Source organism: Geodermatophilus aquaeductus (genome assembly GCF_900182545.1).
In the GTDB taxonomy this organism is placed as follows: domain Bacteria; phylum Actinomycetota; class Actinomycetes; order Mycobacteriales; family Geodermatophilaceae; genus Geodermatophilus; species Geodermatophilus aquaeductus.
Genome location: NZ_FXTJ01000005.1, coordinates 113,317 through 228,659, shown reverse-complemented (window position 1 = coordinate 228,659; position 115,343 = coordinate 113,317). Strand labels below are relative to the sequence as shown.

Sequence of the window (115,343 nt, the reverse complement as noted above, 5' to 3'; positions counted from 1 at the left end):
CTACCGGTTGGTGGTCCTCTTCCTCGCCTACACCGGCGTCCGGTTCGGCGAGCTGGCAGCGCTGAAGGTGGGCCGGCTGGACCTCACCCGCCGTCGCGCGGTCATCGCGGAGTCCGTCACCACCGTCCACCGCGCCGGTCAGGTGTGGGGCTCCCCCAAGGGCCACACTCGACGGGAGGTGCCCATCCCGGGCTTCCTCGTCGAGGAACTGGGCACGCTCGTCGAGGGCAGGGGCGACGACGAGCTGGTCTTCAGCGGCGTGCGCGGCGGCGGAGCCCTCCGGGCGACGGTGTTCCGGCGGGCCGCCTTCGACGAGGCCGCAGCCTCCATCGGGCTCGCGGGGCTGCATCCCCACGAGCTGCGGCACACGGCGGCGTCGCTGGCGATCGCGGCGGGTGCGGACGTGAAGGTCGTCCAACAGATGCTCGGCCACGCGTCGGCCGCGATGACGCTCGACCAGTACGGGCACCTGTTCGGAGATCGCCTCGACCACGTGGCCGAGGCGATGGAGGCCGCGCGAGCAGCTGCCGTGTACCGGATGTGTACCGCGGCCGACCTGCGTAACGAGGATTAGGTTCTCATGGCGCAGAAAGACCCGGCTGACCAGGCCTGTTACAAAGTGCCCCCGGCAGGATTCGAACCTGCGCACCCGCCTCCGGAGGGCGGTGCTCTATCCCCTGAGCTACGGGGGCTCGGGGCAGAGGAGAAGTTACCAGTCCTCCCCGGGTGCCCCGGCGGGCGGGTCGCTCCGGATCAGGGAGCCGGCAGCGGCGTCCCGCCCCGCGCGGTGAGCATGCCGACCATCGTCGTCACCTCGGCGGTCTGCGTCTCGGCGATCGAGGTGGCCAGCCTCCGCACCGCCGTCTGGGTGCCGTTGGCCGCCTCGTACTGCGCCATCTCCAGGCCGCCCTGGTGGTGGCGGATCATCAGCCGCAGGAACTCGACGTCGAAGTCCGTCCCCGTCAGCGTCCGCAAGTTCGCCAGCTCGGCCTCGGTGGCCATCCCGGGCATGAGCGCGCCGGCGGTGTCGCCCGACATCGAGGACGTGTCGTGCCCGCCGTGTTCGCCGCCCATCCAGGCCATGTGGTCACCGCCGGAGCGGGGCACGCCCCACAGCGCCAGCCAGCCCTCCATCTGCCCGGCTTGGTTGGTCTGGGTGCTGGAGATGTCGAAGGCCAGCTGCCGGACCTCGGGGTCGGTGCTCCGCTCGAGCGCCAGGTTCGCCATCTCCACGCCCTGCCGGTGGTGGACCGCCATGTCGCGGGAGAAGCCGGCGTCGACCGAGTCGGCCGTCGGCGTCGCGTCCCGCCCGATGCCCAGCCCCACCGCCAGCGCGCCGCCGAGCACCACGAGCGCGACGGCGATGACGGCGAGCAGCGCGGCACGCAGGCCGCGCCCGCGGGGGGCCGGCGCCGGTGCCTCCTGCTCCGGGCGGGCGACGGTGGCGGTCATCGCGGGCTCACTCCGTGGTCGTCTCGGTGGAACCGTCGGCGCCCATGGTCGGCGTGGTCGGGGCGTCGGTGGTGGCGTCCGCGCCGCGGCTGCCGTCACCGGCGACCAGCGGGTCGGCCACGAACGTCGGGTTCTCGCAGCTGGCGCCGATCTCGGGGTAGGCGCCCTCGACCTCGCCGTTGAAGGTGAGGAAGTCGGCGAACTGCTCGATCCGCGGGTCGTCGACCGAGTCGACCTTCAGCTGGTGGTTCCAGGACTGCAGGCTCACCGCGGAGTCCAGGCCGGCGTAGGGGGACAGCAGCCGCCCGGAGACGCCGTCGACCAGCTCGGCGAGCTTCGCGACGTCGTCGCCGGTGACCTCGTCCGGGTTGTAGGCGATCCACACGGCGCCGTGCTCCATCGAGTGGACGGCGTTCTCGTGCCGGACGTCGACGTCGTAGACGGTGCCGGTGCAGTCGGCCCACTCGCCGTCGTGCGGCCCGCCGACTGGCGGCGTCTGGTCGTACTCGACCGGGGTGGTGACGTGCTCCTGTCCGGCGGCGTAGTCGAAGCTCTCGATGCCCGCGATCTCGTCGAGGGCGTCGACCCGCTCGGCGTCGGCCGCCCGCACCTGGACGACGGCGTAGGTGATGGCCGCGGCGGCGAACACCACGACGGCGACGGCAGCGGCGATCAGCCCCCACGGCCGCGAGTGGGTGACCACCTGCGTCGGCGGGCGGGTGCGGCCGCGGCCGCCGGTGCGCGGAGCCGGGCCCCGGCTCGACGACCCCTTGGTCGTCGACACCGGACGTGCGCCGGAACCGGACCGGCTCGACCCGCCCCCGGCGCGGCCGGCATCGGGCTTGGGGTCCTTGGCCACGTGCTTCTCCTCAGTGCTCGTCGAGTGGTGCGTCCGCCGGTCGTGGCGCAGCATGGGTGCGCGCCGGCGCGCGGCAGGACCTGCGCCCGCCCTCGCCCGCGAGTCTAGGTCGCCTCCCTGTGCACACCCTGGTGAGCGGGGACGGCGGGGAACCGGGTCGCACCCGCTGCGTACGATCACGCGGTGACACCCGAGCAGTTGCGCGACCTCGTCCGGACCGCGGTCGCGGCGGTCGTCGAGCGCGGAACGCTCGCCGTCGCCGTCCCTGACGACGTCCTCGTCGAGCGTCCGAAGAACCCCGAGCACGGCGACTACGCGACCAACGTCGCCCTGCGCCTGGCCAAGCCGGCCGGCATGCCGCCGCGCGCCGTCGCCGACCTGCTGGCCGAGGAGCTGCGGGCCCAGCCGGGGGTCGCGCGGGTCGACGTCGCCGGTCCCGGCTTCCTCAACGTGACCCTCGCCCAGGGCGCGCTGGGGCAGATCGCCGTCCGCGCGGTCACCGCAGGCGAGGGATACGGCCGCACCGACACCCTGGCCGGGCAGCGGCTGAACCTCGAGTTCGTCTCGGCCAACCCCACCGGCCCGGTCACCCTCGGCTCCACCCGGTGGGCCGCGGTCGGCGACGCGCTGGCCCGGCTGCTGGAGTCCAGCGGCGCCGAGGTCAGCCGCGAGTACTACGTCAACGACGCCGGCGCGCAGATCGAGCGGTTCGCCCGCAGCCTGCAGGCCGTGGCGCTGGGCCGGCCGGTGCCCGAGGACGGCTACCAGGGCGACTACGTCGGCGAGGTGGCCGCCCGCGTCGTCGCCGACGAGCCCGGGCTGCTCGAGCGGCCCGAGGACGAGCAGGTGGCGGTGTTCGCCGAGCGCGGCGTGGCCGCGATGGTGGCCGACATCCGGTCCACCCTCGAGGGCTTCGGCGTCCGCTACGACACCTTCTTCTCCGAGCGCACGCTGCACGAGTCCGGCGCGCTGGAGAAGGCGGTGGCCACGCTGCGGGAGCAGGGGCACGTCTTCGAGGCCGACGGCGCGGTGTGGCTGCGGACGACGGTCTTCGGCGACGACAAGGACCGCGTGCTGGTCAAGGCCGACGGCGAGCCGACCTACTTCGCCGCCGACTGCGCCTACTACCTCGACAAGCGGGCGCGGGGCTTCGACCGGGTCGTGATCATGCTCGGCGCCGACCACTCCGGCTACGTCGGCCGGTACAAGGCGCTGGTGGCCGCCTCCGGCGACGACCCCGACACCCACCTCGAGATCCTCATCGGCCAGCTGGTCAACCTGGTGCGCGACGGCGAGCCGGTCCGGATGAGCAAGCGCAAGGGCAACTTCGTGCTGCTCACCGACCTCGTCGACGCCGTCGGCACCGACGCCGCCCGCTACGCGCTGGCGCGGGCCTCGGTGGACCAGACGATCGACATCGACGCCGACCTGTGGAGCCGGCGCACCAACGACAACCCGGTCTTCTACGTCCAGTACGCGCACGCCCGGATCTCCTCGGTGCTGCGCAACGCCGCCGACCTCGGCCTGGCGCTGGGCGAGGCCGGCGACGTCGACGCCGGGCTGCTCGTCCACGAGCGGGAGAACGACCTGCTCCGGGCGATCGGCGAGTTCCCGCGCGTGGTCACCTCGGCCGCGGAGCTGCGCGCGCCGCACCGGGTGGCCCGCTACCTCGAGGAGCTGGCCGGCACCTACCACCGCTTCTACGACGCCTGCCGGGTGCTGCCCCGCGGCGACGAGGAGGCGACCCCGCTGACCACCGCCCGGCTGTGGCTGTGCGCGGCCACCGCGGTGGTGCTGCGCAACGGCCTGGGCGTGCTCGGCGTCTCCGCCCCGGAGCGGATGTGAGGGCGCACCCGGCGGGGCCGCTGCACGGCGCGTTCGCCCCGCCGCCCTCGGCCGGCATGCCGCCGGCCGACCTCGGCGCGCTCGACCCGCAGGTCTGGCCGCGCTCGGCCCGCCGGGTCGACGGCGAGCTGCACCTGGGCGGCAAGTCGGTCACCGAGCTGGCCCGCACGCACGGCACCCCGCTGTTCGTGCTCGACGAGGACGACTTCCGCAGCCGCGCCGCCGACTTCGCCACCGCGTTCGCCGGCGCCGACGTGCACTACGCGTCCAAGGCCTTCCTCTGCGGCCAGGTGGCCCGCTGGATCGCCGACGACGGCCTGCACCTGGACGCCTGCAGCGGCAACGAGCTCGCCGTCGCGCTGGCCGCGGGCTTCCCCGCCGAGCGGATCGCGCTGCACGGCAACAACAAGTCGCTGGTGGAGCTGCAGCTGGCCGTCGACGCCGGCATCGGTCACGTCGTCGTCGACTCCTTCGACGAGATCGACCGGCTGGTGCCGCTGGCCGAGGCCAAGGGCAGCCCGGTCTCGGTGCTGATCCGCACCACGGTCGGCATCGAGGCGCACACCCACGAGTTCATCGCCACCGCGCACGAGGACCAGAAGTTCGGCTTCTCGCTGGCCACCGGCGACGCGCTGACCGCCGCCGTCCGGGTCATCCGCGAGCCCGCCCTGCACCTGGCCGGGCTGCACAGCCACATCGGCTCCCAGATCTTCGACACCGCCGGCTTCGAGGCCGCCGCGCACCGGGTGGTCGGCCTGCTCGGCCAGGTGCACCAGGCCACCGGCGAGCTGCTCGAGGAGCTCAACCTCGGCGGCGGCTTCGGCATCGCCTACCTCCCCGACGACGACCCGGTCACCCCCGACGACGTCGCCCGCCGGCTGCGCACCGTCGTCGCCATGGAGTGCGCCGCGCTGGACCTGCCGGTGCCGCGGCTGGCCATCGAGCCCGGCCGCGCCATCGCCGGGCCGGGCACGGTCACCCTCTACGAGATCGGCACGATCAAGCCGGTCCGGCTGGGCAGCGGCGGGCAGGGCGCGCCGCAGGTGCGCAACTACGTCTCCGTCGACGGCGGGATGAGCGACAACATCCGCACCGCCCTCTACGACGCCGACTACACCTGCGTGCTGGCCAACCGCACCTCCGACGCCCCGCCGGCGCTGTGCCGCGTCGTCGGCAAGCACTGCGAGAGCGGCGACGTGCTGGTCCGCGACCTGTGGCTGCCCTCGGACGTGCAGCCCGGCGACCTGCTCGCCGTCGCCGCCACCGGCGCCTACTGCTGGTCGATGGCCAGCAACTACAACTACCTGCTCAAGCCGCCGGTGGTGGCCGTGCGGGACGGCGCCGCCACCGAGATCGTGCGGCGTCAGACACTGTCGGACGTGTTCGCCCTCGACGCGGTCCTCGCCGGCCGCCCGGCGCCGTCCCCGGCGATCGACCAGCCCGCGCCCGAGCACCCGGTCGGAGCGCGGTCGTGACCGCCCCGCTGCGCGTCGCGCTGCTGGGCTGCGGCACCGTCGGCGGCGCCGTGCTCCGCCTGCTCGACGAGCAGGCCGCCGACCTCACCGCCCGCATCGGCCGCCCGGTGCAGGTCGCCGGGGTCGCCGTCCGCCGGCCCGACCGGCACCCGGACGTCCCCGCGGACCTGCTCACGACCGACGCGCTGGGCCTGGTCGCCCGCGACGACGTCGACCTGGTCGTCGAGGTCATCGGCGGGATCGAGCCGGCCCGCTCGCTCATCCTGGCCGCCGTCGAGGCCGGGAAGTCCGTGGTCAGCGCCAACAAGGCGCTGCTGGCCGAGGACGGCGTCGCGCTGCACGCCGCGGCCGCGAAGGCCGGCGTCGACCTGTACTACGAGGCGTCGGTGGCCGGGGCGATCCCGCTGCTGCGCCCGCTGCGCGAGTCGCTGGCCGGCGACCAGATCCGCCGCGTCGTCGGCATCGTCAACGGCACCACCAACTACATCCTGTCGCGCATGGCCGAGACCGGCGCCGGGTTCAGCGAGGCGCTGGCCGAGGCCACCGAGCTCGGCTACGCCGAGGCCGACCCGACCGCCGACGTCGACGGGTTCGACGCCGCCGCCAAGGCCGCGATCCTCGCCTCGCTGTCCTTCCACACCGCGGTCACCGCCGCCGACGTGCACCGCGAGGGCATCTCCTCGGTCAGCGCCACCGACGTCGCGCGCGCCGCCGAGATCGGCTGCACGGTCAAGCTGCTGGCCATCTGCGAGCGGGTGGCGGGGGAGGAGGGCGACACCGTCGCCGTCCGCGTGCACCCGGCGATGATCCCGACGACGCACCCGCTGGCCGCCGTCGGCGGGGCGTTCAACGCCGTCTTCGTCGAGGCCGAGGCCGCCGGGCAGCTGATGTTCTACGGCCAGGGGGCCGGCGGTGAACCCACCGCCAGCGCCGTCCTCGGCGACCTCGTCGCCGTCGCGCGCAACCGGGTGGCCGGTGCCGCCGGTGCCGGGCCCACCGCCTACGCCGACCTGCCGGCCCGGCCGATCGCCGAGACGCCCACGCGGTACCACGTCAGCCTCGACGTGGCCGACGTCCCGGGCGTCCTCGCGACGGTGGCCACCGCCTTCGCCGAGCACGGGGTGAGCATCGCCACCGTCCGCCAGGACGGGCACGGCGACGCCGCCACGCTGGTCATCGTCACGCACAGCGCCCCGGACGCCGCGCTGTCGTCGACGATCGCCGCGCTGCGGGAGCTCTCCGCCGTCCGCGGGGTCACGAGCGTGCTGAGGGTGGAGGGTCTGTCATGACCGGAACGGTGCGCGGTGCCGTCTCGCCGTTCTGGCCGGGGCTGATCGAGGCCTACCGGTCGCGGCTGCCGGTCAGCGAGTCGACGCCGGTGGTGACCCTGCACGAGGGCGCCACGCCGCTGGTGCCCGCCGTCGAGCTGTCGCGGCGGACCGGCTGCGAGGTGTTCCTCAAGGTCGAGGGCGCCAACCCGACCGGGTCGTTCAAGGACCGCGGCATGACCATGGCCATCACGAAGGCCGCCGAGGAGGGCGCGCAGGCGGTCATCTGCGCCTCCACCGGCAACACCAGCGCCAGCGCCGCCGCCTACGCCGCGCGCGCCGGTCTCGTCTGCGCCGTCCTCGTGCCCACGGGCAAGATCGCGCTGGGCAAGCTCGCCCAGGCGCTGGTGCACGGCGCGAAGCTGCTGCAGGTCGAGGGGAACTTCGACGACTGCCTGGCGCTGGCCAGCAAGCTGTCCATCGACTACCCGGTCAGCCTGGTCAACAGCGTCAACCAGTACCGGATCGAGGGGCAGAAGACCGCCTCGTTCGAGATCGTCGACGTCCTCGGGGACGCCCCCGACGTGCACTGCCTGCCGGTCGGCAACGCCGGCAACATCACCGCCTACTGGCAGGGCTACCGCGAGTACTCCGAGGACGGCCCGGCCACCAAGCGGCCGCGGATGTGGGGCTTCCAGGCCGCCGGTGCCGCGCCGATCGTCACCGGCAAGGTGGTCGAGCAGCCGAGCACCATCGCCACGGCCATCCGCATCGGCAACCCCGCGTCGTGGACCAAGGCGCTCACCGCCCGCGACGACTCCGGCGGCCGCATCGACGCCGTCACCGACCGGGAGATCCTCTCGGCCTACCGGCTGCTGGCGCGCACCGAGGCCGTCTTCGTCGAGCCGGCGTCGGCCGCCTCGGTCGCCGGGCTGCTCAAGGTGGCCGCGGCCGGCGAGCTCGAGCCGGGGCAGCGCGTGGTGTGCACCGTGACCGGCAACGGGCTCAAGGACCCCGACTGGGCCATCTCCGGTGCGCCCGCGCCGGTGACGATCCCGGTCGACGCCGCCGCGGCCGCCGCGCAGCTGGGTCTCTGAGTGGGGGAGTCCGCCGTCCGGGTCCGCGTGCCCGCGACCAGCGCCAACCTCGGTCCCGCCTTCGACTGCGCCGGCCTCGCGCTGACGCTGCACGACGTCGTCGAGTTCGCCGTCCGCGACGGCGGGCTCACCGTCGAGGTGTCCGGCGTCGGGGCGCGAGAGTTGCCCACCGACGAGTCGCACCTGGTCGTGCGTGCCTTCCGCGCCGCGTGCGAACAGCTCGGGTGGGCCCCGCCCGGGCTGTGCGTGCGCGCCGAGAACGCGATCCCGCAGGGGCGGGGGATGGGGTCGTCAGCGGCCGCCGTCGTCGCCGGCGTGATGGGCGCCTGGGCGCTGTGTCCCGACGTCGAGGCGGTCGACGCCGACGCCGTCCTGCGGCTGGTCAGCGACATCGAGGGCCACCCCGACAACGTGGCCGCCTGCCTGCTCGGCGGCGCGACGCTGTCGTGGACGACGCCGGAGGGCGCTCGGGCCGACCGGCTGCCGGTCAGCGACGAGGTGCTGCCGGTGGTGCTCGTGCCCGAGGCCACGCTGTCGACCCACCTGGCGCGCACGCTGCTGCCGGCCGCGGTGCCGCACGCCGACGCCGCCTTCAACGCCGCCCGCGCGGCGCTGCTCGTGCACGCCCTCGTGGCCGAGCCCGCGCAGCTGCTCGAGGCCACCGAGGACCGGCTGCACCAGCGGCAGCGCGCGGACGCGATGCCGGGCACGATCGCGCTGGTCGACCGGCTGCGCGCCGCCGGCCACGCCGCCGTGGTGTCGGGCGCGGGCCCCAGCGTCCTGGTCCTGGCGCGGCGGACCCCGGACGGCCCCGATCCCGTGCGGGAGGTGACCGGCCTCACCCCGGACGGGTGGCGGGTGTACCCCCTGGAGGTGGACTCCCACGGCGCCCGGGTGACCCGTGTGGCGCCTGGGGTATCGTCTTCGTAACGAGGAACACTCCGCTGGACAGCGGTGTTGTCCCGTCCGTGGCGCGAGTCTAGTCTTCGGACACAGCCGCTCTCTCGGGCGAGCCTCGCGCGGGGCGTTGCAGACGTTCTCTCCGTCGGCGCTGATCCGTCTCGCACCCACTCGATCCGCCGCGTCCTCCCGTCCCGCTCCGGCCGGACGGGCGAGGCGCCGGGTCACCTCCTGCGCTGGTAGGCGCAGGCCACCGCAGGGAAGGACCTGTACGTGAGCGAAACCACCGACCTCGCGACCGCCGGCGCCCCCGAGGGCACCGCGGGCGAGGCTCCTGCTGCCTCCGGCGCCGCGGGCCGGTCCCGCCGCCGTGGCAGCGGGCTGGCCGGCATGCTGCTCCCCGAGCTGCAGCGGCTGGCGGCCGAGCTGGGCATCCCCGGCACCGGCCGCATGCGCAAGGGCGACCTCGTCGCCGCCATCTCCGCCCGTCAGGTCGGCAGCGGCGCCCCGGGCAACGGTGTCCCGGCGCCCAGCGCCCCGGCCGACCCGGCGCCCGCCACCGAGGCGCCGGCCGCCGTCGAGACGCCCGCCGCGGCTCCCGAGGCGCGCGGCGTCGCCGCGACCGCCGCGCCGCTCGAGGCCCCCGTCAGCGGGGGTGCCAACGGCGGTCCGCTGACCGCCACCCCCGACGCCGGCACCGAGGCCAAGGCGCCCGCCGAGAGCGCTCCGCGCCGCCGCCGGGCCGCCAGCCGCCCGGCCGGCGCCCCGGTCGGCACGCAGGCCGAGGCCCCGGCCGCCGCCGAGGAGTCCGCCGCCGCCCAGGCACCGGTCGCCGAGGCGCCCGCCACCGAGGCGCCGACCGCCCCGCCCGCGGAGCGGACCGAGGACGACCGCCCCAGCGGTGAGCGCACCGACGGCGACCGCGCCGAGGGTGACCGCCCGGCCCGCAACCGGGACCGCAACCGCAACCGGGACGGCCGCGACAACGGCCGCGACGGCAACCGGGACGGCGCCGAGCGCACCCCCCGCGACGGCGACCGCGCACCCCGCGACGGCGACCGCAACCAGCGGGACGGCCAGCGCGACGGCCGTGGCCCCGACCGCGGGGACCGCGGCGAGCGCAGCGGCCGGCCGGACCGCAACGAGCGGCCCGACACCCGCCAGGACAGCCGGACCGACACCCGTCCGGACTCGCGTCCCGACACCCGCGGCGACGCCCGCAACGACGAGGACGACGACGACTTCGAGGGCGGCCGCGGCCGCCGCGGGCGCCGGTACCGCGACCGCAACCGCCGCAACGGGCGCGAGCGCTTCGACCAGCCCACCGAGCCCACGGTCAGCGAGGACGACGTCCTGCTGCCGGTCGCCGGCATCCTCGACGTCCTGGACAACTACGCGTTCGTCCGGACCTCGGGCTACCTGACCGGCCCCAACGACGTCTACGTCTCGCTGTCGCAGGTGCGCCGGCACGGCCTGCGCCGCGGTGACGCCATCACCGGCGCGGTCCGCCAGCCGCGCGAGGGCGAGCGCAAGGACAAGTACAACGCCCTGGTCCGGCTCGACTCGGTCAACGGCCTGGACCCCGAGCAGGCGCGCAACCGCCCGGAGTTCACCAAGCTGACGCCGCTCTACCCGCAGGAGCGCCTGCGGCTGGAGACTGATGCCCACCAGCTGACCACCCGGGTCATCGACCTGGTCATGCCGATCGGCAAGGGGCAGCGCGCCCTCATCGTGTCGCCGCCCAAGGCCGGCAAGACGATGGTGCTGCAGGCGATCGCCAACGCGATCACCACGAACAACCCCGAGTGCCACCTCATGGTCGTCCTCGTCGACGAGCGGCCCGAGGAGGTCACCGACATGCAGCGCTCGGTGAAGGGCGAGGTCATCGCCTCGACCTTCGACCGGCCGCCGTCGGACCACACCACGGTCGCGGAGCTGTCGATCGAGCGCGCCAAGCGCCTGGTCGAGATGGGCCACGACGTCGTCGTCCTCCTGGACTCGATCACCCGCCTGGGCCGCGCCTACAACCTGGCCGCCCCGGCCAGCGGGCGCATCCTGTCCGGTGGCGTGGACTCCACGGCGCTCTACCCGCCCAAGCGCTTCCTCGGCGCCGCCCGCAACATCGAGAACGGCGGCTCGCTGACCATCCTGGCCTCGGCGCTGGTCGAGACCGGCTCGACGATGGACACGGTCATCTTCGAGGAGTTCAAGGGCACGGGGAACGCGGAGATCAAGCTCGACCGCCGGCTGGCGGACAAGCGGGTCTTCCCGGCCGTCGACGTCAACGCGTCGGGCACCCGCAAGGAGGAGATCCTCCTCGCGCCCGACGAGCTGGCCATCGTCATCAAGCTGCGCCGGGTGCTCTCCGCGCTCGAGCCGCAGCAGGCCCTGGAACTGCTGCTCGACAAGCTGCGCAAGACGCGCAACAACATCGAGTTCCTCATGCAGATCCAGAAGACGACGCTCGGCCCCGAGAGGGACTGAGCACCCCCGAGCCACCCGTCCGGCGGCGGGGCCCGGCCACCAGGGATACTGGTCGGCCGAGCCCCGCGCTGGCGGCCGGAATGACCGGCCGGCCGCCGGCGTTCAGCCAGACAGCACCGAGACGTCCCCGGAAGAGGCCCCGCATCATGAAGCCCGGTATCCACCCCGAGTACCACACCACCACGGTCACCTGTGGGTGTGGGAACACCTTCACCACCCGCAGCACCGCCCCCGGCGGCACGCTGACCGTGGAGACCTGCTCCGCCTGCCACCCGTTCTACACGGGCAAGCAGCGGATCCTCGACACCGGTGGCCGCGTGGCCCGCTTCGAGAAGCGGTTCGGCAAGCGCGGCGCGACCGCCGGCAAGTAGCACCCCCGACGGCGCCCGTCCCACCTCGCGTGGGACGGGCGCCGTCGTCGTGTCCGGACCCACCCCGGCGGAAATGGCCATTTCTGCCGCGCACGCCAGGAGGCAGCGATGACGAGCAGCGACGCCGCTCCCGACCGGCTGAGCGGGCTGCTCGAGGAGCACGCCGCGCTCGAGACCGAGCTGGCCGACCCCGCGGTGCACACCGACACCGCCCGCGCCCGCCGGCTCGGCCGCCGCTACGCCCAACTCGCGCCGGTGGTCGAGACCGCCCGCGCCCTCGACGCCGCCCGGGACGACCTCGCCGCCGCCCGCGAGCTCGCCGCCGAGGACGCGTCCTTCGCCGAGGAGGCGCGCGGGCTCGAGACGCGGATCGACGAGCTCAGCGACCGCCTGCACGAGCAGCTGCTGCCCAAGGACCCCGACGACGACAAGGACGTCATCCTCGAGATCAAGGCGGGGGAGGGCGGCGCGGAGTCGGCGCTGTTCGCCGGCGACCTGCTGCGCATGTACCTGCGCTACGCCGAGCGCCGCGGCTGGGCCACCGAGGTGCTCGACGCCGTCCCCGCGGAGCTCGGCGGCTACAAGGACGTGTCGATCGCGGTGAAGTCGCGCACCGACGAGGGCATCTGGTCGCGGCTGAAGTTCGAGGGCGGCGTGCACCGCGTCCAGCGCGTGCCGGTCACCGAGTCGCAGGGCCGCATCCACACCTCCGCCGTCGGCGTCCTGGTGCTGCCCGAGGCCGAGGACGTCGACGTCACCGTCGACCCGAACGACCTGCGCATCGACGTCTTCCGCTCCAGCGGCCCCGGCGGGCAGAGCGTGAACACCACCGACTCCGCCGTCCGCATCACCCACCTGCCCACCGGCATCGTGGTCAGCTCGCAGAACGAGAAGAGCCAGCTGCAGAACCGCGAGTCGGCGCTGCGCGTGCTGCGCTCCCGGCTGCTGGCCGCCGCCCGCGAGGAGGCCGCGGCCACCGCCAGCGACCAGCGGCGCAGCCAGGTCCGCACCGTCGACCGCAGCGAGCGGGTGCGCACCTACAACTTCCCGGAGAGCCGCATCTCCGACCACCGGGTCGGCTTCAAGGCGCACAACCTCGACGCCGTCCTCGACGGCGAGCTCGACCCGGTCCTCGACGCGCTCACCCGCGCGCACACCGCCGAGCTGCTGGCGGCCGGCTCCTGAACACCCGCACGCTGCTCGCCGGCGCGGCCCGCCGGCTCGCCGAGGCCGGCGTCGAGTCACCGCGGGTCGACGCCGAGCTGCTGCTCGCCCACGTGCTCGGCGTCGCGCGCACGGCCCTGCTCACCCGCGACGACGTCGACGACGCGGCCGCGGACCGCTTCGCCGCGCTGCTCGACCAGCGCGCCGAGCGGGTCCCGCTGCAGCACCTCACCGGCCGGGCGCCGTTCCGCCACCTCGAGCTGGCGGTCGGCCCGGGCGTGTTCGTGCCCCGGCCGGAGACCGAGCAGCTCGTCGAGTGGGCGCTGGCGCAGCTGACCGGCGTCGACGAGCCGGTCGTCGTCGACCTGGGTGCCGGGTCGGGCGCGATCGCGTTGTCCCTGGCGCACGAGCACCCCGGCGCCCGGGTCACCGCCGTCGAGCGCGACCCGCAGGCCGTCGAGTGGACGCGGCACAACGCCGCCCTCCGCGCGGCCGCCGGCGACCGCGCGGTGACGGTGCTGACCGGCGACATGACCGACCCCGCGCTGCTGCGCGACCTCGACGGCACCGTCGACCTCGTCGTCTCCAACCCGCCCTACGTCCCCGACGGCGCCCGGGTGCCGCGCGAGGTCGCCGACCACGACCCGCCGCTCGCGCTCTGGGGCGGTCCCGACGGCCTCGACGTCGTCCGCGGGCTGCTGACGACGGCGGCCCGGCTGCTGCGCCCCGGCGGTGCGCTCGGCATCGAGCACGCCGACCAGCAGGGCAGCGCGCTGCCCGCACTGGTGCGCGGCACCGGGGACTTCACCGACGTCGCCGACCACCCGGACCTCGTCGGGCGCCCCCGCTTCACGACCGCCCGCCGGAGCGCGCGAGACTGACCGGCCGTGGCCGACCTCTACGACTGCACCGACCCCGAGCAGCTGGCGGCGGGTCTCGCCGCCGCCGCCGCGGCGATCTCCCGCGGCGAGCTCGTGCTCCTCCCCACCGACACCGTCTACGGCGTGGCCGCCGACGCCTTCTCGCCCGCGGCCGTCGCCGGGCTGCTGGCGGCGAAGAACCGCGGCCGCGCGATGCCGGTGCCCGTGCTCGTCGGCGAGGCCTCCACGCTGGCCGGCCTGACGATGAGCGTGCCGCGGGTGGCGCAGCGGCTGGCCGAGGCCTTCTGGCCCGGCGGCCTCACCCTCGTCATCGAGCACGCGCCGTCGCTGGCCTGGGACCTCGGCGACGCCGAGGGGACCGTCGCCGTCCGCCTCCCCGACGACGACGTCGCCCGGGCCCTGCTGCGCCGCACCGGCCCGCTGGCGGTCAGCAGCGCAAACCGCTCCGGGCGGCCCGCCGCCACCAGCGCGGAGGAGGCGAGCGCGCAGCTCGGCGAGCACGCCGCGGTGGTCCTCGACGGCGGCGCGCGGGCCGGATCGGCGGCCAGCACGATCGTCGACTGCACCGGCCCGGTGCCCCGGGTGCTGCGCGTGGGCGCCGTCCCCGTGGAGCGGCTGCGCGAGGTCGTCCCCGAGACGACCGACTAGGGGAGCCGTCCAGGTCCCGCTGCCCCGGGGGACTGCGGGATACCGTGGGGGGTACCGCCAGCCCCGTCCGCCCTGTCGTCTCGCCTCCCGGGAGCACCGCGATGAGCACGCCTGCCGCGCGCCCGGCCGGCACCCGGCGCGGTCCCCACCAGGGCTGAGCCGTGCGCGAGTACGCCGTCGTCCTGCTCACCGCGGCCCTGGTCACCTTCCTGGCCACCCCGGTCGTGCGGATCGCGGCGGTGCGGCTGCGCATGATGGCCGCGCCCCGCGAGCGCGACGTGCACGTCATCCCCACACCTCGCGGTGGGGGCGTGGCGATGTACCTCGGGGTGGCGGCGGCCGTGATGGTGGCCACCCGCCTGCCGGCGCTGCAGCGCACCTTCGACGACTCGCAGACCGCCGCGGTGCTGGTCGCCGGCGGCCTGATCTGCCTGCTCGGCGTCCTCGACGACAAGTTCGGCCTCGACGCGCTCACCAAGCTCACCGGCCAGATCGCCGCGGCCGGCGTCATGGTGCTGCTCGGCGTCCAGTTGGCGTTCCTCTTCCTGCCCTTCGCCGACATCGGGACCATCTCCTTCGGCCCGGACGTCGGCGTGCCGCTGACCATCCTGCTGACCGTGCTGGTGGTCAACGCGCTCAACTTCATCGACGGCCTCGACGGCCTGGCCGCGGGCGTCTCGGCCATCGCCGCACTGGCCTTCTTCGCCTACAGCTACAACCTCAGTCGCGTCGGCTACGACGAGGTGGCCAGCGCCCCGGCCCTGATCACCGCCGTGCTCGCCGGGGCCTGCCTCGGCTTCCTGCCGCACAACTTCAGCCCGGCGCGGATCTTCATGGGTGACTCGGGGTCGATGCTCGTGGGCCTCATGCTGTCGGCCGCCGCGGTGAGCGCCACCGGCCGTGTCGACGCCCAGTCCTTCGACTCCGCCGCCAGCCTGCTGCCCCTCGCACTGCCGCTGCTGGTGCCGATCGCGGTGCTCTTCATCCCGTTCGTCGACCTGCTCCTGGCGGTGATCCGGCGGACCCGCCGTGGGCAGTCGCCGTTCTCACCGGACAAGATGCACCTGCACCACCGGCTGCTGTCCATCGGGCACTCGCACCGCCGGGCGGTGCTGACCATGTACTTCTGGGCGGCTCTCCTGTCCTTCGGTGCGGTGGCCCTCTCGGTCACCGGCGGGACGGTCGAGCTGCTCGTCGTGATCGGGGTGCTGCTCGTCGTGGGTGTCGTCGTCGTCCTGGGGCCGCACGCCCGTCGTGCCGCCCGTGAGGCCCGCGCGGCCGAGATCGCCGCGCAGCGCCGGCGCAGCCGCGCCGCCCACCCGACCGCCCGGGCCCACCGCTCGACCGGCCGCCCCGCGGGGGCGACGGCGGCCACCGTGCCGGCGAGCGCCCCCGTGCCGTCGGCGCCGGCGTCCGGAACGGCCACCCCGCGCGCGGCCGGCGTCGGCCGGGGGCTGCAGTGAGCGCCCCGCAGCCGGGGACGCAGGTCCCCTGGGACCTGTCCTTCCTCAGGGTCGGCGCGCTGGTCACCGGCACCGTGGCCGTCGTCGCCGCTCTCGTCGCCGGGCTGGTGGCCGGCTGGGCCGACGCCGTGGGCGTCCTGGTCGGCGCTCTGGTGGTGACGGCGTTCTTCGTCGTCTCCGGCGTGGTCATCGCCTGGGCGGGGCGGATCAACGACACCTTCACCCTGCCTGCGGCTCTGGGCACCTTCTTCGTCAAGGCCGTCGTGCTCTTCGGCATCCTCAACGCCCTGCCGGAGGACGCCTGGCTCGACCGGCTGACCCTCGCCTGGTCGGTGATCGTCGGCGCCCTGCTGTGGAGCGGCGTCCAGCTGCGGTGGGTGTGGACCCGCCCGATCTACTACGTGACCCCGCCCTCACCACCCGGTCAGGCGACGGTCCCCCCGGCACCGGGCGGGACCGCGACACGCGGCTGATAGTGTCGCCGCGATGGCCGAGGACGACCCCATCCGTGGGGAGCCCCGGCCCCGACCTGCGCGGGCAGCCCCTCAGGGCAGTGGTGCCGAGACCGGCTACGCGGTCATCGGCACGATGATCTCCGGGATGGCCGTGTGGGGCGGAGCCGGGTGGTTGCTGGACCGGTGGCTGGACACGCGGGTGTTCCTGCCGGTCGGGATCCTCCTGGGCATCTCGGTGGCGATCTACCTGGTCGTCAAGCGGTACGGCGGTCTGCCCCCAGCACCGGGGGCACAGGACAACGGCAAGACCCCGGGCGGACGACGGAGCCGGCCCAGGACGCAGAAGGGACAACGGTGACCTCCAGCGCCCTCGCGCTCGTGGACGTGCTCGCCGCCGAGGGTGGTGGCGCCGGAGACGGCTTCCAGGCCCCCGGCCTGAGCGAGTTCTACCCCGAGCCGATCGCCGAGTTCTCCCTGCTGGGCGTCGACTTCGCCATCACCCGCATCACGCTGGGCCTGTGGTTCGCCACGCTCGCGATGCTGGTCTTCATGGTCATGACGGTCCGCAAGCCGCAGATCGTCCCGGGCAAGCTGCAGTTCGTCGGCGAGAGCGGCTACTCCCTCGTCCGCGACGGCATCGCCCGCGACGTCGTCGGCCCGAGGGGCCTGCCCTTCGCGCCGTTCCTCGCGTCGCTGTTCTTCTTCATCCTCGCGAACAACTTCATGTCGATCCTGCCGCTGGCGCAGATCTCGCCCATGTCGAAGTTCGCGTTCCCGCTGGTCCTCGCAGCGATCTGCTGGGTGCTCTACATCTACATCGGCATCCGCGAGCAGGGCGCCGGCCGCTACTTCAAGGACATCCTGTTCCTGCCCGGCGTGCCCAAGCCGATGTACATCCTCGTCACGCCCATCGAGATCCTGCAGAACTTCATCGTCCGGCCGTTCACCCTGGCCGTCCGACTCTTCGCCAACATGTTCGCCGGCCACATGCTGCTGGTGGTCTTCTCCCTCGGCGCGGTCTACCTCTTCAGCCGGGACAACTTCTCGATCGTCTTCGGGCCCATCTCGGCGCTCATGGCCATCGTCATGACCTTCTTCGAGCTGCTGGTCATCTTCCTGCAGGCCTACGTCTTCACCGTACTGATGGGGACCTACCTCAACGGCTCGATCGAGGCCGAGCACTGACGGCCTGACCGCGCAGCACCCGGATCGCACCACCCCAAGACCCCCGCAAGCCGCCCGGAGGACACCGGGCGACGACACAGGAGGAACACCCCGTCATGGATCTTCTCGCTGAGCTCACCGGCAGCATCGGCTCCGTGGGCTACGGCCTGGCCGCCATCGGCCCGGGCATCGGCGTCGGCATCGTGTGGGCGGCCTACATCCAGGCCACCGCGCGCCAGCCCGAGTCGGCCGGCCTGACCCGGACCTACGCCTTCCTCGGGTTCGCCCTCTCCGAGGCGCTGGCGCTGATCGGCTTCGTCGTCCCCTTCGTCTTCGGCACCTGATCCGGGCCTCCGGCCGCGGGTTCCCGACTGAGACAGGGACACTGAGAGCATGAGCATCCTCGCAGCGGAGAGCGCCAACCCGCTCCTCCCGCCGCTCGGTGAGATCATCATCGGCTTCATCGCGTTCGCGATCGTCATGGTGGTCTTCTTCCGGTTCATCGCGCCGCGCTTCGAGCAGGTCTTCCGGGCCCGCCGCGAGGCCATCGAGGGCGGGATCGAGCGGGCGGAGGCCATGCAGGCCGAGGCCAAGGCGGCGCTGGAGCAGTACCGCGCCCAGCTGGCCGAGGCCCGCACCGAGGCGGCGCAGATCCGGGACCAGGCCCGTGCCGAGGGGCAGCAGATCCTCGAGGAGCTGCGGACCCAGGCGCAGGAGGAGTCGGCTCGCATCGTCGCCCGCGGCGAGGAGCAGCTGGCGGCCAACCGGCAGTCGGTCATCAACGAGCTGCGCGGCCAGATCGGCGCACTCGCCGTCGACCTCGCCGGCCGGGTGGTGGGGGAGTCCCTCGAGGACGAGTCCCGCCGTCGCGGCACCGTCGACCGGTTCCTCGACCAGCTCGACGGCATGTCCGGGGGCGGTGCCTCCGACGGCCGCACCGGCAGCACGGTGTTCGTCCCCGGCGGCGACCGCTGATGGACGCCTCCAGCCGGGCGGCGCTCGTGGCCAGCCGCGAGCGCCTGGCGGAGACCACCAGCGGCGCCGCGGGTCCGGGGCTGCTGGCGCTGGCCGACGAGCTGTTCGCCGTCGCGCGGCTGCTCGACGGGCAGATCTCGCTGCGCCGGGCGCTGTCGGACCCGGCGGGTAAGCCCGCCGACCGGGCCGGCCTCGCCCGCCGCATCCTCGGCAGCCGCGTCTCCGCCGCCGCCGTCGACCTCGTCGAGACCGTCGCCCGGCAGCGCTGGTCGCGGCCGCTCGACCTGGTCGAGGCGGTCGAGACGCTCGCCACCGACACGTCCCTGGACGCCGCGGAGGCACGCGGCGAGCTCGAGGGCGTCGAGGACGAGCTGTTCCGCTTCGGCCGGATCGTCGGCGGCGACCCGCAGCTGTCCCGGATCCTGTCCGACGACGCGGCCCCGGCCGAGGGCCGGGCGGCGCTGCTCGACCGGCTGCTGTCGGGGCGGGTCAGCCCGGTCACCGAGCAGCTGGTGCGGAACTCGCTGACCGCCCGGCACGTCGGTAACGCGGAGGTCCGTGTCGAGCGGCTGTCCGAGGCGGCCTCCGCCCGGCGTGGCCGGTCGGTCGCCCACGTGACGACGGCGGTCGCGCTGACCGCGGCGCAGGAGCAGCGGCTGCGCGACGTGCTCGGCCGGATCTACGGACGGACGATCGGTCTGCAGGTGACCGTCGACCCCGGGGTCCTCGGCGGGCTCGTCGTGCGCGTCGGCGACGAGGTCATCGACGGCAGCATCGCCAACCGGCTCGAGGTCGCGAGCCGCCGGCTCGCCGGCTGACGCGACCACCCCAGAACCACAGACTCACGACCCAGCAGGGAAGAGGACGCGCGCCATGGCCGAGCTGACGATCTCCGCAGACGAGATCCGCAGTGCCATCCAGAACTACGTCACCGAGTACTCCCCGGACGTCTCCCGGGAAGAGGTCGGGATCGTCACCGAGGCCGGCGACGGCATCGCCCGGGTCGAGGGCCTGCCCTCGGTCATGACCAACGAGCTGCTCGAGTTCGAGAGCGGCGTCCGCGGCCTGGCCCTGAACCTCGACGTCCGCGAGGTCGGTGTCGTCATCCTCGGTGACTTCGCCGGCATCGAGGAGGGCCAGCAGGTCCGCCGCACCGGCGAGGTCCTGTCGGTGCCGGTCGGTGACGGCTACCTCGGCCGCGTCGTCGACCCGCTGGGCAACCCGATCGACGGTGCCGGCGAGATCGCCACCACCGGCCGTCGCGCCCTCGAGCTGCAGGCGCCCACCGTGGTGCAGCGCCAGTCGGTGCACGAGCCGCTGCAGACCGGCATCAAGGCCATCGACGCCATGACGCCGATCGGCCGCGGCCAGCGCCAGCTGGTCATCGGTGACCGGCAGACCGGCAAGACCGCGATCGTCACCGACACGATCATCAACCAGAAGCAGGCCTGGGAGACCGGTGACCCGGCCCAGCAGGTGCGCTGCATCTACGTCGCCGTCGGCCAGAAGGGCTCGACGATCGCGGCGATCCGCGCCTCCCTCGAGGAGGCCGGCGCGATGGAGTACACGACGATCGTCGCCGCCCCGGCGTCGGAGTCGGCCGGCTTCAAGTACATCGCCCCCTACACCGGCTCGGCCATCGGCCAGCACTGGATGTACGAGGGCAAGCACGTCCTCATCGTGTTCGACGACCTGTCCAAGCAGGCCGAGGCCTACCGCGCCGTCTCGCTGCTGCTGCGCCGCCCGCCGGGCCGCGAGGCCTACCCCGGCGACGTGTTCTACCTCCACTCCCGCCTGCTGGAGCGCTGCGCCAAGCTCTCCGACGACCTGGGCGCCGGCTCGATGACGGGTCTCCCGCTCATCGAGACCAAGGGCAACGACGTGTCGGCCTACATCCCGACGAACGTCATCTCGATCACCGACGGGCAGATCTTCCTCGAGACCGGTCTGTTCAACTCCGGTGTCCGCCCCGCCATCAACGTCGGCATCTCGGTGTCCCGCGTCGGCGGCTCCGCACAGATCAAGGCCATGAAGTCGGTGGCCGGCCGGCTGCGGCTGGACCTGGCGCAGTACCGCGAGCTCGAGGCCTTCGCCTCCTTCTCGTCGGACCTCGACGCCTCCAGCCGCGCGACCCTCGACCGCGGCCAGCGGCTGGTGGAGCTGCTCAAGCAGGGCCAGTACCAGCCCTACCCGGTCGAGCGCGAGGTCGTCTCGCTGTGGCTGGGCACCACCGGCAAGCTCGACCGCGTCCCGGTCGGCGACGTGCGGCGCTTCGAGTCGGAGTTCCTCGACCACATCGCGCGGGCCGAGCCCGGCGTCTACGACGAGATCCGCACCTCGCGGACCCTCGGCGACGACGCCGTCAGCAGCCTCGGGCGCGCCGTCGAGGGCTTCTACCGCCAGTTCACGACGTCGGACGGCAGCTCGCTGACCGACGACGACGACGAGGCGGGCGCCACCGCCCAGGGCGTCTCGACGGCGAAGAGCGCCTGACGTGGCCGGTTCCCTCCGCGCGCTGCGGCGCCGCATCCGCTCCACGCAGTCGACGAAGAAGATCTTCTCGGCCCAGGAGCTGATCGCCGGCGCCCGCATCGTGCGTGCCCAGGCGCGGGTGGAGGCCTCCAAGCCCTACGCCCGCGAGATCACCCGCGTGCTCTCCGCGCTCGCGGCGTCGGCGTCCCTGGAGCACCCGCTGCTCAACGAGCGGACCGAGACGGGCCGGGCGGCGGTGCTCGTGGTCACCTCCGACCGCGGCTTCGCCGGCTCGTACAACGTCAACGTCCTGCGGCGGACCGAGGAGCTGCTCGGCACGCTGCGGCAGCAGGGCAAGGAGCCGGTGCTCTACGTCGTCGGGCGCAAGGGGGAGACGTACTACTCCTTCCGCGACCGCGCCGTGGAGCAGACCTTCACCGGGTTCTCCGAGCAGCCGGCCTACTCCGACGCGCAGGAGGTCGGCCGGGCGCTGATCGACGTCTTCACCCCGGGTGAGGACGCCGACCGCAGTGGCGCCGTGGACGAGGTGCACATCGTCTACACCGAGTTCAAGTCGCTGCTGGCCCAGGTGCCCACCGCCCGCCGGCTGGCGCCGATGGACACCAGCGAGCTCGAGGACCGCGCCGAGGAGGGCGAGGAGACGGGCACCGGTGACTCCGGCGTCCCCACCTCCTACGAGTTCGAGCCCTCGCCCGAGGCCCTGCTCGACGCACTGCTGCCGAAGTACGTCACCACCCGCATCTACGCGGCGCTGCTCGAGGCCGCGGCCTCCGAGTCGGCCTCGCGCCGGCGGGCGATGAAGTCGGCGTCGGACAACGCCGAGGAACTGGCGAAGAACCTGTCCCGCCAGGCCAACCAGGCCCGGCAGGCGGAGATCACCCAGGAGATCAGCGAGATCGTCGGCGGCGCCGACGCGCTGGTGTCCGCCGGCGCCGACGACTGACCCCTCCACCCCGCCTGCCCGGCGGGGACACTGGACCTGAGATCCACCTGAGCCCAGGAGCACCCATGACCGTCACCGAGGACCGTCCGACCACCCAGACGACCGGCCGCGTCGTCCGGGTCACCGGGCCGGTCGTCGACGTCGAGTTCCCGCGCGACGCGATGCCCGACCTGTTCAACGCCCTGCACGTCGACGTGACCCTCGCCGACCTGGGCAAGACGCTGACCCTCGAGGTCGCCCAGCACCTGGGCGACAACGTGGTCCGCACCATCTCCATGGCACCGACCGACGGCCTGGTCCGCGGCGCCGAGGTCACCGACCTGGGTACGCCGATCAACGTCCCGGTGGGCCCGGGCGTCACCGGCCACGTGTTCAACGCGCTCGGCGAGTGCCTCGACACCCCTGGCTACGGCCGCGACCTGCCGCGCTGGTCGATCCACCGGCACGCGCCGCGCTTCGACCAGCTCGAGGGCCGCACCGAGCTGCTCGAGACCGGCATCAAGGTCATCGACCTGCTGACCCCCTACGTGGCCGGCGGGAAGATCGGCCTGTTCGGCGGGGCCGGCGTGGGCAAGACGGTGCTCATCCAGGAGATGATCCGCCGCGTCGCCCAGGAGTTCGGTGGCGTGTCGGTGTTCGCCGGCGTCGGCGAGCGCACCCGTGAGGGCAACGACCTCATCACCGAGATGACCGAGTCCGGCGTCATCGACTCGACCGCGCTGGTCTTCGGTCAGATGGACGAGCCGCCGGGCACCCGGCTGCGGGTCGCGCTCTCGGCGCTGACGATGGCGGAGTACTTCCGCGACGAGCAGAACCAGGACGTGCTGCTCTTCATCGACAACATCTTCCGGTTCACCCAGGCTGGGTCCGAGGTCTCCACGCTGCTGGGCCGCATGCCCTCCGCCGTGGGTTACCAGCCGACCCTCGCCGACGAGATGGGCGAGCTGCAGGAGCGGATCACCTCGACGCGCGGTCACTCGATCACCTCGCTGCAGGCGATCTACGTGCCCGCCGACGACATCACCGACCCGGCGCCGCACACCACCTTCGCCCACCTCGACGCGACGACCGTGCTCTCGCGGCCGATCTCGGAGAAGGGCATCTACCCGGCCGTCGACCCGCTGGACTCCACCAGCCGGATCCTCGACCCGCAGTACGTCGGGCAGGAGCACTACCAGGTCGCGCAGACGGTCAAGCAGATCCTCCAGCGCTACCAGGAGCTGCAGGACATCATCGCGATCCTCGGCATCGACGAGCTCTCCGAGGAGGACAAGGTCACCGTGCAGCGCGCGCGGCGGATCGAGCGCTTCCTCTCGCAGAACATGTTCGTGGCCGAGGCCTTCACCGGTCAGCCCGGCTCCTACGTGCCGCTGTCGGAGACCCTCGAGGCGTTCAAGGCGCTCACCGAGGGTCGCTACGACCACGTGCCGGAGCAGGCCTTCTTCATGTGCGGTGGCCTCGAGGACCTCGAGCGCAACGCGGAGAAGCTCAAGCGCGGCTGAGCCCCACCGGACCGCCACGACGGCCGGGTGCCCCTCCGGGGGTGCCCGGCCGTCGTGCGTCCCGGGGATCGTCGTCCGCGGCTGGCACGATGCCCCGGCCGGTCGCAGGAGCCGGGAGCGGGGGAGCGTGTCAGTGCACGAGCAGGAGGTCGTCCGCGAGGACGACGCGACGCCGGCGGTCGGCGGGCCGGAGTCCGACGGTGGAGCCGGGGCCACGGGGAGCACGACGGTGCTCGAGCGCCTGCCCGGGGTGGGACCGGCGGTGCCCGGGCTGCTGTCGACGGAGGAGGTGCCACCGTCGTCGCGGCGGCCGCGCCGATGGGTGGCGCCGGTCGCCGCCGGTGCCGCGGCACTGCTCGTCGGTGCGGCCGTGGGCGGGTGGATCGGAGCCGACGCGGCCGACGACCAGGTCCGCGTCGACGCCCTGAGCGGCCAGATCGACGATCTGCAGGGACAGGTGGACGCGCTCGAGACCGAGGTCGCCGACACCCGCGAGCAGGCGGAGGCCGACGTCGCCGGCGCCCGCGCGGAGGCCGAGTCGGCTGCGGCCGCGGAGTACGCGGCGCGGCAGGCCGAACTCGACGCGCGCTCGGCCGGCCTGGACGGGCGGGAGGCCGACCTGGCCACCCGCGAGGCCGCCGTCACCGTCCTGGAGCAGCAGGCCGCCGACGGTCGGATCGCCGGCAGTGGCGTGCACCTCGTCGGCACGGAGGTGGCTCCGGGCACCTACCGCGCCACCGACCCGGAGGACTGCTACTGGGAGCGCCGGTCGGGGCTGTCCGGTGACTTCGACGAGATCATCGCCAACGGCATCGGTGCCGGGGACGCCACGGTCACCATCCGCGCCGGGGACGTCGCCTTCTCCTCCGAGCGGTGCGGCTCCTGGGAGCGCATCGGCTGAGGTCAGCGCCGCGAGGACGGCCGGGTGCCCCTCCGGGGGGTGCCCGACCGTCGTGCATTGCGGGCTGCGCCTGCGTGCGCGGACGGTGACGCAGGGTCGGGACGGGGCCGGGGATGACACCCGGAGGGGTTGACCTGGCCCTCTGCGTGGGCAGTTCCCTTCCCGACGCGCCCTCAAGAGCGGGAGCCTCACTGCCGATCGTGCAGATGGCGCCCGGAGGGACCGGACGTGCAGCGCAGGAGACGACGATGGACTGGCTGGATGCGACCAGCACCGACGGCACGGTGACCCGCCTGCCGCCGGGTACCGCCGACCCCGGCTGGACCTGGCCGCCGTCGGCCGTGGTGTCCTCCGTCCAGGACATCTCCTACGACACCGAGGACTGGGCGCCGGCGTCCACCGTCCGCCACCCGTGGGTGCGCGTCGGGCGCTGGACGCTGCTCTACCGCCGCGCCGCCTGAGGACCGCCGCCCGGCCGGGTGAGCGCCGGGCCACCCGCGCCGGACACGCCCGGACGCGCGGCTAGAGTGGGGACGACCGTCGCCGTGCCCGCCCGGCCGGCGTCCCAGCACCGCTCGTCGGTGGATCCGGAGGAGTGTCGTGGCGACCCTGCAGGTCGAGTTGGTGGCCGTTGAGCGGACCATCTGGTCCGGTGAGGCCAGCATGGTCATCGCCCGCACGACCGAGGGCGAGATCGGCGTCCTGCCCAGCCACGCGCCGCTGCTCGGCGAGCTCGCGCCCGGCGGTGTCGTCACCATCCGCACGACCGAGGGCGAGGACGTCGTCGCCGCCGCCCACGGGGGCTTCCTGTCGGTGACGCCGCAGGGGGTGTCCATCCTCGCCGAGACGGCCGAGATCGCCTCCGAGATCGACGTCGAGCGCGCCCGCGAGGCGCTGCGCCGCGCCGAGCAGGCCGGGGACGACCCCGACGCCCTCGCCGCCGCCCGCCGCGCGCAGTCCCGGCTGCGCGCCGCCGGACAGGCCGACTGACCCGACCGGACCGCGACCGCCCGACGACCCGGTGACCACCGCCCTCCTCGTCCTCGCCGGGGTGCTGGTCGTCGTCCTGGTGGTCGCCTTCCTGATCCGCCGCCGGTTCCTCCTGTCCGGGCTCGGCGCGGTGACCATGTGGCTGCGTCCGGCCGGGAGCTCCCGGTGGTCGGTGGGCGTCGCCTGGTACGGCGGGGACGCGCTGCTGTGGTACCGCGCGGTGTCCCTGTCGGTGCGCCCGCAGCAGCGGCTGTGCCGTACCGAGGTGCACGTCGCGAGCCGGCGGGGACCGGGCCGCGAGGACGTCGCGCTGCCCGACGACGCCGTCGTCCTGCGCTGCGACACCAACCGCGGGCCCACCGAGCTGGCCATGGACCGCTCGACGGTGACCGGCTTCCTGTCTTGGGTGGAGTCCGCCCCACCCGTCCACTGAGGGTCAGGTGCGCGCGGCCCGCTGGGCGTGCACGCCGCTGTGCGCCCCGGGCTCCCAGAGCACGTCGCCGTCCGGGTTGGCCTCGCGGGCGAGGATGAACAGCAGGTCCGACAGCCGGTTGAGGTAGCGCGCGGTCTCGGGGTTGGTGCGCTCGCCGTCGGCCTCGAGCAGCGCCCACACGCTGCGCTCGGCCCGTCGGACGACCACCCGCGCCTGGTGCAGCAGCGCGGCCAGCGCCGTCCCGCCGGGCAGCACGAAGCTGGTCAGCTTCGGCAGGGCCTCGTTGTGCTCGTCGCAGGCCGCCTCGAGCCGCTCGGTGTAGGCCGCGGTCACCCGCAGCGGCGGGTGCGCGGGGTCGGGCAGCACGGGGGTGGACAGGTCGGCGCCGACGTCGAAGAGGTCGTTCTGCACGCTGCGGACGAGCTCGACCATCCCGGGCGACGGCGACCCGAGCGCCAGCGCCAGGCCGAGCACGCTGTTGGCCTCGTCGACGTCGGCGTAGGCGATCAGCCGCGGGGCGGTCTTGGACACCCGGCTCATGTCGCCGAGGTGCGTCTGCCCGGCGTCACCGGTCTTCGTGTAGATGCGGGTGAGCCGGACCGTCATGACCGCAGCCTAGGACGCTGCCGGGAGCCGTCCGCGTGGCCGCCGTAGGGTGGCCCGGTGCAGTGCTTCGAGGTGACCGGCGGCACGGCCCTGACCGGACGGGTGCGGGTCACGGGGGCGAAGAACAGCGCGCTCAAGCTCATGGCCGCCGCGCTGCTGGCCGCCGGGCGGACGACGATCGACGAGGTCCCCGACATCCTCGACGTCGCGATCATGAGCGAGGTGCTGCGCCGCCTGGGCTGCGGCGTCACCTACGAGCGCTCGGGCAGGCCCGGCGGCGGGGGACGGGTCGTCGTCGACGTGCCGGAGGACCCCGACACCGAGACCGACTACGACCTCGTGCGCAAGATGCGCGCCTCCATCAGCGTGCTCGGCCCCCTGGTCGCCCGGCGCGGCAGCGCCCGGGTCGCCCTGCCCGGCGGCGACGCCATCGGCTCGCGCGGGCTGGACATGCACATCTCCGGCCTCGAGCGGCTCGGCGCCTCGATCCACAGCGAGCACGGCTTCCTCGTCGCGAGTGCCCCGAAGCTCAAGGGGACGTCGATCTGGCTGGACTTCCCGTCGGTCGGCGCCACCGAGAACCTGCTCATGGCCGCCGTCCTCGCCGAGGGCTCGACGGTCATCGACAACGCCGCCCGCGAGCCGGAGATCGTCGACATCTGCTCGATGCTCACCGCGATGGGCGCCCGCATCGACGGCGCCGGCACCTCCACGCTCAGCATCGAGGGCGTCGACTCCCTCGCCCCGGTCGCCTGCGCGACGGTGCCCGACCGGATCGTGGCCGGGACCTGGGCGATCGGGGCGGTCATGACCCGCGGCGACGTCGTCGTCGAGCGGGCCGTGCCCGAGCACCTCGCCGTCCCGCTGGACAAGCTGGTGAGCGCCGGCGCCACCGTCGAGGTGGTCGAGGACGGCATCCGGGTCGCGATGGACGAGCGCCCGCGCGGGGTCGACGTCGTCACGCTGCCCTTCCCGGGGTTCCCCACCGACCTGCAGCCGATGGCGGTCGCGCTGGCCGCGGTGTCGACCGGCACGGCGCTGATCACCGAGAACGTCTTCGAGGGCCGGTTCATGTTCGTCAACGAGCTGGTCCGGCTCGGTGCCGACGTGCGCATCGACGGCCACCACGCCGTCGTCCGCGGCCGCGAGCGGCTGTCGTCGGCCCCGGTGCTGGCCACCGACATCCGCGCCGGCGCCGGGCTGGTGCTCGCCGGGCTGCTCACCGACGGCGTGACCGAGGTGCAGGACGTGCACCACGTCGACCGCGGCTACCCCGACTTCGTCGACCTGCTGCGCGGCCTCGGCGCCGACATCAAGCGGATCGAGCGCCCCGACTAGGCAGCGGGGAACGAGGCGGCCAGCTCCCGGGCTCGGGCGGCGTCCTCCGGAAAGACCAGGACGTCGGCGCGGTGGGCCTCGGGGAAGCGGATCGTCGAGCGGATCCCGGCGTCGGAGAGGACTGCGCGCAGCGCCAGGGCCGACTCCCGCCGCGACAGCGTGGCCACGCGGGTGAGCAGGCCGTCGTCGGACGGCATCGGGCGGCCACGGCGCATGCCGCCGGTCGAATTGCCCCCGAAGGCCCACCGCATGAACAGCACGAGCAGGACCATGACGACGATCGCGACGACCGGCCCGACGATGTAGCTCAGACTGCCCGGCTGCAGCATCCCGGCCTCCCTCGACGAGCGGCGGACGGGCCGTCCGACCCGGTCGCACACGATCGAGTGTGCCACCGCCGGGGCTCCCGGACCGGTGCTCCTACTCGCCAGTAGCGCCCCTACACTCCGCTGGCATGCCGTTCCCTTCATCGCCGAAGGACCGCGACCGCCCCTGGGTGATGCGCACCTACGCGGGGCACTCCTCGCCGGCCGAGTCCAACGCGCTCTACCGCCGGAACCTGGCGAAGGGGCAGACCGGCCTGTCGGTGGCCTTCGACCTGCCGACGCAGACCGGCTACGACCCCGACGACGAGCTCGCCGTCGGTGAGGTGGGCAAGGTCGGCGTCCCCGTCACGCACATCGGCGACATGCGGGCGCTCTTCGACGGCATCCCGCTCGACGAGATGAACACGTCGATGACGATCAACGCCACCGCGATGTGGCTGCTCGCGCTCTACCAGGCGGTCGCCGAGGAGCACGGGCACGACGTCTCCACGCTCGCCGGCACGACGCAGAACGACATCATCAAGGAGTACCTGTCGCGGGGGACCTACGTCTTCCCGCCGGGGCCCTCGATGCGGCTGATCACCGACATGGTCGCCTACACCGTCACGGCGATGCCGAAGTGGAACCCGATCAACATCTGCAGCTACCACCTGCAGGAGGCCGGGGCGACGCCGGTGCAGGAGATCGCCTACGCGATGAGCACCGCGATCGCCGTCCTGGACTCGGTGCGCGACTCCGGCCAGGTGCCGCAGGAGCGCTTCGGCGAGGTCGTCGCCCGCATCTCCTTCTTCGTCAACGCGGGCGTCCGCTTCGTCGAGGAGATGTGCAAGATGCGCGCCTTCACCCAGCTCTGGGACGAGCTGACGCAGGAGCGCTACGGCGTGCAGGACCCCAAGCACCGGAGGTTCCGCTACGGCGTCCAGGTCAACTCCCTCGGCCTGACCGAGGCGCAGCCGGAGAACAACGTCCAGCGCATCGTGCTGGAGATGCTCGCGGTCACGCTGTCCAAGGACGCCCGCGCCCGCGCGGTGCAGCTGCCGGCCTGGAACGAGGCGCTGGGCCTGCCCCGGCCGTGGGACCAGCAGTGGTCGCTGCGGCTGCAGCAGGTGCTGGCCTACGAGACCGACCTGCTCGAGTACGACGACCTGTTCACCGGGTCGGTCGTGGTGGAGAAGAAGGTCGCCGAGCTCGTCGAGGGCGCCCGCGCCGAGATCGCCCGCGTGCAGGAGATGGGCGGGGCCGTGGCCGCCGTCGAGTCCGGGTACATGAAGGGCCAGCTCGTCGGCTCGCTCGCCGAGCGGCGCCGCCGGATGGAGAGCGGTGACGACGTCGTCGTCGGCGTGAACCGGTTCGACACCACCGAGCCCAACCCGCTCACCGCCGACCTCGACACCGCGATCATGGTGGTCGACCCCGCCGTCGAGGCCGCCGCCCAGCGGGCCGTGCAGGAGTGGCGGGCCGCCCGCGACCCGGAGCCGGTCGAGCGGGCGCTGGCCGCGCTGCGCGAGGCCGCCGGCAGCGACGTCAACCTGATGGAGGCCACCCTGCAGTGCGCCCGCGCGGGCGTCACGACGGGGGAGTGGGCCGGCGTGCTGCGCGAGGTGTTCGGCGAGTACCGGGCCCCCACGGGCGTCGCCGCGGCCGCCGGCAGCGGCGAGGCCGACGAGACGCTGGTGCGGGTGCGCGAGCGGGTGCGCGCCACGGGCGAGGAGCTCGGCGGCCGGCTGCGGTTCCTGGTCGGCAAGCCCGGCCTCGACGGGCACTCCAACGGCGCCGAGCAGATCGCCGTCCGGGCCCGCGACGCCGGCTTCGAGGTCGTCTACCAGGGCATCCGGCTCACGCCCGCGCAGATCGTGTCGGCCGCCGTCGAGGAGGACGTGCACGTGGTCGGGCTGTCGGTGCTGTCCGGGTCGCACCTGCAGGTGGTCCCGGCGGTGCTGCAGGGCCTGCGCGAGGCCGGCCTGGACGACGTCCCCGTGGTCGTCGGCGGGATCATCCCCGACAGTGACGCCCGCCGGCTGCGCGAGCAGGGCGTGGCCCGGGTGTTCACGCCCAAGGACTTCGGGCTCAACGACATCATGGGCCAGGTCGTCGACGTCGTCCGCGAGGCCAACGGGCTGGACGAGCGGGTCCCGGCCCCGGCCTAGTCGAAGGACCCCCTGCTCCCCACCCCTCGCAGGCTCGGGGCGGTGCCCGGCAGGGGGCCACAGGGAACCGGAATGATCACCCCACTGGCGCCGGGCGGCCGAACAGGTGGCCCTGGCCGTAGCGGACGCCCCGGGCGACGAGGGCGTCGCGCTCGGCCGGGGTCTCGATGCCCTCGGCCACCAGCCGGGCGCCGGTCTCGGCGGCGAAGGCCACCATCGCGGCGGTCATCGCCTGCCGTGCCGGGTCGGTGTCGACGCCGCTGACCAGCGCGATGTCGAGCTTGATGGTGTCCGGGCACAACCGCAGGATGTGCCGGAGGCTGGCGTAGCCGGCGCCGGCGTCGTCGATGCTCAGGCGGATGCCGGCCGCGCGCAGCGGCTCGAGCGCGGTGAGGACCGGGCCGTAGTCCTCGATGGGCGAGTGCTCGGTGATCTCCACGGTGAGCGCCGTCGAGCGGGCGCCGTCGAGGAGCGCGGCGGCCACCGCGGAGGACAGCAGCGCGGAGGGGGACAGGTTGACCGCCAGGCGCAGCCCCTGGGGCAGCCGGGCGGCGGCCGCGAGCGCCGACCGCACGGCCAGCAGCTCCAGCTCCACCCCCAGGCCCACGGCGGCGGCGTCGGCGAACAGCCCGGCTGGTCCCCCGTCGTGCCCCGGGAAGCGGGACAGCGCCTCGTGGGCGACCACCGTGCCGGTGTGCATGTCCACGACCGGCTGCACGTGCACGGTGACGGCGCCCCGGTCGAGGACCTGGCGGACGCGGGTCCGGCGGGCGGCCAGCTCGGCCTCGGCGAACTCCTCGGCGGCCATCCGGTCGCCGATCAGCTCGGCGAGCATCTCCACCGTTCGCGCCGACGAGCCGTCGAGCTGCTCGCCGGCGTCCCGGCTGATGCAGCACAGCATCCCGACCGGGCGCCGGTCGGGACTGCGGACCGGCGCCCCCACGTAGGAACCGATCCCCAGCTGCCCGGTGACGGCGAGGTCGCGGGTGAGCGGGTTGCGGTCGGCGGCGGTGACCACCGGCGGCAGCTGCCCGGACAGCACCCGCACGCAGAACGACTCCTCCAGCGGCATCGACATGCCCTCGGAGACGCCCATGGCGTCCAAATCACCGGTGGCCGAGGCGATCTCCTGGCGGTCCTCGGTGAACACCGACAGCCACGCCACGTCCATCCCGAGCCGGTCGCGCGCGAGGTCCAGGAGGCGGTGCACCCAGTCGTCGGCGCGGTCGGGGGTTCCCATGACGGCGGTCGCGGCGGACCGTGGTGCTGCCACGGGGACATCCTCGCCGCTGCCGGCCCACTTGCCCAGCGCTACCGGAACGTGTCCGTACGGCTACAGGCGGGGGCCGAAGCGGACGTCGACGCCGGGGGAGAACAGCACGCTGTCGGGCGGCCCGCCGATCCCGGGCAGGCCGGCCGCGGCCAGCAGGTCGCCGTCCCAGGTCAGCAGCTCGGCGGAGTGCAGCGGCCAGGCCGGGTGCTCGTTGGGCCAGTAGCGGGTCCGGCCGAAGGCGGTCTGGTGCAGTCCCCAGCGGCCGGTGAGGAACCGCTCGACCGGGCCGGGGTCGGTCAGCGGCGGGCCCACCCGCAGCTCCACGCGGCCGCCGGCGCCCCGCGGTCCGGGCCAGCGCCGGCGGGAGGTGTAGGTCAGCCGGTCGCCGTCGCGGTCGAACCGCATCCGCGACCACAGGTAGGGCAGCCCCGCGGCCCGGGCGACCAGCACCGGCAGCAGCCGGTCGGCGTCCAGGGACCGGAAGACGACGCCGCGGCGGCCGGAGGCGTCCACGGAGTAGAGCCGCACATTGGTCTCGAGGAAGGAGCCGACCCAGGGCAGGCCGGGGGAGCCGAGGACGCCGATGCGGCGCATGCGGAAGGGCACCAGGCCCACCCAGGTGCGCCCGTCCGGCGTCGTGTCCGGCCGGGTGCCCGGCGGCAGCAGCGGCGCGACGACGGCGGGGTCGGCCGCCCAGTGCACGAACGCGACGTCGCGCCAGCCCTGGCTGAACAGCGTCCGGCCGGCGGGGCGCGGCGCGGTGTCGGTGACCTCCTCGACGTCCATCACCCCAGCGTCCCAGCGACGTTGCCGCCGGACCGCCGGGCGTGGTGAGGTCGGCCACATGACCGCAGAGGGTGCGCCCCGCGTCGAGCGGGACGGCGACGTCGTCCGCATCACCATGTGCCGCCCGCAGCGGCGCAACGCGCTGTCCCGCGAGCACCTCGGCCAGCTGCTGGCCGCCGTCACCGAGGCGGGGGAGAGCGACGCGACCGGCATCGTCCTCGGGGCGGAGGGGCCGGTGTTCAGCGCCGGGCACGACTTCGCCGACGTCCTCGACGCACCGATCGCCGACGTGCGCAGCCTGCTGGCGCTGTGCACCGAGCTGATGGGGACGCTGCAGGAGGTGCCGCAGGTCGTCGTCGCGCGGGTGCACGCCCTGGCCACCGCGGCCGGGTGCCAGCTGGTCGCCTCCTGCGACCTCGCGGTGGCCGCGGAGTCGGCCGGGTTCGCCGCCCCGGGCGGCAAGGGCGGCTGGTTCTGCCACACGCCGATGGTCGCGATCGCGCGCAACGTCGGCCGCAAGCGCGCCATGGAGCTGGCGCTCACCGGCGACGTCATCGACGCGCGGACCGCGCTGGACTGGGGGCTGGTCAACCGCGTCGTGCCCGACGACGAGCTCGACGCAGCCGTCGACGAGCTGATGGCCCGTGCCACGCGCGGCTCGCGGGCCAGCAAGGCGTGGGGCAAGCAGACGATGTACACCCAGCTCGACCGGCCCGAGCGCGACGCCTACGCCGTCGCCGTCGAGGTGATGGCCGGCGCCAGCCAGCTCGACGGCGCCCGCGAGGGCATGCGCTCCTTCCTGGAGAAGCGCCCGCCCGTCTGGACCGATTAACCGCCGAGGTCCGCGCAGCCGGACTCGTGGGGGAGGACCGGCCGGAACGTGACCGACCAGCGGGCGCCGTCGGGGGTGGTCCACGGCGTCAGGGCGTTGGCCGAGGCGGCCGTGGCCAGGACGTCGGCCGCCTGCTGCCCGGTGGCGCTCACGCAGCTGATGCCCGGGCCGATCGGCGTGCCCGGCAGCGCCGGCCCGGGCCAGGCGACGTCGGGCTGCGGCAGCTCGGGATCGCCGCCGCGGTGGGGCGCGACGACCGCGGCCACCGTCTGCGGCACGTAGGGCTCGGCGGGCCCGGCGGTCAGGCCGGTCAGCTCGTCCTGCAGGTCGCGCAGCCGCGCCCGCGCCTCGGCCTGCTCCGCGGTCAGGGTGTCGTCGGGGGTCTCGGCCAGCGCGTACACCTCGCGGACCGTGGTGCCCTCGTCGGTGGTCAGCGTGAAGCGGGTGGTGGGCGCGTCGGCCACCGGCGGCTCGCCGAGGTCGCCGTCCTCGGCCACGCCGGCCTCGACGGCGCGGCCGACCAGGTCACGCACGGTGGCCTCGTCGACCCGCTGCACCTGCACGTTGGGCAGCGCCGGCGACGGCCAGATCTCGATCTGCGGGCCCTGGGTCAGCACCCGCCCGTCGCCGTAGACGCTGACCAGGGGCAGCCGGGTGGCCAGCTCCTCCGGGGAGGTGAACCCGCCGGTGTAGGCGACCTGCAGCACGAGGCCGGAGGGCAGCGGAGCGGACGAGGACGACGGCGAGCCCGCGTCCGCTCCCTCCTGCGCGCACGCGGCCAGCACCAGGGCGCAGCCCAGCAGGGCGGCCGCGCGCACCGTCGACGTCGTCGTCACGGTCCTGCGACGCGTGACCGGGCTCGGCGGTTCCCGTCGTGACCCGACCGGTACCGTCGGCGCCCGTGCGCCTGGTCATCGCCCGTTGCTCGGTCGACTACATCGGTCGGTTGACCGCCCACCTGCCCATGGCCCCGCGGCTGCTGCTGGTCAAGGCCGACGGCTCGGTGTCGGTGCACGCCGACGACCGGGCGTACAAACCGCTGAACTGGATGAGCCCGCCGTGCTCCCTGAAGGACGAGCTGGTCGACGGCGCAGGCACCTGGACGGTCACCAACAAGGCCGGTGAGCAGCTGGTCATCACCATCGAGTCGGTCGAGCACGACTCCGCGCACGAGCTGGGCGTCGACCCCGGTCTGCAGAAGGACGGCGTCGAGGCCGAGCTGCAGCGGCTGCTCGCGCTGCACGTGGAGACCTTCGGGCAGGGGTGGCAGCTCGTCCGCCGCGAGTACCCGACGGCGATCGGCCCGGTCGACCTGCTCTGCCGCGACGCCGACGGCCGCACCGTGGCGGTGGAGATCAAGCGGCGCGGGGAGATCGACGGCGTCGAGCAGCTGACCCGCTACCTCGAGCTGCTCAACCGCGACCCGCTGCTCGCGCCGGTGAAGGGCGTGTTCGCCGCGCAGGAGATCAAGCCGCAGGCGCGGGTGCTGGCCACCGACCGCGGGATCGACTGCGTGACCGTCGACTACGCCGTCCTCAAGGGGACCGACGACCCGACGCAGCGGCTGTTCTAGCGATCTCCACCAGACGGTCGGCCACCTCGGCCACCGGGGCGCGGGGGTCGATCTCCACGTCCGCCGTGGCGCGCAGCAGCGGCTCCACCGCCGCGACGTCGGCGAGGACCCACTCCCGCTCGGCCCCGCTGCGGCCGAAGCCGTTCGTCGTCCGGGTGGCCAGCCGCTCGAGCAGCACGACGGTGTCCTCGCGCCACAGCTGCTCGTGCCGGGACTCCGTGGCGGACCACACCTCGACGCTGTAGCCGCCGTGGTCGGTGTCGACGACCCCCGGTGGCCCCGCCGGGCCAGCTCGGCCAGCGCCGTCGAGGTGCCGGACCCGGACATGCCGGTGACCAGGACGGCGACCACCCCCGGACCGTACCGGCGGAGCCGGGGACCGGCGGGAGGACCGGGCGGTCCGGGTGGGAGACTGCGCGGGTCCAACGGACGGGAGGAGATGGCAGCGTGGCCAGAGAACTGACCGAGGTCGGCGTGGTGGGGCTGGGCACCATGGGTGCGGGCATCGCCGAGGTGCTGGCGCGCGCGGGCCTGTCGGTGACCGCCGTGGAGATCAGCGACGACGCGCTCGAGCGCGGCCGCGGGCACGTGGTGCAGTCCACGGACAAGGCGGTGGCGCGCGGCAAGCTGGAGTCGGCCGACCGCGACGCCATCCTCGGGCGGATCCGGTTCAGCACCTCGCTGGAGGACCTGGCCGCCGCCGAGCTGGTCATCGAGGCCGTCCCGGAGCGGATGGAGCTCAAGACCGACCTGTTCGCGAAGCTGGACAAGATCTGCCCGCCGGACACGATCCTGGCCACCAACACCTCGAGCCTGTCGGTGACCGAGCTGTCGGTGGCCACCGGCCGGCCGAGCAAGGTCATCGGGATGCACTTCTTCAACCCGGCGCCGGTCATGAAGCTGGTCGAGGTCGTGCGGACCGTCGTCACCGAGCCCTCGGTCATCGCCGACGTCGAGGCGCTGGCCGAACGGCTGGGCAAGGTCGACGTGACGATCGGTGACAAGGCCGGCTTCATCGCCAACGCGCTGCTGTTCGGCTACCTCAACCACGCGGTGTCGATGTTCGAGAACCGCTACGCCAGCCGCGAGGACATCGACGCGGCCATGCGGCTGGGCTGCGGCCTGCCGATGGGCCCGCTGGCGCTCATGGACCTCATCGGCATCGACACCGCCTACGAGATCCTCGACACGATGTACAAGCAGTCGCGCAACCGGCTGCACGCGCCCAGCCCGGTCATCAAGCAGATGATGACCGCGGGCCTGCTGGGCCGGAAGTCCGGCCGCGGCTTCTACACCTACGCCGAGGAGGGCTCGGCCGAGGTCGTCGCCGACGAGCACACCCCGTCGGCCGGCGGTGCCGCCTCCGGCGCCCGCCCGGTCTCGCTGGTCGGCGTCGTCGGCTCCGGCACGATGGCCACCGGCATCATCGAGGTCGTCGCCAAGGGCGGCTACGACGTGCTGTTCCAGGCCCGCTCGCCGGAGAAGGTCGAGGCGGTCACCGCGGCGCTGCGCAAGTCGCTGGACAAGCAGGTGGCCCGCGGACGGCTCGACGAGGCCGGCCGCGACGAGGTCCTGGGCCGCGTGCGCGGCACGACGTCGCTGGACGACCTCGCCGACCGCGACCTGGTCATCGAGGCCGTCGTCGAGTCGCTGCCGGTCAAGCAGGCGCTGTTCGCCGCCCTCGGGGAGATCACCAGGCCCGGCGCCGTCCTGGCGACGACGACGTCGAGCCTGCCGGTCATCGAGTGCGCCAAGGCCAGCGAGCGCCCGGCCGACGTCGTCGGCCTGCACTTCTTCAACCCCGCGCCGGTGATGAAGCTGGTCGAGGTGGTCAGCACCATCGCCACCGCGCCCGACGTGGCCGCCACCGCGCACGCGGTCTGCGCGCAGCTGGGCAAGCACGCGGTTTCCTGCACCGACCGCGCCGGGTTCATCGTCAACGCGCTGCTGTTCCCGTACCTCAACGACGCGGTGAAGATGCTCGAGGCGCACTACGCGACCGCCGACGACATCGACGCCGCCATGAAGGTCGGCTGCGGGTACCCGATGGGCCCCTTCGAGCTGCTCGACGTCGTCGGCCTGGACGTGTCGCTGGCGATCGAGCGGGAGCTCTACACCGAGTTCCGCGAGCCCGGCTTCGCGCCGGCGCCGCTGCTCGAGCACCTGGTCACCGCCGGCTACCTCGGCCGCAAGACCGGCCGCGGGTTCCGGGACTACTCCCGCCGCTGAGGCAGTGCCTCGGCGGGGACGACGCAGCAGCGGGGGGCGGCCGGGGAGCCGCCCCCCGCTGTCGCGTCCCGATCCGGTCGAGGAGGCCTCCGACGGCGACTGGGTCGTCCGCCGGGTGACCGGGGCGGCCACCGGCAAGACCTACCGCTGCCCGGGCTGCGACCAGGAGATCCGCCCCGGCACGCCGCACGTGGTCAGCTGGCCGGCCTACGCCCGCGACTCCGACCTCGAGCCGTGGGACACCGACTCCGCCGCCGACTGGCGCCGCCACTGGCACACCGCCTGCTGGGCGGCCCGCGACCGCCGCCGCTAGCTGAAGGACCACCCTGCCCCCCACCGCTCGCAGGCTCGCGGCGGGTCCCTGCAGGGAGGCCATTGACCGGAACGACTACGCCATCTGCGCGAACACCACGACGTTGTCCTCGTAGCTGCGCGCGGGGCGGTCGAAGTCGCCGCCGCAGGTGACCAGTCGCAGCTGCGCGTCCGCCGTCGGCCCGTAGACGGCGTCGGTGGGGAAGGCGTCCTTGGGGTGCCGCTCGACCCGGCTCACGGTGAAGGTCACGGTGCTGCCGTCGGCGCGCTCGACGAGCACCTCGTCCCCGGCGGTGAGCTCGCGCAGGCGGGCGAAGACCGCCGGTCCCCGGGAGGAGTCCACGTGCCCGGCGAGCACCGCGGGGCCGACGTCGCCGGGTGCCGGGCCGCCGGCGTACCAGCCGGCCGTCGCGAAGTCCGCCGGTGCCGCCAGCGCCCCGGTGGTGTCGAGGCCGAGACCGACCAGGCCGCTGTCGAGGCCGATGGCCGGGACCCGCACGCGCGTGGGTGGCACCGCGGCCGCGGCCGGCTGCTGGGCCACCTCGATCGGTCCCGGGACGGTCGCCGTCGCGGCGGCGGCCTGCGGCGGAGGGGCCGGCCGGGCCAGGGCGACCGCCCCCGCCGCCAGGACGAGGACGGCGAGGACCAGCCGCAGGACGCCGAGATGGGGCCAGCGGGGGGCGCGGTGCCGCGACCGGCTCCGGGCGGCGCGGTGGCGGGCCGCCCGCGTCACCGGCGTCGGCGGCCGGCGGCGTGCCGCCCCGGGTCCCGGGCCGCCGTGGTCCGTGTGGTGAGCAGGAACAGCCCGGCCCCGCCGGTGAGGACGACGCCCGCGGCCGTGGCGACCAGCGGCAGGGACGAGGAGCCCGCCGTGCCGCCCGCGCCCGCCTCGACGCCGCCGGCCGGGACCACGCCGGGGCTCGCGGCGTCCAGCGCGGTCCGGACGGTCAGCCCGCCGCCGGGCCGGTCGAGCACCAGCACGCTGTACACCGACCCGGCGGCCACCTCCACGGGCAACTCGGTGGCCTCGCCGCCCTCCGGCGTCACGGTCACCGACGTGCCGCCCGCGGGGACGTCGACGTAGCCGGTCGTGTCGGCGAAGGCCAGGTCGGTGGCGACGGCCGGCCCGCCCGGGACCGCGACGTCGAGGGTGTGCGCCCCGGCCGCCGCGGCGATGACCCGCAGCCGTGCGCTGCCCGCGGGCGGCGGGGTCAGGTCGTCCTCGAGCACCTCCAGGGCGAGGTCGGCGAAGGGACCGACACCGGCGACCGTGCGGGCGCTGTCCGCGCCGACCTGCACCGTCGTGGACAGCACCGGCGGGCTGGCCGGGTCGGCGCCGGCTCCGCGCATGCTGATCGCATAGGTGCCGGGCGGCACCGACTGGTACTCCGACACCGTGCCGTAGCCCACCGCGGGGAACACCTGGCCGGCGGCGGGGTCGGCCACCGAGTCGACGTAGACGTCGACGGCGGGGGTGTCGGGGGACAGGTGCGCCAGCCGGAGCAGGCCGCCCTCGGCCGCGCCGGCCGTCGTCAGGGGCAGCCCGGCGACGGCCGCCGTCATGGCCACCACCGTGAGGACCCGGCTCGTCCTGGTCACGCGCACCTCCGTGCAGGTCGGATCCGCGGCGGGGTGCCGCAGGGTCGTCGGGGGATCACCCAACGTCTACCCCGTGCGCGCCGGACCCGCACCCGCGGGGTGCCGCCGGGCGCGCCGTCAGCGGGTGGCGGCGCCGACCAGGGCGTCGGGGCCGCTGACGTAGCGGAAGGACACCAGGACGCCGGTGTCGGTCACCTCGACGTCGTCGGGCGCGAAGGGCGGCAGCTGCGCGGCCAGCCAGGCCCGCAGCCGCTCGGTGGCCGTGGGGTCGCCGGGCACCGGCGCGCCCCCGACTGAGTCGACCAGGACCCGGCGGGCCGGCAGCGCGGTGCCCTCCTCCCCGGGCAGAGAGCGGAAGGCCGCGATGCCGACGCCGTCGGAGGCCGTCACGGCGGCCAGCACGCCCAGCAGCCGCGGGTCGACGGCGGCCTCCCGCAGCACCTCTCCGGCCGCGCCGTCGGCCCGGGTGGTGGGGTTGGCGAGCAGCGCCTGCGCCAGCGACCGCCGCCGGTCCAGCTCCTCGGCGGTCGGCTCGGCGGGCGCGGGGTCGACGACCAGCAGCCGGCTGCCGTCGCCGGGCCGGTCGAAGGCGGCGACGACCCGCGCCCCCTCCGGAGCGGTCCCGACGACGGCGAGCAGCGTGCCCGCCGGGACGCCGCCCTCGGCCGGCCGGAGCCGATCCGCCGGGACGCCGGTGCCGGTGAGCTCCCGCCGGACCGCGGTCGAGGCGGCCAGGTCGGTCGCCTCCGGCAGGGCCGCGTCGAGCCACGCGGTCACCGGGCCGCCGGCCGGGGCCGGAGCCGACGACGTCGCCACCGGCGCCGGGTCGGCCGCCCGCGGGGCGTCGTCCCCGAGGGCGGCCGGCAGCAGGCCCGCGCCACCCACGAGGGCGGCGAGCCCCAGGCCGAGCAGGGACCCGCGCACGGCGGGGCGTCGCAGGCCGGACGGCTCGGCGCGGTGCCGGTGCCGGCGTCGCCGGGGGCTCCGTGCCCGTGGGACGTCCGGACCGGCGGGATCCGGTCCGGCGTCGTCTGGCACGTGTCCTCCCTACCGCGCTCCGGCCCGCGGCGCGCGGGAAGGGCGGGGGAGCGGGAGGTCAGCGACGCCCGGGGACCGCGGGCTGGCCGCCGGTGTCGTTGGGACGGCCGGCACCCACGGCGGGCTGCACGGCGGTCGGGGGACCCTCGGGCTCCGGCGCGGTCTCGGACGGCTGCGGCAGGCGGGAGGACCCGCCGGCGTGCCGGCCATCGTCCTGGCCCGCGCTGTGCACCGGCCGGATCTGCTGCGTCTCGGTGGGGGAGGGACCCTCGGGCCGCGACTGCGCCGGCTGTTGCTGCACGGCCGGCTGGGTCGGCGGCGCCGTCGGCCGGGTGGGCTGCCGGGCGGCCGCGGCTTCCCCGGCGGGGGCGTCGGCGGGACGGGCGTCGGCGGGACGGGCATGCGGCGTCGGGCGCGGCGGCACGGCCTGCCCGCCGGTCTGCGGACCGACCGCGCGCTGCATCCCGGTCTGCGGCCCGATGGCGGGCTGCACCAGCGTCTGCGGCTCCCCGGAGGGGCGGCCGACGGGCGGCTGCACCGCCGTGGGCGGCTCCTGGGCGTCGCGGCGCGCCGGGACCTGGTCCTGCGGGGCATCGGCCGGCTGCTGCGGCGCGGCCGGCGGGCGCGGGGCCTGCTGTTGAGCCGGCTGCTGGGGGCCCTGCTGCTGCGGAGCCTGCTGCTGGGGGCGCTGCTGCTGCGGGGCCGACTGCTGCGGCTGCGGGCGGTCGGCCAGGTCGGGCAGCGCGGACAGCACGCGCCGGGCCTCGGTGAGCCGGGCGGTGAGCTCGTCGCGCACCCGGCGGACGGCGGCGGCGCGCGCCTCGGCCTCCCCGACGACGGCGGCCGCGTGCGCCTCGGCGGCGGCGACGCGCTCCTGCGCGGCACGCACCGACTGCTGGTCGCGCTCCTCCTCGATGCGGGCGGCCTCGGCGCGGCGGGCCCGCTGCGCGATCTCGAAGTCCTCCTCGATCTTGGCGCGGCGGGCCTGCGACTCGGCGTCGAGCCGGGCGACCTTCTCCTGCGCCTTGGCCACCAGCTCGTCGGCGCGGATCTGGGCCTTGCTGGCGATCTGCTCGGCGTTCTGGCGGGCCTCGGCGAGCATCCGCTCGACCTCGGCCTGGCCGGCGGCGTGCCGCTCGAGCATCGCCCGCTCCTCGGCGGCGGTCTGCTCGCGCAGCGCGCGGGCCTCCTGCTCGGCGGTCGCGCGGATGTCGGCGGCCTCCTCCTCGGCCAGCCGGAGCATGTGCGAGATGCGCTCGCTCATGTTCTCGAAGGTGGCCGGGCCCTGGTTGGCGGCCTTGCGACGCAGCTGGTCGATCTCCGCGTGCATCGACGAGAGCTGGCCGGCGAGGTCGGCGGACCGGGTGACCGCCGCGTCCCGGTCGGCCAGGGCCACCCGGATGTCGGCCTCGAGGCGCTCGATGGTCTCGGCCACCTGGTGGCGGTCGTAACCCCGCAGCACCACGTCGAACGAGTGCTGCGCCTCGCGCATCGGCAGGAGGTCGCGGCGGGGATCGGTCATGCGGTCATCCTCGCAGAGTCGGGGGAGGGTCGTCACCGTGTCGGGACCGGTCCGGCCGTGCGCCGTGCGTCGTCCGGGATGGTGCCCGTGCGCCCCGGACCGCGCCCCGTCGCTCAACGAGGCGGTCCCCCCGGGGTGCCCGGGCGCCGTGGCCGGCGCCCGGGCAGCGGCGTTGCTACACGCCGCGGAAGCGGTTGATCGCGGGCAGCAGCCGCTCCCGCTTCTCGGTGTCCTTGACGCCGAGGCCCTCCTCGGGGGAGAGGGTCAGCACGCCGACCTTGCCCTGGTGCAGGTTGTGGTGGACGTCGTAGGCGGCCTGCCCGACCTCGTCCATGGCGTAGGTCTTGGACAGGGTGGGGTGGATGAGGCCCTTGTCGATGAGCCGGTTGGCCTCCCACGCCTCCTTGTAGTTGGCGAAGTGCGACCCGACGATCCGCTTGAGGTTCATCCACAGGTAGCGGTTGTCGTAGGAGTGCATGTAGCCGCTGGTGGAGGCGCAGGTGACGATCGTGCCGCCCTTCTTGGCGACGTAGACGCTCGCGCCGAAGGTCTCCCGGCCGGGGTGCTCGAAGACGATGTCGACGTCGTCGCCGCCGGTCAGCTCGCGGATCTTCTTGCCGAAGCGCTGCCACTCCTTGGGGTCCTGGGTGTCCTCGTCCTTCCAGAACCGGTAGCCCTCCGCGGAGCGGTCGATGACCAGCTCGGCACCCATCGAGCGCACGATCGCGGCCTTCTCCGGGCTCGAGACCACGCAGACGGGGATGGCGCCGCCGTTGAGGGCCATCTGGGTGGCGTAGGAGCCCAGCCCGCCCGAGGCGCCCCAGATCAGGACGACGTCGCCCTGCTTCATGCCCGCACCGTTGCGGGAGACCAGCTGGCGGTAGGCGGTGGAGTTGACCAGCCCGGGGGCGGCCGCCTCCTCCCAGCTCAGGTGCGCGGGCTTGGGCATGAGCTGGTTGCTCTTGACCAGCGCGAGCTCGGCCAGGCCGCCGAAGTTGGTCTCGAAGCCCCAGATCCGCTGCTGCGGGTCCATCATCGTGTCGTCGTGCCCGGCCGGGTCCTCCAGCTCCACCGACAGACAGTGCGCCACGACCTCGTCGCCGGGCTTCCACTTGTTCACCCCCGGGCCGACCTTGAGCACGACGCCGGCCAGGTCGGAGCCGACCACGTGGTAGGGCAGGTCGTGCCGCTTGGTGAGGTCGTTCTGCCGGCCGTAGCGCTCGAGGAACCCGAACGTGGACACCGGCTCGAAGATCGACGTCCAGACGGTGTTGTAGTTCACCGAGGAGGCCATCACGGCCACGATCGCCTCACCCGGGCCGAGCTCCGGCGTCGCCACCTCCTCCACGTGCAGCGACTTGCGCGGGTCCTTCTCCTTGGCCGGCATGCCGGCGAACATGTCCTGCTCGTCCTTGCGGACGAGGACCGCCCGGTAGGACTCCGGCACCGGCAGGCCGCCGATGTCGGCCAGCTGGTCGGCGAGGATGGCGTCCCTGATCTCGTTCACGCGGTCTCCCGGGTCTTCGTCGGCTCGGAGGGCGGAGGGGTGCGGCGCAGGTTACCGACCGGTAACCGGCGGGGGTCGGGGTGGTCCGGGGAGGCTCCCCGGACCGTCAGTGCGCGGCGCGGGCGGGCTCGACGAGCTCGACCAGGACGCCGCCGGCGTCCTTGGGGTGCACGAAGTTGACCCGGCTGCCGGAGGTGCCTCGCCTCGGGACGTCGTAGAGCAGTCGCAGGCCGCGCTCGCGGAGGGTCGCGCTGACCGCCTCGACGTCGTCGACGCGGAAGGCCAACTGCTGCAGGCCGGGGCCCGAGCGGCCGATGAACTTGGCGATCGTCGACTCCGGCGTCAGCGGCGCCAGGAGCTGGATGCGGGTGTCCCCGGAGCCGACGGCGAGCATCGCCTCGCGGACGCCCTGCTCCTCGTTGGTCTCCTCGTGCACCGACCGCACGCCGAAGGCCTGCGCGTAGAAGGCGATCGCCTCGTCGAGGTCGGGGACGGCGATGCCCACGTGGTCGATCGTGGTGAACAGCTCGGCGGGCAGGCCCGCGGGCGCGTCAGCGGTCACCGCGCCATCCTGACGCAAGACGTCTGAGACGACTCCTGCGGGTGGCGGTTCTCACACCCACGGGCCGCCGCGGCGGTCCGACCGGTGGGGGTGCCACCGGGCCCGTCGACCCGGTTGGAGAACCGATCTATCCTGGCCTGCAGCCCTACAGCCGTGGCCCTCGCGGCTGCGGCCCGACCCGTGGTCGCCAGCGTCGGCGACGCGCTCCTGGAGGCAGCATGTCCCGCTCGGTCATCGTCGGCGGCGCCCGGACCCCCATGGGCCGGCTCCTCGGCTCGCTCAAGGACTTCTCCGCCGCCGACCTCGGTGGCGTCGCGATCAAGGCGGCGCTGGAGCGCGCGGGCATCACCGGCGACCAGGTCGACTACGTGATCATGGGCCAGGTCATCCAGGCCGGCGCCGGGCAGAACCCCGCCCGCCCGGCCGCGGTCGCCGGCGGCATCCCGATGACCGTGCCGTCCTTCACCCTCAACAAGGTCTGCCTGTCCGGCCTCGACGCCATCGCGCTGGCCGACCAGCTCATCCGCGCCGGCGAGTTCGACGTCGTCGTCGCCGGGGGCATGGAGTCCATGACCCAGGCGCCGCACCTGCTGCCGAGCTCGCGCACCGGCACGAAGTACGGCGACGCCACGCTGGTCGACTCGATGGCCCACGACGGGCTGAGCGACACCTTCGACCAGGTCGCCATGGGCGTCCTCACCGAGCAGGCGAACGCGAAGTACCAGCTGACCCGCGAGGAGCAGGACGCCTTCGCCGCCGAGAGCCACCAGAAGGCGGCGCGCGCGGCCAAGAACGGGGTCTTCGACGAGGAGATCACCCCCGTCCTCATCCCGCAGCGCAAGGGCGACCCCATCGAGTTCCGCGAGGACGAGGGCATCCGCGCCGACACGACGGTGGAGACCCTCGCCAAGCTCCGGCCGGCCTTCGCCAAGGACGGCACCATCACCGCCGGCACCGCCTCGCAGATCTCCGACGGCGCCTGCGCGGTCGTCGTCATGTCCGCGGAGAAGGCCGCCGAGCTGGGGCTGACGCCGATCGCCGAGATCGGCGCGCACGGCGTCGTCGCCGGGCCCGACGCCACGCTGCAGAGCCAGCCGTCGCGGGCGATCCAGAAGGCCTGCGCCCGCGAGGGCATCGACCCGAAGGACCTCGACCTCGTCGAGCTCAACGAGGCCTTCGCCGCCGTCGGCATCGTCTCCACCCGCGAGCTCGGCATCGACCCGGAGAAGGTCAACCCCAACGGCGGGGCCATCGCGCTGGGCCACCCGGTCGGCATGAGCGGTGCCCGCATCGTGCTCGACCTGGCGCTGGAGCTGCGCCGCCGCGGCGGCGGCGTCGGTGCCGCCGCGCTGTGCGGCGGTGGCGGCCAGGGTGACGCGCTGATCCTGCACGTGCCCGCCTCCGCGTGACCTCCGACGGCCTGGCCGTCCAGACGTCCGGCCCCGTCGCCCCTCGCGGGCAACGACTCTCCCGCCGCGCCCGGCGCGCTGTCGACGTCCCCGACCTGGTCGCCCGCGCCCGCGACGGCGAGGCCCGCGCGGTGGCGCGGCTGGTCTCGCTGGTCGAGGACGCCAGCCCCGTGCTGCGCGAGGTGGCCGCGGCGCTGGCCCCGCACACCGGCCACGCCCAGGTGCTCGGCCTGACCGGCTCGCCGGGCGTCGGCAAGTCCACGACGACGACGGCGCTGGTGCGGGCGCTGCGGGCCGCCGGCAAGCGCGTCGGGGTGCTCGCCGTCGACCCGTCCTCGCCGTTCTCCGGCGGGGCGCTGCTCGGCGACCGGGTGCGGATGCAGGACCACGCCGGCGACCCCGGGGTCTACATCCGCTCCATGGCCTCCCGCGGGCACCTCGGCGGGCTGGCGTGGGCGACCCCGCAGGCGCTGCGCGTCCTCGACGCCGCCGGCTGCGACGTCGTGCTGGTGGAGACCGTCGGCGTCGGGCAGTCGGAGCTGGAGATCGCCTCGCTGGCCGACACGACGCTGGTGCTCGTGGCGCCGGGGATGGGCGACGGCATCCAGGCGGCGAAGGCCGGCATCCTCGAGGTCGCCGACGTCTTCGTCGTCAACAAGGCCGACCGCGACGGCGCCGACTCCACCGTGCGCGACCTGCGGTACATGCAGTCCCTGGGCGGGCGGCACGCCGGGCCGGGCGCGTGGCGGCCGCCGATCTGCCGGACGGTGGCCTCCCGCGACGAGGGCATCGACCGCGTGCTCGAGCGGATCGAGGAGCACCGCCGGTGGCTCGCCGAGACCGGCGAGGGCGCCCGCCGCCGCGCCGAGCGGGCCGCCCGCGAGATCGAGGCCATCGCGCTGGCCGGACTGCGGGCGCGCATGGGCGAGGTGCGCGGCTCGGCGGCGCTCGCCGCACTGGCCGGCGAGGTGGTGGCGGGGGAGACCGATCCCTACCGCGCGGCGGACCGGCTCCTCGCGCAGCTCTGATCTTCCCCGGGCAGACTGGCCCGGGTGAACGGGCTATCGCAGTGAACGGCAAGGCGGACGCCGTCGTCGTCGGAGCGGGACCCAACGGCCTGGCCGCCGCCCTCCGGCTGGCCGCCGCAGGCCTGCGGGTGCAGGTCGTCGAGGCGGCGGGGAAGCCGGGCGGCGGCATGCGCACCGAGGAGCTGATGCGGCCGGGGTACCGGCACGACGTCTGCTCGATCGTGCAGCCGATGGCCGCGGCGTCCCCGTTCTTCCGCGAGTTCGACCTGCCCAGCCGCGGCGTCCGCCTCGTGCAGCCGGAGGTCAACTTCGCGCACCCGCTCGACGGCGGGCGTGCCGCGGTGCAGTACCGGTCGCTGGAGGCGACGGCGGCCGCGCTGGGCCCCGACGGCGATGCCTACCGCCGCCTGTTCGAGCCGCTCGTCGAGCACGGGCAGGACGTCGTCGACTTCTTCCTCATGTCGGCGCTGCGCCGGCCGCCGACGCGCAGCGTGGCCGAGGTCGTGAAGTTCGGGCTCAACGGCCTGCCCAACGTGCGGTGGCTGGCCAACCGGTTCTTCGAGACCGAGGGCGCCCGCGCGATGCTGGCCGGGGCCGCCGCGCACGGCATGCTCGACCTCAGCCAGCCGCTCACCTCCGCGCTCGGGATGCTGCTGACGATGCTGGGCCACCACGTCGGCTGGCCGCTCGTCGAGGGCGGGTCGCAGAACCTCGCCGACGCGATGGTGACCGCGCTCGAGCAGCAGGGCGGCGAGGTGGTCACCGGGCACCACATCACCGACCTGCGCGAGTTCGACGGCGTGCCGGCGGTGCTGCTCGACACCGCGCCCGAGGCGTTCGTGACGATGGCCGGCGACCGGCTGAACGAGGGCTACCGCCGATGGGTGCGGCGGTACAAGCACGGTGCCGGCGTGTTCAAGGTCGACTGGATCCTGTCCGAGCCGGTGCCGTGGACCAACCCCGAGGTCCGCCGCGCCGGGACGCTGCACATCGCCGGGACGCTGGAGGAGACCCTCGCGGGGGAGCGGGCGCCCAACCGGAACGAGATCACCGACCGGCCGTACGTGCTCGCCGTCCAGCCGACCGTGCCCGACCCGACCCGCGCGCCCGACGGCGGCCACGTCTTCTGGGCCTACGTGCACGTGCCGCACGGCTCCGACGTCGACATGACCGCGGCCATCGAGGACCAGATAGAGCGCTTCGCGCCGGGCTTCAAGGACACCGTCGTCGACCGGGCCACGAAGAACGCCGTCCAGATGGAGGCGTGGAACCCCGCCTACATCGGCGGCGACATCTCCAACGGCCAGGCGACCCTGCGGCAGATGCTCTTCCGCCCGGTGCCCCGCTGGAACACGTACAAGACGCCGGTGCCGGGCGTCTACATGGCCTCGTCGGCCACCCCGCCCGGGCCCGCTGTGCACGGCGCCTGCGGGGACAACGCCGCCCGCGTGGCGCTGCGCGAGGTGTTCGGCGTCCGCGAGGTGCCCCGCCTCCGCCCCGCCGCCTGAAGCTGCCGCGTCGCATCTCGGCGCCGAGATGCGTCTGGTCGCGGTCACTCAGGGCGCATGGCCGCATTCAGGCGGATCTCGGTGCGTCGAGGAGCCGTCGCAGGCGCGCGACGAGGGCGTCGGGCCGGTGCAGGTCGGTGGCGGTGACGAAGACGACACGCCATCCGGCCGCGGTGAGCCGGTTGAGGCGCCGGCGGTCGGCACGGAACTGTGCGGGGTCGCCGTGCCACGCGCCGTCGTACTCGATCGCGATGCGGTGCTCGGGCCACGCCAGGTCGACCCGCGCGACGAACCGGCCGCCGTCGCGCACCACGTGCTGCGCCACAGGAGCGGGGAGTCCCGAGCGGACGAGCAGCAGGCGCAGGCGGGTCTCCTGCGGCGACTCGGCCAACCCGTCGGCGACCGCGGCCACCTGCCGGACCTGGCGGCAGTCCCGTCCGGTCAGTCCGGCGGCCGCAGCGCGGACGGCCGCGAGGTCGACCCTGCCTGACCGCACGAACCGGTCGAGGTCGGCCACCGCGTCCTCGACCGGACGGCGGCGAGCGAGGTCCAGCGCCGTGCGCACCGGCGTGGTCACCCGCGTCCCGTGGCGGACGGTGGTCTGGTCCGCCGCGAGGGCCCTGCGGGTGAGCGAGACGCCGGCGACCGCGCCCGCGCGGCAGGAGACGGGGACGGTGAGGGTGACGACGTCGTCGCGGTCGGCGAGGTCGACGCCCCGGAGGACCGCGGCGCTGCGACCGCTGACCACCGCACCGGGCAGGAGGAGGCGCGCCGCCGCGTGCGCACGTAGGCCGTGGTCGACGTCGGCCGTGGTGCAGGCGTAGACGTCAGGGAACAGTCGCCGCCAGGCGGAGGTCCGCAGCTGCGCCGGTGTCAGGAGCCCCGCCCTCACGACGAGCGACCCGCGGAACACCTTGCCGTTCAGCTCAGGCGGGCGCGTGGGTGGGCGGGACACGGGTGGGGATGGTGCCGCGACCGGCTCGGCAACCGCTCCGGTTGTCCACAGCCGCGGACCGAGATGCGGCTCCTGGTGGTCATGGACGCTCGATGGCCGCGACGAGCCGTATCTCGGTGAGTGGAGGGGATGTGGGACACGCGGGAGGTAGCGTCGGGCGCATGGTCCGGGCGCTGGGGCTGCCGTTCGACCCGATCGAGCGCGCGGGTGAGACCTGGGAGCACCGCTTCGGGCCGGCGTCGGCGATGCGCGCGGCGACGTCGGTGTTCCGGGTCCAGCAGATCCTGCTCGCCCGCTTCGACGAGGTGCTGCGCCCGCACGGGCTGACCTTCGCCCGCTACGAGGTCCTCGTCCTGCTGACCTTCAGCCGCACCGGCCAGCTGCCGCTCAAGGTCATCGGCAGCCGCCTGATGGTGCACCCGACCAGCGTCACCAACGCCATCGACCGGCTGGTGGCCGCCGGGTTCGTCGACCGCCGGCCCAACCCCGCCGACGGCCGCGGCGTGCTGGCCGGCATCACCGACCGCGGGCGGGCGGTGGTCGACGTCGCCACCGACCAGCTCATGGCGCTGGACTTCGGTCTCGGCGACCTGCCGGAGGCCGAGCGGGCGACCCTGTTCGACCTCCTCAAGCGCGTCCGCATCGGCGCCGGCGACGTCGCCGATGTCGATCCCGCCCCGTCCGCCGAGGGCTGACACCGCACCCGCCGGCCGGTGGGATCATGGGGGCATGCAGCCCACCCGTCCCGGACGCCCCGACCCGCGCGCGCAGGCCCAGCAGGCACAGCTGGCCGCCTCCCTGGCCGGCGCGGTCGACCTCGCCGCCGTCAAGGCGCGCTCCGAGGCCGCCGCGCGGGCCCAGGCCGCTCCGCCGCCGAGCGCCGCGGCCCCCGCGGGCGCGCCCGGCTCGGCCGTCGTCGACGTCACCGAGGCCACCTTCCAGACCGAGGTCCTCGACCGCTCGTTCCAGGTGCCGGTCGTCCTCGACCTGTGGGCCGAGTGGTGCGGCCCGTGCAAGCAGCTGTCCCCGGTCCTCGAGCGGCTGGCCGCGGAGGGCGGCGGCTCGTGGGTGCTGGCCAAGGTCGACGTCGACGCCAACCCGGCGCTGGCCCAGGGGCTGCGCGTTCAGGGCATCCCGGCGGTCAAGGCCGTCTGGCAGGGCCAGCTGGTCGCCGAGTTCACCGGCGCCATCCCCGAGGAGCAGGCCCGCCAGTTCGTCACCGAGCTGGTGCGCGCCACCACCGGCGGTGCCGTCCCCGGGGCGGAGGAGGGCGAGGACGAGGGCCTCGAGGACCCCCGCCTGGACGCCGCCGAGGCCGCGCTCGAGCGCGGTGACCTGGAGGCCGCCGAGGCCGCCTACGCCTCGATCCTCGAGACCGAGCCCGAGCACCCGGTCGCCGGGCTCGCGCTGCGCCAGGTGCAGCTGTTCCGCCGCGCCGACGCCGCCGGCCCCGACGCGCTGGCCCGCGCCGACGCCGCCCCCGACGACGTCGCCGCCCAGACCCGCGCCGCGGACTTCCTGCTCGGCACCGGCGACGTCGAGGGCGCCTTCACCCGCCTGGTCGACGTCGTGCGCCGCACCGCCGGCGAGGACCGCGAGCAGGCCCGCAAGCACCTCGTCGAGCTCTTCGGCGTGGTCGGCGACGCCGACCCCCGCGTCGTCGCCGCCCGCCGCCAGCTGATGCTCGCGCTGTACTGAGGCTCAGACCCCGACGTCGCAGCTGGCCGCGCCGTTGAGGAAGCCGGCGCGGAACAGGTCCACCAGGCGGAAGCCGGTGAGCTCGGTGTCGGCCAGCACGTCGGGGTCGTTGCCGTACTCGAGCAGGAACTGCACGCTCTCGTCGATGTCACCCGGAGAGATGGTGACCGACTCGAGCTGGCCGTTGTAGACCTGCGCGGAGTACCAGCCGGTCAGGCACACCGCCGACTGCAGCGCGGCCGTGTCGTCGGTGGACAGGTCGAGCTGGTCGCGGGCCGACAGCGCGTACGGGATCGCCACCCCGGTGACGACGGCGTAGTCGCCGATCTCGTACGCCTGCCGCGCGAAGTCCCCGTCATAGGCGACCAGCGGGTCGCCGCCGTCCCCGCCGTCGGGGCAGTAGACGAGCGCGACGTCGGAGGGGGCGCAGTCGGGCGGGCTGCCGGTGCTCTCCAGCTGCGGCGCGGTGAAGCTGCCGCCGAGCACCTGCTCGAAGGCGCGGGTCCAGAACTCCGGCAGCGAGTTGGCGATGATGCTCTCGGTGTCGGGGAACGGGGCGTTGCCGCCGCTCTCGAAGTCGGCGTCGGACGTGAACTCGCCCTGGGTGAAGACCCGGTCGGGACCGTAGTTGTCGCGACAGGCCCCGGCGCCGTCGTCGAAGCCCTCCTGGAAGCCCGAGACGCGGTCGAAGTACGAGCCGTGCGCCTGCTGCTCGCCGGTGCCGGTGCCCACCGGGTCGCGCAGCAGGAAGTAGCCGGCCAGCAGCTGGTCGAGGTCACCGGTGTCGACGGAGGAGAACTCGGCGTTGCCGTCGGCCACCCACGCCGTCCACGCGCCGGCCAGGCAGTCGGCCTGGGTCTCGGTGGCGATCGAGGTCTCCGGGTAGCCCACGCGCGCCTGCACGGCGTGGCCGAACTCGTGGGCCATCACCAGCTGCGGCAGCACCTCGCCGTACCGGGAGGCCAGCTCGCCGAGGAAGGCGCGGTCGTAGCTGATCGAGTCGGAGTTCGGCACGCCACCCTGCGAGCAGTAGAAGGCGTTGTTCTCCAGGTCCCGCGGATCGGTGCCGCAGCCGATGCCGTCGGGGTAGAGCGACGGGTCGACGTCGTCGGGGTCGACGCTGAAGAACCCGCCGGTCAGCGGCGGGAAGGTCTGCCCGAAGACGTCGGGGAAGGTGTCCGACCAGAAGGTCTCCAGGTCGGCCAGCGCGTTGCGCGCGAGGGTGTCGATGGGCCCGTCGGTGGCGCCGACGACGGTCACCGTCCCGTCGTCGACCGACGCCGACGGCGCGCCCCGGGAGCTGGGCTGGCCGATCACGACGTAGGAGCACGCCGACGTCAGCAGGACGCCGAGTGCCAGGAGCGCGGTCAGCGCGCCCCGCGAGCGCGGGAGGGTGTCCATCGCAGGCCCCGTACCCGGGACCGGCCTGCGTGAACGCCGACGGCGCCCGCCCCACGCCGGGGCGGGCGCAGCCCGGGACTACAGGCCGATCTCGCAGCCGGCGCCGCCGTTGAGGAAGCCGTCGCGGAAGGCGTCGACCATCTCGAAGCCGGACAGCTCGGTGTTCGGGAAGACGCCGTCCTCCTGGCCGTAGGTCAGCAGGAAGACCGCCGCCTCGTCGACGTCACCGGGGGAGAGCTGGCCGACGTCGGTGAAGTCGCCGGTCCAGAACCGGCCCGCGTACCAGCCGGTCAGGCACACCGCGGAGCTGGCGGCGGCGGCGTCGTCGATGGACAGGCCGAGCTGGGCCCGCGCCGCCTGGGCGTAGGCGAGGGAGACCGCGGTGGCGACGGCGAAGTCGCCGATGCCCTCGTAGGCCGGGCCGAGCAGGTCGGCCTCGTCGACGTAGACGGTGCCGTCGGCCTCGCAGTAGCCGAGGTCGCGGTCCTCGGCGCCCATGTCGCCGCAGTCGGGGGCGGTGCCGTCGAAGACCTCGATGGTCGGCTCGGTGAAGTCCGCGCTCAGACCCGGGAAGACCTGGTCGTAGAACAGCGGCAGCGTCGCCGCCACCAGGCCGGAGATGTCCTCGTAGGGGGCGTTGCCCTCGTTGTCGAAGTCGGCCTGGGTGGTGAACTCGGTGGCGGTGAACAGCCGCTGCTCGGTGAAGTCGTCGCGGCAGGTGCCCACGCCGCCCTCGAACCCGGCGTAGAAGCCCGACAGCCGGTCGAAGCCCGACCCGTGGGCGCGGTCGTCGTCGGGCGCGAGACCCACGGGGTCGCGCAGGCCGATGAAGCCGAGGACCACCTGGTCGAGCTCGGAGACGCGCAGGGCGATGTGCTCGGCGTTGCCGCCGACGACCCAGCGGGTGAAGGCGCCGGCCAGGCAGTCGGCCTGGGTCTCCACGACGATCGTCGAGTCGGCGAAGCCGAACCGGCCCTGCATCGCGTGGCCGATCTCGTGCGCCATGACCGCCGGGCCGAGGTAGGGCCCGTTCTCCGCGCTGAGCTGCTCGAGCAGCGCCCGGTCGTAGGCGACGACGTCGCAGTTGGGGTCGTAGTGCGCGTTGTTCGCCACGCCCTCGGGGTCCTCCGGCGCCCGCGCGCAGCCGATGCCGGTCTCCGGGTAGGCGGACTCGTCGATGTTCGTGGAGTCGACGGAGAAGTAGCCGCCGCTGATCGGCTCGTACGGCTCGCCGAAGTACTCCGGGTAGGCCTGGCTCCAGAACGTGTCGAGGTCGGCCAGGGCGTTGCGCGCCAGCCGGTCGGTCTCGGTGTCCGCGGCACCGGTGATCGGGAACGCGTCGGCGGTGACGTCGACCGGCACGCTCGGCCCGCGCGACGCGGCGCCGACGACGGTGCTCGAGCACCCGGTGAGCAGCACACTGCCCACCGCTGCCGCGACTGTCACGCGGCGCAGACCATGCCTCATCGGAGCTGGGGTTCCTTCTCTGCCGGGGTCCCTCGGGACCGGTCCGCGCCCTGGGGCGGCGCGGAGCCGGGCCATGATGCACGGGCAGAGGGGAGTGCGGAACAGGTCCGCGCACGGCAGCGGCCGGACCACTCCCCGGGAGGAGCGGCCCGGCCGCGGGGCCGTCAGAGGGGCCGGTCAGCCCTCGTGCAACAGCCAGAGGGTGCCCAGCGGCGGCGCGGAGACGGTGGCCGAGAACGGCTGGCCGTGCCAGGGCTCCTCGACCGCGTCGACGCCGCCGTAGTTGCCGACCCCGGAGCCGCCGTAGCCCTCGGCGTCGGTGTTGAGCACCTCGCGCCAGCGCCCGCCGCGGGGCAGGCCGATCCGGTAGCCGTGGTGCGGGCTGCCGGAGAAGTTGCAGACGACGGCGAGCGTCTGGCCCGGCGTCTGCCCGCCGCCCTCGGCGACCACGGCGTCCTCGCCGGACTCGGCGGCCTGGGTCGGCGTCGGGACGTCGGCCACCTTCGGCCGGCCGTAGCGCAGGAAGGTGATGACGTTGCCCGAGGCGTCGTTGGCGTCGATCCACTGGAAGCCGGCCGGGTCGACGTCGAGCGACCACAGCGCCTCGGTCTCGCGGTAGCGCGCGTTGAGATCGGTGACCAGTGCCAGCACGCCGCGGTGCGCGGGGTCGTCGAGGTGCCACCAGTCCAGCGAGCGGCTCTCGGCCCACTCGGCGTCCTGCGCGAACTCCGAGCCCATGAACAGCAGCTGCTTGCCCGGGTGCGCCCACATGTAGGCCAGGTAGCCGCGGACGCCGGCCAGCTGCTGCCACCGGTCACCGGGCATCTTCCGCAGCAGCGAGCCCTTGCCGTAGACGACCTCGTCGTGACTGATCGGGAGCACGTAGTTCTCGGAGTAGGCGTACATCATCGAGAACGTCAGCTGGTTGTGGTGGTAGCTGCGGTGCACCGGCTGGCGGGCCACGTAGGCCAGCGAGTCGTGCATCCAGCCCATGTTCCACTTGAAGCCGAAGCCCAGGCCGCCGAGGTAGGTGGGCCGGGTGACGCCGGGCCAGGCGGTCGACTCCTCGGCGATGGTCATCACGCCCGGCACCTCGCGGTAGATGGTGGCGTTGACCTCCTGGAGGAACGACACCGCCTCGAGGTTCTCCCGGCCGCCGTACTGGTTGGGGATCCACTCGCCGTCCTCGCGCGAGTAGTCCAGGTAGAGCATCGAGGCGACGGCGTCGACCCGCAGCCCGTCGATGTGGAACTCCTCGGCCCAGAACAGCGCGTTGGCGACGAGGAAGTTGCGCACCTCGGTGCGGCCGAAGTTGAACACGAACGTGCCCCAGTCCGGCTGCTCGCCGCGGCGGGGGTCGGCGTGCTCGTAGAGCGCGGTGCCGTCGAAGCGGCCCAGGGCCCAGGCGTCCTTGGGGAAGTGCGCCGGCACCCAGTCGACGATGATGCCCAGGCCCGCCTGGTGGGCGCGGTCGACGAGGTAGCGGAAGTCGTCGGGGCTGCCGAAGCGCGACGTCGGCGCGTAGTAGCTGGTGACCTGGTAGCCCCACGAGCCGCCGAAGGGGTGCTCGGCGACCGGCAGGAACTCCAGGTGGGTGAACCCCGCGCCCACGGCGTAGTCGACGAGCTCCTCGGCCAGCTCGCGGTAGGACAGCCCCTGCCGCCACGAGCCGAGGTGCACCTCGTAGACGCTCATCGGCCGCTCGTGCCAGTTGCCGCGCTCGCGCTCGGCCAGCCACGCGTCGTCGTGCCACTCGTGGGTGGACTGGACGACGACGGAGGCGTTGGCCGGCGGCACCTCGGTGGCGAAGGCCATCGGGTCGGCCTTCTCCCGCCAGACGCCGTCGGCACCGAGCACGTGGTAGCGGTAGCGGGTGCCCGCCTGCACGCCCGGGAGGTAGATCTCCCAGACGCCGATCGACCCGAGCTGGCGCATCGGGTGGGCGCGGGCCTCCCAGTAGTCGAAGTCGCCGGTGACCTTCACGCCCTGGGCGTTGGGCGCCCAGACGGCGAAGGAGACGCCCTCGACGGTGCCGCGCGGGGTCTCGTAGCGCCGCACGTGCGCACCGAGCACCTCCCACAGCCGCTCGTGCCGGCCCTCGCCGATGAGGTACTGGTCGAGCTCACCGAGCGTGGGCATCCAGCGGTAGGGGTCGTCGACGAGGAAGGTGTCCTCGCCGTAGGTTACCTCGACCCGGTAGTCGCCGGGCTGCTGGGGGAGGGTGGCCTCGAAGATCCCGCCGGGGTGCACCTGCCGGGCCTCGTAGCGGGAGTCGTCCTGGTCGACGACGACGACGGCGGACGCGTCGGGCCGCAGCGTGCGCACCACCCAGCCCTCGCCGGCGGCGTGCGCGCCGAGCACCCGGTGCGGGTCGCGGGACCAGCCGTCGACGATCGCGCGGAGGTCCTCCTCGGTGACCTCCTCGGGCCCGTCGTGCGCACCGCCGCCACCGGCGCCGGAGGTCAGGCCGCCCTCGCCGCCCGCCGTCGACGGCACCTCCGGGGTGACGACGTCGGTCCGGGACACCGGCGCGGTGTCCTCCCCGGGCGCCTGCGGGGTCATGGGCTCCGACGGGTCGGGGTCCGGCGGCTCGGGCTGCGGCGCCGGCGCCCCGGAGGGGGAGCCCGGCTCGGCGATCGGCGCGGGCGCCACGACCGGCGTGGCGGTGCCGCCCTGCTCGGCGACCACCTCGGCGGCGGGCTCGAGAGCGGCGGTCTTCCGCGGTGCCCGCTTGCGGGTCGCCTTGACCGGCGCCTCGCCGTCGGGGGCCGCCGTGGCCTTCTTCGTCGTCCGCTTCTTCCGGGGCGCGGCCGGCTCGGCGGCACCGTCGCCCTCGACGGCGGCCGCGGCCGCCTTCTTGGCCGGTGCCTTCTTCGCGGCGGCCTTCTTGGCCGGTGCGCGCTTGCGGGCCGGGGCCGCGTTCACGATCGGCTCGCTCTCGGCCTCCTCGGCCTGGCGGGCCCGCTCCTCGACCACCCGCTGCAGCTCGTCCTTGGTGGCCGGCGCGTCAGCGGTCTCGGCGGCCGTCCCGCTCCCGGGTGTCTGGTCGCTCGTCGTCATGGTCGCGATGCCGTCCTCTGTCGTCGTCTGCGTCGTCTGCGTCGTCTGCTGCGTCGTGCTGTCTCGGGCGGTCGCTCAGCCTGCCCCGGCGGCCAGCCGGGAGAGCGACTGCAGCGGGATCATCAGCCAGTTCGGCCGGTTGCGCGCCTCGTAGACGCACTCGTAGACCGCCTTGTCCGCCTCGAACGCCCGCAGGAGAGGGGAGTCCCCACACGGGTCGATGCCGCTCGACGCCGAGTAGCCGGCGCAGAAGGCACCGCGGTTGCGCACTGCCCACTCCTGCGCGCGGTACGCGCGCTGGGGGTCGTCGGGCTGCTCCACGAGCATGTGCCGTGCGGCGTAGTCGAAGCTGCGCAGCATCCCGGCGACGTCACGCAGCGGGCTGTCGAGCTGCCGGCGCTCGGCCAGCGGCCGGGCCGGCTCGCCCTCGAAGTCGAGCACCACCCAGCCGGTGGCCGTGCGCAGCACCTGGCCGAGGTGGAAGTCGCCGTGCACCCGCTGGCGCACGACCTGCTCGGGGCTGTCGGCCACCGCGGCGTACACCGCGCGCAGGCCGGCGAGGTGCTCCTCCAGCTGCGGGACGACGGCCAGCGCGGCCTCCAGCCGGTCGGTCATCGCGCGCGCGGTCGCGGCGAACCACCCGCGGTCGGCCGGCTCGGTGTCGAGCACCCGCGCGAGGTCGGCGTGCACCGAGGCGGTCGCCGCGCCCAGCCGCTCGCTGTCGGCGGCGAAGTCCCCGCCCACCTCGTCGGCGTGCAGGTCGCCCTCGGCGTAGAGGTCGCGGACGCTGGCCGTGGCCAGCCGCCATCCGTCGCTGGCGCCGCGGACGAAGGTCTGCAGCATCGCCGCCGTGGCGGGCTCGGCGCCGTCGGGGTCGTCGATCTCGATGTGGCCGAGCAGCGGCGCGATGTGCGGGTTCTCGGTCCGGCGCAGCGCCTCGCCGATCTCGACGTCGGGGTTGAGCCCGGGCTCGAGCCGGCGGAACAGCTTGAAGATGGCGTCCTGGCCGTAGACCAGCGAGGTGTTGCTCTGCTCGGTGGAGACGACGTCGCCGGGCACGCCCTCGGGGATGGTCGCGACGCCCGCCGGGTGGAAGTGCATCGGCCCCACCGTGGAGGCGGCCACCAGGTGCACCAGCCACGGCGGGGTGGCGTCGCGGTCGCGCATCGCGTCGTAGCAGTAGTTCTCGCGGTCCTCGCCGTCGGCGCCCTTGGCCGGGACGGCGCCCACGAACGCCGTCGACAGCTCCTCCTCGGGGTGCGCCCGCCACGACAGCGGCACCAGGTAGGTCTCGCCGGCGCCGTCGGCGTAGGTCACCCGGACCCGGTGCACCGACAGGACCGGCTCCGAGCGGGAGAGGAAGAAGCCGTCCTCGGAGACGTCGGCCCACTCCCGGCCCTTGCCCCCGAACCAGCGCTGGTGCGGCATCCACTCGCGCAGGACGTCGGTCAGGGCCTTGCTCATGCGGGTCCTCCGGTGCTCGGCGGGACGTCGTCGCCCGTCCTGGTGTCGCTGCCCCCGGGGATCTCCTCGGCCTCGCTGACCAGGCCGGCGGCCAGCAGCGAGTCGGCGACCGGGCTGGTGGCGGCGGTGTCCGGCTCAGCGGGCTCCTCGACCGGCTCGACCGGCCGGGACAGCTCGAACCAGTAGAAGCCGTGCCCGGCCAGGGTGAGCATGTAGGGCAGCACGCCGATCTGCGGGAACTCCACCCGGCCGGTCAGCTCGATGGGCGTGTAGCCCTCGAAGCGGCGCAGGTCGAGCTCCACCGGCTGGGGGAAGCGGGAGAGGTTGTTGACGCACAGCACGATGTCGTCGCCGAACTCGCGGACGAACGACAGCACCGTGGGGTTGCGCGAGCCGATCTCCTCGTAGGTCCCGAGGCCGAAGGTCGGGTGCTCCTTGCGGACGGCGATCATCCGGCGGATCCACTGCAGCATCGAGTTGGTGTTGCGCAGCTGCGCCTCGACGTTGGTGGTCTGGTAGCCGTAGACCGGGTCCTGGTTGAGCGGCAGGTACATCCGCTGCGGGTCGGCGGTGGAGAAGCCGCCGTTGCGGTCCGGCGTCCACTGCATCGGGGTGCGCACGCCGTCGCGGTCGCCGAGCCAGATGTTGTCGCCCATCCCGATCTCGTCGCCGTAGTACAGGACCGGCGACCCGGGCAGGCTGAACAGCAGCGCGTTGAACAGCTCGAGGGTGTTGAGGTCGTTGTCCAGCAGCGGCGCCAGCCGGCGGCGGATGCCGATGTTGGCCTTCATGCGGGGGTCCTTGGCGTACTCCGCCCACATGTAGTCGCGTTCCTCGTCGGTGACCATCTCGAGGGTCAGCTCGTCGTGGTTGCGCAGGAAGATGCCCCACTGGCAGTTGTCGGGGATCGGCGGCGTCTGCGCCATGATCTCCGAGATCGGGAACCGCTGCTCCCGGCGGGCGGCCATGAACAGACGCGGCATCACCGGGAAGTGGAAGGCCATCTGGCACTCGTCGCCGTCCTCGCCGAAGTACTCGACGACGTCGGCCGGCCACTGGTTGGCCTCGCACAGCAGCACGCGGTCGGGGTAGTCGGCGTCGACCACCTTGCGGACGTGCTTGAGGAACTCGTGGGTCCTCGGCAGGTTCTCGCCGTTGGTCCCCTCCTCCTCGAACAGGTAGGGGACGGCGTCGAGGCGGAAGCCGTCGATGCCCAGGTCCAGCCAGTAGCGCAGGGCGTCGATGACCGCCTCCTGCACCGCCGGGTTCTCGAAGTTGAGGTCGGGCTGGTGGGAGAAGAAGCGGTGCCAGAAGTACTGCTTGCGCACCGGGTCGAACGTCCAGTTCGAGCTCTCCGTGTCGACGAAGATGATCCGCGCGTCGGCGTAGCCGGTGTCGTCGTCGGCCCACACGTAGAAGTCGCCGTAGGGGCCCTCGGGGTCGCTGCGGCTGGCCTGGAACCAGGGGTGCTGGTCCGAGGTGTGGTTCATGACGAAGTCGATGATCACGCGGATGCCCCGGTCGTGGGCCGCGGCCAGGAACTCCTTGAAGTCCTGGATGTCACCGAACTCCGGCAGGACGGCGGTGTAGTCGCTGACGTCGTAGCCGCCGTCGCGCAGCGGCGAGGCGAAGAACGGCGGCAGCCACAGGCAGTCGACGCCGAGCCACTGCAGGTAGTCGAGCTTGTCCATCATCCCGCGCAGGTCGCCGACGCCGTCGGCGTTGCTGTCGGCGAAGCCGCGGACCAGGACCTCGTAGAAGACGGCGCGCTTGAACCACAGGGGGTCGGTGCCCCGCGCTGGCAGCGCGGAGCCCCCGTCGGGGGAGTGGGGCACGGGGAGCGTCATCGGTGCGGGGAGCCCTCGCGAGTCGTCGGGACGTGGGGGAGAGGGGTCAGCGGACCGGCGGCGGCCAGGTCACCGGCCGGGGCAGGTGGACCGAGAACACGTGCGCCGGCTCCCAGTAGGGGTCGAGCTCGACGTAGTTGAACTGGCCCCAGTCGTAGCGGGCGCCGGTGATCTCGTCGGTGACGGCGAACCGCTCGTGCCAGTCCAGCCCGAGGGTCGGCATGTCCAGCGCCGTCGTCCCGATCTGCCGGTTGGCGCTGTCCAGCGCGCAGACGACGAGGACGGCGTCCTGCGAGCCCGGGTCGGTCTTGGAGAAGCAGATCAGGTTCGGGTTGTCGATCGGGTGGAAGCGCAGCGTGCGCAGCTGCTGCAGCGCCGGGTGCGCCCGCCGGACCTCGTTGAGCCGGCGCAGGTAGGGCGCGAGGCTGCGGCCGGCCGCCTCGGCGCCGGCCCAGTCGCGCGGGCGCAGCCGGTACTTCTCGCTGTCGAGGTACTCCTCGCTGCCCGGGCGCACCGCCACGTGCTCGTAGAGCTCGTACCCGGAGTACACGCCCCAGGTCGGGCTCATCATCGACGCCAGCACCGCGCGGATCTTGAACATCGGCGGGCCGCCGTACTGCAGGCTCGCGTGCAGGATGTCCGGGGTGTTCACGAAGAAGTTCGGCCGCATGTAGTGCGCGTTGGTGGCCAGCTCGCGGCCGTACTCCTCGATCTCCTCGCGCGCGGTCCGCCAGGTGAAGTACGTGTAGGACTGGGTGAACCCGATCCGCGCGAGCTGGTGCATCATCGCCGGCCGGGTGAAGGCCTCGGCGAGGAAGAGCACGTCCGGGTCGGTCTCCTTGATCTTCCAGATCAGCCAGTGCCAGAAGTCCAGCGGCTTGGTGTGCGGGTTGTCGACGCGGAAGATCCGCACCCCGGCGTCCATCCAGACGCGCACCACCCGCAGCACCTCGGCGTAGAGGCCCTCGGGGTCGTTGTCGAAGTTGACCGGGTAGATGTCCTGGTACTTCTTCGGCGGGTTCTCCGCGTAGGCGATCGTGCCGTCGGGCTTGGTGGTGAACCACTCCGGGTGCTCGGCCACCCACGGGTGGTCGGGTGCGGCCTGCAGCGCGAGGTCGAGCGCCACCTCCATGCCCAGGCCCCGGGTGCGCGCGACGAAGGCGCGGAAGTCCTCCATCGTGCCCAGCTGCGGGTGGACGGCGTCGTGGCCGCCCTCGGCGCTGCCGATGGCCCACGGCGAGCCGACGTCGTCGGGGCCGATCTCGTGCGGGTTGCCGCCGGGGTACTGCGCGGTGTTCGGGCCCTTGCGGTTCACCGTGCCGATCGGGTGGACCGGCGGCAGGTAGACGACGTCGAAGCCCATCTCGGCCACCGCGGGCAGCCGGTCGGACGCGGTCTGGAACGTGCCGTGCGTCGGGACGCCGCCCACGACCGGGCCCTCGGAGCGGGGGAAGAACTCGTACCAGGAGCCGTAGAGCGCGCGGGGGCGGTCGACCCACACCTCGTACTCCGGCGTCGGCGTGACCAGCTCGCGCACCGGGTGCTCGTCGAGGTAGCGCTGCAGGCCCGCCGACAGCGCGGGCGCGACCCGGTCGTGCAGCGTGCGGGAGGTGTCGCGCAGCGCGCCCACGGCCTCGGTGAGGCGGTCGCGCGACTCCGCGTCGGCGTCGGCGGCGACCCGCTCGAGCAGGCGGGCGCCCTCCTCGAGGTCGTTGGCCAGCTCCCCGGGGCCCTGGCCGGCCTCGATCTTCACCTCGACGGCGTGGTGCCAGGTGGCCAGCGGGTCGCTCCACGCCTCGACGCGGAAGGTCCAGCGCCCCTCCCGGTCGGGCACGACGGTGGTGAGCCAGCGGTCGGGCTCCTCGCCGTAGCGGCGCATCCGGTTGAGCGGGCCGCGGGTGCCGTCCGGAGCGGTCCAGACGACGTCGGCGGCGACGGCGTCGTGGCCCTCGCGGAACACGGTGGCGGTGACCGGCAGGTGCTCGCCGACCACGGCGCGGGCCGAGAAGGACCCGCAGGACACGACGGGGGCGACATCGGTGATGCCGAGGCGGAGGTCAGCGCGGCGAGTCATCCCGGCAACGCTATCCAGGTCGGGGACGGGCCACACCTCGGCCGCCGGGCGCCTCCCGACCGGGTGGGCACAGCCGGCGGGGGTGTCCCGCCCGACCTGTCCCGGCGGCGTCCGCTGACTAGGCTCTCCGCGTGCGAGCACTCCGCAGGTTCACCGTCCGGGCGGCCCTCCCCGAGAGCCTCACGCCGCTGTCCCAGCTGGTGATGAACCTCCGCTGGTCGTGGCACGCCGAGACCCGCGACCTGTTCGAGGCGCTGGACCCGGAGCTGTGGCGCGCCTGCGGCAACGACCCGGTCAAGGTCCTGGGCGAGGTGTCGGCCGAGCGGCTGGCCACCCTGTCCAACGACCGCCGGTTCCTGCGCCGGCTGCAGGACGTCGTCGACGATCTCGACGACTACCTGTCCTCCCCGCACTGGTACCAGTCGCTGGGGCCGGACGCGCCGGGCAGCATCGCCTACTTCTCCGCCGAGTTCGGCATCACCGAGGTGCTGCCGCAGTACTCCGGCGGCCTGGGCATCCTCGCCGGGGACCACCTCAAGGCCGCCTCCGACCTCGGCGTCCCGCTCATCGGCGTCGGGCTTCTCTACCGGGCCGGCTACTTCGAGCAGGGGCTGTCGGCCGACGGGTGGCAGCTGGAGCACTACCCCTCGCTGGACCCGCACGGTCTGCCGGTCAAGCTGCTGCGCCAGGCCGACGGGTCGGCGGTCGTCATCACCGTGCCGCTGCCCGAGGGCCGCACCCTGCACGCCCACGTGTGGCGGGCCCAGGTGGGCCGGGTCTCGCTGCTGCTGCTCGACAGCGACATCGAGGAGAACGCCCCGGCCGAGCGCGGCGTCACCGACCGGCTCTACGGCGGCGACGAGGACCACCGCCTGCGCCAGGAGATGCTGCTCGGCATCGGCGGCGTCCGGGCGGTGCGCGCCTACTGCCAGCTCACCGGCACCCCGCAGCCGGAGGTGTTCCACGCCAACGAGGGCCACGCCGGCTTCCAGGGCGTCGAGCGGATCCGCGAGCTCACCGAGTCGCACGGTCTGACCTTCGCCGAGGCGCTGCAGGCCGTCCGCGCCGGCACCGTGTTCACCACGCACACGCCGGTCCCGGCCGGCATCGACCGGTTCCCGCGGGCGCTCATCGAGCGCTACTTCGCCGGCTTCGGCGTCCCGCTGGAGCACCTCATCCCGCTCGGCGGGGAGGACGACCCGACGAAGTTCAACATGGCGCACATGGGCCTGCGGCTGGGCCAGCGCGCCAACGGCGTGAGCCGGCTGCACGGGCGCGTCAGCCGGTCGATGTTCAGCGACCTGTGGCCCGGGTTCGACGAGGGCGACGTCCCGATCAGCTCGATCACCAACGGCGTGCACGCGCCCACCTGGACCGCCCGGGAGCTCGTGGAGCTGGGCACCCAGACCTCCAGCAACGGTGACCCGTTCGAGGGCACCGGCCCGTCGTCCTTCGACGGCGTCGACCGCATCCCGGCCCTGGAGCTGTGGAACACCCGCCGGATGCTGCGCGGCCGGCTCGTCGAGGAGGTCCGCCGCCGGCTGCGGGAGACGGCGCTCTCCCGCGGCGCGGCCGAGGCCGAGGTCGGCTGGACCGACTCCGCCTTCGACCCCGACGTCCTCACCATCGGCTTCGCCCGCCGGGTGCCGTCCTACAAGCGGCTCACGCTCATGCTGCGCGATCCCGAGCGGCTGCGGGCGCTGCTGCTCGACCCCGACCGGCCGGTCCAGCTGGTCATCGCCGGCAAGAGCCACCCGGCCGACGACGGCGGCAAGCAGCTGATCCAGCAGATGGTGAAGTTCGCCGACGACCCCGCCATCCGGCACCGGATCGCCTTCCTCCCCGGCTACGACATCGGGATGGCGCGCTACCTCTACTGGGGCTGCGACGTCTGGCTCAACAACCCGCTGCGGCCGCTGGAGGCGTGCGGCACCTCGGGCATGAAGGCCGCCCTCAACGGCGGGCTCAACCTCTCCATCCGCGACGGCTGGTGGGACGAGTGGTTCGACGGCCAGAACGGCTGGGCGATCCCGACCGCCGACGGCGTCACCGACCCCGACCGCCGCGACGACGTCGAGGCGCGGGCCATCTACGACCTGCTCTCCACCCAGGTGCTGCCGCGGTTCTACGAGACCGACCGTGACGGCATCCCCACCCGCTGGGTCGAGATGGTGCGGCACACGCTGCGCGAGACCGGCCCGAAGGTGCTGGCCACCCGGATGGTGCGCGACTACGTCGAGCAGCTGTACGTGCCGGCGGCGGGCTCGGCGCGGTCGATGGCCGACGGCGGCTACGCGCCGGCGCGCGACGAGGCGCAGTGGCGAGCGCACCTGCTGGAGAACTGGTCGGGCGTGCGGGTCGCGCACGTCGAGGCCACCGGTGCCGGCGACACCCCCGAGATCGGCTCGACCCTCGCGCTGCGCGCGGAGGTGGAGCTGCCGCACCTCACCCCGGCCGACGTCGAGGTGCAGGCGGCCTACGGGCGGGTCGACGACGCCGACGGCCTGCACGAGGTGACCACGGTCCCGATGCGGCACGAGCACACCGAGGGCTCGCGGCACTGGTTCACCGCGACCCTGCCGCTCGAGCGCACCGGCGCCTTCGGCTACACCGTCCGCGTGCTGCCGCACTCCCAGCACCTCGCCGACCCCGCCGAGCTGGGCCTGGTCCGCTCCGCGTAGCCGGGACACCACCCGTCACGCGGGTCGCAGCGACCCCACGGGACGCGGGAACCGCGTGGCGGTGCAGCAGGACCGTGCACATCGGCGCGCGGTCACTAGGCTGGCGCGCATGCCCGACCGCTGTGAAGTCCTGCCCGGAGACGCCCTCGTGGCCCGTCGCGGCGGGGGACTGCTGTGGGTCGACGCTCCCGGCTCGCCGGCTCTGGTCGCCGCGCTCCACGCCTGCCTCGGTGTGTCCGGCCCCGGCGCCGACCGCGTCCTGGGGGCCGTGGCTGCGCAGGCCGCCGCGCTGGGTGGCGGCTCGGCCTCCTTCGCGCTCGTCCTGACCGACACCTCCGGCGGGTCGGGCACCGGCGTCGCGCTGTGGTCCGGCAAGGGCCAGCCGGCCGTCGACGGCGTCCCGGTCTCCGGCCAGCCGGCCGACGGCTGCAGCCTCGCCGCCGGGTTCACGCTGGGGTCCACCCTCTACGTCGGCCCCGGCCAGGCCACACCGCAGATGCCACCGGGCGTCGCCTACGACCTCGTCGAGGGCGCGGTCCCCGGCTCCGGCGCGCTGCTGCAGCTGGCCGCCGCCTCCTCCTCCGCCTCCGCGGCGGTCCCGCCGGCCACCCACACGCCGCCCTCGTCGTTCAGCGCGGGCTCCGACGCCGGCTTCGCCGCGGCGCCGTCCTACAGCCCGCCCGCCGGCTCCTCGCCCTCCGGTCAGGGGTCGACCCGCCTCGACGACGGCGGCGAGGAGACGGCGTTCTGGAAGCCCGACACCGCCTCCGCGCCGGTGCTGCGCTTCGACGACGGCCTGGTCGTCACCGTCGACGAGGACCTCGTGCTCGGCCGCCGTCCCGACAGCCACGAGCTGGTGACCGCCGGCAACGCCCGCCCGGTGCCGATCGCCGACACGCAGAACGTGCTGTCCTCGGCCCACGCGGCCATCCAGCGCCAGGGCCGCGAGGTCACGCTGACCGACCTCGGCTCGCTCAACGGCACGCACGTCGCCGGGCCGGAGGCCACCGAGTGGACCCAGCTCGAGCCCGGCGTCGCCCACCCGCTCTCCGACGGCGACCGCCTCCTGCTCGGCTGGACGGTCATCACCTACGAGCAGCCCGCCGACTGAGCACGAAGCGCACGCCGGGCCCGGACCCCCTCGGGGGACCGGGCCCGGTGCCGTCTCAGGGGCTCGCGTTTCAGGGCCGCCGCAGGACGCGCAGCAGCCAGACGGTGCGCGGGGGCACCGCCACCGGCCCGGGCGCGACGACGGCCGGCCGCGGCGGCGCCCCGGTCGGGTACTCGGTGCTGAGCGCGAACTCGTAGCCGTCGGCCCACGGCGGCCCGGGCAGCACGGCGTCCACCGGCTCGGCCCCGGCGTGCAGCAGCACGAGGTAGGAGTCGTCGACCACCGGGCGGCCGCGCTCGTCGCGGTGCCGGATACCGCGGCCGTCGAGGTACATGCCGACGGTCTGCAGGCCGGTGTCGAACCAGTCCGCGGTGGTCAGCTGGCCGCCGCCGGGGGCGAACCAGGCGACGTCGCGGGTGCCGCCGGTCCCCGGGATCTCGTGGCCCTCGAAGAAGGCCTCCTGGCGCAGCACCGGCGCGTCGTGGCGCAGCCGCAGCAGCCGGCGGACGAAGGCCAGCAGGTCGCCGTCGGCGCCGTCCCAGTCGATCCAGGACACCTCGTTGTCCTGGCAGTAGGCGTTGTTGTTGCCGCCCTGGGTGCGCCCGAGCTCGTCGCCGGCGGTGAGCATCGGCACGCCGGTCGACAGCAGCAGCGTGGCCAGCAGGTTGCGCTGCTGGCGGGCGCGCAGGGCCTGCACCTGCGGGTCGTCGGTCGGGCCCTCGACGCCGCAGTTCCAGTTGCGGTTGTGGCTCTCGCCGTCGCGGTTGTCCTCGCCGTTGGCCTCGTTGCGTTTGCGCTCGTAGGTGACCAGGTCGGCCAGCGGGAAGCCGTCGTGCGCGGTCACGAAGTTGACGCTGGCGAACGGGCGCCGGCCGTCGGAGCGGTAGAGGTCGGAGGAGCCGGTGAGCCGGTAGGCCAGATCGCGGACGCCGACCCGCGCGCCGGACCACACGTCGCGCACGGTGTCGCGGTAGCGGCCGTTCCACTCGGTCCACAGCGGCGGGAAGTTGCCCACCTGGTAGCCGCCCTCGCCGATGTCCCACGGCTCGGCGATCAGCTTGACCTGGCTGACCACGGGGTCCTGGTGGACGACGTCGAAGAACGCCGAGAGCCGGTCGACGTCGTGGAAGGACCGGGCCAGCGCGGCGGCGAGGTCGAACCGGAAGCCGTCGACGTGCATCTCGGTGACCCAGTAGCGCAGCGAGTCCATGAGCATCGCCAGCACCTGGGGGCGCCGGACGTCGAGGGTGTTCCCGCAGCCGGTGTAGTCGGTGTAGCGGGCCCGGTTCTCCCCGTGCAGGCGGTAGTAGCCGGGGTTGTCGATGCCCTTGAGCGACAGCGACGGCCCGGTGTGGTCGCCCTCGGCGGTGTGGTTGTAGACGACGTCGAGGACCACCTCGATGCCCGCGTCGTGCAGCGCCTTGACCATCGCCTTGAACTCGGTGACCTGCGCGCCGCCGGAGCCGGCCGCGCTGTAGGCGGCGTGCGGGGCGAAGTAGCCGAGGGTGTTGTAGCCCCAGTAGTTGGTCAGGCCGCGGCGCAGCAGGTGCGGCTCGCTGACGAAGTGGTGCACCGGCAGCAGCTCGACGGTGGTGACGCCGAGGGACAGCAGGTGCTCGACGAACGCCGGGTGGGCCAGCCCCGCGTAGGTGCCGCGCAGCGCCGGCGGGACGCCCGGGTGGCGCATCGTCGCGCCCTTCACGTGCAGCTCGTAGACGACGGTGTCCGACCACGAGGTCGCCGGCCGCCGGTCGCCGCCCCAGGGGAAGGAGTCGTGGACGACGACGCCCCGCGGCACGAACGGCGCGGAGTCGCGCGGGTCGGCCGGGCCGGTGTCGGGGCCGTCGGCGCGGTACCCGAACAGCGCCGGGTCCAGCGTCAGGTCGCCGTCGACGGCGCGGGCGTAGGGGTCCAGCAGCAGCTTCGCCGGGTTCCAGCGGTTGCCGGCGCCGGGGTCCCAGGGGCCGTGCACGCGGTAGCCGTAGCGCTGGCCGGGCCCGACGCCGGGCAGCCGGCCGTGCCACACCTGGTGGGTCGTCTCCTGCAGCCGGTGCCGGTGCTCGGTCCCGTCGGGGTCGAACAGGCACAGGTCGACCGCGGTGGCGCCGGCCGACCACAGCGCGAAGTTGGTGCCCGTGCCGTCCCAGTGCGCCCCCAGGGGAGCGGGGGAGCCCGGCCAGACCTCGACGTCCTCGCTGCTGGTCCTCACGCAGCGGATCCTGCCAACAGATCCTCCGGTCGGCTGGCAGGGCAGCGGGTTGGTTGGATGGGGTCGTGTCGAGCAGTCCCGCGGTCAGCGGAGCCGAGGCCGTCGTCGAGATGCGCGGGGTGGACGTCGTCCGCGGGCAGTCGCACCTGCTGCGGGGGGTGGACTGGACGATCACACCCGAGCAGCGCTGGGTGGTGCTCGGGCCCAACGGGGCGGGGAAGACGACGCTGCTGCAGCTGGCCGGGGCGCTCATGCACCCGACCCGCGGCGAGGTGCAGCTGCTCGGCGAGACGATGGGCGCCGTCGACGTCTTCGAGCTGCGCCCGCGGATCGGCCTGACCAGCGCGGCGCTGGCCCAGCGGATCGAGCCGGGGGAGCGCACCGGCGACGTCGTCCTGTCCGCCGGGTACGCGATCGTCGGGCGGGCGCGGGAGCGCTACGACATCCACGACCTCACCCGCGCCGCGCTGCTCATGCAGCAGTGGGGCGTGCAGTCGATCGCGCACCGGGCCTTCGGCACGCTGAGCGAGGGCGAGCGCAAGCGGGTGCAGATCGCCCGGGCGCTCATGCCCGACCCCGAGCTGCTGCTGCTCGACGAGCCCGGCGCCGGGCTGGACCTCGCCGGCCGCGAGGACCTGGTCAGCCGCCTGACCGACCTCGCCAGCTACCTCTACGCCCCGGCGCAGGTGCTGGTGACCCACCACGTCGAGGAGATCCCGCCGGGCTACACGCACGCGCTGCTGCTGCGCGAGGGCGCGGTGGTGGCCTCCGGGCCGCTGTCGCAGGTGGTCACGGCCGAGGCGCTGTCGGAGACCTTCGGCCTGCCCCTGGCGCTTGAGCGCACCGACGGCCGCTACACCGCCCGCCGCCGGACCTGACGCCGGCCGCCTGGCTAGGGTGCGCGGCATGGCAGCAGCACCCGAGTTCGTGACCCTGTCGGTGGAGGACGGGGTGGGCACCATCCGCCTCGACCGGCCCAAGATGAACGCCATCGACGAGCAGTTGCACACCGAGGTGCGGGCCGCGGCGCTCGAGGCCACCGAGCGGGCCGACGTGCGCGCCGTGGTCATCTACGGCGGAGAGCGGGTGTTCGCCGCCGGCGCCGACATCAAGGCGATGTCCCAGCTGACCGGCAGCTCGATGGTCGCGTGGGGGCGGGAGCTGACGCACAGCTTCACCACCGTGGCGCGCATCCCCAAGCCGGTCATCGCCGCCATCACCGGCTACGCCCTCGGCGGCGGCTACGAGCTGGCCCTGTGCGCCGACTTCCGGGTCATGGGCGCCGGGGCGAAGGTCGGCCAGCCCGAGATCCTGCTCGGCGTCATCCCCGGCGCCGGCGGCACCCAGCGGCTGGCCCGGCTGGTCGGGCCGGCCAAGGCCAAGGACCTCGTCTTCACCGGCCGGCACGTCGGCGCCGAGGAGGCCCTCGAGATGGGCCTGGCCGACGCCGTCGTCCCCGACGCCGAGGTGTACGACACCGCCGTCGCCATGGCGCGCAAGTTCGCCGCCGGGCCGCCGCTGGCGCTGGCCGCGGCCAAGCAGGCGATCGACGAGGGCCTCGACGGGTCGATGGAGCACGGCCTGGCGCTGGAGAGCCGGCTGTTCGCCGGGCTCTTCGACACCGAGGACCAGGCGGCCGGGATGCGCTCGTTCCTCGAGAGCGGCCCGGGCAAGGCGACGTTCACCGGGCGCTGACCGGTCCCGTCGCCGACTGTTCCCGCGACCGTCACCGGATCCGGGCCCCGGGACGGTCCGGTTCTGCCACCATCCGCAGGGCCCGTCGGGCCGACCCGAACCGCTCAACCTGGAGGACCCGTGCGATCCACTCCCACCCTGAGGACCGCGACCGTGCTGGCGGCCGCGACCCTCGTGCTGACCGCCTGCGGCGGCGGCAGCGACGACGGCGGCTCGGGAGGAGGCGGCGGTTCCGACGCGGCCGGTGCGCGCTCGGCCGAGGACCTCGGCGGCATGGACGCCCTCGTCGAGGCCGCGCAGGCCGAGGGGGAGCTCAACGTCATCGCGCTGCCCCCGGACTGGGCGAACTACGGCGAGATCATCTCCGCCTTCGAGGAGGAGTACGGGATCACCGTCAACAGCGCCTCGCCCGACGGCACCAGTCAGGACGAGCTCAACGCCGTCGAGAGCCAGCGCGGCCAGGACCGCGCGCCCGACGTCCTCGACCTGGGCACCGCCTTCGCCCGCCAGGCGCAGGCCCAGGACTTCCTCGCCCCCTACCAGGTGGAGACCTGGGACGAGATCCCCGAGGGCCAGAAGGACCCCGACGGCCACTGGTACAACGACTACGGCGGCTACATCTCCATCGGCTGCAACGCCACGGTGATCGCCGAGTGCCCGACCAGCTTCGCCGACCTGCTCGACCCGCAGTACGCCGGCCAGGTCGCGCTCAACGGCAACCCGACGCAGGCCGCGGCCGCCTTCTCCGGTGTCTGGGCCGCCTCGCTGGCCACCGGCGGCAGCCTCGACGACATCGGCCCGGGCATCGACTTCTTCGCCCAGGTCAAGGAGGTCGGGAACTTCAACCCGGTCGAGATCACCCCGGCCACCGTCCAGAGCGGCGAGACGCCGCTGTCGATCGACTGGGACTACCTCAACGCCGGGCTGACCCCCACGCTGGCCGAGCAGGGCGTCGACTGGCAGGTCAACGTCCCCTCCGACGGCCTGTTCGGCGGCTACTACAGCCAGGCGATCAGCGCCTACGCCCCGCACCCGGCCGCCGCGCGGCTGTGGCAGGAGTTCCTCTACAGCGACCGCGGCCAGAACCTGTACCTGGCCGGCGGCGCCCGGCCGGTCCGGCTGCCCGCGATGCAGGAGGCCGGGACCGCCGACCCCGAGGCGCTGGCCGCCCTGCCGCCGGTCGAGGGCACCGCGGAGTTCCCGACGCAGGAGCAGGAGAGCGCTGCCCAGCAGGTGGTCGCCACCCGGTGGAACCAGGAGATCTCCGGCTGAGCACCGCGACCGCCACCGCTGCGCCGGCGTCCCGCAGGGGGCGCCGGCGCGGCGGTCTGCTGCCCGCCCTGGGGCTGCTGCCGTTCCTGCTCTACGTCGCGGTCTTCCTGTTGCTGCCGGTCGGCGTGCTGGCCGTGGAGGCCTTCCGCGCGGTCGACCCGGTCACCTTCGAGGAGAGCTGGTCGACGGCGAACATCGGCACCGTCACCGGCGGCGCCTACGCCCGGTCCTACGTCGGCAGCCTGCAGCTGTCGGCGATCACCGCCGTCCTGGGCGCCGTCCTCGGCCTGGCCCTCGCCTTCGCCGTCGTGGGCAGCCGCCGCGGCCGGAGGCTGCGCCGCCTGGTGCTCACCGCCTCCGGCGTGCTGGCCAACTTCGGCGGCATCCCGCTGGCCTTCGCCTTCATCGCCACGATCGGCAACGCCGGCGTGGTCACCGCACTGCTCACCGACACCCTCGGTCTCGGCGGCTTCTCGCTGTACTCGATGGCCGGACTCGTGGTGGTCTACCTGTACTTCCTGATCCCGCTGATGGTGCTGACGATCATCCCGGCCGTGGAGGCGCTGCGGCCGCAGTGGCGGGAGGCCTCCGACGTCCTCGGCGCCGGCGGGTGGCAGTACTGGCGCTACGTGGGCGGCCCGGTGCTCGCCCCGCCGGTCCTCGGCGCCACGATGCTGCTGTTCGCCTCGTCGTTCGCCGCCTACGCCACGGCCCGGGCGCTGGTCGGCAGCAGCCTCCCGCTGGTGACGCTGCAGATCGCCGACTCGCTGTCGAGCAACGTGATCGTCGGCGCGGAGAACCTCGGCAAGGCGCTGGCGCTCGGGATGGTCGTCCTCGTCGGCCTGGTGATGGTCTTCTACACCTGGGTCCAGCGGCGCACGTCGCGGTGGCTGTCGTGAGCGCCACCACCACGGGGCTGTCCACCGCGGCGGTCGCCGGCGCCGCCGGCGTCGAGCCGGAGACGCCGGCCCGTCCCGCCCGCCGGGGCCGCGGCTGGTGGCGCTGGGCCGTCGCCGCCGTCCTCGGCCTGTACTTCCTCGTTCCGCTGGCCGCGTCGGTGTGGTTCACCGTCCGCAGCCGCGACGGGGTCAGTGCCGACGTCTACGCGGGCATCCCGACGGCCGAGGGGTTCGCCGAGAACTTCGGCCGCTCGCTGGCCCTCGGCGCGCTCACCGTGCTCCTCTCGCTGCTGCTCATGGTGCCCACCGTGGTGCTCGTGGAGCTGCGGCTGCCGCGACTGCGCCCGCTGGTCGAGCTGCTCACCCTCGTGCCGCTGCTGCTGCCGCCGATCGCGCTGGTCGTCGGCGTGCGCAGCGTGCTGGCCTGGGCGCCGGAGTACTTCTTCGGGACGCCGCTGGCCGAGGCGTTCTTCGCCCTCCAGGAGCCGGCGCTGCCGTGGATCCTGGTGCTCGTCTACGTCGTCCTCGCACTGCCGTTCGTGTACCGCGCGCTGGACGCCGGCGTCCGCGGTGCCCAGCTGCGCACGCTCACCGAGGCCGCGCGGGTGCTCGGCGCCTCGTGGCCGCGGGTGATGCTCACCGTGGTCCTGCCCGTGCTGCGGACCTCGGTGCTCAACGCCGCCTTCCTCACCCTCGCCCTGGTGCTGGGGGAGTTCACCGTCGCCAACATCCTCGGCTTCGAGACCTTCCCCACCTGGATCGTGCGCATCTCCGGGTCGCAGCCGCGGCTGTCGGTCGCCGTCTCGGTGCTCTCCCTGCTCCTGACCTGGGCGCTGCTGCTGCTCATCTCCGCGCTGGACCGCCGGCGCCGCGAGGAGGACCCCGCATGACCGCCGCTCCCGAGCCCGGGACCGTGACCGCCGAGATGCCCGGCCGGGCGCCGGCCCGGGCCGCCGCGCCCGCCGACCTGCGCGAGCAGCCGCCGGTGGGGGTCCGCCTCGAGGGGCTGACCCGCCGCTACGGCGGGGTGCTCGCCCTCGACGGGTTCGACCTCGACATCGCCGGCGGGGAGTTCCTCGCGCTGCTCGGACCGTCGGGCTGCGGCAAGACGACGGCGCTGCGCGCGATCGCCGGCTTCGAGGTCCCCGACGCCGGCCGGGTGTGGTTCGACCGCCGCGACGTCACCGCGGTGCCACCGAGCAGGCGCGACGTCGGGATGGTGTTCCAGGCCTACAGCCTCTTCCCGAACATGACCGTCGCCGAGAACGTCGCCTACGGGCTGCGGGTGCGCCGCCGGGACAAGGCGGAGCGCGCCGGGCGGGCCGCGGAGCTGCTGGAGCTGGTCGGGCTCGCCGACCGCGGGCAGCGCTATCCGCACCAGCTCTCCGGCGGCCAGCAGCAGCGGGTGGCGCTGGCCCGCGCCCTGGCCGTGGCGCCGCAGGTGCTGCTGCTCGACGAGCCGCTGTCGGCGCTGGACGCGCAGGTGCGGCTGCAGCTGCGCGACGAGATCCGCCGCATCCAGCTCGAGCTCGGCATCACCACGGTGTTCGTCACGCACGACCAGGCCGAGGCGCTGTCGGTGGCCGACCGGGTCGGCGTCATGCGGGCCGGCCGGCTGGAGCAGGTGGCCTCGCCCGACGACCTCTACGAGCGCCCGGCGACGGCGTTCGTGGCCGGCTTCGTCGGCACGATGAACCGCATCCCCGCCGTCCTCGGCGACGGCGACGTGGAGTTCCTCGGCGTCCGCCGCGAGGTGCTCGGCGCCGCGCCCGCGGCCGGGCCGGCGTTCGCGCTGGTGCGGCCGGAGTCGCTGGAGGTCGAGGCCGACCCGCGCGGTGCCGGCCGGGTGGTCACGCGCACGTTCTCCGGTGCCGTCACGCGGCTGACCGTCGCGCTGCCCGACGGCGTCGAGGTGCAGGCCGACGTCCCCAGCGCCGGCAGCCAGGGCCTCACGCCCGGGACGGCGGTCACCGTCACCCCCGCCGAGCGCCCCGCCCTCGTCGAGCCGGCCGAGGTCACGCCGTGAGCTGGTAGACGACCACGGTGGCGTCGTCCCGGTTGGTCACGTAGGCCCGTTCCCCGTCCTCCGACACGGCCACGCTCGTCGGCGCGCTGCCCGGCCTGGGGCTGGCGGTCACGTCGAGGGTCGCGGCGTCCACCACCGACATCGTGTCCCCGTCGACGTCGGTGGTGTACAGGTGCCGCCCGTCCGGCGCCCAGGCCACGTCCTGCGGGCTCTGGCCGATGGGTCCGGTGTCCAGGACGACGTCGGTCGCGGTGTCGAGCAGGCGGATCTCGCTGCTGCCGAACGAGACGACGGCGACCCGGCTGCCGTCCGGTGAGATCGCGACGCTGTGCGGGGCGACGCCGGCGGGGACCTCCGCCAGGACCCGGCCGCCGTCGCCCAGGTCGAGCACGGAGAGCACGCCGGACTCGTGGTTGGCGGTGTAGCCGCGCCCGCCGTCGGCGGAGACGGCGATCCAGTGCGGATTCTCCCGGACCGGGTAGGAGCCGACCTGCTCGCCGCTGGTCGTGTCGAGGACCTGGACCCGGGCCTCGTTGTGCAGGGGGACGTACAACCGGGTGCCGTCGGGGGAGACCTCCGGGGCGTAGGGGCGCAGCCCCACGTCGACCGTCTGCAGCACCTCCGTGGTCGCCGTGTCGACGAAGGCGACGGCGTGCACGGTGTTCTCGTCGTCGTAGACGGTGACGTAGGCCCGGCTGCCGTCGGGGGAGAAGGTGACGAACTGCGGCGGCCCTGCCTCGATCGGGATCTCGGCGCTGACGCTCAGGGAGGCCAGGTCCAGGACGCTGACGACGCCCGCGGTCCGGTGCGCGATGTAGGCGTAGCGGTCGTTGGGGGCGATCGCGAGGTAGCCCGGTGTCGGTGGGACGGCGATCGGGTCCCCCAGCTGGGTCGGCACCGCGAGGCTGGCCGGCGGAGGCGTGGTCGGGGCGGGCGGTTCCGCGCTCTCGGGTGCGAGGGTGCCGGCCGGTGTGCCGGCAGCCGCGTCCCCTCCGTCGTCGCGGGGCCACAGGAGGAACCCGAGCCCGGCGGCGACCAGGACGAGCACGAGCGCGCCGGCCAGCGCGATCCGCCGGCGCCGGGTGCGCGGGGCGCGTCCGGCGCCACCGGGCGCCGCGGTCAGCTGCTCCACGGAGCTGTGCGCGCCGTCGCCCGAGCGCACGCCCAGCACGGTCGGCGGGGGAGCGGCGGCTGCGCTCGCCGGCACGGTCGCCGGCGTCGACGTCGGCCCACCGGGTGCGGGTGGCGCAGCCGGCTCCAGGGCCAGACGGGCGGCGTCGACCAGTGCGCGCGGGGTGGGGAAGCGGTCCTCGGGACGCTTGGCCATGCCCCGGGCGATCACCGCGTCCAGCGCCGGGGGCACCCCCTCGACCAGCTCGCTGGGCCGGGGCGGGTCCACGTAGAGGTGGGCGTAGAGCAGCGCCGGCAGGTCCTCGCCGCGGAACGGACGGCGCCCGGTCAGGCACTGGGCCAGCACGCAGGCGAGGGAGTAGACGTCGACCCGTCCGTCGATCGGCTGGTCGGTGAAGCGCTCGGGCGCCATGTAGTCGAGCGTCCCGACCGTCGCGCCGGTGATCGTCAGCGACGTCCGGGTGCTGCCGACGGACCGGGCGATGCCGAAGTCGACGACGTACACGAAGTCGGTGGGCGTCACCAGGATGTTGCTCGGCTTGATGTCGCGGTGCACCAGGGAGTCGGCGTGCGCGGCCTCCAGGGCGTCGGCGACCTGGGACAGCAGCGTCACCGTCCGTCCCGGCGGCAGGGGCCCGTCGGTGAGCAGGTCGCCGAGGTCGCGGCCGTCGACCAGGCGCATGTCGATGAACATGCGGCCGTCGATCTCGCCGTAGTCGTGGATCGGGATGACGTGCGGCTCGCGCAGCCGGGCGGCGACGTGCGACTCGCGCCGGAAGCGGCTGGCGAACTCGGGGTCGCCGTTGAGGGTCTCCGGCAGGAGCTTGAGGGCGACCAGCCGTTCGCGGCGGGTGTCCCGTGCGCGCCAGACCTCACCCATCCCGCCGACGCCGAGGACCTCGTCGAGCAGGTACGGGCCGAACTGTCGCGGACACATGGCGGCTCCTCGGCCGGCCGGCGTCGCGCGAGCCGGCCGCACGGACGCGGATGGCGCCGGGAGGGTATGCAGCCCGGTGCCCGGGTGGCCCGGCCGCCGGCCGCGCGCGTCCCCGTCCGCGGTCCCCGCCGCCGCGCCTCATCGGGGTGCAGTCCCGCAGCGACACAGCGTGCGCGGCCGGCACGGGCGGTGCACGAGGATGGCGGGGTGAGCGAGACCCCGACCCCCGACGACGACGTCACCGACGTCGACCGGTCCGACCGCGCCGGGCGCGCGTGGGTGGAGCGGGCGATCGCCGCGGTCGAGGCCGACGCGGTGCGCAGCGCCGACACGCACCTGCTCGTCTACCCGCTGCCGCCGGAGTGGGGCGTCGACCTCTACCTCAAGGACGAGTCGACCCACCCGACCGGCAGCCTCAAGCACCGGCTGGCCCGCTCGCTGTTCCTGCACGCGCTGTGCTCGGGCTGGATCACCGAGGGCAGCACCGTCGTCGAGGCCTCCAGCGGGTCGACGGCGGTCAGCGAGGCGTACTTCGCGCGGATGCTCGGCCTGCCCTTCGTCGCGGTCATGCCCGCCTCGACCAGCCCCGAGAAGGTGGCGCTCATCGAGTTCCACGGCGGGCGGTGCCACTTCGTGGAGAAGGCGCCGGAGATGTACGACGAGGCGCGCCGGCTGGCCGCCGAGACCGGCGGGCACTACCTCGACCAGTTCACCCACGCCGAGCGGGCCACCGACTGGCGCGGCAACAACACCATCGCCGAGTCGGTGTTCGAGCAGATGGCGCTGGAGCGCCACCCGGTGCCCGAGTGGGTCGTCGTCGGCGCGGGCACCGGCGGCACGAGCGCGACCTTCGGCCGCTACCTGCGCTACCGGCGGCACCCCACCCGGCTGGCCGTCGTCGACCCGGAGAACTCCGCGTTCTTCCCCGGCTGGGTCGAGGACGAGCCGGCGTGGACCACCGGTACGCCCTCGCGCATCGAGGGGATCGGCCGGCCGCGGGTGGAGCCGTCGTTCCTGCCCTCGGTGGTCGACCGGATGATCCGCGTGCCCGACGCCGCCTCGCTGGCGGCGGTGCGGCACCTGGAGCGGGCGACCGGACGGCGGGCCGGCGGCTCGACCGGCACCAACCTGTGGGGTGCCTTCCGGCTGGTCGCCGAGATGGTCGCCGCCGGGCGCAGCGGCAGCGTCGTCACCCTGCTCTGCGACGGCGGCAAGCGGTACGCGCACACCTACCACTCCGACGCCTGGGTGGCCGGGTGCGGCCTGGACCTGGCGCCCCACACCGCGGTCCTCGAGGAGTTCGCGGCCACCGGCCGCTGGACGGCGTGACCGGGCTCACCGGCACCCCGGCGCGGTGCGCCGTTACCCCGCAGTAACCTCCACTATCGGAGCCAGGCGGGCCGCGGCCCGCGTCCCCCATGACCGATCGCGGAGGTAGGTCTGGCGATGAACATCGTCGTTCTGGTCAAGCAGGTCCCCGACTCCGGCACCCAGCGTTCGCTGGACCCGTCGGACAACACCGTCGCCCGCGCCACCGCGGACAACGTCATCAACGAGATCGACGAGTACGCGATCGAGGAAGCACTGCAGGTCCGCGATCGCGAAGGTGGCGAGGTCACCATCCTGACCGTCGGCCCCAGCAGCGCCACCGACGCCATCCGCAAGGCCCTGTCCATGGGCGCGGACAAGGCGGTGCACGTGCAGGACGACGCCATCCACGGCTCGTGCGCGATCCAGACCTCGGCGGTCCTCGCCGCGGCGCTGCAGCAGATGGAGTACGACCTCGTCCTCATGGGCGCCACGTCGACCGACGGCCAGGTCGCGGTCATGCCGGCGCTGCTGAGCGAGCGGCTGGGCATCCCGCAGCTGTCGGGGGCGCAGAAGCTGACCGTGGAGGGCTCCACGGTGAAGGTCGAGCGGCAGACCGACGGCGGCTTCTGGGCCCTGGAGGCCCCGCTCCCGGCGATCGTGTCCACCTGGGACACCATCAACGAGCCGCGGTACCCCTCCTTCAAGGGGATCATGGCCGCCAAGAAGAAGCCGGTCGAGAGCAAGTCGCTGGCCGACCTCGGCATCGATCCCTCCACCGTCGGCCTGGCCACCGCGACCAGCGCGGTCGTGGACTTCACCGGCCGCCCGCCGAAGGGCGAGGGCGTCAAGGTCACCGACGAGGGCAACGGCGCGCAGGAGCTCGTGGGCTTCCTCGCCGCCCAGAAGCTCGTCTGACCCGGCCCGGATCCGAAGCGAAGAGAGGCGAACAGTCATGGCAGAGGTCCTGGTCCTCGTCGAGCTGAACCCGGCCGACGGCACCGTCCGCAAGGGCACCCTCGAGGCGCTCACCGCCGCCCGCGCGCTCGGTGAGGTCTCGGCAGTCGTCGCCGGCGGGCCCGGCGTCGCCGCCGGCGTCCGCGAGCAGCTGGCCGAGTACGGCGCGGCGAAGGTCTACGTCGCCGAGTCCCCGGAGATCGACGAGTACCTCGTCGCCCCGAAGGCCGAGGTGCTGGCCCAGCTCGTGCAGCAGGCGTCCCCGGCCGCCGTCGTCATCCCGTCCTCCCCGGAGGGCCGCGAGGTCGCCGGCCGGCTGGCGCTGAAGACCGGCAGCGGCTTCCTCACCGACGTCACCGAGATCGCCGCCGACGGCACCGCCACCCAGGTGGTCTTCGCCGGCGCGCAGATCGTGCACTCCAAGGTGACGACCGGCATCCCGATCTACACGCTGCGCGGCAACTCCGTGACCCCGGAGGCGGCCCCCGCCGCCGGCGAGGAGGTCCCGGTGCAGGTCAGCCTGTCCGAGCAGGCCAAGCAGACCCGCGTCGTGGACAAGGTCGTCGAGCAGAAGAGCAACCGCCCCGAGCTCACCGAGGCCTCGATCGTCGTCTCCGGTGGCCGCGGTGTGGCCAGCGCCGAGAACTTCTCGATCATCGAGGGCCTGGCCGACTCGCTCGGCGCCGCCGTGGGCGCCTCGCGCGCCGCGGTCGACTCCGGCTTCTACCCGCACAGCTTCCAGGTCGGGCAGACCGGCAAGACCGTCTCGCCGCAGCTCTACATCGCCGTCGGCATCTCCGGTGCCATCCAGCACCGGGCCGGCATGCAGACCAGCAAGACCATCGTGGCCGTCAACAAGGACCCCGAGGCCCCGATCTTCGAGCTGGCCGACTTCGGCGTCGTCGGCGACCTGTTCCAGGTCGTCCCCGCCGCCACCGAGCAGATCGCCGCTCGGAAGTAGCGCACCCACCTGCACCGTCCGACGGGCGCCGATCCCTCCTGGGGTCGGCGCCCGTCGGCGTGTGAGCGGCGTCCCCGGCGTCCCCCGGTCGGGTCCGTCGTGCGCGACTAACCTGGGCCGGTGACCTACCTCGACCACGCGGCCACCACGCCGGTGCTCCCCGAGGTGCTGTCCGCCATGACCGAGCAGTGGGCCCGGGTCGGCAACGCCTCGTCGCTGCACGCCAGCGGCCGCGCCGCGCGCCGGGACGCCGAGCAGTCCCGCGAGCGGCTCGCCGAGGCGCTGGGCGCCCGCCCGTCGGAGGTGCTCTTCACCGGCGGCGGCACCGAGAGCGACAACCTCGCGGTCAAGGGCCTGTTCTGGGCGCGGCGGGAGGCCGACTCGCGCCGGCGGCGGCTCGTGGTGAGCCCCGCGGAGCACCACGCCGTCCTCGACAGCGCCGAGTGGCTCGCCAAGCACGAGGGCGCCGAGGTCACCTGGCTGCACCTCGAGCCCACCGGCCGCGTGACGCCCGAGGCGCTCGCCGACGCGCTCGGCGACGGCTCCGACGTCGCCATGGCCAGCGTGATGTGGGCCAACAACGAGATCGGCACGGTGAGCGACGTCGCCGCGCTGGCCGACGTCGCGCACGCGGTCGGGGTGCCGCTGCACACCGACGCGGTGCAGGCCGTCGGCCAGGTGCCGGTCGACTTCTCCGCCAGCGGCGTGGACGCGCTCACCATGACCGGGCACAAGCTCGGCGGCCCGATGGGCGCCGGCGCGCTGCTGCTGCGCCGCGACGCCGAGTGCACGCCGCTGCTGCACGGCGGTGGCCAGGAGCGCGACGTCCGGTCGGGGACCCTCGACGTCCCGGCCATCGTGGGCCTCGCCGTCGCCGCCACCACCGCCGTCGCCTCGCGCGTCGAGCGGGCCGCGCGGCTGGCGGCCCTGCGCGACCGGCTGGTGGCCGGCGTGCTTGAGCAGGTGCCCGACGCGCAGCTCAACGGCGCGCCGCTCGACGACGTCCTGGCCGGTGGGCCCGGGCGGCTGCCGGGCAACGCGCACCTGTCCTTCCCGGGGGCCGAGGGCGACGCCCTGCTCATGCTGCTCGACGCCCGCGGCATCGAGTGCTCCACCGGCTCGGCCTGCAGCGCCGGCGTCGCGCGGCCCAGCCACGTGCTCACCGCCGTCGGCGCCGAGGCCGACCGGGCGCGCAGCTCGCTGCGGTTCAGCCTGGGGTCCACGAGCACCGACGCCGACGTCGACGCCCTGCTGGCCGTGATCGCCCCCGTGGTCGAGCGCGCCCGCCGCGCGGGGAGGGGGCGCTAGTGCGCGTCCTCGCCGCCATGAGCGGGGGAGTGGACTCCGCGGTCGCCGCCGCGCTCGCCGTCGACGCCGGGCACGACGTCACCGGCGTGCACCTGGCGCTCTCGCCGGACCGGCAGACCCTGCGCAGCGGCGCCCGCGGCTGCTGCAGCGTCGAGGACGCCCACGACGCGCGGCGGGTCGCCGACGAGCTGGGCATCCCGTTCTACGTCTGGGACCTCGCCGAGCGGTTCACCGAGGACGTCGTCGACGACTTCGTGGCCGAGTACGCGGCCGGCCGCACGCCCAACCCGTGCCTGCGGTGCAACGAGAAGATCAAGTTCACCGCGGTGCTCGACCGGGCGCTGGCGCTGGGCTTCGACGCCGTCGTCACCGGTCACCACGCGCGGCTGGCCGACGGGGAGCTGCGCCGGTCGGTGGATGCCGCCAAGGACCAGTCCTACGTCCTGGGCGTGCTGACCGCCGAGCAGCTGGCCGGGGCGCGGTTCCCGCTGGGGTCGATGACCAAGGAGCGGGTGCGCGCGATCGCCGCCGAGCGCGGCTTCGCCGTCGCCACCAAGCCCGACTCGCACGACATCTGCTTCATCCCCGACGGCGACACCCGCGGTTTCCTCACCCGCCGCCTCGGCGCGCAGCCGGGGCCGGTCGTCGACGCCGCCACCGGTGCCACGGTCGGCACGCACGAGGGCACGCACGGGTTCACCGTCGGCCAGCGCCGCGGGCTGGGCATCGCCGTCGGCGACCAGCGGCCGCGCTACGTCCTGTCGATCGAGCCGGTCACCCGCACCGTCACCGTCGGGACCGCCGAGCTGACCGGCGTCGCCCGCGTGCGCACCGCACCGCCCACCTGGACCGGTCCGGTGCCGGAGCTCCCGCTGCGGGCGCAGGTGCAGCTGCGGGCGCACTCGGCCGCGGTCGCGTGCACGGTGACCGCCGGTGCGGACGGCGGGCTGGTCGTCGACCTCGACGAGGCGCAGCGCGGCGTGGCCCCCGGGCAGTCGGCGGTCCTCTACGCGCCCGACCGGGCGCGCGGCGACCTGGTGCTCGGACAGGGGACCGTCGCCGGCTGACGGCGTATTCCCCAGACGTCACCTGGCGGGTCTGGTGCCGGACTGGTACGTCACCTAACGTGTCCGGCGAGCCACTCCCTGAGCACGGCTACATAGACCGGCTCACGATCCTCGCTCCCGGCCACCGTCCCGGTGACCCGGCCGCCCGTCCCCGGAGGACTCCTTGCGCAGAACGCGCCTCTCCCTCGCCGCCGCTGCCGCGGTGGCGACCACGGCCGGCCTGCTGGCCGTGCCCACCGTGGCGCAGGCAGCGCCGAAGGACGTGACCGTCCAGCTGCTGGCCATGAACGACTTCCACGGGCGGATCACCCCGCAGTCCGGCGCCGACGGCACCCTGGCGACCTCGCCGGGCGCCGACGGCACCTACGGCACGGCCGACGACAGCAGCGTCCCGGTCGGTGGCGCGGCGCAGATCGCCGCCACTGTCCAGCGGCTCGAGACCGCCTTCCAGGACACCACCCAGGGTCCGTCGACGTCGTTCTTCGTCGGGGCCGGCGACCTGGTCAGCGCCTCGCCGTTCGAGTCCAGCGTCTACAAGGACGAGCCGACCATCGAGGCCCTCAACGCCATGGGCCTGGACGTGTCCTCCGTGGGCAACCACGAGTTCGACCGCGGCACCGAGGAGCTGCGCCGCATCTCCGCCGCCACCGACGGCACCTACAGCGACGACGTCACCGCGTGCGAGGGCATCACCCCGGGTGTCGACGGCTGCTTCGGCACCGGTGAGCACGCCTTCCACGGCGCGGAGTTCCCCTACCTGGCCGCCAACGTCATCGACAAGGCGACCGGCCAGCCGATGCTGCCGCCGTACCAGGTGTTCCGGACCCCGGCCAACCAGCGCTTCGCGGTCATCGGCGTGGTCACCGAGACCACCCCGAGCATCGTCTCCCCGGCCGGTATCCAGGACGTCACGTTCATCGACGAGGCCGAGGCCGTCAACCGCTGGGTGCCGGTGCTGCAGCGCCAGGGCATCCAGGCCATCGGCGTCCTCATCCACGAGGGCGGCGCGGTCACCGACGCGAACGCCGCGCCCACGGCGAACGACTGCACCGGGCTCAACGGCCCGATCGTCGACATCAACGCCCGCACCTCGGCCGCCGTCGACCTGATCGTCAGCGCCCACAGCCACAACGCCTACAACTGCCGCCTGACCGACCCGAGCGGCAAGCCGCGCCTGGTCACCCAGGCCGGCTACTACGGCCGGCTGATCACCGACATCCGGCTGCCCATCGACCGCAGCACCGGTGAGGTCAACCGGACGTCGGCGGCCTACGGCGCCACCAACGTGCCGGTGACCCGCGAGGCCGCCGACCCCGAGGTGCAGTCGATCGTCGACTACTGGAACGGCCGCTCGGCCGAGGCCCGCAACCGGGTCGTCGGCAGCGCGACGGCGACCATCGGGGCCTCCGGCTCGGCCAACCGGGCCACCGAGCAGCCGATCGTGAACCTGGTCGCCCAGGCCCAGCTCGAGGCCCTCAGCGGCGCGGTGTTCGGCAGCCCGGTCATCGGCTTCACCAACCCCGGCGGCGTTCGCACCAACATCGCCGCCGGCGAGGTGACCTACGGCGAGCTGTTCGACGTGCAGCCGTTCGGCAACACGGCCAACGCCCTCACGCTGACCGGCGCGCAGATCGACGACGTCCTGGAGCAGCAGTTCCAGCTCAACGGCGGCCCGCGCAACACCCAGCTGGTCCTGGGGACGTCGCAGGGGTTCACCTACACCTACGACCTCGACCGGCCCTACGGCGACCGCGTGCTCGACGAGACCATCGCCCTCGACGGGACGACCCTCGTCGCGACCCAGCCGTACCGGGTGGTGGCCAACTCGTTCCTCGTCGGCGGCGGTGACGGCTTCGCCGCGTTCACCGGCGGGACGAACGTGGCGACCGGCCCGTTCGACGTCGACGCCCTGGTCGCCTACTTCGCGACGCGGTCCCCGGTCAGCCCGCCGCCCGCGAACCACGGCACGGCCATCTGACCCACCGCACCACCCCGGGCCGGTCGGCCCACGGCGGCGGCGGTACTACCGTCGCCGCCGTGGCCACCCCGACCGAGCCCGAGACCAGTCCCGACCCGAGGCCGGCCCCCGCAGCGTGGGGGCCGGCCTCGGGCGTCGGGTCGGTGCCCGGCACCGACCCGGCCGAGGCGTTGCGCGTCGTGCTGGGCGAGCTGCCCGGCCTGCCGCACCTGCCCGAGCTGCCCGCCCGCGGTGCCGGCGCCGACCTGATCGGGCGCAGCGCCGCGCTGCTCGTCGACCTCGCCGTCGACCTCACCCCCGCCGGCTGGCGCCTCGTGCCGCGCGCCGGGCGGGACCTGCGCCGCGCCCAGGAGTTCCTCGCCCGCGACCTCGACGCGCTGCACGACGTCGCCGAGCGGCACCGGGGGCCGTTCAAGGTCCAGGTCGCGGGGCCGTGGACGCTGGCCGCCGGCCTCGAGCGCGAGCGCGGGGAGCGGGCCGTCGTCGACCCGGGTGCCCGCCGCGACCTCGGGCAGTCGCTCGCCGAGGGCATCGCCGCGCACGTCGCCGCCGTCGCCGCGCGCGTGCCGGAGGCGCAGGTCGTCGTCCAGCTCGACGAGCCGTCCCTGCCCGCGGTCCTGCAGGGCGCGCTGCCGACGGTGAGCGGCTTCGGCCGGCTGCCCGCCGTCGCCGCGCCCGACGTCGAGGCGGAGCTGGCCGCGGTCGTCGCCGCCGTCCCCGCGCCGGTGGTCGTGCACTGCTGTGCCGACCGGGCGCCGCTGGACCTGCTGCGCGCAGCCGGCGCCGCCGGGCTGTCGTTCGACCTGGGGCTGGTCCAGGACCTCGACGCCGTCGGGTCCGCGGTCGACGCCGGCGTCCACCTGCTGCCCGGCGTCGTCCCCGGGACCGACGCGGCCCTGCCGGCGCCGAAGGCCACCGCCTCGCGGCTGCAGGCGTGGTGGCGCGAGCTCGGGTTCCCCGCCGACGACCTGCACGAGGCGGTGACGCTCACCCCGGCCTGCGGGCTGGCCGGCGCGAGCCCGGCCTACGCGCGGGCCGCCATGACCCACGTCAGCGAGGCGGCGCGGTACCTCCTGCCGGAGTGACACCCCGGCAGGGGGAACGGCGGGTTGGGCGTCGTAGCCGCCGGATACCGTCGTCGCCGTGAGCACGGACGCGGAAGTCGATGCCCCGCAGGTCGCCGCGGTCGCCGACCGGGAGGACCTCACCGAGGTCCCCGACGGGGCGCGCACCCGCCACCGCGACCTGTCCGAGGAGCTGGACCGCTACGCCTTCGCGTACTACGTGCGCGACGAGCCGCTGGTCAGCGACGGGCAGTACGACGAGCTCATGGCCGAGCTCAAGGCCGTCGAGGCCGAGCACCCGGCGCTGGTGACCCCGGAGTCGCCGAGCCAGAAGGTCAACGGCGGCTTCACCGCCACGTTCGCGCCCGTGCAGCACCTCGAGCGCATGCAGAGCCTCGACAACGTCTTCAGCCGTGAGGAGCTGGAGGGCTGGGCCGCCCGCGTCGAGCGCGACGCCGGCAGCGGCGTCAGCTGGCTGTGCGAGCTGAAGATCGACGGTCTGGCCGTCGCGCTGCTCTACGAGAGGGGTCGGCTGGTCCGCGCCGCCACCCGGGGCGACGGCGTCACCGGCGAGGACGTGACGGCCAACGTCCGCACGATGCAGGACGTCCCGCAGCGGCTGCCGGGGGAGGACCTGCCCGAGCGGCTGGAGGTGCGCGGGGAGATCTACTTCCCGGTCGCCGCGTTCGCCGACCTGAACGCGTCCATGGTCGAGCAGGGCAAGCCGCCCTTCGCCAACCCGCGCAACGCCGCCGCCGGCTCGCTGCGGCAGAAGGACCCCCGGATCACCGCCTCCCGGCGGCTGCGGCTGATCGTGCACGGGATCGGGGCCCACGACGGCTGGCAGCCGGAGCGGCAGTCGGACGCCTACGTCCGGCTGCGCGAGCTCGGCCTGCCCACCAGCGACCGGTACCGGGTGGTCGAGGACCTCGCCGGCGTGTGGGACTTCGTCGAGGAGTACCGGGAGAACCGGCACTCGGTCGAGCACGAGATCGACGGCGTCGTCGTGAAGGTCGACCAGGTGGCGCTGCAGCGGCGGCTGGGCTCGACCTCGCGGGCGCCGCGCTGGGCGATCGCCTTCAAGTACCCGCCGGAGGAGGCCACCACCAAGCTGCTCGACATCCGGGTCAACGTCGGGCGCACCGGGCGGGTCACCCCCTTCGCCTACATGGAGCCGGTCAAGGTCGCCGGCTCCACGGTGCAGCTGGCCACGCTGCACAACGCCAGCGAGGTGCAGCGCAAGGGCGTGCTCATCGGCGACACGGTCGTCATCCGCAAGGCCGGGGACGTCATCCCCGAGGTCCTCGGCCCGGTGGTCGCCGCGCGCACCGGTGACGAGCGTCCCTTCGTCATGCCGACGCGCTGCCCCGAGTGCGGCACGGAGCTGCGGCACGAGAAGGAGGGCGACGCCGACATCCGCTGCCCCAACGCGCGGTCGTGCCCGGCGCAGCTGCGGGAGCGCGTCTTCCACGTCGCCGGCCGCGGCGCCTTCGACATCGAGAACCTCGGCTACGAGGCGGCGATCGCCCTGCTGGCCGAGCACCTGCTCGAGGACGAGGGCGACCTCTTCTTCCTCGACTCCGGGAAGCTGGAGCAGTCGGCGTTCTTCACCAAGAAGGACGGCACGCTCTCGGCCAACGGGCAGAAGCTGCTGGCCAACCTCGAGACGCGCAAGGACGTCCCGCTGTGGCGGGTGCTGGTCGCGCTGTCGATCCGGCACGTGGGCCCCACGGCCGCCCAGGCGCTGGCCCGTGACTTCCGGTCCCTCGACCGGATCGCCGAGGCGTCGGAGGAGGAGCTGGCCGCCGCCGACGGCGTGGGCCCGACCATCGCGCGCTCGCTGCGTGACTGGTTCGCCGTCGACTGGCACCGCGAGGTCGTGGAGAAGTGGCGGCGGGCCGGGGTGAGCCTGGCCGACGCCGGTGAGGACGCCCCGCCCGGACCGCTGACCGGCGTCACCGTGGTGGTCACCGGGTCGCTGCGCGACCACAGCCGCGACCAGGCGATCGCTGCCATCCAGGAGCGCGGCGGCAAGGTGACCGGCTCGGTGTCGAAGAAGACCGGCTTCGTGGTGGTCGGCGCCGACCCCGGCAGCAAGTACGACAAGGCCGTGCAGGTGAAGGCGCCGATCCTCGACGACGACGGCCTGCGGGTGCTGCTCGAGGAGGGGCCCGAGGCCGCCCGCGCCGTGGCGACCATCGGCGACGGGAGCGAACCGCCGGCGGAGTGACGCCGGTGGTCGCGGGTAGGGGCGGAGTCCACCCCTCCGGAAGGACCTCCGCGTGTCACTGCCCGACGCCCTGCTCGACCTGCTCCGCCGTCCCAGCCCCTGCTTCCTGTCGACCCTCATGCCCGACGGCTCGCCGCAGATGACGCAGACCTGGGTGGACACCGACGGGCGGAACGTCCTGATCAACACCGTCCGGGGGCACCAGAAGGTCCGCAACGTCGAGCGCGACCCGCGGGTGGCCCTCAACGTGGCCGACCCCGACGACCCGAGCCGCTACTTCGAGGTGCGCGGCCGCGTCACCGAGGTCACCGAGGACGGCGCCCGCGAGCACATCGACGAGCTGTCCCACCGCTACATCGGCCGCCCGTACCCGTGGTTCGGCGGCCGGGACCAGGTCCGCCTGCTGGTCCGGATCTCCCCGGAGAAGGTGACCTCGCCGCGCGGCTGAGGACCGCCCGCCGTCAGGCCGGTCCCCGCCAGACGGAGACGTGCGCGCGGCTGTCGCCGGCGAAGGGCCGGCGCCGCCAGTCCTCCCACCGGTCCTCCGACACGAGGCCGGCCAGCCGGGCCATGAGGTCCAGCTCGGCGGGCCAGACGTAGCGGAACGGGACGGACACGACCTCCAGGCGGCCGTCGGTGACCGTGTAGTGGTGGGAGACGAGTCCCTGTCGTGCGACGTCGTACTCGTCGAACCCGAGCCGGGTGGGTGACAGCGCGAACGGACGGGCACGCTCGCCCGGCGGGAGCCGCTGCAGGTCCGGGACGCCGACCTCGACGACGAAGCGCCCGCCGGGGCGCAGGTGCCCGGCGGCGTTGGCGAAGCAGGCGACCTGATCCTCCTGGCTGGTCAGGTTCATCACCGTGTTGAAGACCAGGTACACGACGGCGAACGTGCCCTCGACCCGCGTTCTGGCGAAGTCGCCGATGCGCACCGGGATGCGCGCGCCGCCGGGCTTGGCCCGCAGCCTGGCGACCATGTCCGGCGAGAGGTCGATGCCGTGCACGGGCACGCCGCGCTCGCTGAGCGGCAGGGCCAGCCGGCCGGTGCCGATGCCGAGTTCGAGGGCGGCGCCGCCGTCGGCGAGCTCGGCGAGCAGGTCGACCGCCGGTCCGACCACGGCGGGGTCGAACATCTCGGCCGACGACTCGTCGTAGTGCTCGGCGACGCGTCCGGCGAAGTGGTCGGCGGTCATGTCCCGGCACCGTGCCCGACGTCCCGGCCGGAGGCGAACGCTTTCCGGGACCGTTCGACTGGGCTCAGTACGGCGGTGGCTCGGTGGTCGCGGTCAGGCCGCTCGGGGTGGTGACGGTGAGGGTGCCGTCGGGGGCGAGGGTGTGTCGCCAGCTGGGTGCCTGGTGCTTGCCGCGGTGGTGGCCGGTGCAGTAGCCGGTGAGGTTGCCCGCGGCGGTGGGTCCGGCCGGCCAGGGGACGGCGTGGTCGAGTTCGCCGCTGCGCGGGACGCGGCGGCGGCAGCCGGGGAAGCGGCAGCGGCGGTCGCGGGCGCGGACGTGTCGGTCGAGGGCGACGCCGGGCCGGTAGCCGGCGGTGACCCCGGGGACGCGCAGGCCCACGCCGGTGGTCGCGGCGCGACGCAGGGCGGGCAGGTCGGTGAGGGCGAGCAACGCGCCGGTCAGCGCGTCGGTGAGCACCAGGCGCGGCCGGTCGGCCAGCCCACCGCCGCCCGTTGACGCCAGCAGGCCGGCGAGCGCCCGGCGGGCCTGATCGGTGGCGGCCCCGAGCGCGGTGAGGGCGTCGGGGGCGGCGGTGACCCGCCCGGCGGCGCTGTGCGCCCAGGCGGCCTCGTCGGCGGCGTCGGCCCGGGCGGCGGTGGACACGAGGCGGTGGGCGTGGCCGAGGGCCTGCTGGGCGGCGAGGACCGCATCCCCGGCATCGTCGACCGCGCGGTCGGCCCGCGCCCACCAGCCATCCGGGGGACCGGCTGGGTGCGGAGGTGGTGCGGAGTGGGGCCGTGCCGGGAGGTCGGGTGGCCCGTCCTCGTCGATGAACTGCGGTGGCGGCTCGGCATCGAACTCCCCGGCCAGCACCCGACGCTCCATCTCGGCCCACCACGCCGCCAGTTCTCCGGCCTCGGCCTCGTAACGCGCCGCCTCAGCGGCGGTGACGCCGAGCAGCGCCTGATCGCCCAGCGGGGAGTCATCGCCGGCGGCGCCCTGCCCTCCACGGCCACTGCCGCTGTCGGTTTTGGCGATGTTGGCGGTGTCGGCCGGAGCGGTGTCGGCCGGAGCGGTGTCGGCCGGGGCGGCGGTGGTGACCAGCGGATGGCCGGTCAGCGCGGCCAGCAGCGCGCGGACCGTCTCGGCGGGCACCACCTGCCCGTCGATCTCGCACGGCTGGTCCCCACCCAGCAGCGCGCCCAGCGGCGCGATCACCGACAGGACCACCTGCACCGGCGGCAGGCCGGTCTCACTGGGGCGCAGCACCAGGTCGAGCAGGCAGTCGGCCATCGTCTGCCCGCGGCTGCGCCCGTCGGCGGGCAGCGCGTCGGCGTAGGCGCCGAGTGCGGCCACCAGGGCCGCGGCCTCCGGGGTGGTCAGCAGCGCCGAGACCACGCTCATGCCCTCGCACCGGTCGGGCCGGGCCGTCACGCCGCGGCGGCGGATCGCGTCGGTGAGGTGGCGGGCGGCGTCGCGGGCGTTGTGCCGGGCCACCACGCGGCGCACCCGGTCGCCGAGTTGGGCGGGGTGGTGACCCGGTGCCGGGCGCCCATCCAGTCCAGCAGCTCGTTCTGCACGCGGGTGCGCAGCGCGTCGTCGGCGATGGGGGCGACGTGTTCGAGCAGGCACCACAGGTGCCCGGGGTGCAGCACGCCCGCTTCCAGGGCGTCGAGGACGAGGGGCAGTCGCTGGTCGAGCAGCAGCGCGCGCTCGAGTTCGTCCTCGGCCCGCTGGCTGCTGACGTCGAGTGCGATGGCCAGCTCCGGGGTGGCCCACTCGCTCACCGGTCGCAGCACCGCCGCCCGTGCCGCCCACCGCTCGGCCGACATCGCGCCCGGCTCGCCCTGTGCCCGGTCGGCCGAGGCCGGGCGGGTGGCGGCGAACGCGGCGATCGCGCGGTACCGCCGTGCCGTCTGACGCGAGATCTCCCGGCTGGCGGCCTGCACCTCACCCAGTGGACCGGACGCCCAGCCCACGCCCGGAGGCGTCGCGGCCGGCGGGTCGAGCACCGCCGTCGAGGATCCCGTCACGTACTCGATCATACGTTCGAACAGAACGTCGCACAACAGACTGTGGACACAGAACCCGCAGGTCAGAGCGGGGACAGGTCGGCCTGGGTGCGCGGGCCATGCGCGAGAGAACGAGGCGGAGGGCTGTGACGGAACCGGTGCGATGGCAATGCCATGCGGCGCCCGTCGGCGTCGGGCTGGTGGAACGGCCCGGCCCCGTGGGGGGAGGCGGCGTCAGGCCGGTGGCAGGTGGGCGACGCCGGCGGCGATGCCGGTGAGGTGGGTCAGCCGCAGGAGCTCCGAACGCCGGTAGACCGGCCCGCCGGAGCGGCCCAGGACGACGGCGGTGCGGGGGTCGCCGAACGGCGCCGCCATCATCTCCACGGCCATCTCCCGCCAGCGCTCGGGCAGCCAGTCGTCCTCGCTCGGCAGGAGCAGCGGCGAGGACAGGGGCAGCCACGGCAGCGGCATGCCGTCGAAGGCCGGGGCCGCGTCGGAGGCGGCCAGCACGGAGCAGCCGTCGTCGCCGGCCTGCAGCACCGCCGCCCAGCCGCTGTGGAAGACCCGCGGCAGCTCGACGGCCAGCAGCTTGACCGCGGTGCCCTCGGCGGCACGGGCCAGCTCCTCGAGCAGGTCGAGCTCGCGGTGGGTGTCCAGCGGGCCGGCGAAGGGCCGCAGGGTCTCCACCTGCACGCCCGGCACCGCCTGGGCGGCGGTGATCAGGCTGTCGGGCAGCCGGTCGGGTGGCAGGTCCACCACGATGTCGTCGACGGCGACGCCGCCGCCGCGCTCGAGCACGTCGACCGAGACGATGTCGATGCCGGCGGCGCCCAGCGCGGTCGCGACCGCGCCCAGCAGACCGGGGCGGTCGGGCACGACAAGACGCAGGAGATAGGACACGGGTGCCTCCGCAGGCGACGAGGTGCGAGCCGATCTCCGTCGATCGTGGTCCCGAGCAGCTTCCCGCACGGGCGGCCGGGGGTCGAGCACCGGACGGCGCCGGACCGGGCCCACGTACAGTGGCCAGGTTGCGTCCCTGGCGCCGGCCGGCGCCGACGACAGGAGTCCTCCCTCTTCATGAGCACCCAGCCCGAGCCCGATCCCGGCGCGCACCCGGCCCTCGACCGCCAGGACATCGCGCACCTCGCACGGCTGGCGCGGCTGGCCGTCACCGACGAGGAGCTGGACCGCTTCGCCGGTCAGCTGGGCGCGGTCCTCGACGCGGTGGCCCGGGTGCAGCGCGCCGACGCCGGCGACGTCGTCCCCACGACGCACGCCGTCCCGCTGACCAACGTGCTGCGCCCCGACGTCGTCACCCCGTGCCTGCCCCGCGACGTCGTCCTGGCCGGCGCCCCCGCCGCCGAGGACGGCCGTTTCCGCGTGCCGCGCATCCTGGGGGAGGAGGAGTGAGCGACCTCACCGCCCTCCCGGTCACCGCGCTGCAGGCCGCGCTGGCCTCCGGCGAGACCTCCGCCGTCGAGGTCACCCGCGCCCACCTCGACCGGATCGCGGCCGAGGACGGCGACCTCGGCGCCTACCTCCACGTCGACGCCGACGCCGCACTCCAGCGGGCCGGCGAGATCGACGCGAGCGGCACCGCCGGCACCGGCCTGGCCGGCATCCCGGTGGCGCTCAAGGACGTGTTCGTCACCGAGGGCGTGCCCACCACCAGCGGCTCGCGCATCCTCGAGGGCTGGCGCCCGCCGTACTCGGCCACGGTCGCCAGCCGGCTGCACGACGCCGGCACCGTCCTGCTCGGCAAGACCAACATGGACGAGTTCGCGATGGGCTCCTCCACCGAGAACTCCGCCTACAAGGTCACCCGCAACCCGTGGGACCGCGACCGCATCCCCGGCGGGTCCTCGGGCGGCTCCAGCGCCGCGGTGGCCGGCCGGCTCGCGCCGTTCGCGCTGGGCACCGACACCGGCGGGTCGATCCGCCAGCCCGCCGCCGTCACCGGCCTGGTCGGGCACAAGCCCACCTACGGCTCGGTGTCGCGCTATGGCCTGATCGCCTTCTCCTCGAGCCTGGACCAGGCCGGTCCGATGGCCCGCACGGTCATGGACGCCGCCCTGCTGCACGAGGCGATCGGCGGCCACGACCCGCGCGACTCCACGTCCATCGACGCTCCGGTCCCCACGGTCGTCGAGGCCGCCCGCCGCGGTGCCGGCGGCGACCTGTCGGGCCTCCGGGTCGGCGTCGTCCGGGAGCTCGGCGGCGAGGGTGCCCGCGACGGCTACGACCCCGGCGTGCTCGAGCGGTTCACCGAGGCGGTGGCGCTTCTCGAGGCGGCCGGCGCCGAGGTGCGGGAGGTGTCCTGCCCGGCGTTCGACCTCGCGCTGCCGGCGTACTACCTGATCGCGCCGAGCGAGGCGTCGTCGAACCTGGCGCGCTTCGAGGGCATGCGGTTCGGCATCCGGGTCGGCGACGACGGCAGCCGTGACATCGACGAGGTCATGGCGCTCACCCGCGAGCAGGGCTTCGGCCCCGAGGTGAAGCGGCGGATCATCCTCGGCACGTACGCGCTGTCGGCGGGCTACTACGACGCCTACTACGGGCAGGCCCAGAAGGTCCGCACGCTCATCAACCGCGACTTCCTCGCCGCCTTCGACGACGTCGACGTGCTGGTCAGCCCGACCAGTCCCACGGTGGCCTGGCCGATCGGCGCGCGCGTCGACGACCCACTGGCCATGTACGCCGCCGACCTGTGCACGCTGCCGGCCAGCCTGGCCGGCGTCCCGGCCATCTCGGTGCCGTGCGGGCTGTCCGAGGGGCTGCCGGTCGGCCTGCAGGTGATGGCCCCGGCGCTGTCCGACGACCGCTGCTACCGGGTCGCCGCCGCCGTCGAGGCCGCGCAGGGCGCCCCGCTCGCCGACCGGCTCGCGGAGCGTGCCGCGTGACCGGCCCGCTCAAGGCCGCCTGGGGCCTGACCGCCTTCGTCGTCCTGGCCGGCCTGGTGCTCTGGCTGGTCACCGGCGAGGCCGTCTTCGCCGTCTTCATCGTCCTGGGCGTGCTGACCGGCATCGGAGCCTGGGTCACCGGCCGCAGCACCGCCCCGAAGGGAGGGCCCACCCCGTGAGCGAGACCCTCGTCGACCTCGACGACGTCCTCACCCGCTACGAGCCGGTCATCGGCCTGGAGACCCACGTCGAGCTGGGCACCGAGTCGAAGATGTTCTGCGGCTGCTCGACGACGTTCGGCGCCGAGCCCAACACCCAGACCTGCCCGGTCTGCCTGGGCCTGCCCGGCTCGCTGCCGGTGGCCAACGCCGCGGCCATCGAGTCGACCATCCGCATCGGGCTGGCCCTGGGCTGCCGGATCGCCGCCTGGTCGCGGTTCGCCCGGAAGAACTACTTCTACCCGGACATCCCCAAGGGCTTCCAGACCAGCCAGTACGACGAGCCGCTGTGCACCGCGGGGCACCTCGACGTCGAGGTCGACGGGCAGACCTACCGCGTGGAGATCGAGCGGGTGCACCTCGAGGAGGACACCGGCAAGAACCTGCACGTCGGCGGGGCCACCGGCCGCATCCACGGCGCCGACCACTCGCTGGTCGACTTCAACCGCGCCGGCATCCCGCTGGTCGAGATCGTCACCCGCCCGGTGCCCGGTACCGGCGCCAAGGCCCCCGAGGTCGCCCGCGCCTACGTCACCGAGCTGCGCGAGATCATCCAGACGCTCGGCGCCTCCGACGTCCGCATGGAGCAGGGCAGCCTGCGCTGCGACGTGAACACCTCGCTGGCCCCGGTCGGCAGCCTGGAGTGGGGCACCCGCACCGAGACGAAGAACGTCAACTCGCTGCGGTCGGTGGAGCGGGCGGTGCGCTACGAGATGCGCCGGCAGGCCGCCGTCCTCGACGCCGGCGGCCGGGTGGTGCAGGAGACCCGGCACTTCCACGAGGACACCGGCAGCACGTCGCCGGGCCGCAGCAAGGAGGAGGCGACCGACTACCGGTACTTCCCCGAGCCCGACCTCGTGCCGCTCGCCCCGGACGCCGAGTGGGTGGAGAAGCTCGCCGCCGACCTGCCCGAGCTGCCCGCCGCCCGGCGCACCCGCCTGCAGCAGGAGTGGGGCCTGTCGGGCACCGAGATGACCTGGCTGGTCAACGCCGGGGCGCTCGGGCTGGTCGAGCAGACCGTCGCCGCGGGTGCCTCCCCGGCCGAGGCCCGCAAGTGGTGGCTCGGCGAGCTGGCCCGGCGCGCGAACGACGCCGGCGTCGAGCTGGCCGACCTCGCCGTCACCCCGGCGCAGGTGGCCGAGCTGACCGCGCTGGTCGCCGAGGGCACGATCAACGACAAGCTCGCCCGGCAGGCCCTCGACGGCGTGCTGGCCGGCGAGGGCGACCCGCGCGCCGTCGTCGCGGCCCGCGGCCTGGCGGTGATGGGGGAGTCCGACGAGCTCGTCGCCGCCGTCGACGCCGCGATCGCCGGCGCGCCCGACGTCGTCGAGAAGGTGCGCGGCGGCAAGGTCCAGGCGCTCGGCGCGCTGGTGGGTGCGGTCATGAAGACCACCCGCGGCCAGGCCGACGCGGCCACCGTCCGCCGGATGCTCGAGGAGCGCGTCCTCAGCAGCTGACGACGTGCACTTCCGCGGATCTGCACCGTGCAGATCCGCGGAAGTGCGCGGTCAGAGCGGCGAGGAGCCGGTCGACGACGGCGGCAGGATCCGCAGCACCTTGTCGTCGTCCTCGGCGGGCGTGCCGATGCCGTCCCTGTTGGACGTGGTGACCCACAGCCCGCCCTCGCTGTCGAGGACCACCGTGCGCAGCCGGCCGTAGCGCCCGCCCAGCAGCTCGGTCGGGTCCTCGGCCACCCCGCCGTTGCCGTCGACCTGGACGACGGTCACCCGCTGGCCGTCGAGCGCGCCGAGGAACACCGTGGTGCCGGCCGCGGCGCAGCCGCCCAGCCCACCTTCGGCGTTGCCGATCTCGAGCAGGGGCGTGATCGTCCCGGCGCCCGCGGCCGGCCAGCCGTGGTCGCTGCCCTCGACGAGCTCGTTGAGCTCGTCGGGCCCGGCGCTGGACTCGTCGACGGCGTAGAACGTGCCCGCCTCGTCGCCGGAGGGGCAGACGGCGGTGACGTCGGAGAAGCCGCGGCTGAACACCGGGCCGGCGCCGCTGACGGGCTGCCCGAAGACGTCGACGTGCAGCACCTTGCCGCCGAGCGAGGCCGGGTCCTGCGCCAGCGCCGGGTTGCCGGTGTCGCCGGTGCCGACGAACAGGGTGCCGTCGGGCGCGAACGCCAGCCCGCCGCCGTTGTGGACCTCGCCGCGGGGGAGCCCGGTGAGCACCGGGTTGGGCGTGCCGCCGATCGGGAAGCGGACGACGCGGTTGTCGGTGGCCGTCGACACGTAGGCGTAGAACAGCCCGTCCTCGTCGAACGTCGGCGACAGCGCCAGCCCGAGCAGGCCGCCGTCGCCGGCGGTGTCGACGCCGGGGAGGACCATCAGCTCCTGCGCCGGCGAACGGTCGGGGAAGACCTGCAGCAGCCGGCCGGTCTCGCGCTCGCCCACGACCGCGCTGCCGTCGGGCAGCACGACCAGGCCGGTGGGCACCGTCAGGCCGGTGGCGACGACGTTGGGGTCCCCGCCGGTGGTGCCGGAGCCGGGGTCGGCGGGGTCGCCCGGCGCGGGTGCGGGGGAGGACTCGGTGGGCGGCCCGACCTCGGGCGGCGGGCCCTGGGGCAGCGGCCGGAACGGACCCGCCGGCTCGTAGCCGTCCTCGCCGCAGCCGGCGAGCACGAGGGTGAGCGCCACCGCGCACGCGGCGCCGGCCGCCCGTCCCCGCCTCACCCGCTCCACAGTACGGGCGGACGCCGTCCGGGCGGTGCGCGCCGAGCGGGACCCCGGACGCCCCGGGCCCGGTACGTTCCCCGCACTCACCTGTCCGGTACCGCGGAGGTCGGGAGGCGCGACGTGGCGGTCGGCAGCAGCGCGGCGGGCAGGCCGGGTACGCGACCGCAGGTGGTCGTGGTCGGGGGCGGGTTCGCCGGCCTGGCCGCTCTCCAGCGCCTGCAACGCAGCCTCCCGCCCGAGGCCGCCGACCTCGTCCTCGTCACGCCCACCGACTACCTGCTCTACAGCCCGCTGCTGCCCGAGGTGGCCACCGGCGTGGTGGAGGCCCGGCACATAGCGGTGTCGCTGCGGCGGCTGCTCCCGCGGGTGCGGCTGGTCCTCGGCCGGGTCGAGGACGTCGACCTGCCCGGCCGCACGGTCACCCTCCGCCCGGCGCACGGGGAGCCGGCGACGCTGCGGTGGGACCGGCTGGTCCTCACGCCCGGCTCGGTGACCCGCCAGCTGCCGGTGCCGGGCGTGCCCGAGCACGGCCGGGCGCTCAAGACGCTCGTGGAGGCGGTGTTCCTCCGCGACCACCTGCTCGAGCAGCTCGACCTCGCCGACGCGCTCCCCGACACCCCGGAGGGCCGCGCCGAGCGGGCCGCGCGGCTCACCGTCGTGGCGGTCGGTGCCGGGTACACCGGCACCGAGGTCGTGGCCCAGACGCAGCGGTGGCTGCGCCGCATCGAGAGCCGGTGGGACCGCACCCGGGCCGGCGATGTGCGGTGGGTGCTCGTCGACCTCGCCCCCGCGGTCCTGCCCGAGCTCGGCCCCGAGCTCGGGCGCCGCGCGCTGGACCTGCTCGCCCGCCGCGGCGTCGAGGTCCGCCTGCGGACGTCGGTGGTGTCGGCCGACGAGGAGGCCGTCGTCCTGACCGACGGCGAGACGGTCCCGACCCGCACTCTCGTCTGGGGCGCCGGGGTGGTCGCCTCCCCGCTGGTCGGGCGGCTGGGGCTGCCGCTGCGCCGCGGCCGGCTCGTCGTGGACGCCGACCTGTCGGTGCCCGGGGCTCCCGGCGTGTGGGCGGCCGGCGACGCGGCCGCGGTGCCCGACCTCGCCGCCCACCACGACGGGGGCGCGCTCCCGGACACCCCGCCGACGGCCCAGCACGCGCAGCGCCAGGGCGCCGGCCTCGGCCGCAACGTGGCCGCCGACCTCGGGGTGGGCCGGCCGCGCCGCTACCGGCACCGCGACCTGGGCCTGGTCGCCGACCTCGGCGGGTGGGACGCCGTCGCCCGCCCGCTCGGGATCCCGCTCACCGGCCCGGTGGCCAAGGTGGTCACCCGCGGCTACCACCTCTACGCGCTGCCGGCGATGGCCAACCGGGTGCGGGTGGCCGCCGACTGGCTGTTCCAGACGCTGCTGCCGCCGGAGTCCACGCAGCTGTCCGTGGTCCGCCCGGAGGACGCCCGCACCGCCACCGCCCAGGGGATCGGCGCGGTGGAGCCGTCCGTCCCCTCCTAGTCTCGGCGTCCGTGGCCCCCGAGATCCGCGGCACCGACGTCGTCGGCCCCGACGAGACGCTGACCGTCCTCGTGCCCTCCGGCGCGATGGCCGACGCGGTGGCGGCGCTGTCGCCGCGGGTGCGCGCCCTCCGCGCCGACCCCGGCCACCGCCCACCGGCGGGGGAGGCCGCGCAGGCGCAGGTCTGGGTGCCGCGCAGCGGCGCCGAGAGCCCGACCGAGGAGTTCCTCGGCGCGCTCCCGCGGCTGCGGCTGGTGCAGCTGCTCAGCGCCGGCGCCGAGCGCTTCGTCGGCCGGCTCCCCGAGGGCGTCGTCCTGTGCAACGCCCGCGGCGCGCACACGCCGTCGACGGCCGAGTGGGTGCTGGCCGCCACGCTCGCCGCCCAGCGCGGCCTGCCCGAGCTGGTCCGCGAGCAGGCCGCCGGCCGCTGGACGCCGGGCACGTACTCCTCGCTGGTCGGCGCGCGGGTGCTCGTCGTCGGCGCCGGGGACATCGGCCGCCGGGTCGCGGCGATGATGACGCCCTTCGACGTCGACCTCACGTTCGTCGCGCGCACCGCCCGCGACGGGGTCCGCGGCACCGACGAGCTGCCGCGGCTGCTGCCGGAGGCCGACGTCGTCGTGGTGATCGTGCCGGTGACGCCCGAGACCACCGGCCTGGTCGACGCCGCCTTCCTCGCCGCGATGAAGGACGGTGCGCTGCTGGTCAACGCCGCCCGCGGGGTCGTCGTCGACACCGGTGCGCTGCTCGCCGAGCTGACCGCCGGCCGGCTCCGGGCCGCGCTCGACGTCACCGACCCCGAGCCGCTGCCCGAGGGCCACCCGCTGTGGTCGGCGCCCGGGCTGCTGCTCACCCCGCACGTGGCCGGGGCGGTGCCCGGGACCGCCGCCCGCGCGGAGGCCACCGTCGTCGCGCAGCTGCGCCGGGTCCTGGCCGGGGAGCCACTGGCCGACGTGGTCGCCGACTACTGACGGATCATGGGCGGGTGGCATCCCTCGCGCGCATGCGCCTGAGCCGGGTCGCGCTGCTCCCCGTCGTCTTCCTCGCCGTCTGCGTGCTCCCGTTCGCCGCGGCCTCCCCGTGGGCCGCGCTGGTCCTGCTGCTGCCGCTGGGAGCGGCGGTCTGGGTGCTGCGCGTCGGGGTCGACGTCGACGACGCCGCCATCACCACCCACGGCCTGCTCGGGCAGCGCCGGGTGGCCTGGGACGACCTGGCCGGCATCCGCGTGGGCCGCAACGCCCGGCTGCGGCTGGTCACCACCGGCGGCCGCGAGGTGCAGCTGCCGGTGCTGCGCGCCCGCGACCTGCCGCGCCTGGCGGGGTGGTCCGGCGGCCGGATCGACGTCCCTCAGCCCCCGGCGGGCTGACCGGCCAGCCGCAGCAGCCGCCGCGCGCTCTCGCTGCCGTCGGCCGCGGTGTAGACGACGAGCTGCAGCCCGGGGGCGTCGGCGGGCGTGAGCTGGTGGTGCTCGAGCAGCAGGCTGCCCACCTCCGGGTGCTCGAAGCGCCGCTCGGCGGAGCTGAAGCGGTCGACGTCGTGGCTGGCCCAGCCGGCGCGGAAGTGCGGGCTGGCCGCCTCGAGCCGGGTGACGAGGTCGACGACCGCCGGGTCGGCCAGCCGGTGGCCCACCTCGGCGCGGAACTGGGTGAGGAACCGCTGGCTGTCGCCCGGCCAGTCGGCGAGCAGCGCGCGGACGGCGGGGTCGGTGAAGACCAGCCAGAGCAGGTTGCGCCCGGCCGCGGGCACGGCGGCCACCCCGGGGTAGAAGCGCTCGTAGGCGCGGTTCCAGCCGGCGATCGACCAGTCCGCGGTGATGGCGTAGGCGGGGCAGTGGCCCAGCGCGTCGAGCAGCCGCTGCACGTGCCCGGGCATCCCGGCGGCCGCGCCGGCCGGTGCCGTGCCCCGGTGCCCGGTCAGCCGCAGCACGTACTCCGACTCCGCCGGCGACATCCGCAGGGTGCGGGCCAGCGCCTCGACGACCTGGCGCGACGGGCGGATGTCGCGGCCCTGCTCCAGCCACGTGTACCAGGTGGCGCTCACGCCGGAGAGCAGCGCGACCTCCTCCCGGCGCAGCCCCGGCGTCCGCCGCGGGCCGCCCGGCGGCAGGCCGGAGTCGCGCGGGTCGAGCTGCGCGCGGCGGGAGCGCAGGAACTCGGCGAGCTCCCGACGGGCGGTGGCGGACACGGTGGCTCCTGGGGTGGTGTCGGTACCAGTATCAGCCGCCCCTGGGGCGGGACCGAGGACGCGCCTACCCTCGGCGTCCGTGACGACCGTGGACGACCCCCGCACCACCGCCGACGTCAAGCCCCGCAGCCGCGAGGTGACCGACGGCATCACCCGCGCCCCGGCCCGGGCGATGCTGCGCGCCGTCGGCATGGGCGACGACGACTGGGAGAAGCCGCAGATCGGCGTGGCGTCGTCGTGGAACGAGATCACCCCGTGCAACCTCTCGCTCGACCGGCTGGCCAAGCGGGCCAAGGAGGGCGTGCACGCCGCCGGCGGGTTCCCGCTGGAGTTCGGCACCATCTCCGTCTCCGACGGCATCTCCATGGGCCACGAGGGCATGCGCGCCTCGCTGGTCAGCCGCGAGGTCATCGCCGACTCGGTGGAGACGGTCATGTTCGCCGAGCGGCTCGACGGCTCGGTGCTGCTCGCCGGTTGCGACAAGTCGCTGCCCGGCATGCTCATGGCCGCGGCGCGGCTCGACCTCGCCAGCGTCTTCCTCTACTCCGGCTCCACGCTGCCGGGGAAGCTCGGCGACCGCGACGACCTCACGATCATCGACGTCTTCGAGGCCGTCGGCGCCTGCGCCCGCGGGCTGATCACCCAGGACGAGCTGGCCGCCGTCGAGCGCGCCGCCTGCCCGGGCATGGGCTCCTGCGGCGGCATGTACACCGCCAACACCATGGCCAGCGTGGCCGAGGCGCTCGGCATGGCCCTGCCCGGCAGCGCCGCCCCGCCGGCCCCCGACAGCCGCCGCGACGCCTTCGCCGTCGCCTCCGGCGAGGCCGTGGTGAACCTGCTGCGCAAGGGCATCACCGCCCGCCAGATCATGACCAAGGAGGCGTTCGAGAACGCGATCACCGTGGTGATGGCGCTCGGCGGCTCGACCAACGCCGTCCTGCACCTGCTGGCGATCGCGCACGAGGCGCAGGTCGACCTCACGCTCGACGACTTCAACCGGATCGGCGACCGCACGCCGCACCTGGCCGACGTCAAGCCCTTCGGCCGGTTCGTGATGACCGACATCGACCGCGTGGGCGGCGTCCCGGTCGTGATGCGGGCGCTGCTCGACGCCGGGCTGCTGCACGGCGACACGCTCACCGTGACCGGGCGGACGATGGCCGAGAACCTGGCCGAGATCGCCCCGCCGGACCTCGACGGCACGATCGTCCACGCGATGAACGACCCGATCCACAAGACCGGCGGCCTGACGATCCTGCGCGGCTCGCTGTCGCCGGAGGGCGCGGTCGTGAAGTCGGCCGGGTTCGACGCCGACGTCTTCGAGGGCACCGCGCGCGTCTTCGACGGCGAGCAGGGCGCCATGGACGCCGTCACCGAGGGCACGCTGCAGCCCGGCGACGTCGTCGTCATCCGCTACGAGGGCCCCCGCGGCGGGCCGGGTATGCGCGAGATGCTCGCCGTCACCGGCGCGATCAAGGGCGCGGGCCTGGGCAAGGACGTCCTGCTGCTCACCGACGGCCGGTTCTCCGGCGGGACGACGGGGCTGTGCGTCGGCCACGTCGCCCCCGAGGCCACCGACGGCGGCCCGATCGCGTTCGTGCGCGACGGCGACCGCATCCGGCTCGACCTGGCCGCCCGGACGCTGGACCTCCTGGTCGACGACGACGAGCTGGCCCGGCGCCGGCAGGACTGGGCGCCGCTGCCGCCGCGCTACACCACGGGGGTGCTCGGCAAGTACGCCAAGCTGGTCGGCTCCGCGGCCCAGGGCGCCATCTGCGGATGACGGAAGGACCCCGCTGCCCCCCACCACGCGCTCCGCTCGTGGCGGGCCCCTGCAGCGGGGCCGTTCCAGCACCTCACCAGGAAGGGTGACGGCGCTCCCCGGGGACTGTCGCCGGGGAACGCCGCTGCCGACACCCCCGGTGTGGACAGGCGGATCGGGTGGCTGCTGGCGTGCGCCGTGCCGGCCGCGGCGGCGTGCGTCCTGGCCGCCGCCGAGCCCTCGCTGTACTGGCTCGGCGACGCCGTCACGGGCCTGGCCGGGCTGCTCACCTGCCTGGCGCTGCTCGCCCTGAGCCGCTCCGGCGACCCCTCCGCGCCGCCCTGGCGGCTCATGGCCGCCGCGGCGCTGTTCCCCGTCGTCGGCCTGGTCCTCAGCACCGCGGTGGCGCCGGAGTCGGCGCTGTCCGCGGTGGTGCTGCGATGGGTGCCCACCGTCCCCGGCTACGTCCTCGTGGTCGTCGCCTCGCTCGGCATGGTCGAGCGCTCCAGCCTGCGCCGCACCTGCCGGCGGACGCTCCTCGAGCTCGCCCTCTTCGGCGCCGCCGCCCTGGTCGCCATGCAGCTGCTGCTGGTCGGCCCCGGCAACAGCTGGACGGCGCTGTCGCTCGGCGCCCAGCTCGTGCTCGGCGCCGCCGTCGTGGCCTGCGCGGCCGCCATGGCCGCCGGGCTCACCGTCCTCGGTGCCGTCGAGGCGCACCGCCAGCGCATGGCCACGGTGCTGCTCGGCGCTCTCGTCGTGCTCTGCGCCGCCCGCGGGACCGGCACCGCCGCCGCGCTCCTCGGCGCGTACGACGCCGTCCCGCTGACCCGCGTCGCCGTCGTCGTCGGCCTCGCGCTGCTCGTCCTGGCCCGCCTGCTCGACCCGGGCACCGGCCCGGACGTGCGGCGCCGCGCTGCCGGCGGCCGCGCCGACCAGCTGCGCTCGGTGCTGCCGCACCTGGCCCTGGTGGTCGTCGTCGCGCTGGTGGTCGTGCCGCTGGCGCTCGGGACGACGCCGACCTGGGTGACCCTCGCCGGGGCGTTCGGGTGCGTGGCGCTGTCGGCGGCTCACCGCTGGGTCACCGCCCGCGAGGACTCCCTGCGCGGTGCCCGGCTGCGCCGCGACGAGGCGTACTTCCGCAACCTGCTGCACGCCGGCCGCGACGCCGTCCTCGTGCTGGACGGGCGGCTGCGGGTCGGCTTCGCCTCGCCCGCCATGGCCGCGCTGCTGGGCACGACGCCGGCCGAGCTGACCGGCCGGGACGTCCTCTCCGGCGCCGCCGGCCGGCCGGGCACCCTCGACCCCGGGGACGCCGCCGAGCTGCGCCGTGTCCTCGACACCGGCGCCGGCGGCCTGGTGACCCTGCACGCCCGCGACGCCGGCGGCAGCCGCCGCTGCCTGGAGGTCAGCGTCTCGGACCTGCGCACCGACCCCGCCGTCGGCTCGGTGCTGCTGCACTGCCGCGACGTGACCGAGCGGGTGGCCCGCGAGCGGGCCCTCGAGCAGGTCGCGTTCACCGACGCGCTCACCGGCCTGCCCAACCGGGCCGGCTGGGACGCCGCCCTGGCGCCGACCACGGAGCGGGCCGGCTCCTGCGTCCTCCTGGTCGAGGTCGCCGGGCTCGACGAGGTCCGCGAGCACGCCGGCCGCGACGCCGTCGCCACCGTCCTGGTCGAGCTCGGCCGGCGGCTGCGCTCGGCCGTGCGCGGCGACGAGGTGGTCGCCCGGCTCGTCGGCGGCACGTTCGCCGTCCTCGCCGAGGGCGACGCCGACACCGCCGCCCTGCTCGGCGACCGCTGCCTGGCGGTGCTGGAGCAGCCGGTCACCACCCCCGCAGGCGTCTTCGACCTCACCGCGGCCATCGGCGTCGTCGTCGTGGAGCCGGGGACCGACGTCGCGGAGGTCGGCGCCCGCGCGGAGCTCGCGGTCGCGGCCGCCCGCACGTCCGGCTCGGCGCGCGCCACCTGCTGGACGCCGGCGCTCGGCGCGGCCGCCGCCCGCCGGGCCCGCCTGCGCGACGACGTGCCCGGCGCGGCCGACCGCGGCGAGCTGTGGCTGGCCTTCCAGCCGCTGGTGCGCATGAGCGACAAGCAGGTCGTCGGCGTCGAGGCGCTGATGCGCTGGCGGCACCCGGAGCTCGGGGAGGTCCCGCCACGCGAGTTCGTGCCGATCGCCGAGCGCGCCGGGGTCATCGGCGCGCTGCAGCGGTGGGTGCTGCGCGAGGCCACCGCGGCCGTCCTCGCCCTGCCGCAGACCGGCGACGCGCCGCTGCGGCTGGGCGTGAACGTCTCCGCGGCGCACGTGGCCGACCGGACCCTCGTCGAGGACGTCGCCTGCGCGCTGCGCACCTCCGGCCTGGCGCCCGAGCGGCTGGTCCTGGAGATCACCGAGGCGACCGTGCTGGCCGAGGGCGACTCGGTCGCCGTCGACATCGAGGCGCTGCGGCTCATGGGCGTGCACGTCGCCCTCGACGACTTCGGCACCGGCTCCTCCTCGCTGGCCCACCTCACCCGGCTACCGGTCGACGTGCTCAAGCTCGACCGGTCCTTCGTCTCCCGCGTCGACCGCGACCGGCAGAGCCGCGCGCTGTGCGAGGCGGTCCTCACCGTCGGCCGCTCGCTCGGGCTGCAGGTCGTCGCCGAGGGCGTCGAGACGCCGGCCCAGCTCGGCGTGCTGTGCGGCCTGGGCCTCGACCACGCGCAGGGCTTCCTGCTGTCCCGCCCGCTGCCGCTGGCCGACCTCGTGCGCCTGCTGCGCGACGGCGGGGGCCTGCTGTGGCCCGGCCTGGTCGGGTCCTCGGCCGACGGCGGGGCCGCTGCCGCCGACGTCCCCGCCGTCCGGGCCGGCCGCCGTGGCTGAGCGCCGTGCCGCCAGGGCCGCGGTGGGAGCGCAGGTGCTGCTCGCCGTCCTCGGTGTCGTCACGACCGTGGCGCAGCTGAGCGGGGCAGCGGTGTCGGCCTGGCTCCTGCCCGCCGCCCTCGGCCTCGCCTCCGCGACCGCCGCCGTCGTGCTCGCCCGCTGCGCTGCCCGGCTGCCCGGGCGCGCCGGCCGGCCGTGGCGGGCGCTGGCCGCCACCGGGGCGCTGCTGGCACTCGGCCAGGCGATGGCCCTCGCCCGGCCCGGCCGCGACCTGTCCTCCGGCGGCGTCGAGGACCTGCCCGTGCTGCTCGCCGTCCCCGTGGCCGTGTCCGCCGCGGTGCTCCTGCTGCCACCGCGGTCCTCCCGGCGGCTGGGCACCCGGGTGCTCCTCGACGGCGTGGTCGTCACCGTCGCCGTCGCCCTGTCCGGCGGCGTCCTCGTCGGCGAGCTGGTCGCCGGGACGTCGGACCCGCGGCCGGGCCTGATCTCGGTCGGCTACCCGCTGGTCGGCGCGGTGCTGTGCGGCATCGGCCTGGTCACCCTGACCGCCGTCGCCGAGGGCCGCCGCCGGGCCGCCGGTTGGCTGCTCGTCTCCTTCGTCGCGATGGCGCTCGTCGCCCTCGCCGGCGCGCTCGGCCGCACGTCCGCCGGCTCGGCGTCCCCGGCGTGGGACGTGGTCACCGTGCTCGCCTGGCTGGTCATGCTGGGCGCCGGCCTGCGCGGCGCCCTGGCCGACGTCGGCGCGCACGAGGAGCCCGGCCGCCGCGCGCTGCCCCTGCGCGGCGGCGTCCTCGCCCACGGCGCGGCCACCGCGGCGCTGCTCGCGGTCACCGGCGGCGCGGTCACCGGCCGTCCCGTGACGGTGGGCGAGGCCGTCGCGGCCGCCGTCCTCGTCGTCCTGACCTCGGCCCGGACGCTCTACTGGGCGGTCGACGCCGCGGCGCTCACCCGCCGCCTGGAGCGGACCGAGGGCTGGTTCCGCGCGCTGGTGCACAGCGGCGACGCCGTCACCCTCGTCCTCGACGGCCCCGGCCGGGTCACCTCGGTGTCCGGTCCCGTAGCCGACCGGCTGGGCCGCGCGGAAGCCGACCTGCTCGGCCACGTCCTGGTCGACCTGCTGCACCCCGAGGACCGCGACCTGCTCGACCGCGTCGGCGCCGCTCTCCGCGACGGCACGCCCGACGGCCTGCCCGCCACCGGTCGGCTGCACGCCACCGACGGCACGTGGCGCGACGTCGAGGTCTCCGGCGCCGCCCCGGCCGCCGGCCGCCGCGCCGGCGACGGCCTGGTGCTGCACCTGCGCGACGTCACCGAGCGCCGCGCCGGTCACCGCGAGCTCGAGAGGCTGGCCTACACCGACTCGCTCACCGGCCTACCCAACCGCGCGCGCTTCATGGCCGCGCTCGACGACGCCCTCGCCGGTGCCGCCCGCGGCCGCCGCTCGTGCGTGCTGCTGGTCGACCTCGACGGCTTCAAGGCGGTCAACGACGTCGCCGGCCACGACGCGGGGGACCGGCTGCTGTGCGAGGTGGCCGACTCGCTGCGCGCCGAGGCCCGCGGCGGTGACCTGGTCGCCCGCCTCGGCGGCGACGAGTTCGCCCTCGTCGTCGACGCCGGCCCCGACGAGGCGCTGGCGCTGGCCGAGCGGCTGGTCGCGCGGCTCGACCGCACCCACCGCTACGCCGCGCCCGGCGACCCCGAGGGCGCCGGACCGGTCCTGCGCACGTCGGCGAGCGTCGGCGTCACCGAGGTGGTCGCCGGCGCCGACGCCTCGGCCACCGTCCGCGAGGCCGACCTGGCGCTGCGCACGGTCAAGGCCCAGGGCAAGAACGGCGTCCGCGCGTCGGGGGAGGCCCTCGTCGAGGAGTCCGCCCGGCGCAGCCGGCTGGCCCGCGACCTGCCCGGCGCCATCGCCCGGGGCCAGCTGCGGCTGGTGCACCAGCCGGTGGCCGGCACGGCCGAGCGCCGCATCCTCGGCGTCGAGGCGCTGGTGCGCTGGGACCATCCGGTGCACGGGCCGGTGTCGCCGGAGGAGTTCATCGGCCTGGCCGAGGACGACGGGCTGATCGTGCCGCTGCAGCGGTGGGTGCTGGAGACGGCGACCGCCGAGCACGCGCGGCTGGTGGCCGGCGGCCGCGACCTCAAGCTGGGCGTCAACATCTCGGTGCGCCACCTGCAGGCCCGCTGCCTGGTGGAGGACGTCACCCGCGCGCTCGAGCGCTCCGGCCTGCCGGCGCACCTGCTGATGATCGAGGTGACCGAGAGCGTCCTCATGGACGACGACGAGCGGCTGCTGGCCGAGCTCGCCGAGCTCTCCGCGCTGGGCTGCGTCGTCTCCCTCGACGACTTCGGCAAGGGCTACTCGTCGCTGGCCTACCTCGCCCGGCTGCCCGTGCAGGTGCTGAAGATGGACCGCGGGTTCGTCTCGGGCATCGACACCGACCCGCGCGGCGCCGCCCTGGTCGGCAGCGTCGTCGACCTCGGCCGCACCCTGGGCATGGACGTCGTCGCCGAGGGCGTGGAGACGCCGGAGCAGATGGCGGTCCTCACCGCGCTCGGGTGCCGGTTCCTGCAGGGCTGGCTCATCGGCCGCCCGGTGCCCGCCACGGAGCTGCCCGCGGTCGTCGACGGCTTCGACGCCGCGCGGCTGGGAGCGCCCGAGCCGGTCGCCGTCCCATGAACGAGACGACACGGTCTCACGGTGTGGGACGTCCTGGTTGACGTCCGGGCGGGCGAGGCGCACAGTGTGCCCGTGCCCTCCGCCTGCCTGCTCCTCGTAGTCGCCTAGCGCGCCGGTCGCCCGACCGACGCGCTACGCCCCTCTGTGCCCGCGGCACGAGGGGTTTTTTGTTGGCACGAGGCCCGGGGCGGGGCCGGCCCGGCGGACCGCCGGGACCCCTCCCGCCCGGAGCAGACACCCGAACCGCACGTCCGCCCGCTCGTCCGGCCCAGGAGACAGCCCGCATGACGACCACCCCGAGCGAGTCCGCCACCCGAGAGGCCGCAGCCGCCCTCACCGGTGTCGAGACGACGGCCCGCTCCATCGCCGAGTCCGCTCACCTGCCCGCGACCGGCATCACCGGCGCGCAGAGCCTGGTCCGCTCGCTCGAGGCCGTGGGCGTCGAGGTGGTCTTCGGCATCCCGGGCGGGGCGATCCTCCCGGCCTACGACCCGCTGTTCGACTCGCACGTGCGGCACGTCCTCGTCCGCCACGAGCAGGGCGCCGGGCACGCGGCCACCGGGTACGCGCAGGCCACCGGCCGGGTCGGCGTCTGCATGGCCACGTCCGGCCCGGGCGCGACCAACCTGGTGACGCCGCTGGCCGACGCCTACATGGACTCGGTCCCGATCGTGGCCATCACCGGCCAGGTGCCCAGCGCCGCGATCGGCACGGACGCGTTCCAGGAGGCCGACATCCGCGGCATCACGATGCCGATCACCAAGCACAACTTCCTGGTCACCGACGCCGCGGAGATCCCGCAGCGGATCGCCGAGGCCTTCCACCTGGCCGCCACCGGCCGCCCCGGACCGGTCCTGGTCGACATCCCCAAGGACGTCCTGCAGGCCACCACCGACTTCTCGTGGCCCCCGCGGCTGGACCTGCCCGGCTACAAGCCGACCACCCGCCCGCACGGCAAGCAGGTGCGCGAGGCCGCGGCGATGATCGCCGGCGCGCGCCGGCCGGTCCTCTACGTGGGCGGCGGCGTGCTCAAGGCCGGTGCCACCGAGGAGCTCGCCGAGCTCGCCGCGCTCACCGGCGCGCCCGTCGTCACCACCCTCATGGCCCGCGGTGCCTTTCCCGACAGCTCGCCGCAGCACCTGGGGATGCCCGGCATGCACGGCACCGTCGCCGCGGTGACCGCGCTGCAGAAGGCCGACGTCCTCGTCGCCCTCGGCGCCCGCTTCGACGACCGGGTCACCGGCCAGCTGTCGACCTTCGCGCCCGGCGCGCTGGTCGTGCACGCCGACATCGACCCCGCCGAGATCGGCAAGAACCGCAAGGCCGACGTGCCGATCGTCGGCGACGCCAAGGAGACGATCGCCGAGCTGGTGACCGCGCTGCGCGCCGAGCACGCCGCCGGCCGCACGCCCGACCTCGCCGCCTGGTGGGAGCAGCTCGACGACTGGCGCACCCGCTACCCGCTCGGCTACGAGTGGCCCGAGGACGGCTCGCTGTCGCCGCAGTACGTCATCGAGCGGATCGGCGCCATCGCCGGCCCCGACGCGATCTACACCTCCGGCGTCGGCCAGCACCAGATGTGGGCCGCGCAGTTCATCCGGTACGAGAAGCCGGGCACCTGGCTCAACAGCGGCGGCGCCGGGACGATGGGCTACGCCGTCCCCGCGGCCATGGGCGCCAAGTACGGCCGCCCGGACACCACGGTGTGGGCCATCGACGGTGACGGCTGCTTCCAGATGACCAACCAGGAGCTGGCCACCTGCGCCATCGAGGGCATCCCGGTCAAGGTCGCCGTCATCAACAACGGCAACCTCGGCATGGTCCGGCAGTGGCAGACCCTGTTCTACGAGGGTCGCTACTCCAACACCCGGCTGCACGCGAGCAACGCCGACGGGACGCCGAAGCCGGTGCGCATCCCCGACTTCGTCGCGCTGGCCGAGGCCCTGGGCTGCGTGGGCCTGCGCTGCGAGTCCAAGGACGACGTCGACGCCGTCATCGAGAAGGCCATGGCGATCACCGACGCCCCGGTGGTCATCGACTTCGTCGTCGGCGCCGACGCCCAGGTGTGGCCGATGGTCGCCGCGGGCTCGAGCAACGACGACATCCTCGCCGCGCGCGACCTGCGCCCGGTCTTCGGCGACAACCAGGTCTAGGGGGACCGAGATGACCCGCCACACCCTGTCGGTCCTGGTCGAGAACAAGTCGGGTGTCCTGGCCCGCGTCTCGGCGCTGTTCAGCCGGCGCGCGTTCAACATCGAGTCGCTGGCCGTCGGCCCGACCGAGAACCCCGACCTCTCGCGCATGACGATCGTCGTCGACGCGGAGTCCGCTCCGCTGGAGCAGGTGACCAAGCAGCTGAACAAGCTGGTCGAGGTCATCAAGATCGTCGAGCTCGACGGCGGCTCCGCGGTCCAGCGCGAGCTGCTGATGGTGAAGGTGCGCGCGCCGATGGCCGAGCGCACCACCGTGCTGCAGACCGCCGAGCTGTTCCGCGCCCGCGTGGTCGACGTCAACACCGACACCGTGACCCTCGAGGCCACCGGCACCCCGGACAAGCTGCAGGCCCTGCTCGCCGTCCTCGCCCCGCTGGGGATCAAGGAGATGGCGCAGTCGGGCACCGTCGCCCTCGGCCGGGGTCCGCGCTCGATGAGCGGCGCCGGTACCTTGCGCCCGGTCGACCGCAGCGCCTGATCCCGCAGCGCCTGAAGACCCAGAACCCCCTACGAGAACCCACCGAAGGAGCACCACCGCATGGCCGCCGAGATCTTCTACGACGACGACGCCGACCTGTCGATCATCCAGGGGCGCACCGTCGCCGTCATCGGCTACGGCAGCCAGGGGCACGCGCACGCCCTGTCGCTGCGCGACTCGGGCGTGGACGTCCGGGTCGGCCTGCCCGAGGGCTCGAAGAGCCGGGCCAAGGCCGAGGCCGAGGGCCTGCGGGTGGTCACCCCCGCCGAGGCGGCCGCCGAGGCCGACCTGGTGATGGTCCTGGCGCCCGACCACGTGCAGCGGACGCTCTACAGCGAGTCGATCGAGCCCAACCTGCAGGACGGCGACGCGCTGTTCTTCGGCCACGGCTTCAACATCCGGTTCGGCTACATCAAGCCCCCGGCCGGCGTCGACGTCGCCATGGTCGCCCCCAAGGGCCCCGGCCACCTCGTGCGCCGCGAGTTCGAGAACGGCAAGGGCGTGCCCTGCCTGGTCGCCGTCGAGCAGGACGCCAGCGGCGGCGCGCTGCAGCTCGCCCTGTCCTACGCCAAGGCCATCGGCGGCTCGCGGGCCGGCGTCATCAAGACGACCTTCGCCGAGGAGACCGAGACCGACCTGTTCGGCGAGCAGGCCGTCCTCTGCGGTGGCGCCAGCGCGCTGATCACCGCCGGGTTCGAGACGCTCACCGAGGCCGGCTACCAGCCCGAGGTCGCCTACTTCGAGTGCCTGCACGAGCTCAAGCTGATCGTCGACCTCATGTACGAGGGCGGCATCGCCAAGCAGCGCTGGTCGGTGTCCGACACCGCCGAGTACGGCGACTACACCTCCGGCCCGAAGGTCATCGACGCCCGCGTCAAGGAGTCGATGAAGGACGTCCTCGCCGCGATCAAGGACGGTTCCTGGGCGGCGGCCTTCATCGCCGACCAGGACGCCGGCGCCCCCGACTTCAAGCGCCGTCGCGCCGAGGCCGAGGCGCACCCGATCGAGGAGACCGGCCGCCGGCTCCGCGGCCTGATGAGCTGGGTGTCGGCGTCCGACGACTACACCGGCACCGCCGCCCGCAACTGAACGAACGAAACGGCCCCCGCTGCCTGCAGGCAGCGGGGGCCGTTCTCGTCGGTGCAGGTCAGTACGAGAGCCCCCGCGACGCGAAGTACTGCTTGGCCTGCGGCTGCTGCAGCAGGAACACGATCAGGCCGGGCAGGACGAAGCCGAGCAGGGCCGAGAACTCGAAGCCGCCGCCGACGGCCAGCGAGATGACCAGCGTCAGCAACTGGATGCCGATGGAGGCGTAGCTGCCCAGGAGCAGCAGCCGGGGGCCCTTGCCGGTGAGGACCTGGATGCCGCCGACCAGCACGACCACGGCCGTGGCGACCGCCAGCAGGGTGAACAGCCCGAGCAGGGGGCTCAGCGCGAAGAGCAGACCGATACCCAGGATGGCCAGCAGGCCGAACAGCGAGCCCAGGCCACCGATGACGACACCGATGACCGCGGCTGCGGTCACCTGGCCGGGACGCTGACCCGCCGGAGCGCCACCGTAGGGGGAGGGGCCGCCGAAGCCGCCGCCGTAGGGCGCCGGGGGCTGCTGGCCGTACGGCTGGCCGTGGGGCTGCTGCTGACCGTAGGGCTGCTGGCCGGGCGCGCCGTAGGGCTGACCACCCTGCGGGGAGTTCTTGTCGAAGCTGGGGTTGGTCATGCTCTGCTTTCCTCCTGGGGTGGCGGGCGCCCGGTCGGCGACCGGCGGCGGACCATAGCCGCTGCGAGACGTCCGTGGGGGCCCGCCGGTGTCGGCGGACCCCCACGGGGTGAACGCGGTCAGCGGCCGCGGCGTGCCCGGTGCGCGGCGAAGAACGCGGCGGCCGGCTTCATCGCCAGCAGGACGACGATCGCCAGCGCGGCGAGGAAGAACAGCAGGCTGGTGATGATCCCGCCCGCGCCGGCGGTGTCGGCGTCGGAGAGGTTGCCGATCAGCCCGAAGAGCGTGAAGGCCAGGGCGATCGAGCCGCCGACCAGCAGCATCACGCGGCTGCGCCCGGTCAGCGCCCACACCGAGCCCCAGATCATGACGACGGTCCAGATCAGGGCGAGCAGGCCGAAGACCAGGATGACGCCGCCGACGGCACCGGCGACGGCGCCGAAGCCGGGGATCTCGTTGTCCAGGTCGTCACCGGCACCGCTGGCCAGCGCGCCGGCGAAGATCGCCACGAGGCTGATCAGCACGCCGATCGCGCCGAAGACGAAGCCGAGCACGGCCGCCGTCACGACGCCGCCGGGCTTGGCCGGGACGCCGCCCTGGCCGTACTGCTGGCCGTACTGCTGGGCGTAGCCCTGCTCGCCGTAGCCCTGCTGGCCGTAGGGCTGGGCCTGGCCGTACCCCTGCTGGCCGTATCCCTGCTGGCCGTATCCCTGCTGGCCGTAGGGCTGGGTCTGGCCGTAGCCCGGCTGGGGGTACTGCTGGCCGTATCCCTGCTGGCCGTACCCCTGCTGCTGGTCCTGGCCCTGCTGGCCGTACTGCTGGTCCGAGGGCTGACCCTGGCCGGAGGCCGATGCCCCGCCCTGGTCCTTGCCGAAGTCAGTCATGGTTCTCCCTTGCGGGCGCCTCCTGGTGCGGCGCGTCGCGCGCCAGGATGCGGGCGCGGTCGGGCACGGGCAAGCAGCCCACTCCCACCGGGGCGGGACTGTGACCTCTGGGGCGCGCCGTTCCCGCCCCGTGACCGCGCCGCGAGCAGGCGGACGCGGGAACAGCACGCCGCGTCCCCGCGCTGGAGACCGCGTGACCGAGACCGCGCCCGTCGTCCTGATCGCCGAGGAACTCGCCCCCAGCGTGCTGGAGGTCCTGGGCGCCGACGTCGAGATCCGCTCCGTCGACGGCGCCGACCGCTCCGCGCTGCTGCCCGCGCTGGCCGACGCGGCGGCGGTCATGATCCGCAGCGCCACGCGGATCGACGCCGAGGCCCTCGCCGCCGCACCGAACCTCAAGGTCGTCGCCCGCGCCGGCATCGGCCTGGACAACGTCGACGTCGCCGCCGCCACCGAGCGCGGCGTCCTGGTGGTCAACGCCCCGACGTCGAACATCGTCAGCGCCGCCGAGCACGCCGTCGCGCTGCTCCTGGCCGCCGCCCGCCAGATCCCGGCCGCCGACGCGTCGCTGCGCGAGGGCGCCTGGAAGCGGTCGCAGTTCATGGGCGTCGAGGTCACCGGCAAGGTGGTCGGCGTCGTCGGCCTCGGCCGCATCGGCCAGCTGGTGGCCCAGCGCATGGCCGCCTTCGGCACCACGCTGATCGCCTACGACCCCTACATCCAGCCCGGCCGCGCCGCGCAGCTCGGGGTGCGAATGGTGTCGCTGGAGGAGCTGCTCCGCGAGGCGGACTTCATCACCGTCCACCTGCCGAGGACGCCGGAGACGCTCGGGCTGATCGGCGCCGAGGAGCTGGCCACCACCAAGCGCGGCGTCATCGTCGTCAACGCCGCCCGCGGCGGGCTGGTCGACGAGGCCGCCCTGGCCGACGCGCTGCGCACGGGCCAGGTCGGTGCGGCCGGGATCGACGTCTTCGCCACCGAGCCCACCACCGACAGCCCGCTGTTCGGCCTGCCCAACACCGTCGTCACCCCGCACCTGGGCGCCTCGACGACGGAGGCGCAGGACAAGGCCGGCACCGCCGTCGCCCACTCCGTCCGGCTGGCGCTGCAGGGCGAGTTCGTGCCCGACGCGGTCAACGTGCAGGCCGGCGGCGTCGTCGCCGAGGACGTGCGGCCCGGGCTGCCGCTGGCCGAGAAGCTCGGCACGGTGTTCACCGCCGTCGCCGGCGGGCTGGCCCAGTCGGTCACCGTCGACGTGCGCGGCAAGCTCGCCGAGTTCGACGCCTCGGTCCTGCAGCTGGCGGTGCTGCGGGGCGTGTTCGCCGACGTCGTCGAGGAGCAGGTCACCTACGTCAACGCGCCGCTGCTGGCCGGGCAGCGCGGGCTCGAGGTGACGCTCACCAGCGACGTCGAGAGCCCCGACTACCGCAACCTGGTGCGGGTGCACGGCGCGATGGCCGACGGCCGCGAGGTCGCCGTCTCCGGGACGCTGTTCGGCAAGAACCAGGTGCCTAAGCTGGTCGAGGTCGACGGCTTCGACATGGACCTCGACCTGTCGGGCCACCTGCTGTTCTTCGTCTACACGGACCGGCCCGGCGTCGTCGGCACGGTCGGGGCGGCGCTGGGGGAGGCCGGTGTGAACATCGCCGGGGCGCAGGTCAGCCGCACCACCCGCGGCGGCGAGGCGCTCATGGCCGTCGTCGTCGACAGCCCGGTCGGTGCCGACCTGCTGGCCGACATCGCCGGCCGGATCGGCGCGCGCGAGGCCCGCTCGGCCGACCTCGACCCGCGCTGACCTAGGGTCGTCGCCATGCGCCTGGCTGTGATCGCGGGAGACGGCATCGGTCCCGAGGTGGTCGCCGAGGGCCTCAAGGTCCTCCGGTCGGTCGCCCCCGACCTGGAGACGACGGACTACGACCTGGGCGCCACCCGGTGGCAGCGGACCGGTGAGCTGCTGCCCGACTCGGTGCTCGACGAGCTGCGCGGGCACGACGCGATCCTGCTCGGTGCCATCGGCGACCCGGGCGTGCCGCCCGGCATCCTCGAGCGCGGGCTGCTGCTGCGGCTGCGCTTCGAGCTCGACCACCACGTCAACCTGCGCCCGGCCAAGCTCTACGACGGCGTCCGCAGCCCGCTGGCCGACCCCGGCAGCATCGACATGCTCTGCGTCCGCGAGGGCACCGAGGGCCCGTACGTGGGCAACGGGGGCGTCCTGCGCCGCGACACCCCGCACGAGATCGCCACCGAGGTCAGCATCAACACCGCCTTCGGGGTGGAGCGCGTCGTCCGCTACGCGTTCGAGCGGGCGCAGGCACGGCCGCGCCGGCACCTGACGCTGATCCACAAGACCAACGTGCTCACCCACGCCGGCTCGCTGTGGTCGCGGACGGTCGAGGAGGTGGGCGCGGAGTTCCCCGATGTCACCGTGGCCTACCAGCACGTGGACGCGGCCTCGATGTTCTTCATCACCGACCCGGGCCGCTACGACGTCATCGTCACCGACAACCTCTTCGGCGACATCGTCACCGACGTCGCGGCGGCGGTGACCGGTGGCATCGGCCTGGCCGCCAGCGGCAACCTCGACGCCTCGGGCACCAACCCGAGCATGTTCGAGCCGGTGCACGGATCGGCGCCCGACATCGCCGGGCAGGGCATCGCCGACCCGACGGCCACCGTGCTCTCGGTGGGCCTGCTGCTCGACCACCTCGGCCACGCCGACCTGGCGCGCCGGGTCAACGCCGCCGTCGCCTTCGACCTGTCCACCCGCGAGCCGCAGGCGCAGGTCCGCACCGCCGAGGTCGGCGACCGCCTGGCCGCCCTCGCCGGCGGCTGAGGCGCGGGGTCCCGGGGCTACACTCCGGGGCGATGCACCTGCTCGGCACCACCCTCATCATCGGCTAGCGCGCGGTCAGCACCCCCGACCGCGCGCAGACCTCCCGTTCCCGGGGGGTCTTCTTCGTGTCAGGGGCCTGGTCGCCGCCGAACCCCCCGGGAGCACCCGTGGACACCCTCGACTTCCACGTCTTCGACACCACGCTGCGCGACGGCGCGCAGCGCGAGGGGATCAGCTTCTCCGTGGCCGACAAGCTGGCCACGGCGCGGCTGCTCGACGAGATCGGCGTCGGCTACATCGAGGGCGGCTGGCCGGGGGCGCTGCCCAAGGACACCGAGTTCTTCGCCCGCGCGCGCACCGAGCTCAAGCTGCGGCACGCGGTGCTGGTGGCCTTCGGTGCCACCCGCAAGGCCGGCGTCCGCGTCGAGGACGACCCGCAGGTGCGCGCGCTGCTCGACGCCGAGACGCCGGTGGTCTGCCTGGTCGCCAAGTCCGACGTCCGCCACGTGCGCGAGGCGCTGCGCACCACGCTCGAGGAGAACCTCGCGATGGTGGCCGACACCGTCGCCTTCCTCGTGGCGCACGGCCGGCGGGTGTTCGTCGACTGCGAGCACTTCTTCGACGGGTACGCCGCCGACCCCGACTACGGCGTGCAGGTGCTGCGCGCCGCCTTCGCCGCCGGCGCCGAGGTCGGCGTCCTGTGCGACACCAACGGCGGCATGCTGCCGATGGGCGTGGGCCGGGTGGTCGCCGACGTCCGCTCGCGGGTCGAGGGACGCCTCGGCATCCACTGCCAGGACGACACCGGGTGCGCCGTCGCCAACTCGCTGGCCGCCGTCGAGGCCGGCGTGACCCACGTGCAGGGCACCGCCAACGGCTACGGCGAGCGGGCTGGCAACGCCGACACCTTCGCGCTGGTGGCCAACCTGGTCACCAAGATGGGCCTGCCGGTCGTGCCCGCGGACTGCCTGGCCGAGCTGCAGCGGGTCAGCCACGCGATCGCCGAGCTCGCCAACATCGCCCCCGACGACCACCAGCCCTTCGTCGGGACGTCGGCCTTCGCGCACAAGGCCGGCCTGCACGCCAGCGCGATC

100 protein-coding genes and 1 tRNA gene (2 of these 101 only partly in view) are annotated in these 115,343 nt (G+C 74.5%); 69 read left to right on the top strand and 32 right to left on the bottom strand.

What is annotated here, in order from left to right; all coding sequences use genetic code 11:
• Positions 1-574: the end of a tyrosine-type recombinase/integrase gene (locus FN207_RS14525; protein WP_142459199.1), read on the top strand. The gene continues 593 nt to the left of window position 1, outside the view; only the last 574 of its 1,167 coding nucleotides appear in the window; its start codon lies off the left edge, out of view; it ends in the stop codon at positions 572-574.
• A 46-nt stretch (positions 575-620) separates the two neighbouring features.
• Here the strand turns inward: FN207_RS14525 and FN207_RS14520 are convergent.
• The 3 genes from FN207_RS14520 to FN207_RS14510 form a co-directional block, all read right to left on the bottom strand.
• A tRNA-Arg gene (locus tag FN207_RS14520) sits at positions 621-692 on the bottom strand.
• A gap of 61 nt (positions 693-753) precedes the next feature.
• Positions 754-1,452, bottom strand: a complete 699-nt coding sequence (locus FN207_RS14515; RefSeq protein WP_142459198.1) for a DUF305 domain-containing protein — start codon at positions 1,450-1,452, stop codon at positions 754-756.
• Positions 1,453-1,459: 7 nt separating this feature from the next.
• On the bottom strand, positions 1,460-2,311 hold the full coding sequence (locus FN207_RS14510) for a thioredoxin-like domain-containing protein (RefSeq protein ID WP_142459197.1): 852 nt from the start codon (positions 2,309-2,311) through the stop codon (positions 1,460-1,462).
• A gap of 183 nt (positions 2,312-2,494) precedes the next feature.
• Here FN207_RS14510 and argS point away from each other — a divergent pair, with 183 nt between their 5' ends.
• From argS to FN207_RS14390, 24 genes are all read left to right on the top strand, one after another.
• Positions 2,495-4,156, top strand: coding sequence for an arginine--tRNA ligase (gene argS / locus FN207_RS14505; protein ID WP_142459196.1), 1,662 nt, complete (start codon positions 2,495-2,497; stop codon positions 4,154-4,156).
• Positions 4,153-5,631, top strand: coding sequence for a diaminopimelate decarboxylase (lysA, locus tag FN207_RS14500; protein ID WP_142459195.1), 1,479 nt, complete (start codon positions 4,153-4,155; stop codon positions 5,629-5,631). The genes argS and lysA overlap by 4 nt, the downstream gene beginning before the upstream one ends.
• Complete coding sequence (locus FN207_RS14495) at positions 5,628-6,920, top strand: homoserine dehydrogenase (protein ID WP_142459194.1); 1,293 nt, start codon at positions 5,628-5,630, stop codon at positions 6,918-6,920. The genes lysA and FN207_RS14495 overlap by 4 nt, the downstream gene beginning before the upstream one ends.
• Positions 6,917-7,996, top strand: a complete 1,080-nt coding sequence (thrC, locus tag FN207_RS14490; protein ID WP_142459193.1) for a threonine synthase — start codon at positions 6,917-6,919, stop codon at positions 7,994-7,996. The genes FN207_RS14495 and thrC overlap by 4 nt, the downstream gene beginning before the upstream one ends.
• Before the next feature lie 27 nt (positions 7,997-8,023).
• Positions 8,024-8,926 (top strand): homoserine kinase, encoded by a 903-nt coding sequence (thrB, locus tag FN207_RS14485; protein WP_221888204.1) that lies wholly within the window; start codon positions 8,024-8,026, stop codon positions 8,924-8,926.
• A 243-nt stretch (positions 8,927-9,169) separates the two neighbouring features.
• Entirely contained in the window at positions 9,170-11,380 is a 2,211-nt protein-coding gene (gene rho / locus FN207_RS14480; protein ID WP_142459191.1) for a transcription termination factor Rho, read from the top strand.
• 146 nt (positions 11,381-11,526) lie between these two features.
• Positions 11,527-11,751 carry a 50S ribosomal protein L31 gene (gene rpmE / locus FN207_RS14475; protein WP_142459190.1) on the top strand — a complete coding sequence of 75 codons (225 nt, stop codon included), beginning with the start codon at positions 11,527-11,529 and terminating at the stop codon, positions 11,749-11,751.
• A 108-nt stretch (positions 11,752-11,859) separates the two neighbouring features.
• Entirely contained in the window at positions 11,860-12,936 is a 1,077-nt protein-coding gene (prfA, locus tag FN207_RS14470) for a peptide chain release factor 1 (RefSeq protein WP_142459189.1), read from the top strand.
• On the top strand, positions 12,933-13,796 hold the full coding sequence (gene prmC / locus FN207_RS14465) for a peptide chain release factor N(5)-glutamine methyltransferase (RefSeq protein ID WP_142459357.1): 864 nt from the start codon (positions 12,933-12,935) through the stop codon (positions 13,794-13,796). Before prfA ends, prmC begins: the two co-directional genes overlap by 4 nt.
• 6 nt (positions 13,797-13,802) lie before the next feature.
• Positions 13,803-14,444 (top strand): L-threonylcarbamoyladenylate synthase, encoded by a 642-nt coding sequence (locus FN207_RS14460; protein WP_142459188.1) that lies wholly within the window; start codon positions 13,803-13,805, stop codon positions 14,442-14,444.
• 161 nt (positions 14,445-14,605) lie between these two features.
• Positions 14,606-15,907, top strand: a complete 1,302-nt coding sequence (locus FN207_RS14455; RefSeq protein WP_142459187.1) for a glycosyltransferase family 4 protein — start codon at positions 14,606-14,608, stop codon at positions 15,905-15,907.
• On the top strand, positions 15,904-16,380 hold the full coding sequence (locus FN207_RS14450) for a Cg1360 family ATP-synthase-associated protein (protein ID WP_142459186.1): 477 nt from the start codon (positions 15,904-15,906) through the stop codon (positions 16,378-16,380). The genes FN207_RS14455 and FN207_RS14450 overlap by 4 nt, the downstream gene beginning before the upstream one ends.
• 13 nt (positions 16,381-16,393) lie before the next feature.
• Positions 16,394-16,720 carry an AtpZ/AtpI family protein gene (locus tag FN207_RS14445; protein WP_142459185.1) on the top strand — a complete coding sequence of 109 codons (327 nt, stop codon included), beginning with the start codon at positions 16,394-16,396 and terminating at the stop codon, positions 16,718-16,720.
• Positions 16,717-17,547, top strand: coding sequence for a F0F1 ATP synthase subunit A (atpB, locus tag FN207_RS14440; RefSeq protein WP_142459184.1), 831 nt, complete (start codon positions 16,717-16,719; stop codon positions 17,545-17,547). Before FN207_RS14445 ends, atpB begins: the two co-directional genes overlap by 4 nt.
• A 95-nt stretch (positions 17,548-17,642) precedes the next feature.
• The gene (gene atpE / locus FN207_RS14435; RefSeq protein WP_029432783.1) at positions 17,643-17,870 is read left to right on the top strand and encodes an ATP synthase F0 subunit C; all 228 of its coding nucleotides are present in this window, start codon (positions 17,643-17,645) and stop codon (positions 17,868-17,870) included.
• A gap of 49 nt (positions 17,871-17,919) precedes the next feature.
• On the top strand, positions 17,920-18,501 hold the full coding sequence (locus FN207_RS14430; protein ID WP_142459183.1) for a F0F1 ATP synthase subunit B: 582 nt from the start codon (positions 17,920-17,922) through the stop codon (positions 18,499-18,501).
• On the top strand, positions 18,501-19,319 hold the full coding sequence (locus FN207_RS14425) for a F0F1 ATP synthase subunit delta (RefSeq protein ID WP_142459182.1): 819 nt from the start codon (positions 18,501-18,503) through the stop codon (positions 19,317-19,319). Before FN207_RS14430 ends, FN207_RS14425 begins: the two co-directional genes overlap by 1 nt.
• 55 nt (positions 19,320-19,374) lie before the next feature.
• Entirely contained in the window at positions 19,375-20,994 is a 1,620-nt protein-coding gene (gene atpA / locus FN207_RS14420) for a F0F1 ATP synthase subunit alpha (RefSeq protein ID WP_142459181.1), read from the top strand.
• Between the two features lies 1 nt (position 20,995).
• Positions 20,996-21,937 carry a F0F1 ATP synthase subunit gamma gene (locus FN207_RS14415; RefSeq protein ID WP_142459180.1) on the top strand — a complete coding sequence of 314 codons (942 nt, stop codon included), beginning with the start codon at positions 20,996-20,998 and terminating at the stop codon, positions 21,935-21,937.
• Between the two features lie 65 nt (positions 21,938-22,002).
• The gene (atpD, locus tag FN207_RS14410) at positions 22,003-23,439 is read left to right on the top strand and encodes a F0F1 ATP synthase subunit beta (protein WP_110905431.1); all 1,437 of its coding nucleotides are present in this window, start codon (positions 22,003-22,005) and stop codon (positions 23,437-23,439) included.
• A gap of 133 nt (positions 23,440-23,572) precedes the next feature.
• The gene (locus tag FN207_RS14405) at positions 23,573-24,340 is read left to right on the top strand and encodes an Rv1352/Rv1906c domain-containing protein (RefSeq protein ID WP_221888203.1); all 768 of its coding nucleotides are present in this window, start codon (positions 23,573-23,575) and stop codon (positions 24,338-24,340) included.
• Between the two features lie 248 nt (positions 24,341-24,588).
• Positions 24,589-24,801, top strand: coding sequence for a hypothetical protein (locus FN207_RS14400; RefSeq protein WP_110905430.1), 213 nt, complete (start codon positions 24,589-24,591; stop codon positions 24,799-24,801).
• 139 nt (positions 24,802-24,940) lie between these two features.
• Complete coding sequence (locus FN207_RS14395) at positions 24,941-25,330, top strand: F0F1 ATP synthase subunit epsilon (protein ID WP_142459178.1); 390 nt, start codon at positions 24,941-24,943, stop codon at positions 25,328-25,330.
• A 31-nt stretch (positions 25,331-25,361) separates the two neighbouring features.
• The gene (locus FN207_RS14390; protein WP_142459177.1) at positions 25,362-25,763 is read left to right on the top strand and encodes a DUF2550 domain-containing protein; all 402 of its coding nucleotides are present in this window, start codon (positions 25,362-25,364) and stop codon (positions 25,761-25,763) included.
• 3 nt (positions 25,764-25,766) lie between these two features.
• On the opposite strand, the gene FN207_RS14385 is transcribed toward FN207_RS14390, so the two are convergent.
• Complete coding sequence (locus tag FN207_RS14385) at positions 25,767-26,369, bottom strand: cob(I)yrinic acid a,c-diamide adenosyltransferase (RefSeq protein WP_142459176.1); 603 nt, start codon at positions 26,367-26,369, stop codon at positions 25,767-25,769.
• Between the two features lie 57 nt (positions 26,370-26,426).
• Here FN207_RS14385 and murA point away from each other — a divergent pair, with 57 nt between their 5' ends.
• Entirely contained in the window at positions 26,427-27,707 is a 1,281-nt protein-coding gene (murA, locus tag FN207_RS14380) for a UDP-N-acetylglucosamine 1-carboxyvinyltransferase (RefSeq protein ID WP_142459175.1), read from the top strand.
• On the opposite strand, the gene FN207_RS14375 is transcribed toward murA, so the two are convergent.
• A complete protein-coding gene (locus FN207_RS14375; RefSeq protein ID WP_142459174.1) occupies positions 27,704-28,036 on the bottom strand; it encodes a hypothetical protein in 333 nt (110 codons plus the stop codon). The genes murA and FN207_RS14375 overlap by 4 nt on opposite strands.
• A gap of 125 nt (positions 28,037-28,161) precedes the next feature.
• Between FN207_RS14375 and FN207_RS14370 the strand changes: the two genes are divergently transcribed.
• Positions 28,162-30,180 (top strand): protein meaA, encoded by a 2,019-nt coding sequence (locus tag FN207_RS14370; RefSeq protein ID WP_142459173.1) that lies wholly within the window; start codon positions 28,162-28,164, stop codon positions 30,178-30,180.
• A gap of 76 nt (positions 30,181-30,256) precedes the next feature.
• On the opposite strand, the gene FN207_RS14365 is transcribed toward FN207_RS14370, so the two are convergent.
• The gene (locus FN207_RS14365; protein WP_142459172.1) at positions 30,257-31,453 is read right to left on the bottom strand and encodes a sensor domain-containing phosphodiesterase; all 1,197 of its coding nucleotides are present in this window, start codon (positions 31,451-31,453) and stop codon (positions 30,257-30,259) included.
• Between the two features lie 60 nt (positions 31,454-31,513).
• Positions 31,514-32,239 (bottom strand): YqjF family protein, encoded by a 726-nt coding sequence (locus FN207_RS14360; RefSeq protein ID WP_142459171.1) that lies wholly within the window; start codon positions 32,237-32,239, stop codon positions 31,514-31,516.
• A 58-nt stretch (positions 32,240-32,297) separates the two neighbouring features.
• Here FN207_RS14360 and FN207_RS14355 point away from each other — a divergent pair, with 58 nt between their 5' ends.
• Complete coding sequence (locus FN207_RS14355; protein ID WP_142459170.1) at positions 32,298-33,071, top strand: enoyl-CoA hydratase-related protein; 774 nt, start codon at positions 32,298-32,300, stop codon at positions 33,069-33,071.
• On the opposite strand, the gene FN207_RS14350 is transcribed toward FN207_RS14355, so the two are convergent.
• Positions 33,068-33,907, bottom strand: a complete 840-nt coding sequence (locus FN207_RS14350) for a hypothetical protein (protein ID WP_221888202.1) — start codon at positions 33,905-33,907, stop codon at positions 33,068-33,070. The two genes, FN207_RS14355 and FN207_RS14350, sit on opposite strands and share 4 nt — an antisense overlap.
• A gap of 65 nt (positions 33,908-33,972) precedes the next feature.
• Here FN207_RS14350 and nucS point away from each other — a divergent pair, with 65 nt between their 5' ends.
• Positions 33,973-34,644, top strand: a complete 672-nt coding sequence (gene nucS / locus FN207_RS14345; protein WP_110905420.1) for an endonuclease NucS — start codon at positions 33,973-33,975, stop codon at positions 34,642-34,644.
• On the opposite strand, the gene FN207_RS14340 is transcribed toward nucS, so the two are convergent.
• Positions 34,607-34,876: a hypothetical protein gene (locus FN207_RS14340; RefSeq protein WP_221888201.1), complete on the bottom strand. Its 270-nt coding sequence runs from the start codon at positions 34,874-34,876 to the stop codon at positions 34,607-34,609. The genes nucS and FN207_RS14340 overlap by 38 nt on opposite strands.
• 215 nt (positions 34,877-35,091) lie before the next feature.
• Here FN207_RS14340 and FN207_RS14335 point away from each other — a divergent pair, with 215 nt between their 5' ends.
• Both FN207_RS14335 and FN207_RS14330 read left to right on the top strand, forming a co-directional pair.
• Positions 35,092-36,873 carry a 3-hydroxyacyl-CoA dehydrogenase family protein gene (locus FN207_RS14335; RefSeq protein ID WP_142459169.1) on the top strand — a complete coding sequence of 594 codons (1,782 nt, stop codon included), beginning with the start codon at positions 35,092-35,094 and terminating at the stop codon, positions 36,871-36,873.
• Between the two features lie 115 nt (positions 36,874-36,988).
• Positions 36,989-37,186 (top strand): hypothetical protein, encoded by a 198-nt coding sequence (locus FN207_RS14330; protein ID WP_246066059.1) that lies wholly within the window; start codon positions 36,989-36,991, stop codon positions 37,184-37,186.
• Between the two features lie 75 nt (positions 37,187-37,261).
• On the opposite strand, the gene FN207_RS14325 is transcribed toward FN207_RS14330, so the two are convergent.
• The 6 genes from FN207_RS14325 to mce all read right to left on the bottom strand — a co-directional run bounded on the left by FN207_RS14325 (position 37,262) and on the right by mce (position 43,413).
• Positions 37,262-37,918, bottom strand: coding sequence for a class F sortase (locus tag FN207_RS14325; RefSeq protein ID WP_246066058.1), 657 nt, complete (start codon positions 37,916-37,918; stop codon positions 37,262-37,264).
• Positions 37,915-38,784: a DUF4397 domain-containing protein gene (locus FN207_RS14320; protein WP_246066057.1), complete on the bottom strand. Its 870-nt coding sequence runs from the start codon at positions 38,782-38,784 to the stop codon at positions 37,915-37,917. Before FN207_RS14320 ends, FN207_RS14325 begins: the two co-directional genes overlap by 4 nt.
• 117 nt (positions 38,785-38,901) lie before the next feature.
• Positions 38,902-39,708, bottom strand: coding sequence for a hypothetical protein (locus tag FN207_RS14315; protein ID WP_142459168.1), 807 nt, complete (start codon positions 39,706-39,708; stop codon positions 38,902-38,904).
• Between the two features lie 172 nt (positions 39,709-39,880).
• Positions 39,881-41,344, bottom strand: a complete 1,464-nt coding sequence (locus FN207_RS27310) for a DivIVA domain-containing protein (RefSeq protein ID WP_142459167.1) — start codon at positions 41,342-41,344, stop codon at positions 39,881-39,883.
• A gap of 175 nt (positions 41,345-41,519) precedes the next feature.
• Complete coding sequence (gene ccrA, locus FN207_RS14305) at positions 41,520-42,851, bottom strand: crotonyl-CoA carboxylase/reductase (RefSeq protein WP_142459166.1); 1,332 nt, start codon at positions 42,849-42,851, stop codon at positions 41,520-41,522.
• Positions 42,852-42,957: 106 nt separating this feature from the next.
• Entirely contained in the window at positions 42,958-43,413 is a 456-nt protein-coding gene (gene mce, locus FN207_RS14300) for a methylmalonyl-CoA epimerase (protein WP_142459165.1), read from the bottom strand.
• Between the two features lie 218 nt (positions 43,414-43,631).
• Between mce and FN207_RS14295 the strand changes: the two genes are divergently transcribed.
• The 3 genes from FN207_RS14295 to FN207_RS14285 are packed head-to-tail and all read left to right on the top strand — an operon-like array spanning position 43,632 to position 47,358.
• Positions 43,632-44,822, top strand: coding sequence for an acetyl-CoA C-acetyltransferase (locus tag FN207_RS14295; RefSeq protein ID WP_142459164.1), 1,191 nt, complete (start codon positions 43,632-43,634; stop codon positions 44,820-44,822).
• Positions 44,819-45,850 (top strand): methylmalonyl Co-A mutase-associated GTPase MeaB, encoded by a 1,032-nt coding sequence (gene meaB, locus FN207_RS14290; protein WP_142459163.1) that lies wholly within the window; start codon positions 44,819-44,821, stop codon positions 45,848-45,850. The genes FN207_RS14295 and meaB overlap by 4 nt, the downstream gene beginning before the upstream one ends.
• Before the next feature lie 41 nt (positions 45,851-45,891).
• A complete protein-coding gene (locus FN207_RS14285) occupies positions 45,892-47,358 on the top strand; it encodes a phytoene desaturase family protein (protein WP_142459162.1) in 1,467 nt (488 codons plus the stop codon).
• A gap of 67 nt (positions 47,359-47,425) precedes the next feature.
• Here the strand turns inward: FN207_RS14285 and FN207_RS14280 are convergent, their stop codons facing one another.
• Positions 47,426-48,313 carry a PDDEXK family nuclease gene (locus FN207_RS14280; RefSeq protein ID WP_142459161.1) on the bottom strand — a complete coding sequence of 296 codons (888 nt, stop codon included), beginning with the start codon at positions 48,311-48,313 and terminating at the stop codon, positions 47,426-47,428.
• A gap of 161 nt (positions 48,314-48,474) precedes the next feature.
• On the opposite strand from FN207_RS14280, the gene FN207_RS14275 reads away from it, so the two are divergent.
• Together FN207_RS14275 and FN207_RS14270 are read left to right on the top strand one after the other, a co-directional pair.
• Positions 48,475-49,008, top strand: coding sequence for a MarR family winged helix-turn-helix transcriptional regulator (locus tag FN207_RS14275; RefSeq protein ID WP_142459160.1), 534 nt, complete (start codon positions 48,475-48,477; stop codon positions 49,006-49,008).
• A 34-nt stretch (positions 49,009-49,042) separates the two neighbouring features.
• The gene (locus tag FN207_RS14270) at positions 49,043-50,011 is read left to right on the top strand and encodes a tetratricopeptide repeat protein (protein WP_142459159.1); all 969 of its coding nucleotides are present in this window, start codon (positions 49,043-49,045) and stop codon (positions 50,009-50,011) included.
• 3 nt (positions 50,012-50,014) lie between these two features.
• On the opposite strand, the gene FN207_RS14265 is transcribed toward FN207_RS14270, so the two are convergent.
• From FN207_RS14265 to FN207_RS14240, 6 genes are all read right to left on the bottom strand, one after another.
• Positions 50,015-51,412 carry a neutral zinc metallopeptidase gene (locus FN207_RS14265; protein ID WP_142459158.1) on the bottom strand — a complete coding sequence of 466 codons (1,398 nt, stop codon included), beginning with the start codon at positions 51,410-51,412 and terminating at the stop codon, positions 50,015-50,017.
• A gap of 78 nt (positions 51,413-51,490) precedes the next feature.
• Positions 51,491-52,858, bottom strand: a complete 1,368-nt coding sequence (locus FN207_RS14260) for a neutral zinc metallopeptidase (RefSeq protein WP_142459157.1) — start codon at positions 52,856-52,858, stop codon at positions 51,491-51,493.
• A 198-nt stretch (positions 52,859-53,056) separates the two neighbouring features.
• Positions 53,057-55,939, bottom strand: a complete 2,883-nt coding sequence (glgB, locus tag FN207_RS14255; RefSeq protein ID WP_142459156.1) for a 1,4-alpha-glucan branching protein GlgB — start codon at positions 55,937-55,939, stop codon at positions 53,057-53,059.
• Positions 55,940-56,014: 75 nt separating this feature from the next.
• Positions 56,015-57,403, bottom strand: a complete 1,389-nt coding sequence (locus FN207_RS14250) for a maltokinase N-terminal cap-like domain-containing protein (protein WP_142459155.1) — start codon at positions 57,401-57,403, stop codon at positions 56,015-56,017.
• The gene (treS, locus tag FN207_RS14245) at positions 57,400-59,238 is read right to left on the bottom strand and encodes a maltose alpha-D-glucosyltransferase (RefSeq protein ID WP_246066056.1); all 1,839 of its coding nucleotides are present in this window, start codon (positions 59,236-59,238) and stop codon (positions 57,400-57,402) included. Before treS ends, FN207_RS14250 begins: the two co-directional genes overlap by 4 nt.
• Positions 59,239-59,296: 58 nt before the next feature.
• Positions 59,297-61,324, bottom strand: coding sequence for an alpha-1,4-glucan--maltose-1-phosphate maltosyltransferase (locus FN207_RS14240; RefSeq protein WP_142459153.1), 2,028 nt, complete (start codon positions 61,322-61,324; stop codon positions 59,297-59,299).
• A 131-nt stretch (positions 61,325-61,455) separates the two neighbouring features.
• Here FN207_RS14240 and glgP point away from each other — a divergent pair, with 131 nt between their 5' ends.
• Both glgP and FN207_RS14230 read left to right on the top strand, forming a co-directional pair.
• Positions 61,456-64,005, top strand: coding sequence for an alpha-glucan family phosphorylase (gene glgP, locus FN207_RS14235; RefSeq protein ID WP_142459152.1), 2,550 nt, complete (start codon positions 61,456-61,458; stop codon positions 64,003-64,005).
• A gap of 109 nt (positions 64,006-64,114) precedes the next feature.
• A complete protein-coding gene (locus tag FN207_RS14230; RefSeq protein WP_142459151.1) occupies positions 64,115-65,116 on the top strand; it encodes an FHA domain-containing protein in 1,002 nt (333 codons plus the stop codon).
• A gap of 70 nt (positions 65,117-65,186) precedes the next feature.
• Here the strand turns inward: FN207_RS14230 and glgX are convergent, their stop codons facing one another.
• Entirely contained in the window at positions 65,187-67,325 is a 2,139-nt protein-coding gene (glgX, locus tag FN207_RS14225; RefSeq protein ID WP_142459150.1) for a glycogen debranching protein GlgX, read from the bottom strand.
• A 65-nt stretch (positions 67,326-67,390) separates the two neighbouring features.
• On the opposite strand from glgX, the gene FN207_RS14220 reads away from it, so the two are divergent.
• The 6 genes from FN207_RS14220 (at position 67,391) to FN207_RS14195 (ending at position 73,217) form a co-directional block, all read left to right on the top strand.
• Positions 67,391-68,203 carry an ABC transporter ATP-binding protein gene (locus tag FN207_RS14220; protein ID WP_246066055.1) on the top strand — a complete coding sequence of 271 codons (813 nt, stop codon included), beginning with the start codon at positions 67,391-67,393 and terminating at the stop codon, positions 68,201-68,203.
• Positions 68,204-68,231: 28 nt separating this feature from the next.
• Positions 68,232-69,020 (top strand): enoyl-CoA hydratase/isomerase family protein, encoded by a 789-nt coding sequence (locus FN207_RS14215; RefSeq protein WP_142459149.1) that lies wholly within the window; start codon positions 68,232-68,234, stop codon positions 69,018-69,020.
• 120 nt (positions 69,021-69,140) lie between these two features.
• Positions 69,141-70,292: an ABC transporter substrate-binding protein gene (locus FN207_RS14210; protein ID WP_221888200.1), complete on the top strand. Its 1,152-nt coding sequence runs from the start codon at positions 69,141-69,143 to the stop codon at positions 70,290-70,292.
• Positions 70,268-71,191 carry an ABC transporter permease gene (locus FN207_RS14205; protein WP_185938344.1) on the top strand — a complete coding sequence of 308 codons (924 nt, stop codon included), beginning with the start codon at positions 70,268-70,270 and terminating at the stop codon, positions 71,189-71,191. Before FN207_RS14210 ends, FN207_RS14205 begins: the two co-directional genes overlap by 25 nt.
• Positions 71,188-72,081, top strand: a complete 894-nt coding sequence (locus tag FN207_RS14200; protein WP_246066054.1) for an ABC transporter permease subunit — start codon at positions 71,188-71,190, stop codon at positions 72,079-72,081. Before FN207_RS14205 ends, FN207_RS14200 begins: the two co-directional genes overlap by 4 nt.
• The gene (locus FN207_RS14195; RefSeq protein WP_142459148.1) at positions 72,078-73,217 is read left to right on the top strand and encodes an ABC transporter ATP-binding protein; all 1,140 of its coding nucleotides are present in this window, start codon (positions 72,078-72,080) and stop codon (positions 73,215-73,217) included. The genes FN207_RS14200 and FN207_RS14195 overlap by 4 nt, the downstream gene beginning before the upstream one ends.
• Here the strand turns inward: FN207_RS14195 and FN207_RS26300 are convergent.
• A complete protein-coding gene (locus FN207_RS26300; protein WP_185938343.1) occupies positions 73,207-75,285 on the bottom strand; it encodes a protein kinase domain-containing protein in 2,079 nt (692 codons plus the stop codon). The genes FN207_RS14195 and FN207_RS26300 overlap by 11 nt on opposite strands.
• A gap of 207 nt (positions 75,286-75,492) precedes the next feature.
• On the opposite strand from FN207_RS26300, the gene cds1 reads away from it, so the two are divergent.
• From cds1 to FN207_RS14145, 9 genes are all read left to right on the top strand, one after another.
• Complete coding sequence (gene cds1 / locus FN207_RS14185) at positions 75,493-76,614, top strand: L-cysteine desulfhydrase Cds1 (protein ID WP_221888199.1); 1,122 nt, start codon at positions 75,493-75,495, stop codon at positions 76,612-76,614.
• Between the two features lie 117 nt (positions 76,615-76,731).
• On the top strand, positions 76,732-77,511 hold the full coding sequence (locus FN207_RS14180; RefSeq protein WP_142459146.1) for an electron transfer flavoprotein subunit beta/FixA family protein: 780 nt from the start codon (positions 76,732-76,734) through the stop codon (positions 77,509-77,511).
• A 37-nt stretch (positions 77,512-77,548) separates the two neighbouring features.
• Positions 77,549-78,511, top strand: coding sequence for an electron transfer flavoprotein subunit alpha/FixB family protein (locus FN207_RS14175; RefSeq protein ID WP_142459145.1), 963 nt, complete (start codon positions 77,549-77,551; stop codon positions 78,509-78,511).
• A 120-nt stretch (positions 78,512-78,631) separates the two neighbouring features.
• Positions 78,632-79,819: a cysteine desulfurase family protein gene (locus FN207_RS14170; protein ID WP_142459144.1), complete on the top strand. Its 1,188-nt coding sequence runs from the start codon at positions 78,632-78,634 to the stop codon at positions 79,817-79,819.
• Complete coding sequence (gene mnmA, locus FN207_RS14165) at positions 79,819-80,886, top strand: tRNA 2-thiouridine(34) synthase MnmA (RefSeq protein WP_185938342.1); 1,068 nt, start codon at positions 79,819-79,821, stop codon at positions 80,884-80,886. Before FN207_RS14170 ends, mnmA begins: the two co-directional genes overlap by 1 nt.
• A 163-nt stretch (positions 80,887-81,049) precedes the next feature.
• Positions 81,050-82,864 (top strand): bifunctional metallophosphatase/5'-nucleotidase, encoded by a 1,815-nt coding sequence (locus tag FN207_RS14160; RefSeq protein ID WP_142459143.1) that lies wholly within the window; start codon positions 81,050-81,052, stop codon positions 82,862-82,864.
• Between the two features lie 59 nt (positions 82,865-82,923).
• Positions 82,924-83,949: a uroporphyrinogen decarboxylase/cobalamine-independent methonine synthase family protein gene (locus FN207_RS14155; RefSeq protein WP_142459142.1), complete on the top strand. Its 1,026-nt coding sequence runs from the start codon at positions 82,924-82,926 to the stop codon at positions 83,947-83,949.
• Between the two features lie 58 nt (positions 83,950-84,007).
• Entirely contained in the window at positions 84,008-86,158 is a 2,151-nt protein-coding gene (gene ligA / locus FN207_RS14150) for an NAD-dependent DNA ligase LigA (protein WP_142459141.1), read from the top strand.
• A gap of 52 nt (positions 86,159-86,210) precedes the next feature.
• Positions 86,211-86,606: a PPOX class F420-dependent oxidoreductase gene (locus FN207_RS14145; RefSeq protein ID WP_142459140.1), complete on the top strand. Its 396-nt coding sequence runs from the start codon at positions 86,211-86,213 to the stop codon at positions 86,604-86,606.
• Between the two features lie 13 nt (positions 86,607-86,619).
• On the opposite strand, the gene FN207_RS14140 is transcribed toward FN207_RS14145, so the two are convergent.
• The 4 genes from FN207_RS14140 to FN207_RS14130 all read right to left on the bottom strand — a co-directional run bounded on the left by FN207_RS14140 (position 86,620) and on the right by FN207_RS14130 (position 90,243).
• Positions 86,620-87,351, bottom strand: a complete 732-nt coding sequence (locus FN207_RS14140; RefSeq protein ID WP_142459139.1) for a class I SAM-dependent DNA methyltransferase — start codon at positions 87,349-87,351, stop codon at positions 86,620-86,622.
• A gap of 64 nt (positions 87,352-87,415) precedes the next feature.
• Entirely contained in the window at positions 87,416-88,831 is a 1,416-nt protein-coding gene (locus tag FN207_RS14135) for an HNH endonuclease signature motif containing protein (protein ID WP_246066053.1), read from the bottom strand.
• Positions 88,762-89,364, bottom strand: a complete 603-nt coding sequence (locus FN207_RS26960) for a hypothetical protein (protein WP_246066052.1) — start codon at positions 89,362-89,364, stop codon at positions 88,762-88,764. The genes FN207_RS14135 and FN207_RS26960 overlap by 70 nt, the downstream gene beginning before the upstream one ends.
• 213 nt (positions 89,365-89,577) lie before the next feature.
• On the bottom strand, positions 89,578-90,243 hold the full coding sequence (locus tag FN207_RS14130; RefSeq protein ID WP_142459138.1) for an ACT domain-containing protein: 666 nt from the start codon (positions 90,241-90,243) through the stop codon (positions 89,578-89,580).
• 177 nt (positions 90,244-90,420) lie between these two features.
• Between FN207_RS14130 and gatC the strand changes: the two genes are divergently transcribed.
• From gatC to gatB, 4 genes are read left to right on the top strand one after another with little or no spacing between them, the layout of a single operon-like run.
• A complete protein-coding gene (gatC, locus tag FN207_RS14125; RefSeq protein WP_142459137.1) occupies positions 90,421-90,753 on the top strand; it encodes an Asp-tRNA(Asn)/Glu-tRNA(Gln) amidotransferase subunit GatC in 333 nt (110 codons plus the stop codon).
• Complete coding sequence (gatA, locus tag FN207_RS14120; protein WP_142459136.1) at positions 90,750-92,243, top strand: Asp-tRNA(Asn)/Glu-tRNA(Gln) amidotransferase subunit GatA; 1,494 nt, start codon at positions 90,750-90,752, stop codon at positions 92,241-92,243. Before gatC ends, gatA begins: the two co-directional genes overlap by 4 nt.
• Positions 92,240-92,422, top strand: coding sequence for a hypothetical protein (locus FN207_RS14115; protein WP_142459135.1), 183 nt, complete (start codon positions 92,240-92,242; stop codon positions 92,420-92,422). The genes gatA and FN207_RS14115 overlap by 4 nt, the downstream gene beginning before the upstream one ends.
• Positions 92,419-93,918 (top strand): Asp-tRNA(Asn)/Glu-tRNA(Gln) amidotransferase subunit GatB, encoded by a 1,500-nt coding sequence (gene gatB / locus FN207_RS14110; protein ID WP_142459134.1) that lies wholly within the window; start codon positions 92,419-92,421, stop codon positions 93,916-93,918. Before FN207_RS14115 ends, gatB begins: the two co-directional genes overlap by 4 nt.
• 51 nt (positions 93,919-93,969) lie before the next feature.
• On the opposite strand, the gene FN207_RS14105 is transcribed toward gatB, so the two are convergent.
• Positions 93,970-95,133, bottom strand: coding sequence for a PQQ-dependent sugar dehydrogenase (locus tag FN207_RS14105; protein WP_246066051.1), 1,164 nt, complete (start codon positions 95,131-95,133; stop codon positions 93,970-93,972).
• A 123-nt stretch (positions 95,134-95,256) separates the two neighbouring features.
• On the opposite strand from FN207_RS14105, the gene FN207_RS14100 reads away from it, so the two are divergent.
• From FN207_RS14100 to FN207_RS14090, 3 genes are read left to right on the top strand one after another with little or no spacing between them, the layout of a single operon-like run.
• The gene (locus FN207_RS14100; protein ID WP_142459132.1) at positions 95,257-96,639 is read left to right on the top strand and encodes an NAD(P)/FAD-dependent oxidoreductase; all 1,383 of its coding nucleotides are present in this window, start codon (positions 95,257-95,259) and stop codon (positions 96,637-96,639) included.
• Between the two features lie 11 nt (positions 96,640-96,650).
• The gene (locus FN207_RS14095; RefSeq protein WP_246066050.1) at positions 96,651-97,610 is read left to right on the top strand and encodes a 2-hydroxyacid dehydrogenase; all 960 of its coding nucleotides are present in this window, start codon (positions 96,651-96,653) and stop codon (positions 97,608-97,610) included.
• A 14-nt stretch (positions 97,611-97,624) separates the two neighbouring features.
• Positions 97,625-98,005, top strand: coding sequence for a PH domain-containing protein (locus FN207_RS14090; RefSeq protein ID WP_246066049.1), 381 nt, complete (start codon positions 97,625-97,627; stop codon positions 98,003-98,005).
• Here FN207_RS14090 and FN207_RS14085 read toward each other — a convergent pair.
• Positions 97,987-98,823 carry a helix-turn-helix transcriptional regulator gene (locus FN207_RS14085; protein ID WP_246066048.1) on the bottom strand — a complete coding sequence of 279 codons (837 nt, stop codon included), beginning with the start codon at positions 98,821-98,823 and terminating at the stop codon, positions 97,987-97,989. The two genes, FN207_RS14090 and FN207_RS14085, sit on opposite strands and share 19 nt — an antisense overlap.
• 79 nt (positions 98,824-98,902) lie before the next feature.
• Here FN207_RS14085 and ilvD point away from each other — a divergent pair, with 79 nt between their 5' ends.
• The 6 genes from ilvD (at position 98,903) to ilvC (ending at position 109,904) form a co-directional block, all read left to right on the top strand.
• Entirely contained in the window at positions 98,903-100,606 is a 1,704-nt protein-coding gene (gene ilvD, locus FN207_RS14080) for a dihydroxy-acid dehydratase (protein ID WP_142459130.1), read from the top strand.
• Positions 100,607-100,747: 141 nt separating this feature from the next.
• Entirely contained in the window at positions 100,748-103,444 is a 2,697-nt protein-coding gene (locus FN207_RS14075; RefSeq protein WP_142459129.1) for a putative bifunctional diguanylate cyclase/phosphodiesterase, read from the top strand.
• A 34-nt stretch (positions 103,445-103,478) separates the two neighbouring features.
• Complete coding sequence (locus FN207_RS14070) at positions 103,479-106,124, top strand: putative bifunctional diguanylate cyclase/phosphodiesterase (RefSeq protein WP_142459128.1); 2,646 nt, start codon at positions 103,479-103,481, stop codon at positions 106,122-106,124.
• A 284-nt stretch (positions 106,125-106,408) separates the two neighbouring features.
• Complete coding sequence (locus FN207_RS14065) at positions 106,409-108,277, top strand: acetolactate synthase large subunit (RefSeq protein ID WP_142459127.1); 1,869 nt, start codon at positions 106,409-106,411, stop codon at positions 108,275-108,277.
• A gap of 10 nt (positions 108,278-108,287) precedes the next feature.
• Positions 108,288-108,815: an acetolactate synthase small subunit gene (gene ilvN / locus FN207_RS14060; RefSeq protein ID WP_110905375.1), complete on the top strand. Its 528-nt coding sequence runs from the start codon at positions 108,288-108,290 to the stop codon at positions 108,813-108,815.
• A gap of 60 nt (positions 108,816-108,875) precedes the next feature.
• Positions 108,876-109,904 carry a ketol-acid reductoisomerase gene (ilvC, locus tag FN207_RS14055; protein WP_142459126.1) on the top strand — a complete coding sequence of 343 codons (1,029 nt, stop codon included), beginning with the start codon at positions 108,876-108,878 and terminating at the stop codon, positions 109,902-109,904.
• A 58-nt stretch (positions 109,905-109,962) separates the two neighbouring features.
• On the opposite strand, the gene FN207_RS14050 is transcribed toward ilvC, so the two are convergent.
• The gene (locus FN207_RS14050) at positions 109,963-110,532 is read right to left on the bottom strand and encodes a hypothetical protein (protein WP_142459125.1); all 570 of its coding nucleotides are present in this window, start codon (positions 110,530-110,532) and stop codon (positions 109,963-109,965) included.
• A gap of 119 nt (positions 110,533-110,651) precedes the next feature.
• Positions 110,652-111,416, bottom strand: coding sequence for a hypothetical protein (locus tag FN207_RS26690; protein WP_221888198.1), 765 nt, complete (start codon positions 111,414-111,416; stop codon positions 110,652-110,654).
• Positions 111,417-111,609: 193 nt separating this feature from the next.
• On the opposite strand from FN207_RS26690, the gene serA reads away from it, so the two are divergent.
• The 3 genes from serA to cimA form a co-directional block, all read left to right on the top strand.
• Positions 111,610-113,211, top strand: coding sequence for a phosphoglycerate dehydrogenase (gene serA, locus FN207_RS14040; RefSeq protein WP_142459124.1), 1,602 nt, complete (start codon positions 111,610-111,612; stop codon positions 113,209-113,211).
• A 15-nt stretch (positions 113,212-113,226) separates the two neighbouring features.
• Positions 113,227-114,249: a 3-isopropylmalate dehydrogenase gene (locus FN207_RS14035; RefSeq protein WP_142459123.1), complete on the top strand. Its 1,023-nt coding sequence runs from the start codon at positions 113,227-113,229 to the stop codon at positions 114,247-114,249.
• A gap of 167 nt (positions 114,250-114,416) precedes the next feature.
• Positions 114,417-115,343 carry the 5' portion of a citramalate synthase gene (cimA, locus tag FN207_RS14030; protein WP_142459122.1) on the top strand. The gene runs 645 nt beyond the window's last position, so only the first 927 of its 1,572 coding nucleotides appear in the window; it begins with the start codon at positions 114,417-114,419; its stop codon lies off the right edge, out of view.

Coding starts and splice junctions, on each gene's coding strand:
- ilvN (WP_110905375.1), top strand. CDS start 108,288: ATGACCCGCCACACCCTGTCGGTCCTGGTCGAGAACAAGTCGGGTGTC.
- FN207_RS14400 (WP_110905430.1), top strand. CDS start 24,589: ATGGACTGGCTGGATGCGACCAGCACCGACGGCACGGTGACCCGCCTG.
- FN207_RS14370 (WP_142459173.1), top strand. CDS start 28,162: ATGCCGTTCCCTTCATCGCCGAAGGACCGCGACCGCCCCTGGGTGATG.
- thrC (WP_142459193.1), top strand. CDS start 6,917: ATGACCGGAACGGTGCGCGGTGCCGTCTCGCCGTTCTGGCCGGGGCTG.
- FN207_RS14175 (WP_142459145.1), top strand. CDS start 77,549: ATGGCAGAGGTCCTGGTCCTCGTCGAGCTGAACCCGGCCGACGGCACC.
- FN207_RS14065 (WP_142459127.1), top strand. CDS start 106,409: ATGACGACCACCCCGAGCGAGTCCGCCACCCGAGAGGCCGCAGCCGCC.
- atpE (WP_029432783.1), top strand. CDS start 17,643: ATGGATCTTCTCGCTGAGCTCACCGGCAGCATCGGCTCCGTGGGCTAC.
- rpmE (WP_142459190.1), top strand. CDS start 11,527: ATGAAGCCCGGTATCCACCCCGAGTACCACACCACCACGGTCACCTGT.
- FN207_RS14265 (WP_142459158.1), bottom strand. CDS start 51,412: ATGGACACCCTCCCGCGCTCGCGGGGCGCGCTGACCGCGCTCCTGGCA.
- FN207_RS14035 (WP_142459123.1), top strand. CDS start 113,227: ATGCGCCTGGCTGTGATCGCGGGAGACGGCATCGGTCCCGAGGTGGTC.
- FN207_RS27310 (WP_142459167.1), bottom strand. CDS start 41,344: ATGACCGATCCCCGCCGCGACCTCCTGCCGATGCGCGAGGCGCAGCAC.
- FN207_RS14375 (WP_142459174.1), bottom strand. CDS start 28,036: ATGCTGCAGCCGGGCAGTCTGAGCTACATCGTCGGGCCGGTCGTCGCG.
- FN207_RS14250 (WP_142459155.1), bottom strand. CDS start 57,403: ATGAGCAAGGCCCTGACCGACGTCCTGCGCGAGTGGATGCCGCACCAG.
- FN207_RS14230 (WP_142459151.1), top strand. CDS start 64,115: ATGCCCGACCGCTGTGAAGTCCTGCCCGGAGACGCCCTCGTGGCCCGT.
- FN207_RS26690 (WP_221888198.1), bottom strand. CDS start 111,416: ATGACTGACTTCGGCAAGGACCAGGGCGGGGCATCGGCCTCCGGCCAG.
- FN207_RS14180 (WP_142459146.1), top strand. CDS start 76,732: ATGAACATCGTCGTTCTGGTCAAGCAGGTCCCCGACTCCGGCACCCAG.
- FN207_RS14215 (WP_142459149.1), top strand. CDS start 68,232: ATGGCAGCAGCACCCGAGTTCGTGACCCTGTCGGTGGAGGACGGGGTG.
- FN207_RS26300 (WP_185938343.1), bottom strand. CDS start 75,285: ATGTGTCCGCGACAGTTCGGCCCGTACCTGCTCGACGAGGTCCTCGGC.
- atpA (WP_142459181.1), top strand. CDS start 19,375: ATGGCCGAGCTGACGATCTCCGCAGACGAGATCCGCAGTGCCATCCAG.
- FN207_RS14275 (WP_142459160.1), top strand. CDS start 48,475: ATGGTCCGGGCGCTGGGGCTGCCGTTCGACCCGATCGAGCGCGCGGGT.
- FN207_RS14195 (WP_142459148.1), top strand. CDS start 72,078: ATGACCGCCGCTCCCGAGCCCGGGACCGTGACCGCCGAGATGCCCGGC.
- FN207_RS14270 (WP_142459159.1), top strand. CDS start 49,043: ATGCAGCCCACCCGTCCCGGACGCCCCGACCCGCGCGCGCAGGCCCAG.
- FN207_RS14240 (WP_142459153.1), bottom strand. CDS start 61,324: ATGACTCGCCGCGCTGACCTCCGCCTCGGCATCACCGATGTCGCCCCC.
- FN207_RS14050 (WP_142459125.1), bottom strand. CDS start 110,532: ATGACCAACCCCAGCTTCGACAAGAACTCCCCGCAGGGTGGTCAGCCC.
- FN207_RS14140 (WP_142459139.1), bottom strand. CDS start 87,351: ATGACCGCCGACCACTTCGCCGGACGCGTCGCCGAGCACTACGACGAG.
- FN207_RS14295 (WP_142459164.1), top strand. CDS start 43,632: ATGTCCCGCTCGGTCATCGTCGGCGGCGCCCGGACCCCCATGGGCCGG.
- FN207_RS14385 (WP_142459176.1), bottom strand. CDS start 26,369: ATGACGGTCCGGCTCACCCGCATCTACACGAAGACCGGTGACGCCGGG.
- FN207_RS14355 (WP_142459170.1), top strand. CDS start 32,298: ATGACCGCAGAGGGTGCGCCCCGCGTCGAGCGGGACGGCGACGTCGTC.
- FN207_RS14425 (WP_142459182.1), top strand. CDS start 18,501: ATGGACGCCTCCAGCCGGGCGGCGCTCGTGGCCAGCCGCGAGCGCCTG.
- prfA (WP_142459189.1), top strand. CDS start 11,860: ATGACGAGCAGCGACGCCGCTCCCGACCGGCTGAGCGGGCTGCTCGAG.
- FN207_RS14430 (WP_142459183.1), top strand. CDS start 17,920: ATGAGCATCCTCGCAGCGGAGAGCGCCAACCCGCTCCTCCCGCCGCTC.
- glgB (WP_142459156.1), bottom strand. CDS start 55,939: ATGACGACGAGCGACCAGACACCCGGGAGCGGGACGGCCGCCGAGACC.
- atpD (WP_110905431.1), top strand. CDS start 22,003: ATGACCGTCACCGAGGACCGTCCGACCACCCAGACGACCGGCCGCGTC.
- ilvC (WP_142459126.1), top strand. CDS start 108,876: ATGGCCGCCGAGATCTTCTACGACGACGACGCCGACCTGTCGATCATC.
- FN207_RS14515 (WP_142459198.1), bottom strand. CDS start 1,452: ATGACCGCCACCGTCGCCCGCCCGGAGCAGGAGGCACCGGCGCCGGCC.
- gatC (WP_142459137.1), top strand. CDS start 90,421: ATGAGCACCCAGCCCGAGCCCGATCCCGGCGCGCACCCGGCCCTCGAC.
- FN207_RS14445 (WP_142459185.1), top strand. CDS start 16,394: ATGGCCGAGGACGACCCCATCCGTGGGGAGCCCCGGCCCCGACCTGCG.
- FN207_RS14360 (WP_142459171.1), bottom strand. CDS start 32,239: ATGGACGTCGAGGAGGTCACCGACACCGCGCCGCGCCCCGCCGGCCGG.